This is a genomic window from Streptomyces sp. NPDC001100 (genome assembly GCF_053598575.1).
Genome location: NZ_JBSFKO010000021.1, coordinates 1 through 115343, shown reverse-complemented (window position 1 = coordinate 115343; position 115343 = coordinate 1). Strand labels below are relative to the sequence as shown.

The window sequence follows — 115343 nt, the reverse complement described above, 5'->3', positions numbered from 1 at the left end:
GAGCAGTACCGCCGGAGACACCGTGCCGTAGGCGAGCCGTCCGGCGAGGGCGGCGGTGAACGTGCGGCGCGCGTACGGGACTTGGAGGACGGCGGCGTACGAAGGGCACGCCGGAGTCGGCGTGCAAGAAGGCGCGGACATGCGAAGAGTTCCTCAACTGGAGGCATGGGAAAGGGACGCCGGTGTGTTCGGCGTGCCCTATGCCATGAGGAGGAACATGTGGGTCAACGTAGCAGCGGCACAAGGACGTTGACCATCGAGTCAGCTCTCCGTGATCCCCGCGATCAGTTCGTCCGCGGCCCGGTACACATCCAACTCGCCGGCCACCACCCGCTCCGCGAGCGCCCCCACCCGCCGATCCCCGTGCAGGTCCCCGATCCGCGCCCGCAACGCCGTGACCGCGATCGTCTCGACCTCACGCGCCGCCCGGGCCGTCCGCCGCTCAGCGAGAACCCCGTGCTCCTCCATCCACGCCCGGTGCTTCTCCAGGGCTTCCACGACCTCGTCGATGCCCTCGGAGCGGGAGGCCACCGTCTTGACGATCGGGGGCCGCCAGTCGCCGGGGCCGCGGGACTCGCCCAGACCGAGCATGTGGTTCAGCTCGCGGGCGGTCGCGTCGGCGCCGTCGCGGTCGGCCTTGTTGACGACGTAGACGTCGCCGATCTCCAGGATTCCGGCCTTCGCCGCCTGGATGCCGTCGCCCATGCCGGGGGCGAGGAGCACCACGCTCGTGTCCGCCTGGGAGGCGATCTCCACCTCCGACTGGCCGACCCCGACCGTCTCCACCAGGATCACCTCGCAACCCGCCGCGTCCAGGACACGGATCGCCTGCGGGGCCGACCAGGCGAGGCCGCCGAGGTGGCCGCGGGTGGCCATCGAGCGGATGTAGACGCCTGGGTCGGAGGAGTGGTCCGACATGCGGACGCGGTCGCCGAGCAGGGCGCCGCCCGAGAACGGCGAGGACGGGTCGACGGCCAGGACGCCGACCCGCCTGCCCTGCTTGCGGTACGCCGTGACCAGCGCGGAGGTGGACGTCGACTTGCCCACGCCCGGCGATCCCGTGAGACCCACGACGTACGCCCCGCCGGTCAGCGGTGCGAGCGCCGCCATGACCTCCCTGAGCTGGGGGGACGCCCCCTCCACCAGGGAGATCAGCCGGGCCACGGCCCGCGGCCGGCCTTCCCTGGCCTGGGCCACCAGCGAGGCGACGTCCTGCATCACGGCTCCGTTCCGTTGCGAGAAGGTACTGCTGCTCAGGCCTTGGGTACCCGCACGATCAGCGCGTCACCCTGACCGCCGCCGCCGCACAGTGCCGCCGCGCCGACCCCGCCGCCGCGCCGCTTGAGCTCCAGGGCGAGGTGGAGGACGAGACGGGCGCCGGACATGCCGATGGGGTGGCCCAGGGCGATGGCTCCGCCGTTGACGTTCACCTTTTCCGTGGACACCCCGAGGTCCTTCATTGACTGGACCGCGACAGCGGCGAAGGCCTCGTTGATCTCGATCAGGTCGAGGTCCTCGACCTCCAGGCCCTCCTTCTTCAGGGCGTGCAGGATCGCGTTGGACGGCTGCGACTGGAGCGAGTTGTCGGGTCCCGCCACATTGCCGTGGGCGCCGATCTCGGCGATCCACTGAAGGCCCAGCTCCTGCGCCTTGGTCTTGCTCATCACGACCACGGCCGCCGCACCGTCCGAGATCTGGGAAGAGGTACCGGCGGTGATCGTGCCGTCCTTGCTGAACGCGGGGCGCAACCTGCCCAGCGACTCGACCGTGGTCTCCGCGCGGATGCCCTCGTCCTTGCTGAAGACGACCGGCTCGCCCTTGCGCTGCGGGATCTCGATGGGCGTGATCTCCGCTTCGAAGACACCGTTCTGCTGCGCCGCCGCGGCCCGCTGGTGGGACAGGGCGGCGACCTCGTCCTGCTCGGGCCGCGCGATGCCGAGGCGCGTGTTGTGCTTCTCGGTCGACTCGCCCATGGCGATGTTCTCGAAGGCGTCGGTCAGGCCGTCGTAGGCCATCGCGTCGAGCATCTCGATCGCGCCGTACTTGTGGCCCTCGCGGGACTTGGGGAGCAGGTGGGGGGCGTTGGTCATGGACTCCTGGCCGCCCGCGACGACGATCTCGAACTCACCTGCACGGATGAGCTGGTCGGCGAGCGCGATGGCGTCGAGGCCGGAGAGACAGACCTTGTTGACGGTGAGCGCGGGGACGCTCATGGGGATGCCCGCCTTGACGGCCGCCTGGCGTGCCGGGATCTGCCCTGCCCCGGCCTGGAGCACCTGGCCCATGATCACGTACTGCACCTGGTCGCCACCGATACCCGCACGGTCGAGGGCGGCCTTGATCGCGAAGCCGCCGAGGTCGGCTCCGGAGAAGGTCTTCAGGGAGCCCAGCAACCGTCCCATGGGCGTTCGGGCGCCCGCGACGATCACCGAGGTCGTGCTGTTCGTTCCAGACATGAGGTGCGATCCCCTTCCAGCGTGTTTCAGCTGAGGAGTGAACGAGGGTTTACTTGAAATGTACTGAGCGGTAGACCACCCCGTCATCGGGCCGTCGGTGTGATCGCGCGCACGTTGCGTAACCACCCGGCTAGCGCTGCACTACATACATGCTGACTCGAATCGACCACATCGGGATCGCCTGCTTCGACCTCGACAAGACAGTCGAGTTCTACCGGGCCACGTACGGCTTCGAGGTCTTCCACTCCGAGGTCAACGAGGAACAGGGCGTACGCGAGGCCATGTTGAAGATCAACAACACGGACGACGGCGGCGCCTCCTACCTCCAGCTCCTCGAACCCACCCGCGAGGACTCCGCCGTGGGGAAGTGGCTGGCGAAGAACGGGGAAGGGGTCCACCACATCGCCTTCGGCACGGCCGACGTCGACACCGACTCGGAGGACATCCGGAGCAAGGGCGTGCGCGTTCTCTACGAGGAGCCCCGGCGCGGCTCCATGGGGTCACGGATCACGTTCCTGCATCCAAAGGATTGCCATGGCGTACTGACAGAACTGGTCACTTCGGCGCCTGTTGAGTCACCTGAGCACTGACCCTCGTACATATGGGCCGGTAGGGTTGGGGTCGGTCGTCGCTCGCAACCAGGGCAACGGCATGCCGGGGTCCGGTTTCGGGGGGCGAGCGTCGGGGCAGCAGCCCGTGCTCCGCCGTTGATCTGACACCATTCCCCGGGAGCACCGTTCGGCGGATGAACGGCGCTCGTTGGAGTAAACCGCGACCAGGGGACGGATGGGACCGCGCAGTGCGGGGCTACGAACGCCAGGAGCGAGAGCCGGCGGCTGACGTCGACCACCTCTCTCGGTTCGAGGCCGAGATGGAGCGGCTGAAGACCGAGCGGGAAAAGGCGATCCAGCATGCCGAGGACCTCGGCTACCAGGTCGAGGTGTTGCGCGCCAAGCTCCACGAGGCGCGCCGCACCCTCATGTCCCGGCCCGCGTACGAGGGCGGCGACATCGGCTACCAGGCCGAACAGATGCTCCGCAATGCCCAGATCCAGGCCGACCAGCTGCGCCAGGATGCCGAGCGGGAGCTCAGCCAGGCCCGCGCGCAGACCCAGCGCATCCTCCAGGAACACGCGGAGAACGCCGCCCGTCTCCAGGCCGAGCTGCACCAGGAGGCCGTGACCCGGCGCCAGCAGCTCGACCAGGAGCTGGGCGAGCGCCGGCAGACCGTCGAGTCGCACGTCAACGAGAACGTGGCGTGGGCCGAGCAGCTGCGCGCCCGCTCCGAGGCACAGGCCCGCCGGCTCGTCGAGGAGTCCCGCGCCGAGGCCGAGCAGGCGCTGGCCGCCGCCCGTGCCGAGGCCGAGCGGGTCGCCGCCGAGGCCCGCCAGCGGCTGGAGATGGACGCCGAGGCCGCCCGCTCGGAGGCCGAGGCACTGCTGCGGCGCGCCCGCACGGACGCCGAACGCCTGCTGAACGCCGCCTCCAGCCAGGCCCAGGAAGCCACCGACCACGCCGAGCAGCTGCGCAGCTCCACGGTCAACGAGTCGGATTCCGCCCGCCGCCAGGCCACCGAGCTGAGCCGGGCCGCCGAGCTGCGGATGGCCGAGGCCGAAACCTCACTGCGTGAAGCGCGCATGGAGGCCGAGAAGGTCCTCAGCGAGGCCAAGGAGGCCGCGGCCAAGGCCCTCGCGAGCGCCGAGTCGGCCAACGAACAGCGCACGCGCACGGCGAAGGAACAGGTCGCCCGGCTGGTCACCGAGGCCACCAAGGAGGCCGAGACCACCAAGGCGGACGCCGACCAGGTCGTCGCCGACGCCAAGGCCAAGGCCGAGAAGATCATCGCGGAGGCCGAGGAGAACGCCCGCAGCCTCACCGCCGAGGAGACCGCCTCCCAGCTCGCCAAGGCCGCCCGGACCGCCGAGGAAGTCCTCGACAAAGCCTCCGAGGACGCCAAGAACACCACGAAGGCCGCCGCCGAGGAGGCCGAGCGGATCCGCTCCGAGGCGGAGGCCGAGGCCGACCGGCTGCGCGCCCAGGCGCACGACATCGCCGAAGGCCTCAAGGGCGCGGCGAAGGACGACACCAAGGAGTACCGCGCCAAGACGGTCGAACTGCAGGAGGAGGCACGCCGGCTGCGCGGCGAGGCCGAGCAGCTGCGCGCCGACGCGGTCGGCGAGGGCGAGCGCATCCGCGCCGAGGCCCGCCGCGAGGCCGTCCAGCAGATCGAGGAGGCGGCCAAGACCGCCGAGGAGCTGCTCTCCAAGGCCCGGGCCGACGCCGACGAGCTGCGCCAGACCGCCACCACGGACAGCGAGAAGGTCCGCACCGAGGCCATCGAGCGCGCCACCACCCTGCGCCGGCAGGCCGAGGAGACCCTCGACCGCACCCGCAAGGAGGCCGAGCGCCACCGCGCGGAGGTCATCGAGCAGTCCGAGGGCATCAAGGCGGACGCCGAGCAGGCCGCGCGCGATCTGCGTGACGAGACCGAGCGGGCCATAGAGGCGCGCCGCGAGGAGGCCGCCGAGGGCCTGACGCGGCTGCACAACGAGGCCGAGGAGCGGCTCGCCGCGGCCGAACAGGCCCTGACCGACGCCCGCGAGGAGGCCGAGCGGATCCGCCGCGAGGCCGCCGAGGAGACGGAACGCCTGCGCGGCGAGGCCGCCGACCGCATCCGCTCCCTCCAGGCACAGGCCGAGGCGGAGGCCGACCGGCTGCGCAACGAGGCCGCCGCCGACGCGTCCGCCTCCCGTGCCGAGGGCGAGTCCATCGCCGTACGGCTGCGGTCCGAGGCGTCCGCCGAGGCCGAGCGGCTCAAGTCCGAGGCGCAGGACACCGCCGACCGGGTCCGCGCGGAGGCGCAGGCCGCCGCCGAGCGCCTCGCCATCGAGGCCTCGGAGACGCTGGCCGCCGCCCAGGAGGAGGCCGTACGGCGTCGCCGTGAGGCGGAGGAGCTGCTCGGGTCGGCCCGTGAGGAGGCCGGGCAGGAGCGCGAGCGGGCCCGGGAGCAGAGCGAGGAGCTGCTCGCCTCCGCCCGCAACCGGGTGGAGGAGGCGCAGGCCGAGGCTGTCCGGCTGGTCGAGGAGGCCGATCGGCGTGCCACCGAGATGGTGTCGGGCGCCGAGCAGCACGCCCAGCAGGTACGGGAGTCCGTCGCCGGGCTCCACGAGCAGGCGCAGGAGGAGATCCAGGGGCTGCGGTCGGCCGCCGAGCATGTCGCGGACCGGGTGCGGCGCGAGGCGCAGGAGGAGGCGGACCGGGTCCGCGCCGACGCCTACAGCGAGCGGGAGCGGGCCACCGAGGACGCCAACCGCATCCGCCGTGTAGCCGGCGAGGAGACCGACGCGGCCAAGGCGCTCGCGGAGCGCACGGTCGCGGAGGCGATCGCGGAGTCCGAGCGGATGCGTTCGGAGGCCGCCGAGCACCTCCAGCGGGGGCGCACGGAGGCGGCGGACGCGATCGCGCAGGCCGACCAGGACGCGGCGCGGGCCCGGGCGGACGCCCGCGAGGACGCCAACCGGATCCGTTCGGACGCGGCGACGCAGGCCGACACCCTCATCACCGAGGTGACGGCGGAGGCGGAGCGGCTCCAGACGGAGACGGCCAACGAGGCGGAGCGGGTGCGTTCGGAGGCCGTGGCCAAGGCCGAGAAGCTGATCTCGGACGCGACCGGGGACGCGGAGCGGCTGCGGGCCGAGGCCGCCGAGACGGTCGGGGCCGCGCAGCTGCACGCCGAGCGGACCCGGGCCGAGGCCGCGCGGCTGCGGGCGGACGCGGAGGCGGAGGCGGAGCGGGTCACCACGGCGGCGCGCGAGGAGTCCGAGCGGACGCTGGACGAGGCCCGCAAGGAGGCCAACAAGCGCCGGTCGGACGTGGCCGAGCAGGTCGACACGCTCATCACGGAGACCGCGGCGGAGGCCGACAAGCTTCTCAGCGAGGCGCAGCAGCAGGCGCAGAAGACCACGGCGGACGCCGAGGCGCAGGCCGACTCCATGGTGGGCGCGGCCCGCAAGGAGGCGGACCGGCTGGTGTCCGAGAGCACCGTCGAGGGCAACTCCCTGGTGGAGCAGGCCCGTACGGACGCGGACGAGCTGCTGGTCGGCGCGCGCCGGGACGCCACCGCCATAAGGGAGCGGGCCGAGGAGCTGCGGGACCGCATCACGAACGAGATCGAGAGTCTGCACGAGCGGGCCCGCCGTGAGTCGGCGGAGACGATGCGGTCGGCCGGCGACCGCTGCGACGCGCTCATCAAGGCGGCCGAGGAGCAGCTCGGCAAGGCGCAGCTGAAGGCCAAGGAGCTGGTCTCTGAGGCCAACTCCGAGGCGGGCAAGGTCCGTATCGCCGCGGTGAAGAAGGCGGAGGGTCTCCTCAAGGAGGCTGAGCAGAAGAAGGCCACGCTGATCCGTGAGGCCGAGGACCTGAAGGCGGAGGCGATCCGCGAGGCCCGGCGCACGGTGGAGGAGGGCAAGCGCGAACTCGACGTGCTGGTCCGCCGCCGCGAGGACATCAATGCCGAGATCTCCCGTGTCCAGGACGTCCTTGAGGCGTTGGAGTCTTTTGAGGCCCCGGCGGCGGCCAAGGACGGCGCGGTCAAGGCCGGCGCCGCCGCGGGCGCAACTCGTTCGGGTGGCAAGTCGGTTGAAGGCTAGCGAAGCTTAAGAACCTGCCGTGAGGTTCGGGCGTTCTGGTGCCTTTGTCCCGGTCTTTGGCAAGCGCTCGGACGGTTAGCCACTCAAAAGGGGTGTCATTCTCCAGATCAAACACGCATCCGCTCGATGACACACCGCTTCGGCCCCTAGGATTCCACCTATCACCTCACCGGTCTCATTCGACAGGAACCCCATGAGCGACACTTCCCCCTACGGCTTCGAGCTTGTGCGGCGTGGGTACGACCGCGCTCAGGTGGACGAACGCATCTCGAAGCTCGTCTCCGACCGTGACAGCGCTCTGGCTCGTATCACTGCTCTTGAAAAGCGCATCGAGGAGCTCCACCTCGAAACGCAGAACGCCCAGGCCCAGGTCAGCGACGCGGAGCCGTCGTACGCCGGTCTCGGCGCGCGGGTCGAGAAGATCCTCCGCCTCGCCGAGGAAGAGGCCAAGGATCTGCGCGAGGAGGCACGGCGCGCGGCCGAGCAGCACCGCGAACTCGCGGAGTCCGCTGCCCAGCAGGTCCGCAACGACGCAGAATCGTTCGCTGCGGAGCGCAAGGCCAAGGCGGAGGACGAGGGCGTCCGGATCGTCGAGAAGGCCAAGAGCGACGCCTCCCAGCTGCGCGGCGAGGCCCAGAAGGACGCCCAGTCGAAGCGCGAGGAGGCCGACGCCCTCTTCGAGGAGACCCGCGCCAAGGCCGCGCAGGCCGCCGCCGACTTCGAGACGAACCTCGCCAAGCGCCGCGAGCAGTCCGAGCGCGACCTGGCGTCGCGTCAGCAGAAGGCGGAGAAGCGCCTCGCGGAGATCGAGCACCGCGCGGAGCAGCTCCGGCTGGAGGCCGAGAAGCTGCGCACGGACGCCGAGCGCCGCGCCCGTCAGACGGTGGAGACGGCTCAGCGCCAGGCCGAGGACATCGTGGCCGACGCGAACGCCAAGGCCGACCGGATCCGTTCGGAGTCCGAGCGCGAGCTGGCCGCCCTCACCAACCGCCGCGACAGCATCAACGCTCAGCTGACGAACGTGCGCGAGATGCTCGCCACGCTCACCGGCGCCGCGGTGGCCGCCGCGAGCTCTCCGGTCGAGGACGAGCCGATCTCCCGTGGGGTTCCGGCTCAGCAGTCCCGGTAGTCACGCGGTAGTTCGTATGTGCGGCTGAGGCCCGCATTCCCCTCGGGGGGTGCGGGCCTCAGCCGTGTCCGGTCACCAGCGGCAGGTACACGTCGTCGACGATCTCCACGAGGGTGGCGTCGGCGACCGGTTCGCGGGAGATGACCATCTCGTAGCGCAGCAGCTGGGCGGGGACGGTGACGACCCGTCGGGGAAGGTCGGCGGTGGGGATCTCGCCGCGCTCGACGGCCCGCCGAAGCAGGGTCAGCAGGATGTCGTGCATGATCCCGAACACCTTCGGATCCAGGTCGGGCGCCTCGGCGAGCAGGCCCCGGACGACGTCGGGCCCGATCTCCCGCTGCCGCTCGACCATCAGCCGCAGTACGGCCAGCACGTCCGCCCGCAGCTCCCCGGTGTCGGGCAGCTGATCGGCGAGCAGGCCGGTGCGGTGGGGCATGGCGGCCTTGACGAGTTCGGCTCGGTTGGACCAGCGGCGGTAGAGGACCTGCTTGCCGGTCTTCGCGCGGGCCGCGACGCCCTCCATGGTGAGCCGGGCGTAGCCGACCTCGGCCAGCTCCTCCCATACGGCGTCCAGGATGTCGGCCTCCAGCGCGGCCCCGCGCCGCCGCGTCCGCTCTCCGGTCATCACCGGCACCTTCCGCTTAGGAGACCTTGCGTCTCTTATCGGGTCCATCCTATCGTGGGCCGAATAAGAGACGCATCGTCTCCAAAGGGGGAACCGTGTCGACCACCACCACCCGTCTCGACCCCGCCGTCCGCAAACTCGCCGGCATCCTCGTCCTGGGCGCGCTCGCCCCGCTCCTCGACAGCACGATCGTCTCCATCGCCCTGCACACCCTCGGCCACGACCTGAACGCCTCGACGGCGAGCCTGCAATGGGTGAGTACGGCGTACTTGCTGGCCCTCGCGACCGTCGTCCCGGTCTCCGGCTGGGCCGTGGAACGCTACGACTCCCGCCGCGTCTGGCTCGGCGCGCTGCTCCTCTTCCTCGCCGGATCCCTCCTCTGCGGGCTCGCCTGGAACATCGGCTCGCTCATCGCCTTCCGGATCCTCCAGGGCATCGGCGGAGGACTGCTGCTTCCGGTCCTCCAGACCCTGGTCATGCGCGCGGCCGGCGGACGCAGCCTCGGCCGCCTGATGGGGGCGATCACCCTGCCCGCCATGGTCGTACCGATCCTCGGCCCGGTCCTCGGCGGCCTGATCGTCGGTCACCTCAGCTGGCGCTGGATCTTCTACGTCAACCTGCCCGTCTGCCTCCTCGCCCTCGCCCTGGCCTGGCGCGGCGTCCCGAAGGACACCCCCCGCCCCGGCCACCGCCTGGACCTGACCGGCCTCCTGCTCCTCTCCCCCGGCCTCGCCACCCTGGTCTACGGCCTGTCCGAGACCGGCACGGCCCGCGCGACCGCGATCCCGGCCGGCGCCGTACTGATCGCCCTTTTCACCCGCCACGCACTCCGTGCCCGCGACCCCCTCGTAGACCTCCGCCTGTTCAAGAACCGCACCTTCGCCCTCTCCTCCCTCCTGACGTTCCTGAACGGGCTGGCCCTCTTCGGCGCGATGTTCCTGCTGCCCCTCTACTACCAGCAGGTGCGCGGCGCGGGCGTGATCGCGGCCGGGCTGCTGCTGGCACCGCAGGGCCTGGGCAGCCTGCTGGCCCGGGCCACCGGACCGCTCACCGACCGGCTCGGGCCGCGCCCTGTCGTCGTGGCGGGCATGCTGCTGTGCGCGCTGGGCACCCTCCCCTTCCTCTTCCCGCACCCCGGCGCCGTGCTGCTCGCCGTCGCCCTGGTCGTACGCGGTCTTGGGGTGAGCGCGGCCAACATGGCCGTCATGGTGGGCGCCTACCAGGGCCTCGACAGAGCCCGCATCCCGCACGCCAGCACCAGCATCCGGATCGTGCAGCAGCTGGGCGGCGGCGTCGGCACGGCCGTACTGGCGACGGTCCTCGCGCACGGGCACGGCGCCTCGGCCTTCTCGCACGCGTTCGCCTGGGCGACGGCGTTCACGGTTGTTGCCTGCGGCGTCGGACTCTGTTTGCCCGTTCGGGTGGCATCCGCCGAACTGCCGTCTTAGCGTGGCCGCATGATCGAGCTCTCGGGGCTGACCAAGCGGTACGGCGAGAAGGTGGCGGTGAACAACCTCACGTTCGCCGTCCGGCCCGGAATCGTCACGGGCTTCCTCGGCCCGAACGGCGCCGGCAAGTCGACGACCATGCGCATGATGCTCGGGCTCGACCGGCCGACCGCCGGTGACGTACGCATCGACGGCCAGCACTACGACCAGCTCAAGGACCCGCTGAAGTACATCGGCGCCCTCCTCGACGCCAAGGCCATGCACGGCGGGCGCAGCGCCTTCAACCATCTGCTGTGCCTGGCGCAGAGCAACGGCATCCCGAACAGCCGGGTGCACGAGGTGCTCGACACCGTCGGGCTGACGGCCGTGGCCAAGAAGAAGGCCAAGGGTTTCTCACTGGGCATGGGCCAGCGGCTCGGCATCGCGGGCGCGCTGCTGGGCGATCCGCGCATCCTCATGTTCGACGAGCCGGTCAACGGGCTCGACCCCGAGGGCATCCACTGGATCCGCAACCTGATGAAGTCCCTTGCCGCACAAGGCCGTACGGTCTTCGTCTCCTCGCACCTGATGAGCGAGATGGCGCTGACGGCCGATCACCTCGTCGTCATCGGCCAGGGCCGCCTCCTCGCGGACACCTCCATGGCCGACTTCATCCAGCAGAACTCGCGGTCCTACGTCCGGATCCGCACCCCGAACCGCGAGCGGCTGCTCGACGTGCTGCACCAGGCCGGGATCACCGTCGTCGAATCCGGCAACGGGACCCTGGAGGTGGACGGCGGCAAGTCCGAGCAGATCGGTGAGCTGGCGGCGCAGCACCAGCTCGTGCTGCACGAGCTGAGTCCCCAACAGGCCTCCCTGGAGGAGGCGTTCATGCAGTTGACCGCGGAGTCGGTGGAGTACCACGCGCATTCCGACGCACCCCCCTCGCTCCCCGTGGCACCTGCCGAGCAGCGGCAGGGCTGGGGCGACGGCTGGAAGAAGGACTGACATGGCGGCGACCCAGGTCATCCGGTCGGAGTGGACGAAGATCCGTTCCGTGGCATCGACGGTGTGGACACTGTCCCTCGCGCTGGTGGTGACGATCGGGCTCGGCATGCTGATCTCGGCGCTGTCGAAGAGCCAGTTCGACGACATGAGCGCCAAGGACAAGCTGTCCTTCGACCCGACCTTCATCAGCTTCGCCGGGATGAGTCTCGGGCAGCTCGCGATGATCGTGTTCGGGGTGCTCGTCGTGTCGAACGAGTACAGCACCGGCATGATCCGCACCTCCCTCGCGGCGGTCCCGCAGCGCGGCACCTTCCTGTTCGGCAAGATCGCGGTGGCCACCGGGCTCTGCCTCGTCGTCGGCCTGGTGACCAGCTTCGTCACCTTCTTCCTCGGCCAGGCGATGCTCGGCTCCCACAAGGCGGAGATCGGCGACTCCGGCGTGCTGCGCGCGGTGATCGGCGGCGGTCTCTACATGACCCTGATCGCGATGTTCTCGATGGGCGTCGCCTCGATGCTGCGCTCGCCGATGCTGTCGCTGGGCATCCTGATGCCGTTCTTCTTCCTGATCTCCAACATCCTCGGCAACGTCTCCGCGACGAAGAAGATCGGCCAGTACCTCCCCGACCAGGCCGGCAGCAAGATCATGCAGGTGGTCACCCCGGTGGACGACTCCGCACCGTACGGCCCCTGGGGCGGCTTCGGAATCATGGCGCTGTGGGTGGCCGCGGCACTGATCGGCGCGTACGTACTGCTGAAGCGACGGGACGCGTAGCCAGGGGCACGGCTACGGCCACGGCTTTACTTTCTCTTGAGCGGAACCGTCAGCGCCCCGATATCCTCCTAACCCTTACGGGGGCGTGTGCCCTGCTGTCCTGATCCTTTCGATGGGTGCGGAGCATGATCGAGGCTGTCGGCCTGACCAAGCACTACGGCGACAAGACCGCCGTGTACAACCTTTCCTTCCAGGTGCGGCCCGGTGCCGTCACCGGCTTCCTCGGGCCCAACGGCTCGGGCAAGTCGACGACGATGCGCATGATCCTCGGCCTGGACAACCCCACGTCGGGACAGGTGACGATCGGCGGCTTCCCCTACCGCAAACTGCCGAACGCCCCCAGACAGGTCGGAGCCCTGCTCGACGCCAAGGCCGTGCACGGCGGCCGGAGCGCCCGCAGCCATCTGCTGAGCCTGGCCCAGCTCTCGGGCATCCCGGCCCGGCGGGTGGACGAGGTCCTCGGGGTCGTGGGACTCCAGGACGTGGCGAGAAAGCGCTCCAAGGGCTTCTCCCTCGGCATGGGCCAGCGGCTCGGCATCGCCGCCGCGCTGCTCGGCGACCCGCAGGTGCTGCTCTTCGACGAACCGGTCAACGGCCTCGACCCCGAGGGCATCCTCTGGGTGCGGAACCTGATGAAGGCGCTCGCGGCGGAAGGCCGTACCGTCTTCGTCTCCTCGCACCTGATGAGCGAGATGGCGCTGACGGCGGACCACCTGATCGTGATCGGGCGCGGACAGCTGCTCTCGGACATGAGCGTGCGGGACTTCATCTCGGCCAACTCCGCCGACTTCGCGCGCGTGCGCACCCCGGACACCGAGCCGCAGCTGCGCGAGAAGCTGACCTCCGCGCTGACCGAGGCGGGCGGCCACGTACTGCCCGAGCAGGACGGCGGGCTGCGCGTCACGGGACTGCCGCTCCCCCGCATCAGCGACATCGCGCACGACACGGACGTACGACTGTGGGAGCTGTCCCCGCATCAGGCCTCGCTGGAGGAGGCGTACATGCGGATGACGCAGGGGGCCGTCGACTACCGCTCGACCATCGACCAGAAGGCCGGTCTGATGCAGCCGCTGCCGCCGGGCGCGCAGCCGCCGATGCCGGTGCCCGGGCAGGGCCAGCCGGGCTGGTACGCGCCGCCGTCTCCGGCACAGGGCGGGCAGCCGTTCGCGATGGGGCAGCCGCCGGCGAATCCTTACGGCGCCCCGAACCCGTATGCCGCTCCTGCGGCGCCCGGCGGGGCCGCGCCGGGGCCGTACGGGCCCCCGGCCCCCGTGGCCCCGCAGACGCCGCCACAGCCGCCCCAGACTCCGGCCCAGGACGCGCCGCAGGCCCCGGCCGCCGCTCCTGCTCCCGCTCCGGCGGCGGACGCGACCCCGCCCGCCCCGGCCGCTCCCACCGCCACCCCCGACCTGACCAAGCCCGAGGACGCCCGATGAGTACGCCCCAGCTTCCGATGCCGCCGGCAGCCGCGCCCAACTGGCAGGCGGCGAACGGTCCCTCGTACGGTGGGTACACCTCGCCGATCCCCGTGGTGCGCACGCATCTCGGGCACGCGCTGGCCTCCGAGTGGACGAAGATCAAGTCGGTGCGCTCGACGATCTGGACGCTCGGGGTGTTCGTGGTCCTGGTGCTCGGCATCGGGCTGCTCGCCGCCGTCGTGGTGAGCGACTCCTCGTCCGAGATGAACGGCGAGAACCCGCTCTCCCTGGGCTTCTTCGGACTGCTGCTCGGCCTCATGTGCATCATCACGCTCGGCGTGCTGACCACGGCCTCCGAGTACGGCACCGGCATGATCCGCACGACGATGACGGCGTGCCCGAGCCGGGCCCGCGTGCTCGCGGCGAAGGCCATCGTGTTCTTCGCGGTCGCCTTCGTGGTGACGCTGGTGGCCACGTCGTTCATCGCCTTCGTGGACGCCTCGCTGCTGAAGGACAACGGCGCCAAGGACCCGTCCGCCGGCGAGTGGCTGAAGGGGACCGTCGGGGTCTCCCTCTACGTCGCGCTGCTTGGGCTGCTCTCGCTGATCGTCGGCTCGATCATCCGGCACTCGGCGGGCGCGATCACCATCATGATCGGCGCCGTGCTGGCCCCGCTGGTGGTCGCCCTGTTCATGTTCTCGCAGTCCCTGGAGAACGTGCGGCAGGCGCTGTTCGAGTACTCGATCCCGAACCAGCTGAGCGTCTTCTACTCCAACTCCCTCAGCGAGTCGGGCCCTTCGGGCTGGGACCCGCTGTGGATCATCGTGGGGGTGACGGCCGTGGCGTTCGCGAGCGCCGTCGCACTGCTGGAGAAGCGGGACGTGTGACCAGTACCACTTACTAGAACTTCGGCGCGTTCCTGGACCGCTGCACCCGTGTGGTGCGGCGGTCCTTCGCGTTCCAGCACGCCTTGTGCCAGTGCCGTCGGTCGTCGACGCCCGAGTGCTCCGGCCAGGCCACGACATGCGGGACGCCGGAGGGAATCTGCTGGTCGCAGCCGGGGCAGCGGTACGTCTTGCCCTCCGCGCTGGCCCCGGCGACATGGCGCACGCTCCACTCCTCGCCCTGCCAGTGCTCCGTGGACTGCCAGCCGCCATAGCGGCCCGAACGGTCCCCGTCGGCACTCTGGCCGGGGAGACCGGACTCCTTGGGTCGGTTGCGACGCGGGGACACAGAACACCTCACGGGGCTATACAGGAGGCACGGGCTGTGTCCAGCCTACGTGCCCCACGCAGGGGTATGCGAAGGGCACCAACCCACACAAGTCCCCCTCAGGGCCGCACATTCTGCAGACAATCCGCAAATCTCTCCGCGAGGCCGTGTCCTAGGCACGTGTCGGACGGTTATGCCCGGTGGGGGAGCTCCGTGTCGGAGCCGAGGAAGCAGGAAGAACCATGCGCGTCGGAAGTTTTGTGTTGGCGGCCCAGTTCCCGGGGCAGGGCCAGGGGGAGGCGCTGCACCGCGCGGTCCGCTCGGTGGAGCTCGCCGAAGAAGCCGGTCTCGACACGGCCTGGCTGGCCGAGCACCACTTCGTGCCCTACGGCACCTGCCCGTCCGCAATCACCCTGGCCGCCTTACTGCTGGGCCGCACCCAGCGCATCCGCGTCGGCACCGCGGTCAGTGTGCTGCCCACCGTCCATCCGGTCGCCCTGGGCGAGCAGGCCGCGCTGCTGCACGTGACGAGCGGCGGGCGTTTCTCGCTGGGCGTGGGGCGCGGTGGGCCGTGGGTCGACCTGGAGGTCTTCGGCGCGGGTCTCGCCGCGTACGAACAGGGGTTCCCCGAATCACTGGATCTGCTGATGAGCTGGCTGCGCGAACCGTCGGTCGCCGGCACCGGTGACCGCTACGCGTTCCGTGAAGTCCCCGTCGTACCCAGGCCGTCGGAGGCACTGTCGGACGCGCCGGGCCCCGAGGTCGTCGTCGCCTGCACCTCGCCCACGAGCGTGCGGCTGGCGGCCGAGCGGGGCCTGCCGATGCTGCTCGGCATGCACGTCGGGGACGAGGAGAAGGCCGAGATGGTCGCCCTGTGGCGGCAGTTGGCGCGGGCGGCCGGACGGCCGGCGGAGGAGATCCGGGGCGCGGCCCATGTGTCGGCCGGGGTCTGCCAGATCGCGGACAGGCGTGCCGACGCCGTGGAAGCCCTCGTGAAGGCGATGCCGGGCTGGCTGAAGCAGGGGCTGGACGCCCATGTGACGGTGGACGACCGCGAACGCTCCATGCGCGACCCGCTGGCGTACACCGAGCTCCTCTGCGGACTGCACCCGGTGGGCACCCCGCGGCTGTGCGTCGACCGGCTCACGGCGACCTCGGAGCGGACCGGCATCTCCCGCTTCGCGCTGCTCGTCGAGGGCTCCGGGGACCTGGCGTCGACGGAGGAGAACGTACGGCGGCTGGGTGCCGAGGTGCTCCCACACCTCGGCTGAGCAACCTGCGGGGAGCTTGCCGCCCCAGTACAGAAAGCACCTCCCGCGTACGGAGCGGCAAGCAATGCGCATCACCTCGTCAGCAGTCCCTGAACTCCGGGGACTGGTTCAGCAGTTGACTGCGCACCGAGGTGAAGCGTGCCAGCGTGTCGTCGACCGAGCCGTCCAACGGGAACACCGCCACCCGGTGGCAGTTCTGGAAGGCCAGCCGCACACCGAAGTGCCGCTGCAGCGCGCCGCGTATCGCGTCACTCGCGAGCGCACGCAGCAACTGACCGCGTGCCTGCTCGTCCGGCGGCGGCGTCTGGTTGTCGGCGAACGCACCGCCGTCGACCTTCAGCTGAGCCACCAGGGAGCTGATCATCTCCCATGCGTAAGGCAGGGAGGTCCGGACGCAGTCGACGAATTCAGCTTCGTCGACCTCGCCTCGCTCGGCCTTTTCGAGTAGGGCCGGTGAGACGTCGAGCGACATGGGTTCTCCTCTCGCACCCCCAACACGCGGGGGTTGCCGGACAGATGAGGGAGTCCGCGATTACGAACACGCTGCGTACACGCCTCGCGACCTCCCGTTTATACGGTAGGCAACGGAAGGTGGGGGCACCAGGAGAATGCGTACATAGGGAACTCTCAATAGGCCCACAATCGGCCATGAATGAACAAGGGGCGTCAGGGGTCTTCCAGGGCGAATCGCGTACACCCGCGCCCGTCGAGTAGCGTTGCCGACCATGCGTCTCGTCATTGCCCGGTGTTCCGTGGACTACGCGGGCCGGCTCACCGCCCACCTCCCTTCCGCCCCCCGTCTGATCCTGGTGAAGGCGGACGGCAGCGTCTCGATCCACGCGGACGACCGGGCCTACAAGCCCCTCAACTGGATGTCGCCGCCCTGCACGCTGAAGGAGGGTTCCGGGGACGACGAGGGCGTCTGGACCGTCATCAACAAGGCGGGCGAGAAGCTCATCATCACGATGGAGGAGATCCTCCACGACTCCTCGCACGAACTCGGCGTGGACCCCGGCCTGATCAAGGACGGCGTGGAAGCGCACCTCCAGGAGTTGCTGGCCGACCGCATCGACACCCTCGGCGACGGCTACACGCTCATCCGCCGCGAGTACATGACGGCCATCGGACCGGTCGACATCCTGTGCCGGGACGGCGAGGGCCAGACCGTCGCGGTCGAGATCAAGCGGCGCGGCGAGATCGACGGGGTGGAGCAACTCACGCGCTACCTGGAGCTGTTGAACCGCGATCCGCATCTCGCCCCGGTGCGTGGCATCTTCGCCGCCCAGGAGATCAAACCGCAGGCCCGTGTCCTCGCCACCGACCGCGGCATCGGCTGCGCGGTCCTGGACTACGACGCCCTGCGCGGCATCGAGGACGACAAGCTCCGCCTGTTCTGACCGACACCGATTCCCCTACGACGAAAAGGGCCGGTTCCGATCATCGGAGCCGGCCCTTTCGGCGTCGCAGGGAGGGTCAGATCACGGTGCCCGAGGCGATGCCGCTCGCGGGGGCGGCCGAACTGGTGGTGTCGACGGGGGCACTTGAGGAGGCGATGCCGCTCGCCGAGGTTCCCGTGGACGGGGTGCTCGACGGCGTGGGCGTCGGCGTAGGTGTCACGGACTCGGAGGGAGTGCTCGACGGTGTCTGTGAAGGAGACGCCGAATGCGTCGGAGTCGAACTCGGCGAATGCGACGTGGACCTGGACGGTGTCGGCGACTTCGTCCCGCTCGTTCCGCTCGGCTTGTCCGAAGGCGTGCTGCTCGACGGCGGTGTCGGGTCGTCCGATGTGCCGTAGGTGCCGTCGGGGCCCGGGTCGGTCGGGCTGCTGGTGGCCGTGCCGGTGCCGCTGTTGTCGCCCTTCTTCGCCGGGTCGGCGCCGAGGCTGTCGTCGGAGTTGCCCTGGCTGGCGGACGGGTTGGGGGCGACCTTGTCGGACGGGTTGTCGGCGTTGTTGTTGGACGTGGCGCCGAGGGTCACGACGGTGCCGAGGACGGCGGCGAGCAGTGCGCCCGCGCCGGCCGCGACGAGGTTGCGCCGGGCGTAGCCGCGCAGGCCGCCGCGTGCCTTGTTGTGGGGCGTGGGGCTGCCGGACGAGGCCTGGTGGGCGACGAGGGTGTAGGTGTCGCCCGGGGGCTGGAGCGGCGGGAAGGGCGTCGGTGTCCCGCCGGGCGGCGAGGCGGACTCCTCGTAGCGGGCGTCGGGTACTTCCTCGCCGGCCGCGGCGCCGAGGCCGATCGTGAGGCCGGAGCGGTCGGCGACCAGGGCGAGGGCGCGCCGGCCCGCGACGGTGCCGCGCTTGTCGGCGGCGGTGTCGCGCAGGCCGATGGAGGACTCCAGTTCGGCCCGGGCCTGGTCGAGGTCGCCCTCGCAGAGCGCGAGGACCCCCAACTCGTGCTGGAAGTAGGCCTGTTCGCTCGCTTTGCCGGCGAGCTGGGCGGCCTCGGCCCCGGAGCGCAGCGCGCGTTCCCAGGCGCTCCAGTGGAGTCCCGCGGCGAAGGCGGGGGCCGCCGTGCGGGCGAGTTCCACGGTGGCGCTCTCCTCGCCCTCGCCGGGCGGGGTGGTCGCCGGTACGAGGACGGTGAGGGCGGCGAGCAGCGCGTCCGCCTCGGCGCAGACCCGCTGGGGGGTGACCGAGGGGTGTCCGGCCCACCAGGAGTAGTGCAGCCCGGCGATGAGGGCACTGGCCTCGATCTCGTCGCCGTATCCGGCGGCCTCCAGCTGGGTCTGGACCCCGGCGGCGAGCCGGTAGCGGGAGCCGACCGGGGAGACCAGTCCGCAGGCCGCGAGTTCGCCGAGGGCGGCGTCCGCGTGGGTGTCGCCGACGAGTGCGGGCAGATGGGCCTGGTGCGGCACCTCGCCGCCGAGCGCGACGGCGAAGCGCAGGGTGGCGCGGGCCGAGGCGCTGAGCCGGGAGGCGAGCAGCGGTGCGGGCGCGGCGGCCTCGCCGAGGGACGGCAGGGGTACGGCGTCGTCCTCGTCGGAGTCGAGGGCCGTGAGGGGGGGCGCGTCGGCCGGGACCATGTCCTGGAAGACGCCGAACTCCTCCACGGCGCTGGTGCCGATGCGCAGTTCGTCGCGCTGCCGGAGCAGGGCGCCGGCCTGGACGAAGCGCAGGGGCAGGCCCTCGGACTCGAAGTAGAGGTCGCCCGCCCAGTTCGCCTCCTCCTCGGTGAGGACGCGGCCCACGGCGTGCTCCAGGACCTCCACGGCACCGGCCCGCTGCAGGCCGCCGAGGAAGACCTCCTCGATGACGGAGTCGGCGGCCGGTGCGGGGATCTCGGGGGTCGCGGCGACCAGGAAGGCGCACTCGGGGGTCGCGTCGAGGAGCTCCTCCAGGGCGGCGCCGCCGAACTCGATGTCGTCGAGGACGACGACCGCGCCGATCTCCCGCACCAGGGCGAGCAGTTCGTCCCGGGCGGGCCGGTGCAGGGGGGCGTCGTAGACGGCGTAGAAGAGGTCGTGGAGGAGGTCGGTGGCGGTGCGGTGGAAGCCGGTGAGACGGATCACGCCGTCGGGGGCGAGGTCGAGGCAGTCCTCGGCGACGAGGTCGAGGAGGCTGGTGCGACCCGAACCCGAGGGGCCGGTGAGGCGTACGGAGCGGCCGCGGGCGAGCAGCCGTACGAGACGCTCGCGCTCCTCCTGGCGTTCCAGGAGCGGGAGTGCGGGCCGGTTGAGGCCGGGCGGGACGGGCGGTTTGGCCGCGCGGGCGGCCTCGGCGCGCTCGGCGGCGGTGAACTTGGCGGGCCGGCCGGGCCGCCGGCCGGGCGGGCAGGCCTCGATCTCGCTGCCGTCGACGGGGTTGACGGTGAGCAGGAAGTCACCGGTGACCAGCTGCACGGTGCGGGCGAGCGCGGGTGTGTGCTGGCCGAAGTCGGGTGTGAGGGTTTCCCGGGGCGGGCGCTGGCGCGACGACGTGTCGTCGCCGTCCTGGCCGTACTCCTCGGGTTCCCGGTTGATCGGGTCCATAGGTCCAAGCCCCCCAAAAGCGTCGTGTGCGGGTCGACAGGACCCAGGCCCCTCCCGGCCTTGCTGCACACCGCGCTGTCGCTTCTGGTCCGGGCCCGCTCGAAGGGTTGTCACACAGCGGGCGACCGAACCCTAAACCTTCGCACAGTATCTACGACAGCCCGGGGTACCGCGCCGTCCGAGACGTCACAGTCTCATGAGGATTGTGCGCGTCCGGTGTTTCGCTGGCGCCCGACCGGGCCCCTTTGAAAAAGTGTGTCACTTTCGATGGAAGTGACACACTTTCAAAACTGGTCACACCCGGGGCAGGCACTCCGCCCCGATGCCGCCCTCGATCGCGAGGATGCGGTGCAGCCGGGTGGCCACGAGCAGGCGCTGCATCTGCGGCGGTACGTCGCGCAGCACCAGGCGCCGGCCGCAGCGGCCGGCCCGTCGATGGGCTCCCATGATGACGCCGAGGCCGGTGGCGTCCCAGGAGTCGAGCTCGGACAGGTCCAGCACCAGATCGCCGACACCGTCGTCGACGGCCGAGTGCAGGACCGTACGGGCGTCCGCCGCGCTGCGGACGTCGAGGCGGCCCCCGACGACCAGCTCGGCGTGGTCGCCCCTGATGTACATATGCGCTCCCCGTGAGTGCGGTGGCGTACTCCGTGATGTGGGTGATGCAACCTCTGACTGTGTGAAGTGCCGAGAGGTTGCCGTCTGTGAGCGAACCGATACCGAATTCACCCCTGGGTGTGATGCCACAGGGGCGTGTGCGGTTTCAGTGCTTGTAGAAGCCCTGCCCGCTCTTGCGGCCGATGTCACCGGCGTCCACCATTCGGCGCATCAGCTCCGGCGGGGCGAACTTCTCGTCCTGTGACTCGGTGTAGATGTTGCTCGTCGCGTGCAGCAGGATGTCGACGCCGGTGAGGTCCGCGGTGGCCAGCGGGCCCATCGCGTGACCGAAGCCCAGCTTGCAGGCGAGGTCGATGTCCTCGGCGGTGGCGACGCCCGACTCGTACAGCTTCGCCGCCTCGACGACGAGCGCCGAGATGAGACGGGTCGTCACGAAGCCGGCCACGTCACGGTTGACGACGATGCAGGTCTTGCCGACGGATTCGGCGAACTCCCGGGCGGTGGCGAGGGTTTCGTCGCTCGTCTTGTAGCCGCGCACGAGTTCGCACAGCTGCATCATCGGCACCGGCGAGAAGAAGTGCGTGCCCACGACGCGCTCCGGACGCTCCGTCACGGCCGCGATCTTCGTGATCGGGATGGCGGAGGTGTTGGAGGCGAGGACGGCGTCCTCGCGCACGATCTTGTCCAGCGCGCGGAAGATCTCGTGCTTGACTTCGAGCTTCTCGAAGACGGCCTCGACGACGATGTCCGCGTCGCCGACCGCGTCGAGATCGGTGGTCGCCGTGATCCGTCCCAGGGCCGCGTCGGCGTCGTGCGCCTCCAGCTTCCCCTTGCTCACGAACTTGTCGTACGAGGCCTTGATGCCGTCGGTGCCACGCTTCAGGGCCTCGTCGGTGACATCGCGCAGGACGACGTCCCAGCCCGCCTGCGCGGAGACCTGGGCGATACCGGAACCCATGAGTCCGGCGCCGATGACGGCAAGCTTGCGTGCCACTGTGCGACTCCCCTTTGAAACGCTTACAGCGTGTATCCGTATGCCTCTCGGCGGACACTAGCGAAGGTGCGGCGCTGTGTGACCGGTTAGTAACGCGCGTCACGTCTCATCTGACGGACATCACACCGGCGCGGGTCATTAGACCGCCCGTACGGCGTAGTTGAGGACCTTCTCGCTCAAGAGGTCCTCCATGTCGTCGAGCAGACCGAGCGCTTCACGGGAGACCTCGGCGGGCGGCCGGGCGGCGGCCATCCCGCTCCGGACGAAGTCCGTGAGGGTCTCGTGGAGCCAGGTGAGCTGGCCGGCCATCAGGTTCGGGGCGGGGTCGCCGGCAGGCGCTCCGGTCTCCTCACGGAGCGTGGCCTCCAGTTGGTCGCGGATCTCGTAGCGGGTGGCGAGGAGCCGCAGCCGGAGAGTCGGCGCGGCCTCGACGACCGCCATGAACCGGTCGAACCCGGGCATCAGGCCCACCCGCGGCGACACGGCCTCCAACTCCGCGCGCAGTTCACGCAGAACGGCCGCGGCGGCGGACTCGCCGACGTCCCGGGCCCGGACCCAGCGGGCGAGCCGACCCCGCATGTCGTCGGCGCGGTCGAGGAGCAGATCCTCCTTGGTGGAGAAGTAGTTGTAGACGGTGTTCACGGAGATGTCCGCCGCGTCGGCGACCTCCGCCACGGTCACGGCGTCGAACCCGCGCTCCAGGAACAGGCCGGTGGCGACATCCGAGATGTACTGCCTGGTCTGCCTGGTCTGCCGTTTCTTCCGCTCCCTGAGCCCCTCAGCCCGAAGCGCGGTCCCGTGGAGGCGGTGCGCGGTGTCGACCTCACCGTCCGCCCCGGCGAGATCCTCGGCTTCCTGGGCCCGAACGGCGCCGGCAAGACCACGACCCTGCGCATGCTGACGACCCTGCTGGCACCCACCGGGGGCGCGGCCACCGTCGCGGGCTGCGAGCTCGCCACCGACCCGGCCGGGGTACGGCGGGCGTGCGGCTACGTCGCCCAGGCCGGCGGCGTCGACCCGCAGATCACCGTCCGGGAGGAACTGGTCACCCAGGGCCGCCTGTACCGGCTGCCGAAGCCCCGGGCGGCCGAGCGCGCCGAGGAGTTGGCGCACGACCTGGGCATCGCGGACCTCCTGGACCGCAGGACCTTCGCGCTCTCCGGCAGCCAGCGACGCCGCCTGGACATCGCGCTGGCCCTGCCCCACCGCCCGAAGGTCCTGTTCCTCGACGAGCCGACCACCGGCCTCGACCCCGCCGGCCGCGCCGGACTCTGGGACCTGATCCGGCGGCTGCGCGACGAGCACGGCACCACCGTCTTCCTGACCACCCACTACCTCGACGAGGCGGACGTCTTCTCCGACCGGCTGGTGATCGTCAACAAGGGCGTGGTCGTGGTCGAGGGCACACCGAGCGCGCTCAAACTGCGGCACGGCGGCTCGATCGACGCGAGCCTCCAGGACACGTTCCTGGCGATCACCGGACGCGGGCCGGCCCCGACGGACGCCACCCCCGTGGCCGTACAGGACGTGCGCGAGATGCTTCTCCACGACACCGCGATCATCTACAGCCGCTACCTCCGCCAGTCCCTCCGTTCCCCCTTCGCGCTGCTCTTCGGGATGCTGGTGCCGCTCCTCCATCCCCTCTTTTTCGGACCGCTGCTGACACACCTGCCGCTGCGCAGCCAGGGCAGTTCGTGGCAGACGCTCGGCCCCGGTGTACTGCTCCAACTCGGGCTGTTCGGCTCGGCATTCGCCGGTTTCTCGGTGATCATCGAGAAGAACCAGGGCGTGGTGGAGCGGATGCTGGTCACGCCGGTGAGCCGGCTGGCGCTGCTGCTCGGCCGGGTACTGCGCGACGCCACCGTCTTCGGCTGCCAGGCGCTCCTGCTGGTCGGGGCGGCGGTCGCGCTGGGCCTGCGCGCCCCGCTGCCCGGCATCCTGATCGGCTTCGCGTTCGTGGCCCTGCTGACGGTGTCGCTCGGGTCGCTGTCGTACGACACCGCGATGAAGGTGGCCACACCCCAGGAGTTCGGACCGCTCGTCAACGCGACGACGATGCCGTCCATGCTGCTGTCCGGCCTGATCCTCCCGATGACCCTCGCCCCGGGCTGGCTGGACATCCTCTCGCACCTCATGCCGTTCCGCTATCTGGCGGACGCGGTCCGGGACGCCTACGTCGGCGCGTACACGACGGCACACATGCTCTACGGCGTCCTGGTGGCGCTCGGCTTCGCGGCGGTCGCCGTGACGGTGGGCACACGCGTGTTCCGCACCGCCGGGTCGTAACTACGCTGGCCGCATGGTCAATCTGACGCGCATCTACACCAGGACCGGCGACCAGGGCACCACCGCCCTCGGCGACATGAGCCGGGTCGCCAAGACCGACGTCCGGATCTCCGCGTACGCCGACGCCAACGAGGCGAACGCGGCGATCGGCACGGCGATCGCGCTGGGCGGCCTCGACGAGGAGATCGTCAAGGTGCTCACCCGCGTCCAGAACGACCTGTTCGACGTGGGCGCGGACCTCTCCACACCGGTCGTGGAGAACCCGCAGTTCCCGCCGCTGCGGGTCGAGCAGTTCTACATCGACAAGCTGGAGGCGGACTGCGACCACTTCAACGAGCGGCTGGAGAAACTCCGCTCCTTCATCCTCCCCGGCGGCACACCGGGCGCGGCCCTCCTCCACCAGGCGTGCACGGTCGTACGACGCGCCGAGCGCTCGACGTGGGCGGCGCTGGAGACCCACGCCGAGGTCATGAACCCACTGACGGCGACCTACCTCAACCGGCTGTCGGACCTGCTGTTCATCCTGGCCCGGACTGCCAACAAGGGCGTGGGCGACGTGTTGTGGGTCCCCGGCGGGGAGCGCTGACTCCGGGCGCCTCTTCGCCCGGACCACAGAGGCCGGCGCGACCAGGACCGTGCGCAGCCGCGGCCGGCCCTCTCGTTGTGCGGGCCGGCCTGCTCATCGGCACCGTCGCGCTCGTCGCGGACACCGTGACACGCCGGATCGTCGCCGAGTTCGCCGCGCGGCCCGAACCCCGCGCGGGGGCCGACCCCACCGTCCTCGACACCGTCACCCGGCGCGAGCGCGAGGTGTTGGCGTGCCTCGGCGAGGGAATGTCCAACGCGGGGATCGCGGACCGGCTCGACATGGCCGAGGCGACGACGAAGACGCACGTCAGCCGCCTGCCGGCGAAGCTGGAGCTGCGCAGCCGGGTCCAAGCGGCCGTACTGGCGCGTGAGTTGGGGTTTGACACACCCGCGCCGAAGTGGTCCAGACCTATTGACCCGTGGTCCAGACCTTTCTATTCTCACGGCACCGTGGGCGCGAAGGCTCAGTCGCGCCCCCACACCCCCGACATCCCTGAGGAGGCGCTCAATGCGCTTCAGAACCAGAGCAGTTGCCGGGTTCGTGACCCTGCTGCTTCCGCTCGCCGCTCTCGTCGGTCTGGCGGCCCCCGCCCAGGCCGCGTCGACCGCGACCGCCACGTTCACCAAGTCCAGCGACTGGGGCACCGGCTTCGGCGGTCAGTGGACCGTCAAGAACACCGGTACCAGCGCGATCACTTCATGGACGGTCGAGTGGGACTTCCCCTCCGGCACGTCCGTCACCTCGGCCTGGGACGCGGACGTCACCAACTCCGGCAACCACTGGACCGCGAAGAACAAGTCGTACAACGGCACCATCGCCGCGGGCGCCTCCGTCTCCTTCGGCTTCAACGGCGCCGGCTCCGGCTCGCCCTCCAACTGTCTGCTGAACGGCGGCAGTTGTGACGGCGGCACCACCGTCCCCGGTGACGCGGCCCCCTCCGCGCCCGGCACCCCCACCGCCTCCTCCATCACCGACACCTCGGTGAACCTCTCCTGGTCGGCCGCCACCGACGACAAGGGCATCAAGAACTACGACGTGCTGCGCGACGGCACCAAGGTCGCCACGGTGACGACCACGTCGTACACGAACACCGGCCTGACCGCGGGCACCGACTACTCCTACACCGTGCAGGCCCGGGACACCGCCGACCAGACCGGACCGGTCAGCGGCGCGGTCGCCGTGCACACCACGGGCGGTACGACCACTCCCCCGACCACCGGCAGCAAGGTCAAGCTCGGGTACCTCACCGAGTGGGGCACCTACACCCGCAACTACCAGGTCAAGAACCTGGTGACCTCGGGCTCGGCGTCGAAGATCACGCACATCAACTACGCGTTCGGCAACGTGACGAACGGGCAGTGCGCGATCGGTGACGCCTACGCCGACTACCAGAAGACGTTCACCGCCGACCAGTCGGTCAGCGGCGTCGCCGACACCTGGGACCAGCCGCTGGCCGGCAACTTCAACCAGCTGCGCGAGCTGAAGGCCAAGTACCCGAACATCAAGATCCTGTGGTCCTTCGGCGGCTGGACCTGGTCCGGCGGCTTCGCGCAGGCCGCGGCCAACCCGACCGCGTTCGCGAACTCCTGCTACAACCTGGTCGAGGACCCGCGCTGGGCCGACGTCTTCGACGGCATCGACATCGACTGGGAGTACCCGAACGCCTGCGGTCTCACCTGCGACACCAGCGGCGCCGCGGCCTACAAGAACCTGATGCAGGCCCTGCGCGCCAAGTTCGGCTCCAGCAACCTGGTCACCGCCGCCACCACGGCGGACGGCACCTCCGGCGGCAAGATCGACGCCGCCGACTACGCGGGCGCGGCCCAGTACGTCGACTGGTACAACGTGATGACGTACGACTTCTTCGGCGCCTTCAACGCGACCGGCCCCACCGCCCCGCACTCCCCGCTCACCACCTACAGCGGCATCCCGACGCCGGGCTTCACCACGGCCGACGCGATCGCCAAGTTCAAGTCGAAGGGCGTCGCCGCGAGCAAGCTGCTCATCGGCATCGGCTTCTACGGCAGAGGCTGGACCGGCGTCACCCAGGACGCCCCCGGCGGCACGGCCACCGGCCCGGCGCCCGGCACCTACGAACAGGGCATCGAGGACTACAAGGTCCTCAAGACGTCCTGCCCGGTCACCGGCACCATCGCGGGCACCGCGTACGCCCACTGCGGCACCAACTGGTGGTCCTACGACACCCCGAGCACGATCGCCGGAAAGATGAGCTGGGCCAAGACCCAGGGTCTGGGCGGCGCGTTCTTCTGGGACTTCAGCGGCGACACCAGCAACGGTGAGCTGGTGAGCGCCATCAACAGCGGGCTGAGCTGATCCCCACGCTGCTCAGCGTCCGTGCCGCGGACAGGCCTCACGGGTCTGTCCGCGGTGCGCTGCGTACGGCGCGTTGTCCGTGACGCGCGCCCCCGGCGTGCACCCCGGAGGGCCCTTCGGCCCTGGGCGAAGGCCGGTTGGCGCCGATAGGGAGCCGCTGACCTGGGGCATCTTGGTCCTACGACAGCAAGCGGAACACCGCACCACGGGGGAAACCATGAAGCGCAGGACCACCACGTCCCGCACCAGCAAGAGGTCCGTCCACTCCTGGGCCGCGCCGACCGGCGCCCTTGCCACAGCAATAGCCGCCGCGCTCATGTCCGCCTGTCCGGTGGACGTCACCGTGACACTCGGCTCCGCGCCCCACGCGGTGGTCGTCAGTCAGGCCGACGTAGCCAACCCGGTGTGCGAGGTCAGGCCACGTTGACGCGCTGGCCGGGCGGTGCCGCCTCCAGCCAGGCGAGGAAACCGGTCAACGCGTCCTCGCTCATGGCGAGTTCGAGCCGGGTACCCCGGTGCAGGCAGGTCAGGACGACGGCGTCGGAGAGCAGCGCCAGCTCCTCCTCGCCCTCGGGGAGACGGCGGCCGGCCACCTCGATCGCCGAGCGTTCCAGGGTGCGGCGCGGGCGGTAGGCGTAGGAGAAGACGCGGTACCACTCGATGCGGTCGCCGTTGTAGCGGGCGACGCCGTAGCTCCAGCCCTTGCCGTTGGTGTCGGGTTTCTCCGGGACGTCCCAGCGGAGCGAACAGTCGAAGGTGCCGCCGGAGCGCTGGATGAGTCTGCGGCGCAGGCCGAAGACGAACAGCCCCACCACCACAAGGGCGACAACAATTCCGCACACAGTCAGAGCGAGGACCATCGACACCGACCTCCTCGTCTCCTAGGCAAAACAGGTAACGGAACGGAAAAAACACCCACATTCGCCTCAGCCGCGGCTGGGGCCGGATTCCTCCGGTCCCAGCCGCGGCTGAGTCACGTCATCGCGTCAGAGCTGGGTTCAGCGCGTCTCCACCGCACGCAGACGGACGTCCGCGCGGCGCTCGGCGGACTCGTCGCCCTCCGCCTTCGCGCGCTCCAGCTCCCGCTCCACGCGCTGGACGTCGATCTCGTCCGACAGCTCGGCGATCTCGGCGAGCAGCGACAGCTTGTTGTCCGCGAACGAGATGAAACCGCCGTGCACCGCGGCGACGACCGTTCCACCATCGCTCGTACGAATGGTCACCGGGCCCGACTCCAGCACACCGAGCAGCGGCTGGTGACCGGGCATGACGCCGATGTCGCCGGACGTGGTGCGCGCGACGACCAGGGTGGCCTCGCCGGACCAGACCTGGCGGTCCGCGGCGACGAGCTCGACATGCAGCTCAGCAGCCAAGGTGGGCTCCTCGGGTCACCACCCGGCGGTCGTGCCGGGTGTTGGGTCAATTCTAATGGGCGTGGAAGAGGGGGTGGGACACGCCCCACCCCCTCAGGTGAAGCACGGGGTCAGGAGACGCCCAGCTCCTTCGCGTTGGCCTTCAGGTCCTCGATACCGCCGCAGAGGAAGAACGCCTGCTCCGGGAAGTGGTCGTACTCGCCGTCGATGATCGAGTTGAACGCGGTGATCGACTCGTCCAGCGGGACGTCCGACCCGTCGACGCCGGTGAACTGCTTGGCGACGTGGGTGTTCTGGGACAGGAAGCGCTCGACGCGACGGGCACGGTGGACGGTGAGCTTGTCCTCCTCGCCCAGCTCGTCGATACCGAGGATCGCGATGATGTCCTGAAGGTCCTTGTACTTCTGCAGGACCGTCTTGACGCGCATCGCGGTGTTGTAGTGGTCCGCCGCGATGTAGCGGGGGTCCAGGATGCGGGACGTGGAGTCCAGCGGGTCCACGGCCGGGTAGATGCCCTTCTCGGAGATCGGACGGGAGAGAACCGTCGTCGCGTCGAGGTGGGCGAAGGTGGTGGCCGGGGCCGGGTCGGTCAGGTCGTCCGCGGGGACGTAGATCGCCTGCATCGAGGTGATCGAGTGACCGCGGGTCGAGGTGATGCGCTCCTGGAGGAGACCCATCTCGTCGGCCAGGTTCGGCTGGTAGCCCACCGCGGAGGGCATACGGCCGAGCAGGGTCGAGACCTCGGAACCGGCCTGCGTGAAGCGGAAGATGTTGTCGATGAAGAACAGCACGTCCTGGTTCTGCACATCGCGGAAGTACTCCGCCATGGTCAGACCGGCCAGGGCCACGCGCAGACGGGTGCCCGGGGGCTCGTCCATCTGGCCGAAGACGAGCGCCGTCTTGTCGATGACGCCCGAGTCGGCCATCTCCTCGATGAGGTCGTTGCCCTCACGGGTGCGCTCGCCGACACCGGCGAACACGGAGACACCGTCGTGGTTGTTGGCGACGCGGTAGATCATCTCCTGGATGAGCACCGTCTTGCCGACGCCGGCACCGCCGAACAGGCCGATCTTGCCGCCCTTGACGTACGGGGTCAGCAGGTCGATGACCTTGACGCCGGTCTCGAACATCTCGGTCTTCGACTCGAGCTCGTCGAAGCGCGGGGCCTTGCGGTGGATGGACCAGCGCTCACCCGTGTACTTCTCGTCGCTGTTCAGCACCTCGCCGAGGGTGTTGAACACCTTGCCCTTGGTGAAGTCGCCGACCGGGACGGTGATGCCGTCGCCGGTGTCGGTGACCGGGGCCTGGCGGACCAGACCGTCGGTGGGCTGCATCGAGATCGTGCGGACCAGGCCGTCACCCAGGTGCTGGGCGACCTCCAGGGTCAGTGTCTTCTTCGCACCGTCCAGGGCCGGGTCGGCCACCTCGACGTGCAGAGCGTTGTAGATCTCCGGCATCGCGTCGACGGGGAACTCCACGTCGACGACCGGGCCGATGACCCGGGCGACGCGGCCCGTGGCAACGGCCGTCTCAACTGTCGTCGTCATTACTTGTCACTCCCCGCGGTCGCGTCGGCCAGGGCTGCGGAGCCACCGACGATCTCGCTGATTTCCTGGGTGATTTCGGCCTGGCGGGCCGCGTTGGCAAGACGGGAGAGCGTGGTGATCAGGTCTCCCGCGTTGTCGGTCGCCGACTTCATCGCGCGGCGGGTGGCGGCGTGCTTGGAGGCAGCCGACTGGAGCAGCGCGTTGTAGATACGGCTCTCGACGTACCGCGGCAGGAGGGCGTCCAGGACGTCCTCCGCCGACGGCTCGAAGTCGTACAGCGGAAGGATCTCGCCCTGGGGCGTCGCCTCTTCCGCGACCTCTTCGAGGCTGAGGGGCAGCAGCCGGCTGTCGACCGGCGTCTGCGTCATCATCGAGATGAACTCGGTGTAGACGATGTGGAGTTCGTCCACGCCGCCCTCGGCCGTGTCCTTCTCGATGGCCTCGATGAGCGGACCCGCGACCTGCTTCGCGTCCGCGTAGGAGGGCTCGTCGGTGAAGCCCGTCCACTGCTCCGAGATCTTGCGCTCACGGAAGTTGTAGTGGGCGACACCGCGGCGGCCGACGATGTACGTGTCGACCTCCTTGCCCTCGGCCTCAAGACGCGCGGTCAGCTGCTCCGCGGCCTTGATGGCGTTGGCGTTGAAGGCGCCGGCCAGACCGCGGTCGCTCGTGAGGAGCAGCACAGCGGAACGGGTCGGCGTCTCGGCCTCGGTGGTCAGCGGGTGCCTGGTGTTCGAACCCGTGCCGACCGCCGTGACCGCGCGCGTCAGTTCCTTCGCGTACGGCGTCGAGGCCTGCACCTTGCGGTGCGCCTTGACGACGCGCGAGGCGGCGATCATCTCCATCGCCTTGGTGATCTTCTTGGTCGCGGTGACGGATCGGATGCGACGCTTGTAGACCCGGAGCTGGGCTCCCATGAGTCAGGTCCCTTCCTTACGTCACTTGGCCGCGGCCGGGGCGTCCTCGCCGAGGAGCTTGCCGTCCGAGGTCTCGAACTGCTTCTTGAACTCGGCGATCGCGTCCGCGGCGGCGGTCAGGGTGTCGTCGGACATCTTGCCGCCCTCCTTGATGGAGGTCATGAGGCCCTGCTCCTTGCGGTGCAGGTACTCCAGGAGCTCCTTCTCGAAGCGGCGGATGTCCTCGACCGGTACGTCGTCCATCTTGCCGGTGGTCGCGGACCACACGGAGACGACCTGGTCCTCGGTGGGCATCGGCTGGTACTGCGGCTGCTTGAGCAGCTCGACCAGCCGCTGACCGCGCTCCAGCTGGGCCTTCGACGCGGCGTCCAGGTCGGAACCGAAGGCGGCGAACGCCTCCAGCTCGCGGTACTGGGCGAGGTCGAGGCGCAGTCGGCCGGAGACCTGCTTCATCGCCTTGTGCTGCGCGCTGCCACCGACTCGGGAGACGGAGATACCGACGTTCAGCGCGGGGCGCTGACCGGCGTTGAAGAGGTCCGACTCCAGGAAGCACTGGCCGTCGGTGATGGAGATGACGTTGGTCGGGATGAACGCCGAGACGTCGTTGGCCTTGGTCTCGACGATCGGCAGACCGGTCATCGAGCCCTTGCCCATCTCGTCGGAGAGCTTCGCGCAGCGCTCCAGGAGACGGGAGTGCAGGTAGAAGACGTCACCGGGGTAGGCCTCGCGGCCCGGCGGACGGCGCAGCAGGAGGGAGACGGCGCGGTAGGCGTCGGCCTGCTTGGAGAGGTCGTCGAAGATGATGAGGACGTGCTTGCCGTCGTACATCCAGTGCTGGCCGATGGCCGAACCGGTGTACGGCGCCAGGTACTTGAAGCCGGCCGGGTCGGACGCCGGGGCGGCGACGATGGTCGTGTACTCCAGGGCGCCGGCCTCTTCGAGCGCACCACGCACGGAGGCGATGGTGGAGCCCTTCTGGCCGATGGCGACGTAGATGCAGCGGACCTGCTTGTTCACGTCGCCCGAGCGCCAGTTGTCGCGCTGGTTGATGATCGTGTCGACGGCCAGGGCGGTCTTGCCGGTCTGGCGGTCGCCGATGATCAGCTGACGCTGGCCGCGGCCGATCGGGGTCATCGCGTCGACGGCCTTGTAGCCGGTCTCCATCGGCTCGTGCACCGACTTGCGGACCATGACGCCCGGGGCCTGCAGCTCCAGCGCGCGGCGACCGGTGGTCTCGATCTCGCCGAGGCCGTCGATCGGGTTGCCGAGCGGGTCGACGACACGGCCGAGGTAGCCCTCGCCGACGGCGACGGACAGGACCTCTCCGGTGCGGGTGACCGGCTGACCCTCCTCGACACCGCTGAACTCACCGAGGATGACGGTACCGATCTCACGCTCTTCGAGGTTGAGCGCGAGACCGAGGGTGCCGTCCTCGAACTTCAGCAGTTCGTTGGCCATGGCCGAGGGCAGGCCCTCGACCTTCGCGATGCCGTCGCCGGCAAGGGTGACCGTACCGACCTCCTCGCGCGAGGCCGCGTCCGGCTTGTACGACTGGACGAAGTTCTCCAGCGCGTCCCGGATCTCCTCCGGCCGGATCGTGAGCTCCGCCATCTGGGTTCCCTGCTCTCCTTGTTGGGCCCGAAGTTTCACTTGGGGGGATGGGGGGACTCCCCCCTGAACGAGGTGAATCCTCTGCACGGCCCAACTCGGGCCGCCTTACTACGTCTTTGTTGTGGTGGTGCTAGCCCGCCATGCGGCGGGTGGCGTCATCGAGGCGGTCCGCGATGGAGCCGTTGATGATCTCGTCGCCGACCTGCACCCGGATGCCGCCGAGGACCTCGGGGTCCACGTCGATGTTCAGGTGCATGTGACGGCCGTAGAGCTTCGCGAGGGCGGCGCCCAAGCGCTGCTTCTGCGGGTCGCTGAGCGGGACCGCCGTGGTGACGACCGCGACCAGGCGACTGCGGCGGTCGGCGGCGAGCTTGGACAGGGACTCGAGTCCCGCTTCCAGGCTACGTCCCCGGGGCGCGGTCACAAGGCGCGTCACCAGTCGTTCGGTGGCAGGCTTGGCCCGGCCGCCGAGCAGGCTGCTCAGCAGCTCGCTCTTGGCCGCGGTGCTCGCCGCGCGGTTGGTCAGCGCGGCACGCAGCCCGGTGTCCGAGGCGACGATCCGGCCGAACCGGAACAGTTCGTCCTCGACGTCGTCGAGCTGGCCCGACTGCTGGGCGGCGGTGAGGTCGGCGGTGGCCGCCAGTTCCTCCAGCGCGTCCACCAGGTCGCGGGACTGCGACCAGCGGGAGCGCACCATGCCGGACACCAGGTCGAGGGCGGGGCCGCCGACCTGACCGCCGAGCAGGCGCTCGGCCAGCTGGGCCTTGGCCTCGCCGTCCTGCGCCGGGTCGGTGAGGACCCGACGCAACGACACCTCACGGCCGAGCAGCGCGGTGACGGCGGCCAGCTCGTCGGCGAGCTGCGTCGCGTTCACGGACGTGGAGTCCGTCAGCGCGTCGAGACGCTCACGTGCGGCTGCCAGGGCCTCGCGGCTCGCTCCGTTCATCGCGCGGCCTCGGCCTTCTCCTCGAGCTCATCGAGGAAACGGTCGATCACGCGGCTCTGCCGGGCGTGGTCCTCAAGGGACTCGCCGACGAGCTTGCCGGCCAGGTCGGTGGCGAGCTTGCCGACGTCCTGGCGCAGCGCCTGCGAAGCGGCCTTGCGGTCGGCCTCGATCTGCGTGTGACCGGCGGCGACGATCTCCTCGCGCTGCCGCTGGCCTTCCGCGCGCATCTCGGCGATGAGCGTGGCGCCCTGCTCCTGCGCCTCCTGGCGCAGACGCGCGGCCTCGTGCCGGGCCTCGGCGAGCTGAGCCTTGTACTGCTCAAGCACGCTCTGGGCCTCGGTCTGGGCGGCCTCGGCCTTCTCGATACCGCCCTCGATGGCCTCGCGCCGCTCGTCCAGAACCTTGTTGATGTTCGGGAGGAGCTTCTTGGCGAGGAAGCCGAAGACGATGACGAAGGCGATCAGGCCGATGACAAGCTCGGGGATCGGCGGGACGAGAGGGTTTTCCTTCTCGGCCGCCAGAATGAGCAGCTGGCTCATGTCAGTGCCTTTCGTCTAGTGGGCTGTCGCTGATCGCGGTCGATCAGGTGCCGTAGACGAACGGCATGACCAGGCCGATGAGGGCGAGCGCCTCACAGAAGGCGAAGCCGAGGATCTGGTTGGCGCGGATCAGACCGGCAGCTTCGGGCTGACGGGCAAGAGCCTGGGTGCCGTTGCCGAAGATGATGCCGACGCCGACGCCCGGACCGATGGCGGCGAGGCCGTAGCCGATGGAGCCGAGCGAACCGGAGACGGCAGCGAGGGTCTCAGTGGCAGCCATGCTGATTCTTCCTTATCTGTACGGACCGGCGGGGGTTGGCCGCCGGACACCAAAGGGGGTTCGGGAGGGGGTGCTCAGTGGTGCTCGGCGAGCGCGCCCTGGATGAAGGTGCAGGTCAGCAGCACGAAGACGTACGCCTGCAGGGCCTGGATGAACAGCTCGAAGGCGGTCATCACGATGACCATGACGAACGAGACACCCGCGTAGGCGATCCCGATGCCGTTGAGCAGGTACCAGCTGGCGATCGTGAAGAGCAGCAGCAGGGTGTGGCCCGCGAACATGTTCGCGAAGAGTCGCACGGCGTGCGTGAACGGCCGGACGATCAGGTTCGAGAGCAGCTCGATACCCATCGCCAGCGGGAGAACCGCGCCGAGCGACTTGTCGTAACCGCTGAAGTTCTTGAACGCGCCGACGAATCCGTGTCGCTTGAACGTCAGCGAGACCCAGGTGATGTAGACGATCGCCGCGAGGACGATCGGGTACGCGATGATCGACGTCACCGGGAACTGGGCGACCGGGACGATCGACCAGAGGTTCATCATCCAGATGAAGAAGAACAGCGAGACGACCAGCGGTACGTACTTCTCGCCCTCCTTCTTTCCGATGGTCTCGTAGACGACACCGCGGCGGATGAAGTCGTAGCCGGACTCGGCGACCATCTGCAGCTTGCCGGGGACGACCTTCGGCTTGCGGAAGGCGGCCCAGAAGAAGCCGACAACGATGACCGAGCCGATCAGCGCCAGCAGCATCGGCTTGTTGAAGTACACGTTGCTGTCGCCGTCCCCCAGAAGGGGCTTGAACAGGAACGAGTGCAGGCCGGGAGCCGGGAAGCCACAGCCGTCGAAGATGTGGCAGTCGGTCTCGAAGGCGAGCACCTGCGTCGGGTCAGCACTCACCGCGGGCTCCTTCAGCGTGGCGCATAGGTACGGCAACCTCGTTGTGTCGGCGCGGCGCACAGCCGCGGTTCGGCACTGGACTGGTGTAACGGATGTGGGGGCGGCAGTGGGGCATCGAGCCTCGCGATTGAGCAGGCGTCAGCTCAGATGCCCGCGCCCGCGATGCCGCAGTTGGCACCGGACGATAGCAGGGTCGCTTACGTGCTCTTATCCCGGCCCTACCTCTCACGACGAGTGCCCCGACTTCTCGGGCTCGACGTAGAGGATTTTGGCCTTCATGTGGGCACGGGTCTGCGCGGCGGTCCAGATGATGGTGTCGGCGAGCAGTGTGAACGCGAAGGCCTTGGGATTGAACAGCGTGGTGTGCTTGAACGCGGCGAGGAAGATGAACAGCAGCAGAATCTGCGCCGCGAAGAGCATGAGGCCCATCGCCTGGAACAGGTGCGGAAGCGATTTGGCAGTGCGCTGCAGAACGTAGAGCCCGATTCCCATGAAGAGGATCACGATCAGCGTCGCAACGGCTGCCCCAATAGCTCCTTTGCCGCCGGCGACCACACCACTGACGACGGCGGCAATCGCGCCGACGGCAGCTGTGGGCACAGCGGCCTGAAGGAGAATCCGGGCGTCATTGGACGGCATGGCGGCAACTCCGCTTGCTAAGGGGGGCGTGTCGTCATGGACGAGCGTAGTCCCGGGATGAGAGAGAACCTCACGCCAATGGACCGTCGCACTACGGTCCTTCGGCTCTGTCCCGGGTTCTCGTGAACCGTATCACAAACTATTTGATGCGGTCTTTACCTAGAAGGTGTGCTTGCTGTCACACATGAGAGTGACAGTGCGCGTCTGTGCAAAATAGCGGCCAACTTGTCTGGTATGGGGAGGCTTTGTCTGCCCACGAGATGGCAACGCTTTAGTCAGATTCTTACCTTGGCGTCAGCGCGAGGACTCGGCTTTACGTCCGTCCAGGAGACGCGAACGGGGGCCGACAGCGGTCGCTCCGTTGACTCCTGACACTCCGGCGACAACCGGCGGACGCGGATCGCGGTCCTCCTCCGCCAGCACGACCACGGGCTCAACTGCCGCCCTGCGACGGCGATAACGCGGCGGCACCAGGTGCTCGGCCCAACGCGGCGTACGCGGGGTGAAGCGCGGCAGCAGAAGGAGCAGCAGACCGATCGCGCTCAGGAAGACGATGCCGAGCACGATCCACATCGAGGCCGAGTTGACCGAGTAGGACAGCGCGCCGAACGCGATCAGCGCCGACCAGAAGTACATGATCAGCACCGCCCGGCTGTGCGAGTGGCCGATCTCCAGCAGGCGGTGGTGCAGATGGCCGCGGTCCGCGGCAAATGGCGACTGGCCCCGCCAGGTGCGGCGGACGATCGCCAGCACCAGGTCGGCGGCCGGCACCGCGATGATCGTCAGCGGCAGCAGCAGCGGGATGTAGACGGGCACCGTCGAGTGCACGGCCGCCTTCTCCGAGTGCAGGAACAGCTGCAGCGCGTCCGGGTCGACCTGTCCCGTGATGGAGATCGCCCCCGCGGAGAGCACCAGGCCGATCAGCATCGAGCCGGAGTCACCCATGAAGATTCGCGCCGGGTGCATGTTGTGCGGCAGGAAGCCGACGCACATGCCCATCAGGATCGCCGAGAAGAGCGTGGCCGGGGCGGCGGCCTCGATGCCGTACGAGTACCAGATGCGGTAGGCGTAGAGGAAGAACGCGGCGGCGGCGATGCAGACCATGCCGGACGCGAGGCCGTCGAGGCCGTCGACGAAGTTGACCGCGTTGATGGTGATGACGACCAGGGCGACCGTGAGCAGGGTGCCCTGCCACTGGGTGAGCGCCACGTTGCCGACGCCCGGGATGGGCAGCCACAGGATCGTCAGACCCTGCATGACCATCACGCCTGCGGCGATCATCTGGCCGCCCAGCTTGATCAGGGCGTCGATCTCGAACTTGTCGTCCAGGACACCGATCAGCCAGATCAGGGCAGCACCGGAGAGCAGCGCCCGCGGCTCGTTCGAGTTCTGGAAGACCTCGCTGAGGTTGGTCAGGTGGTCCGCGACCAGCAGGCCTGCGCACAGGCCGAAGAACATGGCGATACCGCCGAGCCGCGGAGTGGGTTCCCGGTGCACGTCACGGGCCCTGATCTCCGGCATCGCCCCGGCCACGATCGCGAACTTCCGCACCGGCCCGGTCAGCAGATACGTCACCGCGGCCGTCACGCAGAGCGTCAGCAGGTATTCACGCACAGGCTTCCCCACAGGTCTCGCTGGCCATCACAGCCCCACACCCTAGCGAGGGACGCATATGGTTGGGGACTTCCGGGTAGCGACGATGGTTGCACGTGTGGCTGTGTACGTGGGTCCGGGTACCCCCGTTCAGCCCGGATACGGCGGGAATCCACCCACAAGATCCCGCACTTCGTCACGCGCCCGCTTGGCGTCGACCCGGCCGCGAAGTACCCCCGCGAGGAGCGCGGCGATGCCCGCCATCTCGCCCTCCTCCATGCCCTGCGTGGTCACCGCGGCCGTGCCGAGCCGCAGGCCCCGGGTGTCGCCGTGCGGGAGCGCGCAGCAGTCCAACACCATTCCCGCGGCGGCGAGTTGACCGCGGGCGACGCGCCCGTCGGCGCCGAGGGGCATCGGGTCGACGGTGATCAGATGGGTGTCGGTGCCGCCCGTGGTGACGATCAGCCCCTCCGCGGCCAGTCCGGCCGCGAGCACCCGGGCGTTGGCGACCACCTGATGGGCGTACGCCGTGAAGGCCGGCGTCGCGGCCTCGCCGAACGCGACGGCCTTCGCCGCGATGGTGTTCATCTGCGCGCCGCCCTGGGTGAACGGAAAGACGGCCCGGTCGACGCGCTCGGCCAGCTCGTTCCCGCACAGCAGCATCCCGCCGCGCGGCCCGCGCAGCACCTTGTGCGTGGTGGCGCAGACGACATCGGCGTACGGCACCGGGTTCGGCGCCGCTCCCCCGGCGACGAGGCCGATCGGGTGGGCGGCGTCGGCGATGAGATAGGCGCCCACCTCGTCGGCGACCTCGCGGAAGAGGGCATAGTCGATGTGCCGGGGGTAGGCGATGGAGCCGCACACGATCGCCTTGGGGCGGTGCGTACGGGCCAGGGCGCGCACCTGGTCGTAGTCGATGAGCCCGGTCTCGGCGTCCACCCCGTACCCCACGAAGTCGAACCAGCGCCCGGAGAAGTTCGCGGGCGACCCGTGGGTGAGATGACCGCCGTACGGGAGCCCCAGCGCGAGGACGGTGTCACCGGGCCGCAGCAGCGCGGCGTACGCGGCCAGTACGGCCGAAGACCCGGAGTGGGACTGCACGTTGGCGTGCTCGGCGCCGAACAGCGCCTTCGCGCGGTCCACGGCGACGCGCTCGGCGACGTCGACGATCTCGCAGCCGCCGTGATGGCGGGCGCCGGGGTAGCCCTCGGCGTATTTGTTGGCGAGCGGGGAGCCCAGCGCGGCCAGCACGGCGGGCGAGGTGAAGTTCTCGGCGGCGACCAGCTGGAGCGTCGTCGACTGCCGGGTCAGCTCCCCGAGCAGGATCTCGGCCAGCTCGGGGTCCTGACGGCGCAGGACATCGGCCTCAAGGACAGGGGGGACCGACATGGTGGACATGGTGGACTCCGAGCCGTCGACGGTGACGTACGTCCAATGTAGGCCCGGGACGGGTGGGACGCGCGACCGTTGTCAGGTCTTGGCCGGTACCCCCGTGAGCGCCGTGACCACCGGGTCGATCGCCTGGTTTATCTCGTCTCCGATGGAGCGGAAGAACGGGAGGGGGGCGCCGTAGGGGTCGAAGACCTCGTCGGCCTCCGCCGTGGGGGCCAGGAGCCAGCCGCGGAGGGCCGCCGCCGCGCGGACCAGGGCGCGGGCGCGGGCCACCATGCCGTCCTCCAGAGGTGGCAGGGTGGCCGGGTCGATCGCCTTCACCAGACGGGTGAACTCCTTCAGGGTGAAGGTGCGCAGCCCCGCCGAGTGGCCCATGGAGATGACCTGCTGGCGGTGGTCCCTCGTGGCGGTCAGCACCAGGTCGGCGCGGATCACGTGGTCGTCGAGCAGCTCACGGCCGGTGAACCCGGAGGGGTCCGCGCCGAAGTCGGTGAGGACGGTCGCCGCGTTGGTCTCCATGGGCGCGCCCTCGTGCCCCCAGGTGCCCGCGCTCTCCACGATGAGCCCGCCCCACAGCGGGTCGCCGAGCCGGTCCGCCAGGGCATGACGGGTCAGCCGCTCGGTGATCGGCGAGCGGCACACGTTGCCGGTGCTGACGTGGAGGATGCGGAAGCTGTCCATGGGAAGCCCGAAGGTCCCCGTTACTTCCCCGTTGCCTATGCCACGCCCCGCGTCAGGGGCTGTCAATTCGCCACCTCGAGGTCGGGGACGACCTTCCGCAGCTCCTCGGCCGAGATCGCGCCGGCCCGCAGCAGCAGCGGCACCTCGCGCGTGACGTCGACGATCGAGGACGGCACGTTGCCGGGCGTCGGACCGCCGTCGAGGTACACGGAGACCGAGTCGCCGAGCATCTGCTGGGCAGCGTCGCAGTTCTCCGGCGCGGGGTGGCCGGTGAGGTTGGCGGAGGAGACGGCCATCGGGCCGACCTCCGTCAGCAGCTCGATGGCGACGGGGTGCAGCGGCATGCGGATGGCGACCGTGCCCCGGGTGTCCCCCAGGTCCCACTGCAGGGACGGCTGGTGCTTGGCGACCAGCGTGAGGGCGCCCGGCCAGAACGCGTCGACGAGTTCCCAGGCCAGCTCGGAGAAGTCCGTGACGAGGCCGTGCAGGGTGTTCGGGGAGCCGATGAGGACGGGCGTGGGCATGTTGCGGCCCCGGCCCTTGGCGTCCAGGAGATCGGCGACGGCCTCCGCGGTGAACGCGTCGGCCCCGATGCCGTAGACCGTGTCGGTCGGCAGGACCACGAGTTCGCCCCGGCGGACGGCGGACGCGGCCTCGCGCAGACCCGTCGTGCGGTCGGTCGCGTCATTGGTGTCGTATCGCCGTGCCATGTCTAGCGGTCTCCTTTTTTCGTAGCTCGGTTCGCCTCCGGGGCGCCTTCTGTCGGTGTCGGGCCCGCGACCGTGCTCAGCCCTTCGGGCCTCCGCGCGCTCGCGCTCCCGACACCGACGCGCCCCTTCGGCTCACTCGCTGCTGCCGTAGCGAACGCTGCTGTCATGGCGTGGCCTTGCGGGCGGTCGCGAAGCGCGGGCGGTTGTTGAGATCGGGGTGGTCGGCCGCGTCGGCCCAGCCACGCTCCTCGGTGAAGATCCACGGCACCTGGCCGCCCTGGGTGTCGGCGTGCTCGATGACGACGACACCGCCGGGGCGCAGGAGCCGGTGTGCGGTGCGCTCGATGCCGCGGATCAGGTCGAGGCCGTCCTCGCCCGAGAACAGGGCGAGTTCGGGGTCGTAGTCGCGGGCCTCGGGCGCCACGTACTCCCACTCCGTGAGCGGGATGTACGGCGGGTTGGAGATGACCAGGTCGACATGGCCGTCGAGGTCGGGGAAGGCGTCCAGGGCGTTGCCCTGCCGCAGGTCGACCCTGGACCCCTCCATGTTCTTGCGGGTCCACTGGAGGGCGTCCTCGGACAGCTCCACGGCGTGCACCCGGGAGCGCGGGACCTCCTGGGCGAGGGCGAGCGCGATGGCGCCGGAACCGGTGCAGAGGTCCACGATCAGCGGCTCCACGACGTCCATCGCGCGGACCGCGTCTATGGCCCAGCCGACCACCGACTCGGTCTCGGGGCGCGGCACGAACACCCCTGGTCCGACCTGGAGTTCCAGGTAGCGGAAGAAGGCGCGGCCGGTGATGTGCTGGAGCGGCTCGCGCTGCTCGCGCCGGGCGATGGTCTCCCAGTAGCGGGCGTCGAAGTCCACGTCCTTCACGGAGTGCAGCTCGCCCCGCTTCACACCGTGCACGAACGCGGCGAGCTCCTCCGCGTCGTTGCGCGGCGAGGGCACGCCGGCGTCGGCCAGCCGCTGGGTGGCCTGGGCCACCTCTGCTAGCAGCAGGTTCACGCAAGTCCTCCGTGTCGTACTCGTCCGTGCCGAACGTGCCGTGCGTACCGCCGTGTTACGCCCTCGTGTTACGCAGCCGCGAGCTTGGCGGCCGAGTCCGCGTCGACGCAAGCCTGGATCATCGCGTCGAGGTCGCCGTCCAGGACCTGGTCCAGGTTGTACGCCTTGAAACCGACGCGGTGGTCGGAGATGCGGTTCTCCGGGAAGTTGTAGGTACGGATCTTCTCGGAGCGGTCGACCGTGCGGACCTGGCTGCGGCGGGCGTCGGCGGCGTTCTTCTCCGCCTCCTCCTGTGCCGCGGCGAGCAGCCTGGAGCGCAGGATACGCATCGCCTGCTCCTTGTTCTGCAGCTGGCTCTTCTCGTTCTGGCAGGACGCGACTACTCCGGTGGGAATGTGCGTGATGCGCACCGCGGAGTCGGTCGTGTTGACGGACTGGCCGCCGGGTCCGGACGAGCGGTACACGTCGATGCGGAGGTCGTTCGGGTTGATCTCGACGTCGACCTCCTCGGCCTCCGGGGTGACGAGGACACCGGCGGCGGAGGTGTGGATACGGCCCGCGGACTCGGTCGCGGGCACCCGCTGCACGCGGTGCACCCCGCCCTCGTACTTCAGGCGGGCCCACACGCCCTGGCCGGGCTCGGTGGCGCCGTTGCCGCCCTTGGTCTTCACGGCGACCTGGACGTCCTTGTAGCCGCCCAGTTCGGACTCGGTGGCGTCGATGATCTCGGTCTTCCAGCCGACGCGCTCCGCGTACCGCAGGTACATGCGCAGCAGGTCACCGGCGAACAGGGCGGACTCGTCGCCGCCCGCGCCCGCCTTGACCTCAAGGATCACGTCCTTGTCGTCGTTGGGGTCACGCGGCACCAGCAACAGCCGCAGCTTCTCCGTGATCTCGTCGCGCTGCTTCTCCAGCTCCTTGACCTCGGCCGCGAACTCCGGGTCGTCGGCGCCGAGTTCGCGCGCGGTCTCGATGTCGTCGCCGGTCTGCTTCCAGGAGCGGTACGTGGCGACGATCGGGGTGAGCTCGGCGTAGCGCTTGTTCAGCTTGCGCGCGTTGGCCTGGTCGGCGTGGACCGACGGGTCGGCGAGCTTCTTCTCAAGGTCGGCGTGCTCGCCGATGAGGTCCTCGACAGCCTCGAACATCTTGGGCTCCTGAAATGCGGTGAAGAAAGGGAAGGCGGGCGACCAAAAACGCCGGTCCCGGCACGCCTGTGGAGAGGGCGTGGCCGTGGACCGGCGAAATTGAGGCTCGCTACTTCTTGGAGCCGGCGCCAGCCTTGCCGAAGCGGGCCTCGAAGCGGGCCACGCGGCCACCGGTGTCGAGGATCTTCTGCTTGCCCGTGTAGAACGGGTGGCACTCGGAGCAGACCTCGGCGCGGATGTTGCCGCTCGTGATCGTGCTGCGGGTGGTGAACGACGCGCCACAGGTGCAGCTGACCTGGGTCTCGACGTACTCGGGGTGGATCTCGCGCTTCAAGGTGTCTCCTAGGTTCGGGAGGGCGCCGGGTCGCCGTCCGCGGGTGCGGGGGCGTGAACCGGGGCCGACTGTCCAGTCTGCCAGGACTGGAGCCATCCCCCAAAACGGGGGGCCCGGGTGATCTATTCCCCGCGGGTGCGTGGGGGCTGGGCGCGCCCCGCGGCGGAGCCGCAAATCGACGCAGCCCCGCGCCCCTGAGGCGTTGGGCCTCAACCGGTTGTAACGACACCCTTTGCTTCGCCTGTCGCCGTGCCCTTCGTCGCTGCCGCCGGTATCGGCTGGTCGTTCTTCAGGGCCGTCCAGACCAGCTGGGCCTTCGCCTTCTCGATGATCACGCGGTTCGGGTTGGCCGGGTCGTACTCCACCGGCATCGTGACCATGTTCATGTTGGCGGAGCTGATGCCCTTGAGGCCGTCGGCGAAGGACGTGAGGGAGTTCACCGAGCCGAGGTCGGAGTCGGTGGTGACGGCCTTCGTCGCGGTGTTGGCGAGGTCGAAGAGCTTGGTCGGGCTGGTCAGGAGGCCGACGTGCTTGACCTGGTTGACCAGCGCCTTGATGAACGCCTGCTGGAGCTGGATGCGGCCGAGGTCGGAGCCGTCACCGACGCCGTGCCGGGTGCGGACCAGTCCGAGGGCCTGCGAGCCGTTGAGCGTGTGCGCTCCGGCCTTGAGGTTCAGGTGGCTCTGCGAGTCCTTGATGTCCTTGGTGGTGGTGATCTGGACCCCGCCGAGCTCGTTGATGAGCTTCTCGAAGCCCGCGAAGTCGACTTCGAGGTAGTGGTCCATGCGCAGACCGGAGATGGACTCGACGGTCTTCACGGTGCAGGCGGCGCCGCCGGTCGAGTACGCCTCGTTGAACATCACGCCGGAGGCCGCGTCGTGGGTGACGCCCTTGGTGTCGGTGCACTCGGGGCGGTCCACGAGGGTGTCGCGCGGGATGGACACCACGCCGGCCCTCTTGTGGCCCTTGTAGACGTGGATGATCATCGCGGTGTCGGAGCGGGCGCTGCCGTCGTCGGTGCCGCCGCCCAGCTTCTTGTTGGTGCCGGAGCGGGAGTCGGAGCCCAGGACGAGGATGTTCTCGGAGCCGTTGTCGACCTTGACCGGCCGGTCGGTGCCGAGGGCCTGGTTGATGTCGACGCTCTTGATGTTGCCGTTGAGCTTGAAGTACACGTATCCGGCGCCGGTACCGCCCAGCACCAGGACGCCTCCCGCGACCCAGGCCGTGATCATCAGGGCCTTGTGGCGCGGACTGCGGTTCTTCTGCTTGCGGCCCTTGGCGCGGTGACGCGGGCCGCTGTTGCCGTCCTTGCCCGGTATGCCGGGCTCCGGCGTGCTCTCGGCGGACATGGGCTCCTCGGTCTCTCGTCCGGTCGGTTACCCCCTGCTTTCAGGGTCAGGCGCGGTCAGTACCGCTCCATCTTCGCTCCGCCTGGTCAGACGGCGAAACTCGACAAAGGGTTGCACAACGCAGAGTGCCCATCGCGTACGGCGATGGGCACTCTGCGTAGTCGGGTCAGCGGGTCATGCCCCGCTCACCTGCGATTTCAGCCGAAGATGTCGTACTGCTGGAAACCGGTACCAAGTGACTTCGGTGTGCCGAAGATCTCGCCGTCGGCCTTCGCGGTACTCCCGCCGTCGCTCATCGGGCGGCCAGGCCGAACCGCAGCCCGGCTGCCGGGAGGCCGCCCGTGCCCGGTGCGTAGGTGGTGACCGCCTGTGCGGTGCCTCCCGTCACGTTCGCCCACGGCATCGCGTACAGGGAGCCGTAGGCGCCCGGGCCGTAGGGCATACCGATATAGAGGTTGGCCTGTGTGCCGTACAGGCTGGTGCCGGCGCTCTGCGACGCGGCCGGGGATCCCGGCATGCCGGAGGCGTTGCCGGCCTCGATCCACCGGTCGGTGACACCCGGTGCGCTGCGCAGGCCGAAGACCTCCACGGCGCCCGCGTCGGCGACCGTGCCGATATCCTCGCCCGGCAGGCCGACAGCCATCACCAGACTGGCGTCGGTCGCGGTCGTCCCCGGGTCCCGGTTGACGACGGACACCTGGGCGCCCATGCGGTCACCGGCCTCGGGTGCTCCGGAGATGTCGTCGGGTCCCTGGTCGTAGCCGCTGTTGATCTCCGAGATCACCGGAGAGGCGGTCTTCTCGACCCTGACCACGACGGCACGTCCGGCGTCCGCCTTGACCGCTCCCCCATAGGTGATGTCCTCCCCCGGTACACCGATGGCGATATACGTGGCTCGCCTGGGCCACGGGAAACCCTGCACGAAGAGGGCCTGGGTGGCCGAGACCGACGCACCGAACTGGTCCCCTGCCTCGGCGTCACCGCTCACGGCCGGGCTGACCTCGTCGACGGATCCCACATGTGCCGGGACACCGCTGCTGTTCAGTTCATGGGACATCACATCGACCTGGCCCGCTGCCACTTCGGATGCGTTCGGGCCCGGGAAGGCCACGACGCCCTCGCCCGGTATGCCGACGGCGACGTACTCGGGGCTCGCGGTCACGGAGGAACCGAACTTGTCGCCCGCCTCCAGAGTGCCTGCCACCCCCGAACTCCCTTGGATTAGCGTCCGGTTGACGGTGCCGCGCAGGTAGAAGACAGCCCCTGTGTCCGCCTTCCCGTCGATGTCCTCACCAGGAACGCCGATGACCAGGTACGGCTCCTGGTCGAGCGTGCGGCCGGCGGCGACGGCGGCACCCATACGGTCTCCGGACTCCGAGGCCGCGGCGAGGATGCCCTCCGCGCCGGTGCCCTGTTCGAGGTGGAGTGCCGCCCTGCTCGTACCGAGGCCGCCCGAGGCCCCGTAGAGAACGTCCACGGTGCCGGCGTCCGTCGCACTGCCGACATCCTCACGGGGCGTGCCGACGACCAGGTCGGTGCAGCCGTCCTGGTCGTAGTCGACGGTGGCGAGGGAGTCGCCGAAGTAGTCGTTCGGTTCGGCGTCACCGGGTACCGAAGCAAGGTCCTGGTTCAGCTCGGCCGTGCCCCTGCCACCGCCGTAGACGACACGCAGGAGGCCGGCCTTGGCGTCACCGCCGACGGCCGCCTCGGGGTCGGCGACGGCGATGTCCTCTCTCTTGTCGCAGTTGAAGTCGTTGCCGGCAGACAGCGGCTGGACGGTCGCGCCGAGCGCCTGGGCGACGTCGATGCGGGGCGTGTCGGCTCCCGTGTAGCTGATGGTCCTCCCCCCACTCTTCAGCCGTGACTCCAGACTCCCGATGCTGTCGTTGGGGAACGCCTGCCGCAGGATCGCAAGAGCGCCGGCCACGTGCGGCGCGGCCATGGAGGTGCCGTTCTTCGAGGCGTATCCGCCGCCGGGGACCGAGGAGACGATGCTGGTTCCGGGAGCGAGGAGGTCCAGTAGTGGGCCGCGGTTGGTGAAGGCGGACAGTTGGTCGTCGTCGGTGGTGGCGCCGACCGTGATCGCGGAGGCGACACAGCCGGGGGCGCTCACAGCGTCGGTGTATCCGTTGTTGCCGGCCGCGACCACGGTGGCGACTCCGGCGGCGAGCAGGTTGTCGATGGCCGGCTTGCGCGCGTCTTCGTTGCAGGCGGTGGCGTACCGGCCGGCACCCAGGCTCAGGTTCGCGGCCACCACAGGTGTCCCGGACTGCCGCAGTTGCAGCACCTTCTCCAGGGCGGACAGCTGGGCGCTGGTGAAACTGAGTACGCACGGTGCGGCGCCGGGACCGCAGATGTCCTCCGAGGTGAACTTGCTGAACACCTGGAGGGCGATGATGTTCGCACCGGGGGCGACACCGCGCTTCGGGGCTCCGGTGATGCCCTCGCCGTTGCCGGCGACGATGCCCGCCACGTGGGTTCCGTGGTCGCAGTCGGCGATGGCCGTGCAGGGGCCTGTCCCGGAGTCGGCCGTACCCGTCCCCTCCTGGTGGTCGGTCCCGTCGGGGCACAGGCTGGTGGCGGTGAGGTCGGGGTCGATCGGCGAGAAGCACGCCTCGGAGATGACCCGGTCCTTGAGGAACGGGTGGTGCGTCGCGATCCCGGTGTCCAGGACGGCCACCACGCTGCCCGCACCGGTCATGCCCTCAGCGGAGGCCTGGTCGGCGCCGATGATGGGAATGCTCTCGTCCAGCGACGGCGGGACCGCGACATCCTCGGTGACGCTCACCACGCCCGGCTGGGCGGACAGTTGGTCCAGCCCGCTCCGGTCGACCTTAAGAGTGACGACCGGCATGGTCGCGAACGACTGCACGGTCTCACCGGCCGACGCCGCGGCGGACAGGTCGGTGCGGTTCTGGGTGACGACGTTGACACGGACGACGCCGCCGCCCGACGTCGTGTCGTACAGCGGCGGATCGACCGGGTCGCCGGTCGTCGCGGCCGTGGCGGTTGCACTGTGCGGCACCGCGGCCATGGCGGGCCCGGCGCCGAGCGTCATGGCCAGCACCACCGTGACGACCGTGGTCCAGAGGGGTTTTCTCACTGAAGCTCCCGTGGGAAGCGGGCAGGACTGAGCCCTGTGGCGTAGGTGCGGGGAAGGAGCCGAGCGTGAAGGGGCCGGACGGCGAAGGTCTCGCCGTCCGGCCCGGCCGCTCGCGGGCGTGATCCGTCAGAGAGCGATGCCGCGGGTCACGTGGCGTTGGCTCCGTTCTTCGGGTTCCCGTACCGCTGGACGAACTTCAGGTAGGTGTACGCGATGCTGCGGCACAGGCTCTTGAACCGGTAGGCCGAGCAGGTGTAGTCGCGGAGCGTGGTGTGGAAGGCGTTGTCCACGTTCGACTTCTTGTTGCGGTCGAGGTAGTACTTGTAGCCCTTGTAGGTGTTGCCGATGAGGCCGTACCCGTAGTCGTGCATGTCGCAGGCGGACCGGAAGTCGTAGCCGGAGGGCTTGTCCGGAGAGCTCGTGCAGTGGTCATGGTTGATGCCGACCACGTAGTAGCCGCTGGGCAGCTTCTTCCAGTACGGGGCGTGCCAGCCGTAGTGCGCGGCCCACGCGGCGCAGCCGCTCTTCGTGTACCACAGCCAGGATGTGGCGGTGTTGCACTGGCGCGGGTACGCCTGGGGGTCGGAGATCTCACCGGGGATGATGTCGGTGGCCGGCGGGCCGACGACGCTGGGGTCGTTGATGCCGGCCGCGCCCTGGAACACGGACTGCGAGGCCGGGCGCGCCAGGCCGGACTCCTCGACGTTCGGAGCGGCCGACTCGGTGGGGAAGGTGAGGTCCCAGGCGCCGTTGGCCGGGGAGCTGATCTCGGAGACGCGGCCGATCGTGTCGTAGGAGTACGACGCCACCGGGTCGGCGCTCTCGACGGGGTTGGTCATGGTCCGCAACAGGCCCGAGGCGTCGTAGGCGTATCGGGCGACCGTCTGCGTGGTGGAGCCGGTGGTGAGGGTGATCTCCCGGGTGCGCCCCGTGTAGTCACCGAGCGATGTACCGGAGGCGGTCGTGTTCGACGCGTAGGTGACCTTCAGCGACTGCTGCGGCGTCTCCCCGGCGGCCGGCTCGTCGATCGTGGACACCCGGCCCTGGGCGTCGTAGGCGACGGTGGAGGTGCCGTTGGACGTGCTGCCCACGCTGGTGACCCGCCACTTGTCGCTGCCGGGCGCCGCCTGACTCCACGCGAAGGTCGGTTTGAGGTCCGCCGCCGGCACCGAGTTGCCGGCCGCGTCGGTGAAGGTGTCGTCCCCGGTCCCCGTCACGGACAGGTCCGCGCCGAGGATTTCGACAATGGTGGTGACCATGGCGCCGGCCGTGGTGTCCCATTTAGTGGTTTCGGTGATCTTGGAGCCGTCGGTGGTCTGGTATTTGTTGACACCGCCACCGCTCGGATAGGCGATGCTGCTCGTCAGGTCGTAGTGGAATGATTCGCCGACCCCCAGGTCGGTGACCACGATGTCGCCGTCCTGTTGTTCCAGCTTGCGATTGAGTGTGCCGCCGAGGAATTCCGCTTCCCAACCGGGTCCGAATGCGCCCATGTCGGCGCGGGACGCGGGTGCGGATTCCGGCTGGGCGACACTGCCCGTCTGGGCGACTACGCTGTGTCTGCGGCCCATCCCGCCGACAGCCACGTCGCTTTCGGCGATCTGGAAGGACTGGGCCTCGGTGAAGTACAGGCCGGGACCTATCTGCTGGATCTCGCCCGTGGCGAGTGGCGGGTCGACGGTGTCCGCCACTGCGGGCTGCAGCGGAAGCAGTAACGACAGAGCGAGTGCGGTTATGAGCGGCACAACTGACTTGTGCACGAATCCCCCTCGTGTAGATCAACTCACTTGATCGCTGCAGACCATAAAGAGCTGACCAATACATTCACAAGAGTCTTTATGGGGAATCAAATAGTCCGCTTATTTGCGTCGGTGAAGGACCGTCAACACCCTTGAGTACACTGGCCGATAACCATTGAGTACGCGTACTCATGTGCACCGGTCGCCCTGTTCGGAGACTGTCCGCATGCCACGAAACCCTGCCCGGTCCAGCGGATTAGCCCACTCTCCGCGCGGTCCAAGGCTCGCCCTCGCGACAGTCACCCTTGCCACATTGACGCTCACCGCCTGCGGCACCGGGGGGACATCTGCCGGCGACACCCGGAAGACGTCCGCCGACGCCGTCGACGCCGGTTCGAAGAGCGGTTCACCCAGCCCGGATCAGCGCGTTGCCTTCATGGACATGCTCAACACGGTCGGGCAGCCGTGCACACCGGACGCTCCGTCCGAAGAGGAACCGACCGCCGCAGGCGAGAAGCCGCCGACCGCGCCCGTGGAGCCGCTGCCGGTCGGCGGGTCCGCACCCGGCAGCACCGAACCGACGCCGCGCGCCTCCGGGACACCACAAGAAGTGACACTGAGCGCGGTCGAGAAGTGCGAAGGCCGCCTCCATTCCAAGCGCATCACCAAGGCACTCAGCCGCCCAACGGCGCCGACGGCCGACGAGATCAGGACAATCCTCAACGATCTCGGCTACATCAATGAGCGCATCCACAACCTGCGGACGTCCGGGGCGACCACGCATTTCTACGTCGACCTGCGGGTCTTGGGCGGGTCGCTGTGCCTGGACGGCTCGGTGACCGGCACAACCACCATGGTCACAGCGTTCGCAGCACCCCCCACCGGCCCTTTCACCCCGGCAAAGCGGAGGTAAACACCCTCAAATTCACGTGACCTAGATCACTACAGAAGGGGACTGTGTCGCTCGGAAAACACACAGAGAGAAGGGCCGCACCCCTTGGGGTGCGGCCCTTCTCTCTGGTACGACAGCTCTCAGGCCAACCCTCAGTCGCCGTTCCCGGGAGTAGGCGTCGTCTTCTGGATCTGGAGCAGGAACTCCGCGTTCGACTTCGTCTGCTTCATCTTGTCGAGGAGCAGCTCGATCGCCTGCTGCTGGTCGAGCGCGTGCAGCACCCGGCGCAGCTTCCAGGTGATCGCCAGCTCGTCGCTGCCGAGCAGGATCTCTTCCTTGCGGGTGCCGGACGCGTCGACGTCCACCGCCGGGAAGATGCGCTTGTCGGCGAGCTTCCGGTCGAGCTTGAGCTCGGCGTTGCCCGTGCCCTTGAACTCCTCGAAGATGACCTCGTCCATGCGCGAGCCGGTGTCGACGAGCGCGGTGGCGAGGATGGTCAGCGAACCGCCGTCCTCGATGTTGCGCGCGGCACCGAAGAAGCGCTTGGGCGGGTACAGCGCCGTGGAGTCGACACCACCGGAGAGGATGCGGCCGGAGGCGGGGGCGGCGAGGTTGTAGGCACGGCCCAGACGCGTGATCGAGTCGAGCAGGACGACGACGTCGTGGCCCAGCTCCACAAGGCGCTTGGCGCGCTCGATGGCGAGCTCGGCGACCGTGGTGTGGTCCTCGGCCGGGCGGTCGAAGGTCGAGGAGATGACCTCGCCCTTCACCGACCGCTGCATGTCGGTGACCTCTTCCGGACGCTCGTCGACCAGGACGACCATCAGGTGGCACTCGGGGTTGTTGTGCGTGATCGCGTTGGCGATCGCCTGCATGATCATGGTCTTGCCGGTCTTCGGCGGGGCCACGATCAGACCGCGCTGGCCCTTACCGATCGGCGCGACGAGGTCGATGATGCGGGTCGTGAGCACACCCGGGTCGGTCTCCAGGCGGAGCCGGTCCTGCGGGTAGAGCGGCGTCAGCTTGTTGAACTCCGGCCGCCCGCGGCCGTGTTCGGGCGCCATGCCGTTGACCGAGTCGAGGCGCACGAGCGCGTTGAACTTCTCGCGGCGCTCGCCCTCCTTCGGCTGGCGGACCGCGCCGGTGACGTGGTCGCCCTTGCGCAGGCCGTTCTTGCGGACCTGGGCGAGGGAGACGTAGACGTCGTTGGGGCCCGGAAGGTAGCCCGACGTACGGATGAAGGCGTAGTTGTCGAGGATGTCGAGGATGCCCGCGACGGGGATCAGGACATCGTCGTCGGCGACCTGCGGCTCGCCGGCGCCACCGGCGAACTCGTCACGGCCGCGACGGCCACGGCGGTCGCGGTAACGGCCGCGCCGGCCACGGCGTCCGCCGTCGAAGTCGTCGTCGTCCTGCGGGCCGTTGTCGCGCGGCTGCCGGTCCTGACGGTCCTGGCGGCCACCGCTCTGCTGCTGGCCCTGCTGCTGACGGTCCTGACGGCCGCCGCCCTGCTGACGGTCCTGCTGCTGGCCGCCGCCCTGCTGCTCGTCGCCCTTGCGGCGGTCGCCGCGGTCCCGGTCCTGGCGGCCACCGCGGTCGCGGTCACGGCGGTCCCGGCGGCCCTGACGGCCGTCGTCACCGGCGTCGCCCCGGGCCTCGCCCTGCGCGGCGGCGGGCGTCTCGGCCCTCGGCTCGCTCTTGACCTCGGCGGTGATCGTCTCGGGGCTGCCGGCCTCGGAGGTCGCACGGCGACGGCGGCGCTCCACAGGCGCATCCTCGCTGGCCGGCTGGCCAGGGATCTCGATCTGCTGCTGGGCCACGGCCTTCTCGGCGGCGACCTTCTCGGCCTTCTGCTCGGCCGGGGCCACGGCCTCGTCGCCGGTACGGGCCTTGGAGGTGGCGCGGCGCTTGGGCTTGGTCTCGGTGGCGGTCTCGGCCTTGGCCGGAGCACCTGCTCCCCCAGAGGGGGCACCCCCAGCCTGCGCCTCCTTGATGACCTCGATCAGCTGGCTCTTGCGCATCCGCGCGGTGCCCCTGATGCCGAGGCCGGATGCGACCTGCTGCAGCTCGGCCAGCACCATGCCGTCGAGGCCGGTACCGCGGCGCCGCCGGGAGCCGGCACCGGTGGCAGGCGCGGAGGCGTCCGTGGCGGGCGCGGCAGCGGTCTCCTCGACACGTGCGCCCATCAGATCGGTGGTGTCGCTCACGAAGGGTCCTTCCCTGGAGCGGACGTCGGCCTGTCTGGCTCGGCGACCGGTTGTGCTGTCCGGCTTCGGTTCTTGCTGTGTGAACCGTGCCGGGGCGGTGGTCCGCCTAAGCGGCGGAAGAGATTTCTGGTGACGGCGCTTCCCAAAGCAGTGACACCGAGTGGCTGTGTCACGTTGCTTGGTCGCACCAATTCCGGAGCTTTCCCGGCTTCCGGAGCGTGCCCGGCGAACCACTCAGTGCCCGGACGGAACAGAGTGTGGTTTGGGAGGCTCCCGGAAGAATGTCTGTCCCTGACGGGGACAACAAGCACCTCGCCATGGTGGGGTCGGGTGCAGACTTGAGATTAACACTACCGGATCCAACAAACATTCCCCCTCTCGAAATCCGGCGACGGTACGTAGTCAATTGCTGCTCGGGGCGCTGCTCGGGGCCGCGAGCGGAAGGACGCACGCCCCCTGTTCGTCGAGGTCGAGCCGGTTGGCGGCCCAGCCCTCGCCGGCGAGATGGGCGACCTTGTCCGCGTTGTCGGCGTCGACCAGTGCCAACACGGTGGGCCCGGCACCGGAGATGACGGCCGGCACCCCGTCCGCGCGCAGCCGCTCCACGAGCGCCGCGCTCTCGGGCATGGCCGGTGCCCGGTACTCCTGGTGCAGGCGGTCCTCGGTGGCGGGCAGCAGCAGTTCGGGGCGGCGGGTGAGGGCCTCGACGAGCAGTGCGGCGCGGCCCGCGTTGGCGGCAGCGTCGACGTGCGGGACGTTGCGCGGAAGCAGGCCGCGCGCGGTCTCGGTGAGGACCGGCTTCCCGGGCACGAAAACCACCGGAACGATGGAACCGGCGGGATCCATCCTGATCGCCCGCGCCGCGCCCGCGTCCATCCAGGAGAGCGTGAAGCCGCCCAGCAGGCAGGCCGCCACGTTGTCGGGGTGGCCCTCGATCTCGGTGGCGAGCTCCAGCAGGGCCGTGTCGTCGAGCTTGGAGTCCCCGCCTATGGTCACGGCGCGCGCGGCGACGATGCCCGCGCAGATGGCGGCGGAGGAGGAGCCCAGGCCGCGGCCGTGCGGAATACGGTTGGCGCACACGATCTCCAGGCCGCGCGGCTGTCCGCCGAGCAGGTCGAAGGCGGTGCGCAGGGCCCGTACGAGGAGGTGGTTCTCGTCGCGCGGGAGGGTCTCGCTGCCCTCGCCCGCGATGTCGATGAGCAGCCCGGAGTCGGCGACACGGACGACGACGTCGTCGTAGAGCCCCAGCGAGAGGCCGAAGGCGTCGAAGCCCGGGCCGAGGTTGGCGCTGGTGGCGGGGACGCGCACCCGGACGGCGGCGGCGCGGAAGGCTGGACCGGCCATCGCTCGATGACTCTCCTTGAGCTGCGTGATTGTCGAAGACATTCGATGAAGTGCGATGAAGTTCGATGACATCCGATAGGTACGTGGAGACCCTCGGGCCGTGGAGACGGCGCGTTGCCGAGCCATGCGCGCAGGCATATGCGGCGGGCGGGTTCAGTACAGCCTATCGAAGGAAGGTTCTGTGGCGACATAGGGCGCACAGGAGGCGCACGATGCGTGTCGTAAGCCCCCTGTGCACCCCCCGCGGGGATCTCCCCCACGGCTCCCCTACGGGACGCGGCGAACGTCGTTCTACGCGAGTCCGAGTCGCTCGGCGGCCGTCGGCGCGTCGACCGGGATCGTGACGGGCTGCGGGGCGCCCGCGACGGCCCAGTCGGGGTCCTTGAGGCCGTTTCCGGTCACCGTGCAGACGATGGTCTGGCCCGGGTCGACCTTGCCCTGCTCGGCCGCCTTGAGGAGACCGGCGACAGAAGCAGCGGAGGCGGGCTCGACGAAAACACCCTCCTGGGCGGCCAACAGCCGGTAGGCGCGCAGGATTTCACGGTCCGTCACCTCGTCGATGAACCCGCCGGACTCGTCCCGCGCGGCGAGCGCGTACTGCCAGGAGGCCGGGTTGCCGATGCGGATCGCGGTGGCGATGGTCGAGGGGTCCTTGACGATCTCGCCGCGCACGATGGGCGCCGAGCCGGACGCCTGGAAGCCCCACATGCGGGGCGACTTGGCGGCGATGCCGTCGCCGGCGTACTCCTTGTAGCCCTTCCAGTACGCGGTGATGTTGCCCGCGTTGCCCACCGGCAGGACGTGGATGTCGGGCGCGTCGCCGAGCATGTCGACGATCTCGAAGGCGGCCGTCTTCTGGCCCTCGATGCGCACCGGGTTGACCGAATTCACCAGCGCCACAGGGTAGTTGTCGCTCAGCTCGCGGGCGAGGGTGAGGCAGTCGTCGAAGTTCCCGTCGACCTGGAGGATCTTCGCGCCGTGCACGAGGGCCTGGCCCATCTTGCCGAGCGCGATCTTGCCGCGCGGCACGAGGACGGCACAGACCATCCCGGCGCGTACGGCGTAGGCGGCGGCGGAGGCCGACGTGTTGCCGGTGGAGGCGCAGATGACGGCCTGCGCGCCCTCCTCCTTGGCCCGCGTGATGGCCATGGTCATACCGCGGTCCTTGAAGGACCCGGTGGGGTTGGCGCCCTCCACCTTGAGGTGGACCTCGCAGCCGGTGCGCTCGGAGAGCACCTGCGCGGGCACGAGGGGCGTACCGCCCTCGCGGAGGGAGACGACCGGCGTGCTGTCGGACACCGGGAGCCGGTCCCGGTACTCCTCGATGATTCCGCGCCACTGGTGGGTCATTGCTGGTTACTCTCCTTCAACCCGCATGATGCTGGCGACACCCCGCACGGTGTCGAGCTTGCGCAACGCCTCGACGGTCCCGCCCAGGGCGGCGTCGGACGCGCGGTGCGTGACGACGACGAGAGAGGCCTCGCCGTCCTTCCCCTGCTGCCGAACCGTATCGATCGAGACACCGTGCTCGGCGAACACGGTGGCGACCTGTGCGAGAACACCCGGTTTGTCGGCGACGTCGAGGCTGATGTGGTACCGCGTGACGACCTCACCCATGCCGGACACGGGCAGTCCGGCGTACGCCGACTCCCCTGGCCCGGTGGTCGAGTTGAGCCGGTTGCGGCACACGGCGACGAGGTCACCGAGCACGGCGGAGGCGGTGGGGGCGCCGCCCGCACCGGGGCCGTAGAACATCAGCTGCCCGGAGGCGTCGGACTCGACGAACACGGCGTTGTAGGCGCCGCGGACGGAGGCGAGCGGGTGGCTGAGCGGGATCATGGCGGGATGCACGCGCGCGGTGACGGACCCGCCGTCCTCGGCGCGCTCGCAGATGGCGAGCAGTTTGATGGTGCAGCCCATGTTCTTCGCGGAGGCGAAGTCGGAGGCGGTGACCTCGGTCATGCCCTCGCGGTAGACGTCGTCGAGACGCACGCGCGTGTGGAAGGCGATTCCGGCGAGGATGGCGGCCTTGGCGGCGGCGTCGAACCCTTCGACGTCGGCGGTGGGATCGGCTTCCGCATACCCCAGGGCGGTGGCCTCGTCGAGGGCCTCCTGGTACCCGGCGCCCGTGCTGTCCATCTTGTCGAGGATGAAGTTGGTCGTCCCGTTGACGATCCCGAGCACGCGGTTGACCTTGTCCCCGGCGAGGGACTCGCGCAGCGGCCGGATCAGCGGAATCGCGCCGGCGACGGCGGCCTCGTAGTACAGGTCCTTGCCCTGCCGCTCGGCGGCCGCGTGCAGGGCGGCGCCGTCCTGGGCGAGCAGCGCCTTGTTGGCGGAGACGACGGAGGCGCCGTGCTCGAAGGCGGTGGTGATGAGGGACCGGGCGGGCTCGATGCCCCCGATGACCTCGACGACGACGTCGATGTCCCCACGTTTCACGAGGGCGGTCGCGTCGGTGGTGACGAGGGCGGGGTCGATGCCTTCGCGGACCTTGGAGGGCCGGCGTACGGCGACGCCCGCGAGCTCGATGGGCGCGCCGATGCGGGCGGCGAGGTCGTCGGCGTGCGTCGTCATGATGCGCGCCACCTCTGAGCCGACCACTCCACAGCCCAGCAGCGCCACCTTCAGCGGACGCGTACGCATCATCCGACCTCGTTTCCTCATACCGTCTTCGGTTGGACCAGTCTCACTCACCGGACGGGACTTTCTATCCATAGTCCGGATCGTGAGACATCGATTTCATTTTCACGGGGGTGGAAGACGGGAGATCTTCCACCCCGCTTTCTGTCGCTTTCGCCTCAGCCGACGTCGAGCCGGAGCAGGTCCTCCTCGGTCTCCCGCCGGACGATGACCCGCGACTCGCCGTCCTTCACGGCGACGACCGGCGGCCGGAGCACATGGTTGTAATTGCTGGCCATGGAACGGCAGTACGCGCCCGTCGCCGGTACGGCGATCAGGTCACCGGGAGCCAGGTCCGCCGGCAGGAACGCGTCCTTGACCACGATGTCCCCGCTCTCGCAGTGCTTGCCGACGACCCGGGCGAGCATCGGCTCGGCGTCGGAACGGCGGGACACGAGAGCGACGCTGTACTCGGCGTCGTAGAGCGCCGTCCGGATGTTGTCGGACATGCCGCCGTCGACCGACACATAGGTCCGCAGCCCGTCGAGCGGCTTGATGGTGCCCACCTCGTAGAGGGTGAACGCGGTCGGCCCGACAATCGCGCGCCCCGGCTCGACGGAAATCCGAGGAGTCCGCAGCTTGGCCGAATCGCACTCACGGGTGACGATCTCGGTGAGCGCCTTGGCGATGTCGTGGGGTTCGCGGGGATCGTCGTCGCTGGTGTACGCGATCCCGAGCCCGCCCCCGAGGTCGATCTCGGGCAGCTCGACGCCGTGCTCGTCGCGAATGTCCTTCAGCAGCCCCACAACGCGATGGGCGGCTACCTCGAACCCCGACATGTCGAAGATCTGCGACCCGATGTGGCTGTGAATCCCGATGAGTTCGAGCCCGTCGAGCTGGAGCGCACGCCGAACGGCTTCGGCGGCCTGCCCCCCGGCGAGCGGAATCCCGAACTTCTGGTCCTCGTGGGCGGTGGCGATGAATTCGTGCGTGTGCGCCTCGACGCCGACCGTGATCCGGATCTGCACCCGCTGCCGCTTGCCGAGGGACTGCGCGATGTGCGCGACGCGGACGATCTCCTGGAAGGAGTCGAGAACGATGCGCCCGACGCCGGCGTCGATGGCCCTGTGGATCTCGTCCGTGGACTTGTTGTTGCCGTGGAAGGCGATGCGGTCGGCGGGCATCCCGGCGGAGAGGGCGGTGGCGAGCTCGCCCCCGGAACACACATCGAGATTGAGCCCCTCCTCGTGCAACCACCGCACGACGGCACGGGACAGGAACGCCTTGCCGGCGTAGAAGACGTCGGCGTCGTGCCCGAACGCGGTACGCCAGGCACGGGCACGCTGCCGGAAGTCGTCCTCGTCGAGAACGTACGCCGGGGTGCCGTGCCGCTCCGCGAGGGTCTTCACGTCGATGCCGCCGACGGTGACGACACCGTTCGCGTCCTCGTCGCGGGTGACGGTCTGTGCCCACACCTTGGGGTCGAGTTCATTGAGATCGGCGGCGGGACCGGAGTAGTGCCCCTCGGGCAGGACATCGGCGTGACGGGGTCCGGCGGGATGTGCGGAACGGCTCATGTCGTGTTCTCTTCTGTCTCTTCCTGGCGCGGGGATCGAGTGAGTGGTGTCTTCGTCGGTCTTCGCGCTCAGAGGTGTTCGGGTGCGTCGATGCCGAGCAGGGAGAGGCCACCGGCCAGCACCGCCCCGGCGGCTTCGGCGAGCGCGAGCCGGGCACGGTGGGCGGCCAAGGGTTTCTCGTCCCCGAGCGGAAGCACCGCGGGGAGGAGAACGAGGGTCGCGTCCGCTACGGCGACCAGGTGACGGGCGAGCAGGTCGGGGGCGCGGTGGGTCGCTGCGCGGGCCAGGACTCGCGGGTGGTCGGCGAGGAGGGGGGTGACCTCCGCTCGTACGTCGCCGGGTCGGGCGGTGAAACCGAGGTCGGCGGCGTTGCGGCTGACGGCCCGGGTGCGGGCGTAGGCGTAACGGACCCGGAAGAGGGGATTCGCCTCGCGCTGCACGAGGTGGTCGGCGGTGGGACGGGGCCGGTCGTGGGCGGCGGGAAGAAGGAGGGCCCAGCGAGCGGCGTCACGGCCGAGGGTGAGGAGGGGGGCGAGGTCGGGGGCGGGGACCGGGACGGGGCGTACGACTTCGGGGGCGAGGTCGACTTCGGGGTCTGGGTCGGGGGCGACTTCGGGGGCGAGGTCGAGCGGGGTGGGTTCCTGGGTGTCGGCGCTGTCGGCACTATTAGCACTGTCGGCGCTGTCGACGCCGAGAACGGTCGCCCAGGCGGGCTCGGTAGGCCCGGTCTCACAGCTGGTGGTCTCACAGCTGGTGGTCTCACAGCTGGTACGGACGTCGGCGCCCTGTGAGCGCAGGAGCCGGGCGACGACGTCCATGACGACGAGGGCGCGGGGCTCGCGGGGGGCGTGGAGTCGTACGAGGTGAGCGGTAGGGGCGTTCGGGGCGCTGGGGGTGGGTTCGCCGTTGGTGGGGGCGTCGACGAAGCCGTACCGCGGTCCGCGCCGCAGGATCTCCGCGACGAGCGCGGTGGACGCCGTACTCCCCAGACTGATGTTGAGAAAACCGGGCCCGGTGATCTCGACACCGCTGACGCCCTGCGCGCCGGCGAGATGCGGCAGCAGCAGTTCGGCGACGCGGCGGGGGCTCTCTCCGGCGGGCCGGGCGAGCTGAAGGGCGATGTTGGTGGCGTAGTCACCGCACCCGCCGGCTCCCGGCACGGTCACCGAGACCTTCTCCGGCACGACCACACTCAGCTCCCCGCCCTCGACAGCACGGCGCACCGCGCGCAGCACGGTACGGGAGAGCTCGACGGGGGTCACGGGACAAGCGTAGGGGAGGAGGGGGGTGGGTAGGCCAGTTGATTTGGCCGGGGGTCCGGGATGTGGACGCCAGGGAGGAGGTGGGGTCGAGGTGAGGCGAGGTGGGGTTGAGGTGGGGTCGAGGTGTCCATGCCGGGCGTCTGGGACCCGGGTACGTCAGCCGCCGGTACGGCCGCCCCGCCCGGCCCGTTCGGCCTCGCCCGCGCCGAAGGGGCCGGAGACGGACAGCCCGCCCGTCGTGTCACGCCGCCCGCGCTCGATCAACTGCCGTACGAGCGCGATGAGTTCGGAAGGTTCGAAGGGCTTGGCGAGAAACGCGTCGACGCCGACGTCAAGTCCGCTCTCGACCTCGTGCTGAGTGCAGGCGCTGACGATGGCCAGGGGCAGATCACTGGTACGGGGGTCGCTGCGCAGCCGGGCGGCGGTCCGCAGTCCGTCCAGCCGGGGCATGACGACATCGAGGGTGACCACATCGGGCCGTACCTGATGAATGACGTCCAGACACTCGGCACCATCGGCCGCGGTCACGACCTCGAGACCCTCCAGCTCGAGATTGACCCTGATCAACTGCCGGATGACCTTGTTGTCGTCCACAACAAGCACCCGACCCGACGCGCCTGGCACAACTCGAGAGTAGGTCCGGACCGGCCACCGCGTCCGGGTTTTCCCCACTTCCACCCCCTGCGAGGGACCCGGGACACGTCCCGGACCACCTCTCCCCCGACCTCTCTGACCACCGGGAAACCTGTTCATGAACACCGGTATGGAGCTGGTAGGGTTCTACCCGTCGCCGCGAACACCGCGACGGACACGCCCCCGTAGCTCAGGGGATAGAGCAACGGCCTCCGGAGCCGTGTGCGCAGGTTCGAATCCTGCCGGGGGCACCCCTTATAAGGTGCCCAAAGACCCCGCCATCAGCGCTTTAGCTGAAGACGGGGTCTTCGCGTTTGTGCAGGCGGGTGCCGTTAAAGCAGCCGTTTGTCAGTGATCACGTAATGGAGGGCTGCGGGCCCCGTCCTTTTCGGCCTCCCTGTCGCGGGCCGCAGTGACCACCGGACCACTGTGAGCGGGCTGGAGCCGCATCGCCGACTTCGCGGCTTCAGCCCTTCGTTCTCCCCAGCCCCTTTCGAAACCGGGGTGTACTCCCGCATGCCCCGGATGGGGTGGTGAGGCGCATGCCCCGGATGGGGTGGTGAGGACGGGTCGTTGTAAGACGGCGAGGGGGGATGGGGGATCTCGGCGCCGTCTTCGCACGTACGGCCGCCGCCCGTGTCCGGCTGCACGCGGCGGCGGCCGTGGGCCATTCCACCGCCCTGATGGGCGGGGCCGCCCTGCACGTGCCACGGCCGTGAGCGGGCGCAACCCTCCGTGGCTGCTGCGAGTGGAACCTCCCAGGGGAGCGATGATGGGCAGGACCTGGGAAGCCGGGCAACGGGCGTGGGGGCTGGCGGCCTTGGCACTGCTCCTCGTCCTCGGCGGAGCTGCCGTGCTCGCGGTGCCCTGCCGCCACAGCCTGTCCACCGCGCGAGCCTACGAGGCCGCCCCAAAAACCCGGGGCATCCCCGCCGTGGTCAGCAAGCTGGAGAACTACTCCAACGGTCATGGCGGCCACTACTGGCTGGAGGTCGAGGGCCCCCCGTCGGTATCCGGCAGGATCAGCCTCGACGACTCCGGCCCCGTGCTGTCGCGGCTGCGGAAGGGCGACCGCGTCGAGGTGGTCGTCTGGCACGGCCGCCGCACCGACATCACCTTCGACGGGCGCGTCCAGCAGACAGTCGAGGCGCCGACGACGAATCCGGGTCTCTGGCTTGGCGTCGGCCTGAGCATGCCGGTCGGCGGGGTGCTCGCGCTGTACGCCGCCGTTTGGCTGCGCCGTGGGACGCGCGAGCCGGCCCGGCGCCGCGCCGCGGACGGGTTCCCGCTCGCCGGGAAGATGATCGCTGGAGCCCTTGTGGTCACCGTCGTCTCCGGCATCGCCGCTTCCGGCGAACACGAGAGCGACCCGCTCGAATTCGTCGTCACCTGGCTGCTCTTCGCCCTCATCGGCCTCGCAGTGTGGGCGGTGGAGCACCGGATCCGGAACCGAGGGCCCGGCTTGTGAAGGACCCGGAATCTTGCGGATCAAGGCCCTTTGCCGACCGCTACCCGGGCCACTCGGCCCATGTGCTGCCGCGTCCGGCGACGTTGACTGGCGCCGGCAACATCGCGGCGAACCAGAGGGCAGTGACCATGAGTTCGACTCTCACAGGTGGGTTCTGGGAGGGGTTCGCAGTTCTGCTGGTCGCGGCAATCGGCGTGATGGGCATCCTCACCGCGGTGTGTGACACCCTTGCCGTTCGGATCCTGAGCCACCGCCCGCCACGGCCTCGGCCGCCGACGGAGGCGGCGCCCGCGCCGGACGCCGATCCGGTGGTGAGGACGCCGATGGTCCGTCCGCCTCCCCCGGTCCGGGACGCGTGGATCCCTGACGGGATCGCGGACCCGCCGGGCAACCGTGTGCCATATGCCCGTGCAACTCATGCCCGCGCCCTGCGCGTTGGAGCTTTTCGGGCGGTTGCAGGCGGCGCGCCTGGCTGCCGCCGCACGGTTGCCCACGCTGTCCGACGCCTGCCCGGCCGCCGGTGATGTCGGGTTCGCCGCCGTGCGAGTAGTGCGCCCACCGAGCGTTTCACCTCGTGGTCTACGAGCCCTTCGGCCCTGAGACGGGGCTGTTCGGCCCTGTCGGCCGGCTTCCGCCGGTGATGGAATGCAGGTGAAGCCAGGGACTGGCAAAAGAAGACGCGGAGGAGCGGTCTCGTACCGCGCACCGCGCAATCGAGGTCCGCGAGAAGCGGGCGCCGGTCCCTGGCTTCGAGCACGAGCGGCAGCCCCGCGCCCCGGCTGAGTGGGATTCTCCCCCGGCGAGCCCCGGCCTGGCCCGGCGAGCCTCGTGGGCTCCTTGCGTCGATCCGGCGCCACAGTTCTCCACCACTCGGCAACTCAATGTGCGTGTGGAACGCGCACGGCTCCTCCTGCCACACCATGCGGTATGCGCGGCGCCGACGCGGGGGCTGTCAGAGGGAGGAGTCCTTGGCGGCGGCAAGGGGGATGCGCCACCGCAGGCGAGTGCCGCCTTCGGGGCGGGCTGCGACCTCGAAGGTGCCGCCGAGTTTCTCCGCGCGGCGGCGCAGGTTGGTCAGGCCGCTGCTGCGGGTGACCGCGGGGTCGATGCCGCGGCCGTTGTCGGTGACTTCAAGGAGCAGTTCGTCTCCGGCCCGGACGGTGACCCGGACGGCGGTGGCGTGGGCGTGGCGGGCGACGTTGGACAGCGCCTCGCGCAGCGCGGCCAGCAGATGGGCGGCGGTCGTGTCGGGCAGCGCGGCGTCGACGGGGCCGTCGAACTCGACCGCGGGGGCGAAGCCGAGCCGGTCCTGTGCGGTGCCGGTCTCGTCCAGGACCTGGGCGCGGAGACTGGCGGCCTTCTGGGCGGGCTGGCCCAGTTCGAAGATGGTGCCGCGCAACTCCCGGATGGTGGCGTCGAGTTCGTCGATCACCTTGTGAATACGGGAGGAGGTGTCGGGGTGGGTGACGCGTGCGGTGACGCTCTGCAGCGCGAGGCCGGCGCCGAAGACCCGCTGGATGACCATGTCGTGCAGGTCGCGGGCGATGCGGTCGCGTTCGGCCATCACCTCACGGTCCGCGCGTGCGGCGGCCAACTCGGCCTGGGCGGCGAGCTGATGGGTGATGTTCCGCGCTGCCGTGGTGAAGCCGATCAGGGCGCCGTCGGTGTCACGCATCGGCGAGACGGTGACGGCCACGTCGACCTCGCTGCCGTCGGCGCACAGCCAGCGGCTCTGGTAGGAGTCCGCGTGTCCCCGGTCACGGATCTGCTCCACCACGGCCCGGTAGGCGGCGAAGGCCGCCTCGGGCACGATCGTGTCGATCGACCTGCCGCGAATGTGCTGCTCGGTGTGGCCGAACAGCCGCTCCGCGCCCGGGTTCCAGGTCTGGACGACCTGCGCGGTGCTCACCGAGATCATCGCGTCGTCGGAGGCGGCCACGATGGCGGCGAGCCGGGCCTCGGCGGCCCGGGTGGCCTCCAACTCGGTGTGCAGGGCGATCAGGCCCCGGTTTGTGTCGTCGAGTTCCTGGCTCAGCTCGTCCACGAGCTGTGCGCGGCGCTCCAGCTCTGCCAGCCGGTCGGCCGCCTCAGCCGTACCGTGCGCCTCACCTGGAGTGTCGGCGGCCCGGGAACCGCGCGTGTCCCCCACGGCTGACCACCCTTCGTCTCCTGACGCGAACCGCGTTCATCGTCCCACCGCCGGAATATGCCGAACTACGAGCACAGTAGCGTCGTCGGTGGGACGTGCATACTCCCGTTCGATTACCGCGGCCACGACCGACGGATGGTGCTCCAGCAGCCGCGGGTGGTCCTCCAGGCTCCACGCCGAGCGGATCCCGTCGGACACCAGGATCAGGGTCGATCCGGGCTGCCACGGGGCGTGTTGAAGACGGACGGTGGGCAGCGGCAGACGGGTACCGATCGTCCCGGGATGGTCCAGCAGATGCTGGGACCGGGTGCCGTTGAAGACCCGGCCGCCGATGTTGCCGACGGCCGCGTAGGCGAGTTCGCCCCGCTCGGCGTCGATCAGGCACGCGCCCAGCACGCCGCCCCGGGTCGCGCGCATCGCCTCGTGCGCCCGCCCCACGAACCGGTTCAGGTCGGTGACCGGCTCCTGCTCGAACGCGCCGACGGCGGCCCGCGACGCGAGGGCCGCGCCGGGGCCGTGCCCGAGCCCGTCGACGAGCAGCGCGGCCAGCGGCCGTCCGGGCACGACCGCCCAGGCATCCCCCGACGCGCCCTCCCCGCCCAGCGGAACGTTGACGCCGCCGAACCGCCACCCGTCGTCCGGACCGGACCGTGCGCTGCCCAGCCGTACGTAGACGACCGCGCCGCGCCGCGTGGAGTACCAGTCGAACTCGGCGGCATTGCGCCGTACGACGTTCAGCCCCGCGTTCAACCCGCCCCCGCGCGCCGACGGCAGCGGCGACGTCACCGTCGTAGCCGCACCCGTCATGCCCGGACCACGGTCGACGGACAGCAGTTCGATCCCGTCCCCGGCTCTGCGGACCAGCACATAGCCGCCGGGATGCGCGTGCCGGAGCAGGTTGGTGCCCAGCTCGGTGGCGACCAGCTCGGCCACGCCCGCGCGCATCCCCGACCGGGCGGCGACCCGGGCGACCGACCGGCGCAGAGCGCCGACGTCCTCCTCGGCCCCGACCACGTGCCGCTGGTGCTCACTCTCGCTCAACACCGCCTCACCGCTGCCACTTCACTATCACCACGGTGGTGCCCGAGGCGGCGTCGGACGTGAGGGTCATCTCGTCCACCAGCCGACGTGCCCCCGGCAGGCCCAGCCCCATGCTGCCGCGTGTGCTGAAGCCGTCGGTCAGTGCCGCGTCGATGTCCTCGATCCCCGGCCCGTCGTCGCTGAAGGTGGCCCGCACCCCTCGGCGGCCGGAGCGGTACACCTGTTCCACGCTGATCCGGCCGCGCCGCCCGGTGGCGTAGTTGAGGATGTTGCGGGCCAGTTCACTGCCCGCCGTGATCAGCTTCGTGGCGTCCACCAGGTTCAGCCCCACCGACTCGGCCTCGGCGCGCAGCGCCTTGCGCACCCGGATCAGGTCGGCCTCGTGGGCGATGGCGAAGACGTCCGGCTCCCGGTTCGTAGCCGCTTCCGTCGTCACAGCCAGCCCGCACCGGTGTCGTTGCGACGCAGCCGCTCCAGCAGCGCCAACCCCTGCTCGGCATTGAGAGCGGTGTCCAAGTGCCCCATCGGCACGCCCAGTTCGACCAGGGTGATGGCCACCGCCGGCTGGATCCCCACCACGGCCGCCTGTGCTCCCAGCAGCCGGACCATCGCCACGATCCTCGCCAGCACCCGGGCGATGAACGTGTCGACCACACTCAGCCGGCTCACGTCGATGAGCATGCCCGAGGCGGAGGTGTCCGCGATCTCCCGGGTGAGCTGCTCCTCGATCGCCATCACCGTGGTGTCGTCCAGATCCCCCTGCAACGCCACCAGCAGCGTGTCACCGATCCGCATGACCGGTACGACGTCCTCGGTCATCGCGACCCCCCGGACCTCAGTGCCTGCGCGGCCGTCTCCGCGGTCCCGGCCCGCTCGGCGAGTACGGCCAGCGCCAACTGGAGTGCGTCCTGCAGGGTGTTGCGGGAGCGCAGCCGCCCCATGTCGATGCCCAGATGCACCATGGACTGGGCGGTCTCGGGCCGTACCCCGCTCATGATGCTCACCGTCCCCATGAGGGCCGCGGCCTGCACGGTCTTGAGCAGATGCTGGGCGACCTGGGTGTCGATGGTCGGCACCCCGCTGATGTCCAGGATGGCCACCTCGGCCTGGGTCCGGGCGATCTTCTCCAGCAGGCCCTCGGTCAGCCGGGTGGCCCGCAGTGTGTCCAGCGTGCCGATGATCGGCAGCGCGAGCACCTTGTCCCACACCTGGATCACCGGTGTGGACAGCTCCAGGATCTCGTCGCGCTGCCGCTGCAGCCGCTGTTCGGTCTCCCGGCGCTCGGTGACGTCCCGGATCGCCGCCGCCACCAGCCGCCCCTCGGCGGTCTCCAGCGGGCTCAGGCTGATCTCGACCGGGAACTCGGTGCCGTCCCTGCGCATCCCGTACAGCTCAAGACCCGCGCCCATCGGCCGCAGCCGGGGATCGGCGAGGAATCCGCTGCGGTGGCCTACATGACGGTCACGGAACCGGGCCGGCACGAGCACCTCGATCTCCCGGCCGACCAACTCGTCGCGCTCGAAGCCGAACAGCGCCTCCGTGCGCCGGTTGACCAGGACGATCCGCGCGTCCTGACCCACGATCAGCATGGCGTCGGGGGCCGACTCCAGCAGACCGTGGAACAGCGACTCGGCCCGCGCGGACTCCGTGACGTCCTTGAGCGTCTTGACGAAACCGTTCACCACCCCGTCCTCGCCGTACACCGGTGTCAGCGTGACCTGCGCCAGGAACCGCTCGCCGTTCCTGCGCACCCGCCAGCCCTGGAAGGTACGCCGGCCGTCCTGCCGGGCCGCGTCCAGTTCCTGCCCGACCAGCCCCGCCTCGCGGTCCTCCGGCGTGTGCAGGACCTCCACCGACCGGCCGACCATCTCGTCCCGCGTGTACCCGGTCATGGCCTGGGCGGTGCCGCTCCAGCGGACCACCTCACCGTCCGGCCCCAGCTTGATGACCGCCTGGTCGGCGATCGCGTCCAGCATCACCTCAAGATCCCGCAGCCCCTCCTGCGGATCCTGACCGGCTCCCGGTGACGTCGTCATGCCCGGCCCCGCCCTTCACATCGCCCATCCCCGAACCGGGCCCTCCTCTGATGGCCCCCTGGCCCCGGCGCGGCCGATGCTATCGCCCCTCCACAGCAATTGATCAGGGCTCCGACGCACCTGGCCGATCACCGCCTCAGCCGCCCGTCACCGTCCGCACCGCCCCGGACCCGGAAGCCTGATCAGCACTGAACCCGCGCTCGGCCGGGAGGGGTTGAGCCAAGACCGGATGCGCCTCGGCGCGGCGGCCCGCGATGCCGGACAGTCCCGTCGCCGGCCGCCGAAGAGGAGCGAGCTCGGAAGCATCCCGCGCTGCGGGTGGGGGCGGCCGGCATGAGAGCGCCGGTCCCTGAAGGAAGCGGCCGACGGACTCAGTTGGCGGCCAGGGGTCTCGCGTCGGTGGATGCCCCTGGCCGACCGGCTGCGGCATCCACCGCGATCAACCGGCGAACCGCGCCCTCGGCGCCGTCTCGGCCCGCTCAAGCGCACAGCGCAGGTAGTTGCGTCCTGTACGGCCGAAACCGTTGATGCCCACGTGCGGGGTCGTGTCCGTCGCCCTCCCGCTGGACGCCCGGTGGTGCCTCGGCTGTGCTGTCACCCTGCGGGCAGGGGAGAACGTTGGGCTCTGGGCTCGGGCCGCCCGGGGGCCGGATGAGGGACGTACGACCCAGTCGGTCCCCCGGCGAGTTTGAGTCGGCTTCCCGGGCACCGTGTTCCACTCGCTTCCCCGCCATCCGCGGGCGCCCGTCCATGAGTCCGTTTCCCCCGCGTCCGGCATCCGGTGGAAGACGGGCCGCCCGGCCCGGCAGGTGCGGGGCCGGTCAGCCCCTCGGCGGGACCAACGGGACCTGGGGCCACGGTCGTTCGCGGGAGAGGCTGCTGGTGGAGGCGGTACCGATCCCTCACGGTGCCGCCTCCGCCCTGCGCCGCCGACCCGTGCGGCTCCACCTCTCGACGCTGGAGGCACACCTCCCATGACCCGCCACGACGACCGCACCGCGACCGCTGTCCCCGCCGAGGCGCCGTCGAGCACCGCCATCGCCGTGGACCGGCTGGTGACGAACGGGCTCAAGGCACTTGCCGACTACGAGAGCCTCGACCAGGAGCAGGTCGACCACATAGTGAAGAAGGCGTCGGTCGCCGCCCTGGACCAGCACACCGCGCTGGCCCGTCTCGCGGTCGAGGAGACCGGGCGGGGGGTCTTCGAGGACAAGGCCGCCAAGAACATGTTCGCCTGCGAGTACGTCACGTACAGCATGGGCACGATGAAGACCGTGGGTGTCATCGCCCGCGACGACATCGACGACATGACCGAGGTGGCCGAGCCGGTCGGCGTGGTGTGTGCGATCACTCCGGTCACCAATCCGACCTCCACCACGATCTTCAAGGCGCTGATGGCGCTGAAGACCCGCAACCCGGTCGTGTTCGCCTTCCACCCCTCCGCCCAGCGCTGCAGCGCGGAGGCGGCCCGTGTGGTGCGTGACGCGGCCGTCGCCGCCGGCGCACCCGAGCACTGCGTCCAGTGGATCGAGACGCCGTCCGTCGAGGCCACCGGCACGCTCATGCGGCACCCGGGCGTCTCCCTGATCCTCGCGACCGGCGGCAACGCCATGGTCAAGGCCGCCTACTCGGCCGGAAAGCCCGCGCTCGGTGTGGGCGCGGGCAATGTTCCCGCCTATGTCCACAAGAGCGCCAAGCTGCGCCGGGCCGTCAACGACCTGGTGCTGTCGAAGTCGTTCGACAACGGCATGATCTGCGCCTCCGAGCAGGCCGTCATCCTCGACGACGAGATCTACGACGCCGCTGTGGCCGAGTTCCGCACGCTGCACGCCCATCTGGCGAGCGCCGAGGAGAAGGCGAAGCTGGAGAGGTTCCTGTTTCCCGCGGACAATGCGGATCGCGGGGCGGGGGCCGGATGCGAACCGAAGGTCAACGCGGCGGCCGTCGGGCAGAGTCCGGCGTGGATCGCCGAGCAGGCCGGCTTCACCGTGCCGGCCGAGACCTCGCTCATCCTGGTCGAGGCCGGCCGGGTCGGCCCCGACGAACCGCTGACCCGCGAGAAGCTCTGCCCCGTCCTCGCCGTGCTGCGCGCCGGCTCCGAGCGGCAGGGCTTCGACCTGGCCGCCGACATGGTCGCCTTCCACGGCCAGGGCCACAGTTCCGTCATCCACACCGAGGACACCGCGCTGGCGGAGGAGTACGGCAAGCGTATGAAGACCGTACGCGTCATCGTGAACGCGCCGTCCTCGCAGGGCGCCATCGGCGGCATCTACAACAGCCTGCTGCCCTCGCTCACCCTGGGCTGCGGCTCCTGGGGCAGCACCTCGGTGTCCAACAACGTCTCGGCCGCCCAGCTGCTCAACGTCAAGCGCGTCTCGACGCGCCGCAACAACCTGCAGTGGTTCAAGGTCCCGCCGAAGATCTACTTCGAGCCGCAGTCCATCCGCTACCTCGCCTCGATGCCGGACGTCCACCGCGTCACCGTCGTCACCGACGCGACCATGACCCGCCTCGGCTTCGTCGACCGGGTCGAGCGCGTGCTGCGGCGCCGCCGGGAGCCGGTGACCATCCAGGTCATCGACAACGTCGAGCCCGAGCCGAGCATCGACTCCGTCCGGCGCGGGGCCCGCCTCATGGGCGACTTCCGGCCCGACACCATCATCGCCCTGGGCGGCGGCTCCCCCATGGACGCGGCCAAGGTGATGTGGCTGCTGTACGAGCAGCAGGCCGAGGGCAAGGACGTCGACTTCGCCGACATGCGGCACAAGTTCTCCGACATCCGCAAGCGCGCCTTCCGCTTCCCCGTCCTCGGCAAACTCGCCCGACTGGTGTGCGTCCCCACCACATCGGGCACCGGCGCCGAGGTCACCCCGTTCGCCGTGATCTCCGACCCGGCGACCGGCAAGAAGTACCCGCTGGCCGACTACGCCCTCACCCCCAGCGTCGCCATCATCGACCCCCTCCTGACCACGGAACTGCCCCCGGCGCTGGCCGCCGACAGCGGCTTCGACGCCCTCACCCACGCCATCGAGGCGTACGTGTCCGTCTACGCCAACGACTTCACCGACGGCCTCGCCCTGCACGCGATCCGGCTGATCTTCGAGAACATCGAGGCCGCGGTCAACGACCGCGCCGGGCGGCCGGACGCGCAGGAGAAGATGCACAACGCCGGCACGATCGCGGGCATGGCGTTCGGCAGCGCCTTCCTCGGCATCGTCCACGCCATGTCCCACACCCTGGGCGCCACCTTCCACCTCGCGCACGGCCGCACCAACGCCGTCCTGCTGCCCCACGTCATCCGCTACAACGGCACCGTCCCCACGAAGCTGACCGGCTGGCCCAAGTACGAGAACTACCGCGCCCCGCAACGCTTCCAGGACATCGCCCGCACCCTCGCACTGCCCGCCGCCACCCCCGCCGAGGGCGTCGAGTCGCTCGCCGGCGCGGTGGAACAACTCCGCGCCGCGGTCGGCATCGAACCGACCTTCAAGGCCCTCGACGTCGACGAGCGCGCCTTCCTGGACGCACTGTCCCAGCAGGCACTGAACGCCTACGAGGACCAGTGCGCACCCGCCAACCCCAGGATGCCCATGCTCGACGACATGCAGCACCTCATGCGGACGGCCTACTACGGCGACGAGGCCGGCCCCCGCTCAGACGTCTGACGACGACCGAGCCGAGACTCGGACCGCGGAGGTGCCGGAGAGCGGGCCGAAGCCGGAGCGGCAGGCTCGGGAAACACCGCGCAGCCGTCACGAGGAACGGGGCCGCGGCGGGCGGCGGTGCCTTCGACAAGGCCGTGCACCGATTCGGGAGAATCACCGTCGCGGGACGCGGCTACGGCAAGCTGCGGTTTCCCCTGCACGAAGTCGGCGCGCTCCTTGGCGTCGACGCGGTCCGTCCCGCCGCAGCGGCCGAACCCACGTGGTCCGGCTCGCCGACACCACCGCCACAGGGCTGACGTAGGTGATCGCCTCCTGTCGACGGCGGCTGAATCCCGGCTCATCCAAGACGGAACCCTGGAAGGACCCGGTTCGCGACACTCCGACGCCGCTGATTCCGGGCGCCCCACGCCTACGGCTGGACCGGGACAGTGATCGTTTCGGGATCACGGCGACCGGCTCACGGTTCGGGCTGTGCGCGGGACGACGACCCCTCACCGCCGACCGGCCCGCCGCCGCGGGACCTTCGGCCCATGGCACGGACGCGTCGGCCGCCGAAGGGTGGCAGCAAGGATGGCGCGTTGCGCGCACAAGGCCCGGGGGGAGCCGCGTTGTGGAGATCTCACAAGGGGTGCTTCGATGACAGGCAGGGAGAATCTCGCCGCACGGCTGGGCGGCTGGAGCGCCCGGCACCGCTCCGTCGCCATCGTGGGCTGGCTGGTCGTAGTGGCGGCGGCGGTGCTGATCGGTAGCGCCGTGGGGCAACAGCACATGACCGATCAGGAGTACGCGGCGGGCGAGTCCGCCCGGGCGTGGCAGGTCCTGGAACAGAAGGGGCTCATTCCTCCCGCGGACGAGATGGTGCTGGTGCACAGCGACACCGACACCGCCGGCGCGGCCGGGTTCCGGGCTACCGTGCGGGAACTCGTGTCCGGAGTCCGGGCCACCGGAGAGGTGACCGATCTGCGCGACCCGTACACGACGGCGGGCCTCGTCTCCAGTGACCGGCACAGCGCCTTGGTGCAGTTCTCCGTGACCGGCAAGGCGAACACCGCGTACAAGCGGGTACAGCCGGTGCTGGACGCGGTGGACAAGGTACGGGCCGCCCACCCGGGCATGCGCGTGGAACAGTTCGGCGAGGCGAGCGCCGGCAAGTGGTTCGACGACACCATCCTCAAGGACTTCCACCGGGCCGAGTTGACAGCCGTTCCGCTGGCGCTGGGCATCCTGCTGGCGGCCTTCGGCGCGCTGCTCGCCGCGGTGCTGCCGGTCGGGCTGGCGATCACCGCCTTTCTCGCCGCCAACGGTCTGCTGGCGCTGATCAGCCACGGCATGCACGTCGACAGCTCGGCCAGCTCGGTGGTGCTGCTGCTGGGCCTGGCCGTCGGTGTCGACTACTGCCTCTTCTATCTGCGCAGGGAGCGCGAAGAGCGAGGGACGGGGCGCGACCCGCAGGCGTCCCTGCGCATCGCCGCGGCGACCTCCGGACGGTCGGTACTGGTGTCCGGCCTGACCGTCGTGGTGGCCATGTCCGGCATGTTCCTGTCCGGGATGCAGCTGTTCGACGGGTTCGCGGTGGGCACCATCCTGGTGGTCCTCATCGCCATGCTGGGTTCGGTGACGGTGCTGCCCGCACTGCTGTCGCTGCTCGGGGACCGGGTGGAATGGGGCCGGGTGCCGGGTCTGGGGCGGCTGCGCCGTCCCGGGAACGGCAGCCGGGTCTGGGGCGCGATCCTGCGGCCGGTGCTGGCCCGCCCGGGCATCTCCGCCGCGGCCTCCGGGGGCGTCCTGCTGCTGCTCGCCGTCCCGGTGCTCGGCATCCACACCGAGAAGCTGAGCCTGGACAAGCAGTTGCCGTCGAACACGGCCCTCATACAGACGTACCGCCACATCAGCGCGGCGTTCCCCGGCGGTGCCAGCCCCGCCAACGTCGTGGTCAAGGCCGATGACGTCCAGGCGCCGCAGGTGCGCCGGGCGCTGACCGCCTTCACCGCCGCCGCACTGGACACCAACCTGGTCAACCAGCCCGTCCAGGTCACCGCACACCCGAAGCAGAACGTCGTCGAGATCAGCGTGCCGCTGGCGGGCAACGGGTCGGACAGCACCTCGCGCCGCGCGGTACAGGTACTGCGCGACGACGTGGTGCCGCAGACCCTGGGAAAGGTGTCCGGGGTGCGGGCGTACGTCACCGGAGACACCGCGTTCTCCATGGACTTCAACGCCCAGTTGCGCCGCAGCATCGTGCCGGTGTTCGTGTTCGTGATGGCCGTCGCCTTCCTGGTGATGCTCCTGTCGTTCCGCTCGCTGACCATCGCCGCCGTCTCGATCCTGCTGAACCTGCTGTCGGTCGCCGCCGCCTTCGGCGTCATGGTCGCGGTCTTCCAGCACGGCTGGGGCGCCAACCTGGTCGGCACGCACGCCGTCGGCGCCATCGAGTCGTGGCTGCCGCTCTTCTCGTTCGTCATCCTCTTCGGACTGTCGATGGACTACCACGTGTTCGTGGTGTCCCGCATACGCGAGGCACACGACGCAGGCACGCCCACCCAGGAAGCCGTGGCACGCGGGATCCGCAGCACGGCGGGCGTGGTGACCAGCGCGGCGATCATCATGGTCGCCGTCTTCGGAGTGCTCGCCACCCTGTCGATGCAGGACTTCAAGCAGATGGGCGTCGGACTCGGCGTGGCCATCCTGCTCGACGCGACCATCGTGCGAGGCGTGCTGCTGCCGTCCGTACTGTCACTGCTCGGCGAGCGCACCTGGTACCTGCCCCGCCGGCTGTCCCTTCCTTCCTGGCACGCCCGACCGGCACCCACTGACACCCCACCGCAGGCCGGGCCCGCGAGCCCACAACCGGACGAAGTCCAAGAACCGGTCCACCCCGCGGCCGATACGCAATCCAGCGCCGACGCTGCGACCGGCCGGCGCCGGGAACGAGATCACCGCCGTTGACCAGAACCCGTGGAGGTGCCCTCGGGGACGCTCGTCGGAGCGACGGCGAAGTCGAGCCGAAGCGGGGCGGCGGACTGGCCGACCTCCGCAGGTCGCTCGGAGTGGGGTACTCGGTCGTCAAGCAGCTCGCCGGCAGCCCCGACCCGGACAGTGCGTATCAGCGGGCGCAGACGTGGTTCAGTGGGGCACTGTCTGACGGTGTGTACCTGCTGCGGGTCACGCTGCGCACGACCTCGGCGTCGAGACCGAGCCCGACTTCGAGCAGACCCGTCTGCGGATGCTCGCCACGCTCGACGGCGCGCGCGACAGCCTCGTACACCTACTCGCCGCAGAGCGGGCCCAGGCTCCCGGAACGGTTGGCGGGCCTCGGTAGGCGCGCCGCGCTGGGGCCCCTGTACGACTCTTCAGCCCTGACCACCAACCCCAACAGGCCGGTCGTTCAACGCATATGGTCCGCCGTCTCCGCTACTTGTCCGCCCGTGGAGCTTGATGTCCTCGTTGACGAAGTTGACGTAGTGACGAGGACCTGAACACACCCACGGCGCCCCGCCCCTGGATGGGACGACGCGCCGTGGGTGTCAGGTCAGGTCACTACCAAGACGTCACTGGCCGGACGCCATGAAGCCGACGGTGATCAGCGATAGAGCCGACGGCTGTCAGCGGTGGCCGCCGCCCCCGTGGCCGCGACCCTCGTGACCGCCGCCCCCGTTGTGGCCCCCGCCACCGTGACCGCCCCCGTTGTGACCGCCTCCGTTGTGGCCGCCGCCCTCGTGGCCGCCTCCGTTGTGGCCCCCGCCCCCGTGACCGCCCCCGTTGCGCCCGCCCCAGGTCTTGTCGTCGACGAGGCGGCGGTGGTCGTTGCGGAGGGTGGCGGTGTCGGAGCGGTTGTCCCAGGCGTAGTCGCGGCGGTCCTGGTAGACGTCCTGGGCGGTGTCGCGGCCCTTTCCGGTGTGGACGCGGACGGTGGCGTGGCCGGCGAGGCGGTAGTGGCGGAAGGTGTAGGTCTGGCCTTCCTTGTTCGACAGCTTCCAGCCGTCGAGGTTGACGCCGCGGCGGTCGTGGTTGGTGATCTCCACCCACTCGTTGTTCAGCGAACGGGCGGAGCGGTCGTCCGGTCCCGGCGAGTCGGCCTGCACGCGGCTGATCTCCACGCTCGGCCGGGCCGCGTGGTCGGCCGCGGTCGCCGGCAGTGCCGCCGCGCCGACGAGTGCGCCGGCAGCCAGCGCGGCTGCGGCCAGACGACGGACGGACACGGAAGGTGAAGAGGTCACGGGTTCCCCCAGCATGGTGCGGGCACATCCCTGGATACGGCAACGACCGGATCCGGGCTGTGCGGTGTGCGGGTGGCGGCCTGTTGGCCGCACACCCACACCTTCTCCACCGCATCGACGGGATATGGGCGATAGGTGAATCGCGTTACGGGTCGGTCGCATTTCCGTGATTGTCACCTGTACCGTCCATTTATGCGCGTGATGCACCAGGTTGACGCCCAGAGTTACTGCGGGCACTGACCCGAGGTCCTTGATCGCCAGGGTGCGCCACCCCAGGTCCGCCGGAGGCATCACCCGAAAGTGGGTAACGGGCGGAGCGCCGATTCCGGTTGCTTGAAGGACTCCCGGGGGCACCGGCCGCTGTCAGGAACCTGTTTGAATCTCTACGAGAGGCGGGGCTGCGAGCGACGTCGAGAGTTCTACGTCGGTCCGGTCATTGGTAGGAGCAAGTCTTCGCCGTTCCCGGTGCCGGGTCGCCGAACACCGCGTTGGAGCAGGCCGTACCGCCCGGCAGCGTCGCGTAGCTGAACGAACTGCCGGCGCAGTACGCCACCGTCATCACGCCGGAGAAGGCGCAAGGCAAGGGCGGGTCAAGAGAAGCGAGGGCCGCGCGTGGTGTCGTGACGGGCACGGATTGGTTGCGGGAGAGCGCACGTCAGCCCCAACTGCCGTGCTCCCCCGGCACCATGGCGTCCCATGGGGGACTTGAGCGGGGACCGGGATCGCTACGTCGACTTCCTGCGGGCGTGGGCGATCGTGCTGGTGGTGTTCGGGCACTGGCTGATCACCGGGTTGGTGCGGGACCCCAACGGGGTGATCAGCGCACCGGAGTTGCTCGCCACTGTGCCCTGGACCCAGTGGCTGACCCTGGGCTTCCAGATCATGCCGTTGTTCTTCCTGGCAGGCGGGCACGCGGCGAGCGGCTCCTGGGAGCGGGCGCGGAGCGAGGGGCGCACGGCGACCGGATGGGTGGGGCAGCGGGCGCTACGGCTGCTGCTGCCCGCCGGCATGTACAGCGGGCTGGTGCTGGTCGCCGTCGCGATCTGCGGGGCGGCCGGAGTGGATCCCGGCACCCTCGCGCTCGTCGGGTGGGCGATGGCCATGCAGTTCTGGTTCCTGCCGGTGTATCTGGTGCTCAGCGCGGCAACTCCGGTGCTGCACACGGCACATCGGCGGTGGGGACTGCGGGTGCCGGTGGTGATGGGGGCGGTTGCCCTGGTCGCCGACACGCTGGTGGTCACCGTGCATGCGCCCGGCGTAGGGCTGCTGAACTACGTGCTCGTGTGGGGCGTCGCCTATCAACTGGGCTTCTGCTGGCGGGACAAGCTCCTAACCGAGCGGTCCGCCCTGCCCGCGTTCATGGCCGCCGGCGGTGCGGTCGCCTTCGCCGCGCTGGTCGCCCTCGGGCCGTTCCCGGTGAGCCTGATCCTGGTGACCGGGCAGAGTCCCAGCAACACCAATCCCCCGTCGCCGGCCATGCTGGCGTGGGCAGTTGGGCAGGTCGGGCTGGCGCTGCTGCTCGCGCCGGTGCTGCGGAGGCTGTTGGATCGCGCACAACTCTGGCGGCTGGTAGGGCCGTTGGGCGGTGCGAGCATGACGCTCTACCTGTGGCACATGCTGCCGGTGCTGATCGTCGCCGCGGTCTTCTATCTCACCGGACTCGCGCCCGAGCCGGCTTACGGGTCCGGGAGTTGGTGGGCGCTTCGGGTGCCTTGGCTGGCCGTGCTCGGGGTCGTGCTGGTGGGGGTCGTAGGGGCGCTGGGGCCGTTGGAACGTGCGCTCGCAGTCGCCTACGAGCGGACGCGGCCGGGGGACGAACCGCGTCGGCCTTGGGCGTTGTGGCTCGGGGTGGCCGCGAGTGTGGGGGCGTTGATCTGGTTCGCGGGGCACGGGTTCGCGTACGACGGGCGGTTTCCGGTGCTGCCGTCGGTGGGGCTGGCGGTGGGGGTGGGGCTGGTCATGGTGACGGGGCGGAATGTGGCGGACCGGGGTGTGCGCGTCAGCGTCTGAGTGGCTTGTGTCGTCTTGCGAGTGCGGGCGCGTTGTGGCTGGTCGCGCAGTTCCCCGCGCCCCTTGGGGGTTGCCCTGGCCGGCATCGAGAGGCTGACGGGGCGGGGCGGCATACGCCGCCCCGCCCCGTCGGATGCCAACCGTGCTAGTGCCTGCCGCACTTCGACACGTCGATCCGCACGATCTGCGGATCGTGGTCGCTCGCCTGGTCCGCGAACTCCGCGTTGAGGTGCACGACGTCGTAGTTGAAGGACGTCACCGCGGGGCTGGTCAGGATGTGGTCCAGGGTCTGGGAGTTGCCGTCGTAGACGTACGTGTAGCGCTCGGCGGCGGGGAGGGTGGTGATCAGGGGCGTGAGGACCTTGTCGGCCGTCAGCGTGGTCACCGTCTGGGAGAACTCGTAGTCGTTCAGGTCGCCGAGGACGATCGCCTTGGCGTTCTTGTCCGCCGCGAGCAGGGACTTGACGAAGGTGTTGACCTCCGCCGCCTGGGCCGCGCGCTGGGTCTCCGAGCTGCGGGCCGGGGGCTGGTAGCGGCCGTGGATCGGCTGGTCGCCGCCCTTGGAGATGAAGTGGTTGGCGACCACGAAGACCTGCTCGCCCTGGAAGGTGAACTCGCCGACCAGGGGCTTGCGGCTGTCCTCCCAGGCCGCGTTGGTCGGGTCGATCCGGCCCGGGGAGTAGGTGAGTTCGACGCCGTGACGGGTCTTCACCACGCTCGTGGCCGTGGTCGCGTCGCCGCCCGGGTGGTCGGTGAAGGAGACCCGCTTGGGGTTGAAGAGGAAGACCTGGCGGATGTTGCCGCCGGGCTCGCCGCCGTCCGCGTCGTTGGTCGGGGAGATGTAGCGCCACTTGTAGACCGGGCCGCCGGCCGCGCGGACCGCGTCCGTGAAGCGCTTGAGGGTGGCCTCGGCCGTCACGGTGCCGTCGTTGGTCGCGCCGTTGTCGTCCTGGATCTCCTCCAGGGCCACGATGTCGGGGGAGTTGAGGTTGACCGCGACGCCCTCGGCGAGCCGGTCGAACTTCTCCTGGGTGTCGAGCGCGTCCAGGTTCTCCACGTTGTACGTGGCGACCGCCAGTTCGTCCTTCTTCTGCTTGCGCGTCACTTCCTGCTTCAGGCCGTTGTCGACGAGGGTGCCGAGCTGGGTGGCCTGGACGTTGTAGCCGCCGTAGGTGGAGTAGTCGAGGGGACCGGTGGTCGTGCCTGACAGTTCGTCACCGACGTTGGCGGCGGGGAAGGTTGAGGTGGTGTCGAGCGACATGACCTCGATACGGCCGGTGTTGGGCTGGTCGTAGGAGGAGTACAGGGTGCCGCCGCGGGCGGTGGCGTTCTCGTCGGGCTTGACCGTGACCCACAGCTCGCCGTAGGCGTCGCTCGCGCCGACCACGCGCGCGTCGGCGAAGGTGACCCGCATGCCCTCCAGGGACTCGAAGAAGTCCTGGGCGTAGACGGCGGGTTGGAGCGGGAGGGACTCGATGCTGCCGCCGGACGCGGTCGGGATGTAGGCGTCGGGGACCGAGGTGGCGTCGAGGGTCACGGCGTCCGGGAGGGCGTTGCCGCTGGAGAGGACCGTGGTGGTCGGGCCGGTGATCTCGGTGTTGGACTGGCTGGTGCTGCTCGGGTAGTACTCGCTGACCTTGCCGGTGACCAGGACCGAGTCGCCGACCGCGACGGTGGGCTTGGTGGAGCCGGTGTAGACGAAGACGGCCTCGCTGGTGCGCGGGTCGGTGTCGGGGGTCGGGTCCTGGATCCAGTAGCCGAGGGAGCCGCTGGAGCGGACCCCGGTGACGATGCCCGGGACCCTGGTGACCGTCTGGCCGGAGTACGGCGAGAGGCGGGTCGTGCCCTGGATGTCGTGGACGCGGACGGTGCCGGGGTCGGTCGGCGAGCCGCCGTCGCCACCGCCGCCGTCGCCCGAACCGGGCGTCTGGCCCGCCGAGTTGACCGGGGAGGGGGTGCCCGCGGTGAAGTCGGCCGCGTTGTCGTCGGTGTCGGCGAGCGAGGCGGCGCGCGCGACGGACGCGGTGTTGGAGGCGCCGGTGGCCGGGCCGCTGCCCTCGCGGACGACCGCGGTGCCGTAGCCCGTGAGGTCGACGATGCTCGGGTCGGCCGCGCAGTCCGCGGCGGTCTTGCAGGTCAGTGCGGTGGTGCCGGAGACCAGGGCGATCGTGCCGGAGGTGGCGCTCATGGCGATCGAGCCGGTGGCGTCCGTGGTCGGCAGCGCGGTCGTGCCGCCGCTGCCGGTGCCCTCGCCGACCAGGTAGCGGGCGCCGGGGGCGATCGCGCCGGTGAGGGCGGTGACCTGCCAAGTGGAGCCGGAGGAAGGCGTACCGGGCAGGTACTGCACGCTGTAGCCCGACAGGTCGTAGGCGGTGGAGCCGGCGTTGCCGAGTTCAACGAAGTCCCGGGTCAGGGTGGCTCCCGAGTTGCCTCCGCCGCCGTACACCTCGGCGATCACCGCCGAGGCCGACGGAGCGGCGTGTGCGGCGGGCAGGGCGGTGAAGGCGAAGGCTCCCGCCGCGCCCACCGAGACGATCGAGCAGGCGGTGCGGCGGGCGCGGGATCTGCGCCCTTCAGGTCTGGACACGCTGGCGGTCTCCTCGTGCTTCGTGTAGCTGCCGATACCGGTGCCTGTGGGGAGTCGGCTCAAGTTACGCGCGTAGAAAGGGAGTTGCCCAGAGGGCCCCGCGTTAAATCCAGGGAACAAGTGAGGGCGGGGGCGGCGAGGGCGACCACGGAAGTGACGTTCCACACATAACCCCCGTGATCGAATCGGGCAACTCTCCCCATTTCACCCGACCTTGAGAGCCCCCGGACGACAATAGGTTCACCCTTCAACCGTGGCGTTTCCCTGTTTTGTCCGGTTCACTCTGGATGGTTTGCCGCGCACCATAAGCCCGTTCTGAGCACAGGGAGTGTGTAGAAGTATGTCCAATTCGCACCATTCACCCGAGATTCGGTTCGCCCCTCACCCGGTGAGCGCCGCCGAAGTCATCCCGGGCGATCTGATCGCGCTGACCCCGGACGACGCCGAACGCGACTGCTGGTACGTCGTGATGCACACGCTGCCCGAGACCCCGGAGACGATCCGGCTGGCGCTGCGCCCGCCGCTCGGCGGGGCCGACCGGGACGAGGTGCTCGGCCGGAACCTGCGCGTCACCGTCGCCTGCCACCGGATGGACGTCGGGGCGATCCCCCGCCTCGACTCCGACGATCTCGGCACGGTCGAGTTCCGCGACGGCGACCGGGTGACCACTTTGCGGGTCGTCGATCCGCGCGCCGACGAGGCGTCGTACGCACGGCGTTGGGGTGTGTGGCACCGGGATCTCGACGGGGCGGCGGGAGAGGTCGCGAGCGATGCGGAGGTCCGTGGCTGGGGCGGTGCGGAGTACGTCGTACGGCATCACGCGCGGCCCGAGCGGGAGGCGGTCGTGAACGGGCCGCGGCGGGTGGTGGTCACCGGGCTCGGGGCCGTCACGCCGCTCGGGGTCGGGGTCGGCGAGCTGTGGCGGGGGCTGCTCGACGGTCGGCACGGGATCCGGGAACTGGACGGCGAGGAGTTCGCGGAACTGCCCGTGCGGGTGGCCGGGACCGTGCCCGTCGACCCGGCGGAGCTGCTGCCGCGGGCGGCGGCGCGGCGGATGAACCGGGCCGCGCAGTTCGCCGTACTCGCCGCTCGGGAGGCATGGGACGACGCCGGGTTCACGGCCGGGGGCACCCGGGAGAGCGGGCTCGATCCGGAGCGGGTCGGCGTCAGCCTCGGGGCGATCCTCGGGGACGCGTCGGTGCTCGTCGGCGGCGACCGCAAGCTGCGGGACAAGGGACCCCGTGCGGTCTCCCCGCTCACCACCCCCATGACCGTGCCCTCGCAGGCCGCGTCCCAGGTCTCCCTCGACCTGCACATCACCGGCGAGGCCCGCACGGTCACCGCCGCGTGCGCCTCCGGCACCGAGGCGATCGGGGCGGCCATCGACCGCATACGGTACGGCCGCGTCGACCTCGCCCTCGCGGGCGGGGCCGAGGCGGTCGTCACGCCGGCGATCATGGCGTCGTTCGCCGCGATGCGGGCGTTGTCGACGCGGGGGGTGGCGGACGGTTCGTCGCCGTCGCGGCCGTTCGGGAAGGACCGGGACGGGTTCGTGAACGGGGAGGGCGCGGGGGTGCTCGTCCTGGAGGCGGAGGAGCACGCCCGCGCGCGTGGGGCACGGATCTACTGCGAGGCCGCCGGGTGGGGGCTGTCCGCCGACGCGCACCACATGGCGGCGCCGGACCCCTCGGGCGCCGGGGTCGCCCTCGCAGTGCGGCGGGCGGTGCGGGACGCGGGCGGGCATGTCGTGGACGTCGTCCATGTGAACGCCCATGCCACGGCGACGGTGGAGGGTGATCTCGCGGAGGCGGAGGCGCTGCGGGCCGTGTTCGGGCGGCGGGCCTTCCCCGTCACCGCGCTCAAGGGGCACCTCGGGCATCTGCAGGGGGCGGCCGGCGGGGTCGAGGCCGTGGCGACCGTGCTCACGCTGCATCACGGGGTGGTGCCGCCGACCGTGGGGGGTGGGGAGTCGGACGACGCGCTGGGGTTGGACGTGGTGGTGGGGGTGCCGCGGGATGTGCCGGTGAGCGGGGATCTCGCGTTGAGCAACTCGTTCGGTTTCGGGGGGCACAACGCGGTGCTGGCGTTGCGGCGGGTGGGGTGACGCTGCGCGGGGACCGGCGACGGGCTGCGGCTCAGGCGGTTCGCTTGCGGGGAGTCGCCTTCTTCGCCGGGGTCTTCTTCGCGGCGGTCTTCTTCGCGGCGGTCTTCTTCGCCGCCTGCGTCTGCGTCGATTTCTTCGCGGATCCGGAGGCCGTCGTCTTCGTGGTCGTCGTCTTCTTCGCCGCGGTCTTCTTCGCCGCCGTCTTCTTCGCCGTGGAGGTCGACTTCTTGCCGGTGGCCTGCTTCGGGGTCGCCCGCGAGGAGATGGAGGTGACCTCGGCCTTGGCTCCCGGCTCCTCGCCGCGCGACTCCTGCGCCTCGCGGACGCTCTTCTCCAGGGCCGCCATGAGGTCGAGGACCTTGCCGCTGCGGGCCGGGGCCGGGGTGTCGGCGGGCTGTTCGCCGGAGGCCTTGGCGGTGATCATCTCCTCCACGGCCTCCCGGTAGTCGTCGTGGAGGTCGGCGAGGTCGACCTCGCCCAGCGTGTCCATCAGGGCGTCGGCGAGGTCGAGTTCCTTGTCCCGGACCGTGACGCTCGTGTCGGGGGCGACGCCCTCGGGTGCACGGATCTCGTCCGGCCAGAGCAGCCCGTGCATGGCGATCACGTCGTCGACCACGCGCAGCATGCCGAGGCGTTCCCGGCCGCGCAGCGCGTACTTCGCGATGGCCACTTTCTGGCTGCGCTTGAGCGCCTCGCGGAGCAGTGTGTACGGCTTGGCCGCGGGGACGCCGTTCGCGGAGAGGTAGTAGGCCGCGTCCATCTGGAGGGGATCGATCCGGTCGGCCGGCACGAAGGCGACGATCTCGATCGTCTTCGCGGTGGGGATCGGCAGCTGGGCCAGGTCCTCGTCCGTGATCGGGATCATCGTGCCGTCCGCGTCCTCGTACGCCTTGCCGATCTCGGCCTGGGCGACCTCGCGGTCCTCCAGTTCGCAGACCTTGCGGTAGCGGATGCGGCCGCCGTCCTCGGTGTGGATCTGGCGGAAGGACACGGAGTGGCTCTCGGTCGCGTTCACCAGCTTGATCGGGATGCTGACCAGGCCGAAGGAGATGGCGCCGTTCCATATGGATCGCACCTGCCGCACCCGCCTTCCGATTCCGGCCCACGTCCGGTTCGTCACATTTCCGTGGGATTCTCATCGTATGACGCCGATCACAGAGGTGGAGGGGCGAAGGCTCGCGCTCAGCAACCTGGAGAAGGTGCTGTACCCGGCGGACGGCTTCACCAAGGGCGAGGTCCTGCACTACTACGCCACCACCGCCGAGGCCCTGCTGCCGCATCTGCGGGACCGGCCGCTGTCCTTCCTGCGGTACCCGGACGGGCCGGACGGTCAGGTGTTCTTCGCCAAGAACGTGCCGCCGGGTACGCCCGAGTGGGTCACCACGGCCGAGGTGCCGAGGTCGGAGGGGCCGGCCCGGATGGTGCTGGTGCAGAACCTGGCGTCCCTCATGTGGGCGGCGAACCTCGTCACCGAGTTCCACACCCCGCAGTGGGTGATCGGGGCGCCGGGCTCCGCCGACCGGCTGGTCTTCGACCTCGATCCGGGGGCACCGGCGACGGTGGTGGAGTGCTGTGAGGTCGCGGTGTGGCTGCGGGAGCGGCTCGCTGCTGACGGGATCGAGGCGTACGCCAAGACGTCCGGGGCGAAGGGGCTGCATCTGCTGGCGGGAGTGGAGCCGGTGCCGTCGGAGCGGGCCGTCGAGTACGCGAAGGCGTTGGCCGTGGAGGCGGAGAAGGCGATGCCCCGGCTCGTCGTGCATCGGATGACGCGGAGTCTGCGGCCGGGGAAGGTGTTCGTCGACTGGAGTCAGAACGCCGCGCGGAAGACGACGGCGACGCCGTACACGTTGCGGGCGCGTGCCGAGCCGAGTGTGTCGGCGCCGGTGACGTGGGAGGAGGTGGAGGCGTGTCGGTCGGTGCGCCAACTCACCTTTCTCGCAAGGGACATGGGGGTACGGCTGCGGGAGTACGGGGATTTGCTGGCGCCGTTGGTCGGTGGGGGGCCGGTGGGGGCTGTGCCGTGATTTTCGCCCCCGCCGCCCCTACCCGTCCCGTCCCTGGGGGCCGCGCCCCCAGCCCGCCGCTTCGGCCCTGAAGGGGCCTCATCCTCAAACGCCGGACGGGCTGGATGATGGTGGCCCCGCCTCAAAGAACCAGCGCCCAGCCCTCCACGTCCATGCCCGCCTGCCAGTCGGCCAGCAGGAGCCAGTCCGAGACGTCGGGCGAGGCCGGGCCCGGCCATCGGCCCGCTTCCGCCGCCTTTCCGGCGCGGTACGCGGCGATGGCGATCGGGTCGGTGTGGACGGCCTCCTCCCAGGCGTATCTCCCGAGTTGGAGGGGGGCTTGGGGGGTGATGGCGTCCTGGGTGCTGTTCCAGACCTGGACGAGTTCCTCCGCGCGAGGGAACTCGACCGCGTGGTGGTACGGCAGCGACACTCCGGCCGTCGCCCTCAACGGGCCCTGGGGGACTGACACCCCCGTCAGCCGTGCGCCGTCACACCTTCCCCCACGTGTGCCGGTCCCGGGCCATCGCGTGCAGCGCCTCCACGTCCGCCGGCTTCAACACCCCGCCCGTCCTTGCCAGTCCGGGCAGTTCCGTGTCCTGGAGGACGCGGACCTCGCGGAGGGGGGCCGTCACGGTGACGTCGGACGGGTCGGTCAGGGCGAGGATCGGGCGGACCTCGGCGGTGAGGGCGTAGGACGCCCGGTCGGCGTCGGAGCGGACTCGGCGGAGGAGGGGGAGGGGGTCGCGGCGGCCCAGGGTGACCATGGGGTCGGCGATGCGGACGCGCTGCTTGCGGGCGTACAGGGTGTGTACGGCGAAGAGGCCGCCGGGGCCGATCACCAGGTGGTGGAGGCGGTCGCCGCCGGGCAGCGGGATCGAGTGGAGGGCGTGCCAGCCGGCGCCGTCGAGTGCGTCCAGGGCCTCGCCGACGGTCTGTTCGGCGGTGAGGGCGCGGCGGCGCTGGTCGGGGCGGAGCCGGTGCTGCGGGCCGGGGTCCCGGTCGAGGGCGAGGTGGAGCGCCTCGCCGGGGCGGTTGGGCGCGAGGTCGTCGTCGGGGTGGAGGGAGAGCCGCGCGAGTTCCGCGGGCGTCGGCACCGGCGGCGGGCCGATCGTGACCGGGCCGGTGAGGAAGGGGCCGAGGGCGTGCAGCACGTCCTCTCTGCTGTCCTCGCTCAGCAGGTTGATCCTGGCCGCCTCCCGGTCGTACCAGGCGACGTTCCTTCCGTCCGTGTGACAGACGTACAGCCGTTCCTGACCATGGCGCCAGGTCGGTACGACGCGTAGTCCACTCATGCGCCATCACCCCTCGACCATGGGAACAGGCGGGGTGCTCAAGGGGCAAGAACCCGGTTACCTTTGGGTCAGTCGCTGGGGCTTGGGGAGGCGCCGTTGCGGACGCGCAGGAAGCAACCCGACGTACCCGCTCCGGACACTCCGTGGAGCGAGATCGTCACCGGTCTGTGGATGGGCGGGCACGAGTTCAGGGGGCGCTCGGGGCAACGGGAGTTCGCGGTGGTGCGGGACGAGTTCGATCTCGTGCAGACACTGCTGCGGCTGCCGGGACACGGGCCCGACTCCGGCATCGAGCACCATGTGTGGCCGATTCCGGACGGGCCGCTGGACGGGACGCAGCTCGCGGGCGTGATGCGGCTGGCCCGCGCCGCGTGCGACGCGCTGGACGACGGGCGGAAGGTCCTCGTCCGCTGCTATCACGGCTACAACAGGTCGGGCCTGGTCGTCGCGCACGCGCTGGTCCGGCGCGGGTACGACACCGAGGAGGCGATACGGCTGATCCGCGCCCGCCGCTCCCCGTGGGCGCTGCACAACGAACTGTTCGTGGAGTATCTGCGGGCGGGACTGTCCACGGCCCGGCTGCTGGAGGAGCTGGCCGAGTAATCGTTTCCCCGACCCGCTGACCTGCATGAACAAAAAGGACTTCCGTACGAATAGGGTGTACGGGTGCCGTTCCCTCGCCCCCTGCGCCCCACCGCTGCCGTCGCCCTGCTGCTCGCGACCGCGGTGGCCTGCGGTGACACCGGCGCGCTGCACGCCGCGGGCGCGACCCCGACGGCGACCAGCCCCGCCAGGCTCTGGCCGAATCTGTCGCCCGCCGCCTCCCCCGCCTACGACTTCGACGAGGCCGACACCGAGATCGTGAAGGGCGTCACCGTCCCCGGCGACGACATCCGCAAGGTGGACCCGATCGCCGTCGTACGAGCCGAGATCGCCGCCAACCCGAGCGACTACGTCGGCTCCAGGGCGCCGTACCGGGGAACCGACGAGCGGATCGGCGACTGTGCCAAGGACGGGGACCGGAGCCTGTGTCCCGTCCTCAAGCCGTACTACCGCGACCTCACCGGCGACGGACACGACGACCTGACGCTCGGCTTCCGGCTGCTGCCCACGAAGATGACCGCCGTGCGGGTCTACACCGTGGAGCGGCATCGGCTCGTGCAGGTCATGGCCAACGACGACGCGGTGAGCGGGGTCGAGCTGGCCGGGCGTTCGGTGATCATCCGCTCGCCGTCGGAGCTGGCGGGGTACGAGTACCGCGTGCAGTGGACCTGGGACTCGGAACAGAAGGCAATGCTGCTGACCCACGACGAGTTCCTGCGCACGGGCAGCCGTAAGCACGGTGTCCGCCGCGCGACACCCGCGCCCGCACCCTCGGCGACCTCGTGACGGGGCTCGCGCTGCCCCGCTGGGCCGGGACCCTCGCCTTCAAGTCCGCCGCGTTCATCACGGTGATGTGCTGCGCGCTGGCCGCCCTGCTCGGCGTACTCGTGCATGTGTCGGTGACCGACCGGACCGTGGGCCAGGCCCGCGAGCTGGCGCTGTCGCGGCTACGGACGGCGACATCGCAGTACGAGGCCGGGGACTCGCTGCTGCACGGTGCCGGTGTCGACCCCGCGAGTCTGCCCGTGCCGCTGCGGCGGCTGGCCTCGGACGGCGACCGGGGCACGATGGTCGGCAAGCGCCGGGGCAGGCCCACGATGTGGGCGGCGGGACCGGCCGACGGCGGGCGGGTGCTGGCCGTGGCGGTCGACTACTCGCAGGGCGCCGACACCATCGCCGGGCTCGACCGGGCGATCGTGTGGTCCTCGGCGCTGGCGATCGGGGCGACCCTGCTGGTCGGCGCGTTCGCGGTGACCCGGGTGACCCGGCGGCTGCACGGCACCGCGCAGGTGGCCCGGCGGATCAGCGCCGGCGACCTGGACGCGCGGGTCGACGACCCCCGTACGAAGGACGCGACCCGGCCGCAGGACGAGGTGGCCGCGGTGGCCGCCGCGCTCGACACGATGGCCTCCTCGCTGCAGGGCAAGCTGCTGACGGAGCAGCGGTTCACGGCGGACGTGGCGCACGAGCTGCGCACCCCGCTGACCGGGCTGCACGCGGCGGCCGAGCTGTTGCCGCCGGGGCGGCCGACCGAACTGGTGCGGGACCGGGTGGCCGCGTTGCGCACCCTCACCGAGGACCTGCTGGAGATCTCCCGGCTCGACACCCGGCGCGAGAAACTGGAGCTGGGCACCGAGCAGTTGGGGGCGGTGGCCACGCGGGTGGTCCAGGCGTCGGGGACGGACACGGAGGTCGTCGTCGTACGGGACGAGTGGGTGGAGACGGACCGGCGGCGGCTGGAGCGGGTGCTCGGGAATCTGGTCGCCAACGCGCACCGGCACGGCCGGGGGCCGGTGGTGGTGACCGTGGACGGGGCGGTGGTGACCGTGCGGGATCACGGGGACGGGTACCCGGGCTATCTCCTGGAGCACGGGCCGCAGCGGTTCCGGACCGAGGGGGGAGCTACGGGGCACGGGCTGGGGTTGACCATCGCGCTGGGGCAGGCGGAGGTGTTGGGGGCGCGGTTGGTGTTCGCGAATGTGGGGGACGGCGGGGCGCTGGCCACCCTGACACTGCCTCAGTGAGCTGCCCGCAGCCCTGATGGCGCAGCATGAGAAGCGACCTCTCTGAACCCCTCCTAGTGTGGCGATTAGTCAGGTTCGCCCCATTTCTGGAGGTACCCCCATGCCCCTCAGCCTCTCTCTCCGTCGTATCGGCATAGCGGTCGCCGCCGGTGCGCTCGTCACCGCGGCCGCCGTCACGCCGGCCGTGGCCGACGACGAATGGGGCGACCAGGACCAGAGCGTCAGCAGCTCCCAGGACGACGACGGCTGGAACCAGCGCGGCGACGAGGACTCCGACGGCCGCGGCGACTACCAGCAGGGCGACGACAACGGCCGCGGTGACGACGACGGTCGTGGCGACTACAACCAGGGCGGCGAGCACCACAACAACCCGCGCCTGTACCGGGGCGTCGTGACGGCGCGCGAACTGGCCCTGCGCTCCCGGCCGGACCGCGGCAGCAGGATCATCCGGTACGCGCACCGCGGCGAGCACGTCTCGATCTTCTGCAAGACGAGGGGCTCCAACGTCGACGGCAACCACCTCTGGTACCTGCTCACGGACGGCACCTGGGCCTGGGGTTCGGCGCGCTACATCGACAACATCGGCCCGGCCCCCCGCTGGTGCTGACGGGCGAGACACACTCGCCACCCAAGGCACACAACCCGCCCCATTTGGGTAAGTTCCGGACATGACCAACGCCGGAACCACCGTCACAGCGGACCTTCCCACACCCGCTGTACGCCTCCCCCGGCGCCGTGGCATCGAACTCACCCTCATCGTCGTAGCCGTACTCCTCTCGGTGTACGGCTACTGCGCTGTCGGTCTGGCCCGGAACGGCACGGTCCCGCCCGGCGCCGCCGGCTACGGCGCCGGGCTCGGCGTGCTCGCCCTGCTGGCGCATGTGGCGGTACGCCTGCGGGCTCCGTACGCCGACCCGCTCCTGCTCCCGATCGGGGTGCTCCTCAACGGCCTCGGCCTGGTCCTGATCTACCGGCTCGACCTGGAGACCCCGGGCGACCGGGCGGCGCCCACCCAACTCGTGTGGTCCACCCTGGGCGTGACGCTCTTCATCGTCGTCGTCGTCGCCCTCCGGGACCACCGCGTGCTCCAGCGCTACGCGTATGTGTGCGTGGCGGCCGCACTCGCGCTGCTCACCCTCCCGGTCTTCTTCCCGGCCGTGAACGGGGCCCGTATCTGGATCAGGATCGCCGGATTCTCCATCCAGCCGGGCGAGTTCGCGAAGGTGCTGCTGGCGATCTTCTTCGCCGCGTACCTGGCGGCCAACCGCAACGCGCTCGCCTACGCCGGCCGCCGGGTGTGGCGACTCCAGCTCCCCACCGGCCGGGTCCTCGGCCCGATCGTCGCGATCTGGCTGCTGAGCGTGGGGGTGCTGGTCCTGGAACGCGATCTGGGCACCTCGCTCCTCTTCTTCGGCCTGTTCGTGACCCTCCTCTACGTCGCCACCGGCCGCACCGGCTGGATCGCGGTCGGCCTGCTGCTCGCGGCCCTCGGCGCGGTCGCGGTCGGCCGCCTCGAACCGCATGTCCACAGCCGCGTCCTCGACTGGCTGCACCCTTTCGCGTCGATCGACGCGGGCCAGGGCCCGAACCAACTCGCCCAGTCCCTCTTCGCGTTCGCGGCCGGCGGAATCCTCGGCACGGGCCTGGGCCTCGGCCACTCGATCCTGATCGGCTTCGCCGCGAAGTCGGACTTCATCCTGGCCACGGCGGGCGAGGAACTGGGCCTGTCCGGCCTCTCCGCGATCTTCATCCTCTACGGCCTGCTGGTGGAGCGCGGCTACCGGGCGGGCCTCGCGCTGCGCGACCCCTTCGGCCGGCTGCTCGCGGTCGGCCTCGCCTCGATCGTCGCGCTCCAGGTGTTCGTGATCGCGGGCGGGGTGACCGGCCTGATCCCGCTGACCGGCATGGCGATGCCCTTCCTCGCCCAGGGCGGCTCCTCGGTCGTCACCAACTGGGCGATCGTGGCCCTGCTGATCCGGGTCAGCGACTCGGCCCGCCGCCAGTCCGACTACGACATCGAGGTGGCAGCGTGACCGACGCGATGACCCGGCACATCCGCCTCGCGGCGGCCTTCTGCACCCTGCTCCTGCTCGCCCTGCTGGTGAACGCCACCCGCATCCAGGTCTTCCAGTCCCGGCCCTACGACGACAATCCCGCCAACCGCCGCCAGACCATCGCCCGTTACGACCAGCCGCGCGGCGCCATCCTCGTCGGCGGCAGGCCGGTCACCGGCTCCCGGGACTCCGGCGAGCAGCTCCGCTACGAACGGACGTACCGGAACGGCCCGTTGTACGCGCCGGTGACCGGCTTCGCCTCGCAGGAGTACGGCACGACGTTCCTGGAGCACTCCGAGGACGGCATCCTCTCCGGCACCGACGAGATGCTCTCCCCGTTCCCCCTGTGGAACGACCTGACCCGCGCGCAGAACCCCGGCGGCAATGTCGTCACCACCCTCAACCCGGCCGCGCAGAAGGCCGCCTACGACGGACTCGGCACGCGCACGGGCGCGGTGGCCGCGATCGAACCGTCGACGGGCCGCGTCCTCGCCCTGGTCTCGACCCCGTCCTACGACCCGGGCACGCTCTCGGGCAACGGCCGCACCGCGAACCGCAGTTGGGCCCGCCTGAACGCCGACCCGGACAGGCCGATGCTCAACCGGGCGGTACGGCAGACCTATCCGCCGGGTTCGACGTTCAAGGTGGTCACCGCGGCGGCGGCACTGGACGCGGGGGTGGTGACGGACCTGGACGCGGCGACGAGGTCCCCCGACCCGTTCACGCTCCCCGGTACCTCGACGACGCTCACGAACGAGGGCGACGGCTGCGCGGACGCGCCGCTGCGTTCGGCCTTCGAATGGTCGTGCAACACGGTGTTCGCGAAGCTGGGCGTGGATGTCGGCGTGCGGAACATGAGCGGCACGGCGGAGGCGTTCGGCTTCAACGACACCGGTGTGCGGATCCCGTTCGCGGTCTCCCCCAGCACCTTCGACACCTCGGTGGACAAGGCCCAGTTGGCGCTGTCGTCGATCGGCCAGTACAACACGCGGGCCACGCCCTTGCAGATGGCGATGGTCGCGGCGGCGGTCGCGAACGGCGGGCAGCTGCGACAGCCGTACCTGGTGGAGCGCACGACGAGGCGGGGCGGCGAGACGGTGTCGACGGGCGGATCGTCCCGCCCGGTCCGTCAGGCCATGCACCCCGCGACCGCCGTGCAGATGAGGGAACTCATGGAGGACGTGGTGACGGAGGGCACCGGCACGAACGCGGCGATCCCCGGCGCGACCGTCGGCGGCAAGACCGGCACCGCGCAGCACGGCATCGGCAACTCCGGTACGCCGTATGCCTGGTTCGTGTCCTGGGCGCAGGGCGAACGGGACATGGAGCCGAAGGTGGCGGTCGCGGTGGTGGTCGAGGACGCGTCGGCGGACCGCTCCGACATCAGCGGGGGCGGGGACGCGGCACCGATCGCGAAGGCGGTGATGGAGGCGGTGCTCGGTCTGTGAGACAGGGGTGTCAGCGGGCGCGGCGACCGACCTATCGTTCGGTTCATGACTGAGCCGTTGACGGTACCCGCGTACGAACTCGCCCAGGTCAACATCGGCCGACTCCAATTCCCTCTGGACTCACCGGAGTTGAAGGACTTCGTGGACGCCCTCGATCCCGTCAACGCCGTCGCCGACGCGGCCGAGGGATTCGTGTGGCGCCTCCAGTCCGACTCCGGCAACGCGACCGACGTCCCCGTCCTCGGCGACGACTGGCTGATCATCAACATGTCGGTGTGGCGCGACACGAACGCCCTGACCGCGTTCATGTACCAGGGGCAGCACCGGGAGTTGCTGGCCCGGCGCCGCGAGTGGTTCGAGCGGATGCGGGAGGCGATGACGACCCTGTGGTGGGTCCCGGCGGGCCACCGCCCCACCGTCGCGGAGGCGGAGGAACGCCTCCTGCACCTCCGCGCCCACGGCCCGACCCCGTACGCGTTCACCCTGCGGACGTCGTTCCCGCCCCAGGGCGCGGAGCCGACGGGGCCGGTCGACATCCCTGAAGGGCTGGGCTGTTCGGTCTAGATCCCGGGGCCGGGCAGGGGCTCGCGGCGCCGCAGCCAGTCCCGCGGCACGCCGTCGAGCCCCGTCCGGGCGGCCACGACGCCGCCGGTGATGGCACAGGTCGTGTCGACGTCGCCGAAGCCCTCGGCGGTGGTCCAGAGGGCGGAGGTCAGGTCGTCGGGGTGCCGGGCGGCCGACCAGACGGCGAAGGGGACGGTGTCGTCCGCGCGGATGCGCTGACCGTTGCCGAGGAGGTCGGAGGCCCGCCACGGTTCGGTGGCGAACGGCACTTCGAGGGCCCGCACCAGCCCTTCCCGCACGGCGCTGTCGGGCGTCCGCGCCGCCACCGCCCCCAGGGTCAGCTCGCACCGTACGGAGAGCGCGGCGGCGACGGCCACGGCGACCGCGCCCGCGATGCCCTCCGGGTGGGCGTGGGTGACCTCGGCGGACAGGGTCGCCTGGGTCACGACCCGGTCGAGGTCGTCGTGGAACCACGCGCCCAGCGGAGCGGCACGCATCGCGGCGCCGTTGCCGAGGCTGCCCTGGCCGTCGAACAGTTCGCGCGCCAACTCCCGCCAGCGGTGCGGCTCCTGAAGCAGCAGGGGCAGCAACTGGTGCATACCGTGGCCGTATCCGCGGGCCGGATCGACGTCGTAGTTGAGCGCGAAGGCCCGGGCGAGGGGCTCCTGTCGGATCTCGCCGTGCTCGTCGAGCACCCGGAGGATGCCGAGGGCCATCGCCGTGTCGTCCGTCCAGTGCCACTCCGGTTCCTCCGGGGTGCGCCGGGCGCGGACCTCGTCGTAGGCCCGACGGGGTTCGCGGAAGAGCGGGAACCAGCGCTCGCCGAACGCGTCGCCGAGGGCGAGCCCCTCCAGACTGCGGCGGGCCGGGGTCACTTGGCCTTCCTCGTCTCCGAGCGGACCTGGAGGGTCATCTTCGCGGAGAACGCCAGGTCGACGTCCGAAGGGTCCTGGGCGAGGGTCGCCGCCGTGGTCCAGGCGACGGCGGCGGCGGTGTTGCCGTCGGCCCAGGCGCAGGTCGGGTAGGTGACGGTGACGGTGAGCTTCTGCTGGCTGAGCACCTCGCAGGAGACCGTGACCCCGCCCTCGACGAAGTCCTTGCGCGGTACGGCCACGGTCACCCCGGCGGCCTCGCCGGCACCCTTCAGCATGCCCTCGCGGGCGTCGTCCGGGTTCTTGAACCGGCCGTACATCCCCGACACCGCCAGCGTGCCCTTGGTCGCGTCGCCGTTCAGGGTGTAGGTGCCGACGACACCCACGGTGTCCTCGGCGTCCCAGGCGCCGTCCGCCTCCTGCTCGATCTTCTGCCCCTCGGTGTCCGAGAGGTCGTCGGCGAGTTCGAAACGGCCGTCGACCAGCGTTCTGGGCAGCGTCAGCACGAAGTTCGCCTCGGGGAACCCGCTGGCGGACCGGCTGCCGACCGTCAGCACGACGGCCATGAAGATCACCACCGCCACGCCGAGGACCCCGCCGACGATCCCCAGCGCGAACCCCAGCCCGCGCTTCTTCGGAGGTGGCGCGAAGGGAGGCGGAGGGGCACCCCAGCCGTAGGGCTGCGGCGGTCCGAACTGCTGTGGTGGATACGGCTGTTGAGGGTTCTGCTGCGGATACGGCTGCTGCGGATGCTGCTGTTGAGGGTTCTGCGGCGGGTACGGCTGCTGGGGATACGGCTGTTGGGGATGCGGCGGCTGCTGCGGCGGCGGAGGCATGGACACGTCAGCACCGTACATGCGGAATTTGCAGAACTTGCGGACGGAGGGATTGACGAGCTTGCTGACAAGCAGTCTCATAAGACTTCGGAGGATGTGACCCCGGGTAACACGCCGACGTTCGAGGTGGGAGAACCATGACGACCCTGACCGAAGCCGACGCGGTCGACGGGCTGCGCGACGCGCTCGGCCTGCTCAAGGACCGCGAGCAGGTGGCCGAACGGCTGCTCGCCTCCTCCGCGAGGCACTCCTTCGACCCCGACGAGGAACTCGACTGGGACGCGCCCTTCGAGGAGGGCAAGTGGTTCTGGCCGCCGGAACTGGTGTCCCTCTACGACACCCCGCTGTGGCGGCGGATGGGCGAGGAGCAGCGGATCCTGCTCTCCCAGCACGAGGCCGCGGCGCTCGCCTCGCTCGGTATCTGGTTCGAGCTGATCCTGATGCAGCTGCTCGTCCGGCACATCTACGACAAGGCGGCGACGAGTGCGCACGTGCGCTACGCACTCACCGAGATCGAGGACGAGTGCCGGCACTCGAAGATGTTCGCGCGGCTGATCTCCCGCGGGGACGCTCCCTGGTATCCGGTGAGCCGGGCCCACCAGAACCTGGGGCGGCTGTTCAAGACCATCTCCACCACGCCCGGTTCCTTCACCGCGACGCTGCTCGGGGAGGAAGTCCTCGACTGGATGCAGCGGTTGACGTTCCCGGACGAGCGGGTGCAGCCGTTGGTGCGGGGCGTGACGCGGATCCATGTGGTGGAGGAGGCGCGGCATGTGCGGTACGCGCGGGAGGAGTTGAGGCGTCAGATGGTGACCGCGCCGCGGTGGTCCCAGGAGTTCACACGGGTCACGTCGGGGGAGTTCGCGCGGATCTTCTCGATCGCCTTCATCAATCCCGAGGTGTACACGAATGTGGGGCTCGATCGGCGGGAGGCGGTGGAGCAGGTGCGGGCGAGCGGGCATCGGCGGGAGGTCATGCAGAGCGGGTCGAAGAAGCTGACGGACTTCTTGGACGACATCGGGGTGCTGCGGGGGGTTGGGCGACGGTTGTGGAAAGCGTCCGGATTGCTGGCTTGAGTTCATGGTGCGGGCCGGTGGGGGCTGATCGCGCAGTTCCCCGCGCCCCCAAAAGGCCGGACCAGCTTGGGCGCTTTTGAAGTAAGGGGCGCGGGGCTGTGTCGATTTGCGGCTCCGCCGCGTGGGCGCGACCAGCCACAACGAACCCGCACCCGCCCGACTACCCTGCCCCTATGCCCCCTGCCGCGCCCGCCTACCGCCGCCTGAACGTCGAAGAACGCCGCAGCCAGCTCCTCGAAGCAGCCCTCACCCTCTTCGCGCACCGCGCGCCCGAGGAGGTCTCCCTCGACGACGTGGCGGAAGCGGCCGGTGTCTCCCGTCCGCTGGTGTACCGGTACTTCCCGGGCGGCAAGCAGCAGCTCTACGAAGCCGCCCTGCGCTCCGCCGCCGAAGAACTCCAGCAGTGCTTCGACGAACCGCGCGAGGGCCCGCTCCTCCCCCGCCTCGCCCGCGCCCTCGACCGCTACCTCGGCTTCGTCGACCAGCACGACGCCGGTTTCAGCGCGCTGCTCCAGGGCGGGAGCGTCGTGGAGACATCTCGTACGACGGCCATCGTGGACGGTGTACGCCGGGCCGCCGCCGTGCACATCCTCAGCCATCTCGGCGTCGCCGAACCGGGCCCACGGCTGCGGATGACCGTACGGATGTGGATCACGGCCGTGGAAGCGGCCTCCCTCATCTGGCTCGACGAGGACAAGCGGCCGCCCGCCGACGAACTGCGGGACTGGCTGGTCGAGCAGTTCGCGGCCGCCCTCGCGGTGACCGCGCGCCGGGACCCGCAGACCGCCGGGCTTGTCCGGGCGCTCGCGACGGATGGCTGACACTGGTCCCGTGAAGAGCGAAGAGACCCCGTTCGAGGGCGGCCCGATGGACGGGCGGTCCCTGCCGGTCCTGGTCGGGCCCACCGGGAACCCGCCGAAGACCTACCGCATCCCCGTCCCCGACGCCGCCGGCGGCCCGCCCACGGTCCTCGTCTACCGCCGGGTGCCCCGGGCGCACAGCAGGCGGCTCGGGCTGCCCAAGGGCTGGAAGTACGAGTACGACCCGGAGGGGAGGCGCGGCAGCACGCTGCGCTGGCCCTGGTCCAAGCCAGACGCCACGCCGGGCGGCAAGCCGGACGACACCCACGGGTGACCATGTTGCGCCGAACCGCGCACACCCGGCGCGCGGACCCGGCGCCCCCGTCTGATGCTCACGATGCGGGGCGGAAATGCCGCCGCGCACCGGAGGTGATGACGTGTCAGGAAGGCTTCTGCGTCTGGTCTGTACGGCGGCGGTGGCGGCCGGCACCGTCCTCGCACCGCTGCCCGCCGCGGCCGTACCCGATCCGCAGGCACCCGGACAGCGTCCCGTGGCCGAGCTGCTGACGGACCTTCAGACGCTGTACCGGGACGCCGAGCAGGCGACGGAGACGTACAACGCCACCGAGGAGCAGCTGAAGAAGCAGCGGGCGGAGGTCGACCGCCTCGACTCCGAACTCGCCCGCGCCCGCCTCACCCTGCACGACAGCCGCGGCGCCGCCGGACGGCTGGCGCGGGAGCAGTACCAGAACAGCACCGCCTTCTCCCCGTACGTCCGTCTCCTGCTCGCGCGCGATCCGCAGCACGCGCTCGACGAAGGCCATGTCATCGGGCAGTTGGCGCGCGAGCGGGCCGAGACGGTGGGCCGGCTGGTCGGCAGCGAGAAGAAGAGCGACGGTCTGGCCCGCGCGGCCCGCAAGGCCCTCGACACCCAACTCACGCTGGCCGCCCGCCAGAAGAAGGACCGCGACGACGTACGCGAGCGCCTGGCCGACGTCGAGAAGCTCCTCGCCGCCCTCACTCCCGGCCAACTCACCGCCCTCGCCGCCTTCGAGAAGACCGACGTCGACAAGGCCCAGCAGAAGTTGGTCACTTCAGGTGCGTTGGGCGACGACAACCGCGAGCCCTCGCGTGCGGGAGACCGCGCGTTGCGCTACGCCGTCCAGCAGATCGGCAAGCCGTACGAGTGGGGCGCGGAGGGCCCGAAGTCGTACGACTGCTCGGGCCTGACGTCCGAGGCGTGGGGCAACGCGGGAACACCGATCCCGAGGACCAGTGAAGAGCAGTGGGCGCAACTCCCCAGAGTCCCACTGGAGGAGCTGCGCCCCGGCGACCTGGTGATCTACTTCCCCGAGGCGACACACGTAGCCATGTATTTGGGCGACGGAAAGATCGTCCAGGCCCCCCGCACAGGCGAGAAGGTCCAGGTGTCACCTGTGGCGTCCTACCCCATCCTTGGAGCCGTACGTCCGGATTCCTTGCCTGAAGGGGCGCGGGGAACCGCGCGACCCGCCACGACGAAACCCGCAGCCTAGGCCGCCACAGAAGCCAGGTACGCCCCCGTCTTCTCCGGCTCATAGAAGAAGTTCTCAAAGTCGGCCGGATCGTCGAACCCGTTGGCGAACCGATCCGCCACCGGCTGCAACTGCCCAGCCGCACCGATGAGGTTGAGAATGTGCTCCGGCGGCGGACCCAGCATCGCGTTGGTCCACTTGGTGACGTGCTGTGCCGTGTCCCAGTAACGCTCGAACGTGGCCCGCATCCAGTCCCCGTCGAACTCCTTCTCCCCGTGTTCGAGGATCGACGCGAGATACGAAGCGGCGCACTTGGCCGCGGAGTTGGAGCCCTGTCCGGTGATCGGGTCGTTGGCGACGACGACGTCGGCGACGCCCAGCACCAGTCCGCCGCCGGGGAGCTGGCCGACGGGGTTGCGGACCGTGGGCGCGTAGCGGCCGGCCAACGTGCCGCCGGCATCGGTGAGTTCGACGTTCCGCGCCCGGTCGTACTCCCAGGGCGTGAACTTCTCCATGAGTTCCAGGGTCAGGGAGAGGTGCTCGCCCGGGTCCTTGACGCCGTTGAAGACGTCGAGGGGGCCGCCGGGTATGCCTTCCCAGAAGAGTATGTCCGCGCGGCCGGACGTCGTGAGCGTCGGCATCACGAACAACTCGCCGACGCCCGGCACCAGGTTGCAGCGGACCGCGTCGTAGTCCGGGTGCTCCGGGCGCGGGCCCAGACCGTGGACGTAGGAGACCGCGAGGGCACGCTGCGGCTCGGTGTACGGGGAGCGCTCCGGGTCGCGGGTGAACATCGACACCAGCTCGCCCTTGCCGGCCGAGACGAGGACGAGGTCGTACGTGCGGGAGAAGTAGTCGAGGTCGCCGACCGCCGCGCCGTGGATGACCAGTTGGCCGCCGCGCTGGGCGAAGGTCTCCATCCAGCCGGCCATCTTGACCCGCTGGTCGACCGACTGCGCGTACCCGTCGAGCTTGCCCACCCAGTCGATCACGCGCTGCGTCGGTCCCGGGTCGTGCGAGCCGGGGGCGGCGACCGAGACGCCGAGTCCTTCGATCTTCGGGGCCTGGGACTCCCAGAAGTTCAGCTGGAGATCGCGTTCGTGCTGCAGTGCCGTGGTGAACATGCACTGCGTCGACATGACCCGCCCGGTGCGGATCTCGTCCGCCGTCCGGTTGGACATGAGGGTGACCTCGTACCCGTGCGACTGGAGTCCGAGGGCGAGTTGGAGCCCGGACTGGCCGGCTCCGACGACGAGTATCTTCCGCATACGGGTGGTGACTCCTAGGTCGCGACGGATCGAGGACTGCTCGGGGGCTACTCGGGGGTGACGTCCAGCGCGTGGCCGACGAGCGCGAGCAGGGTCTCGATGGCCGAAATCCGCCGCCGCGCATCCATGATCATTACAGGTATGTGCGCGGGAATCGTCAATGCCTCCCGCACATCCTCCGGGTCGAACCGCTCGCTGCCGTCGAAGTGGTTGACCGCGACGACGTACGGCAGACCGCAGCTCTCGAAGTAGTCCAGCGCGGGGAAGCAGTCCTTGAGGCGACGGGTGTCGGCGAGCACGACGGCGCCTATCGCGCCGCGCACCAGGTCGTCCCACATGAACCAGAACCGCTGCTGGCCCGGCGTTCCGAACAGGTAGAGCACCAGGTCGTCGTCGAGGGTGAGGCGGCCGTAGTCCATGGCGACCGTGGTGGTCGTCTTGTCCGGGGTGCCCGTGAGGTCGTCGGTGTCCTCGCTGGCCTCGGTCATCAGCGCCTCCGTCTGGAGGGGCTGGATCTCGGAGACGGCGCCGACCATCGTGGTCTTGCCGGCGCCGAAACCACCGGCCACCACGATCTTCGTGGCGACCGGCGCGCGGGTGCGGTCCAACTGCCAGGCCCGCGGCTGCTCCTCGTCGTCGAGGAGCGGGGAGACGCCGTAGGCGGCGGCGTCAGAGACGACGGAGTCCACTCAGCACCCTTTCCAGCAGAGCGCGGTCAGGACGGCCCGGGCCGTGACCGGTCCCGGTTCCGTACACACGGATCTTTCCCTGGTCCGCGAGATCGCTCAGGAGCACGCGGACCACACCGAGCGGCATCTTCAGCAGCGCGGCGATCTCGGCCACCGTGCGCATACGGCGGCAGAGTTCGACGATGGCCCGCATCTCCGGCATGACCCGGGTGTTGAGCGAGCCGTTCGTCAACTCCTTGCGTTCCTCCGGGGCTTCGAGCGCGGCCACGAAGGTCTCCACGAGGAGGACGTGGCCGAAGCGGGTACGGCCGCCGGTGAGCGAGTAGGGGCGCACCCGGGCGGGTTTGCGGTCGCCGCCGCGCACGGGGAGCCTGTTCGGCGTACTGCCACTGCCGCTGCCGCCGGTCATCGGGCACTCTCCGCGGACGCGTCTTCGAGGGACTTCCGCAGCTCGCTGCGGAGTTCGGGAGTCAGCACATGGCCGGCGCGCCCGACGAAGAGCGCCATGTGGTACGACACGACGCTCATGTCGCAGTCCGCGGAGCCGTGCACACCGAGCAGCGAACCGTCGCTGATCGACATCACGAACAGGCTGCCCTCCTCCATCGCGACCATGGTGTGCTTCACCGCGCCGGAGTCCATCAGCTTGGCGGCGCCGATGGTGAGGCTGCCGATGCCGGAGACGATGGTCGCGAGGTCCGCCGCGGAGCCTCGCGGTCCTGTGCGCTTGGTTTCGAGCGCCTCTCGGGCCTGATCGTTCCTGTGCGGGTCGGAGGAGAGGAGCAGCAGGCCGTCGGAGGAGACGACCGCGACCGACTGGATGCCGGACACCTCCTCCACGAGGTTGCTCAGCAGCCAGTGCAGGTTGCGGGCTTCACTGCTCAGTCCGAAGGTACTGGGCGCGGTCAACTGCTTGCCTCCTCGACGGTGCCCCCCGTGGCTTCTTCGGATGGTGCGGTCGCGCCGCGGGGTGCCGGGACCGGGTTCTGGCCGGTCCGTTCGGCGATCTCCGCTTCTACGTCGCGGTAGCCGGCGGAGGCTCCGGCGCGGAAGCCGCCGAGTCTGCGGCGCAGGGCTTCGGCGTCTACGGTGCCGGTCCGCTGGCGCGGGGCTTGTGCGGGTTGGGTGATCTTCGGGGTGCGCTTGGGGAGGCCCTTGGCTGTGACGGGGTCCTCGTCGGCGCGTGTGTGCTCGGCCTCGGCTTCGCCGTCGGCTCTGCTTTCGTTCCCACCCGCACCGCCCGTGCGGCTTTCGTTGTCGGGTGCGGGTGGCCCCTGTGGGGCGGCCTCGCCGTCGGCGGCCGGCGGGTTCTCCGTCGCCGGCGGCAGCAGGAGTTCCATCGTCGCCTCGGCCGGGGTCTCCCATACCGCGGTTTCGGCCGGAGTTTCCCGGACCGCCTTCTCCGCGAGCGCGACCAGAGGGTCCTCGTCCGGCTTCGAACGGGCGTGCAGGACGTTGGAGTTGGCCTCGGCGGCCGCTCCGGGCAGGGAGTAGGAGTGGGTGGTCCCGACGGTCGGTGAGGACGTCGGTACGGCCGTCACCGGGGCCGCCGCCAGGAGCGGGCTGGGGAGGACCACGACCGCCGCGATGCCGCCCTGCTTCTGGTCGCGGAGCTGGACGCGGACGCCGTGGCGGTGGGCCAGGCGGGCCACGACGTACAGGCCGAGGCCGAGGCCCTCCTCGCCCTCCTGGTCGTAGGGGGAGTCCGGGTCGAACTCGGTGAGGCGGGTGTTGAGGCGGGTCATGCGCTCGTCGGTCATGCCGATGCCCTCGTCCTGGACGGAGAGCATGACCTCGCCGTTCTCCAGGAGCCAGCCGGAGATCTCGACGGGGGCGTCCGGCGGGGAGAACGAGCTGGCGTTCTCCATGAGTTCGGCCAGGAGGTGGGAGAGGTCGTCCGCCGCGAAGCCTGCCACGTGCGCGTGCGGCGGGAGTGCCGAGATACGGACGCGTTCGTAGCGTTCGATCTCGCTGACCGCCGCGCGTACGACGTCGACGAGCGGGACCGGTCCCGCGTGCTGCTGGACGTGTTCGGTGCCGGCCAGGACGAGGAGGTTCTCGCTGTGCCGGCGCATGACCGTGGCGAAGTGGTCGAGCTTGAAGAGGGTGGAGAGGCGGTCGGGGTCCTGCTCGCGCTCCTCCAGGCCCTCGATGACGGCGAGTTGACGCTCGACGAGGCCCAGCGTGCGCAGCGCGAGGTTGACGAAGGTGCCGCCGATGCTGGTGCGCAGGCGCTCCAACTGCTCGCTGGAGTCCGTGACTTCGGCGCGGAGTTCCTCGCGGGCGTCGGCCATCTTCTGGCGCTGGCCGACCAGGTGCTTGCGGTCGGCCTCCAGGGTGGCGATGCGCTCGTGGAGGGCGACGGCGTGCGCGTGCAGGGAGTTGACCGAGCGGACGACCTGGGCGAACTCGTCGTTACGGCCGGTGAACTTGATGGCTTCCTCGGCCGCCGGGTCCTCGGCACCGGCCAGCCGGGCCGAGCCGCGGCGCAGCACCGACAGCGGGCGGGTGAGGGTGCGGGCCATGGCGGTGGCGATGCCGACCGCGAGCAGCATCAGGGCACCGAGGATCGCGACGCGCAGCTCCAGCGCCTTGACGTCGTCGTCGCGCAGCTGGGCGAGGTCCTTGGAGCGGTGCTCGTAGAGGGCGGACTCCTCGCCGCGCATCAGGTCGACCCGGGCGGAGAGCGCCGCGTCGAGCTTCTTGGTGCTGGTGTCCAACTCGCTGTCGGACAGCGTGGGTTGGTCGGTTAGGGAGGCGAGGTACCTCTCGGCGGTGTTGACCTCGGGTCCGGTGACCGTGGAGTCGTAGCCCGCGACGGCCGCCTTCGTCGCGGTCTCGCGGAAGTCGGCGAGGGCGGCGTCGGAGCGAAGCCGGGCCTGCTGGGCGGCTGCGCTGAGGGCGTCGCGCTGCTTGGTCTGGGCGCTCGTCGAGCCGGTCTCGGTGACAGGGAGGCCGGTGATGGTACTGATGACCGTCTTGGTGCTGGTCGGCACGTTCAGCGCGGCCAGCAGCAGCCCGCGGGCGGCGGCGGCCTGCTGGACGGCGGCGTCGAGTTCGGCGAGCGCGTAGGCGCCGGAGCCGGCCCGCGGCGGCATCTGCTCGGCCAACTGCTCGGCGAGCCGGTGCAGTTCGGTGATGGCGCCGGAGTACGCGACATGCGCCTCAAGGGCGCTGCTCTGGCCGGTGAGCGCGGCCCGTCGGACGGTGGCGACGTCGTCGAGGTCCGAGCGCAGCGCGGCGGAGATGTCGGTGTCGGCGCGCAGTTCGTCGACCTGCCGGTCGACGCGGGCGCTGCGGTCCTCGTCGGGGGCCTGGGACTTGGGGCGCCCGGCGGCGATGTACGAGGTGACCTCGTCCCGCTCGTCGGCGAGCGAGTGGGCCAGCGACAGCGCGTCCTGGGTCTGCTCGGCGAGCGTCACCAGGTCCTGGGAGTCGTGGAGCTGGCCGGAGGCGGTGACGAGGGAGGGGACACCGGCCGCGGCGATGGCGGCGGCCACCACGGCCACGGCGACGATGAGCCGGTTGCGGACGTGGGTGCTGCGCCCCTTGCCCGCGGGATCGGGCGTGACGGCACCGGTGGCGCCCCCCTGAGGGGCCGTCTGCTTGTCTGTGCGCCGAGGCCGCTTTTTCTGCACCGGTGCTCGCATTCCTGACTCGTGATACCCATGGGGCCGGGTGACGCTCCGTCATCCCGGTACGGCGACCCTCCCAGTGCCGGTGGGCGGCGGTCGCGCATCGTCCGGGCCGCCACCCGAAGGAGTGAACCCCGTTGGGGAGTTGGCGGGCAAGTTCCGCCGGGCCGCCCCGCGGCCTTGTGGGCCGCGCCGGTTGGACGTGAGCGGCGGGCTTTGGCAGGATTCGCCGCCACGCATTCCCGGAGTGATCCATTCCAGCCCAAACCAGGCGTCTGACCTGCGCGGCTGCGCTGATTCGGTGACCAGTGCCAACGTTTTGCGGACCCTGTGAAGACGTCGTGCAGACTGGCCGGATGCGTACGGAACTTGTGTCGGAGCCCGGTGACCCGAACCGCCCCAACGAGGACTTCGCGAGCGTCGGCCTTCCGGCCTCGGGACAGGGCGGTTCGCTGATCGTCCTGGACGGAGTGACTCCGCCGAGCGGGGAGACGGGCTGTCTGCATCCGGTCCCCTGGTACACCGCGCGGCTGGGCGGCGCGCTGACCGAACTGACCGTTTCCTGTTGGGATCTGACGCTGGCGGAGATTCTCTCCCGGGCGATCCTCCGAACATCCGAGGCCCACTCCGCCACCTGTGACCTTTCTCACCCACGCACCCCTCAGGCAACCGTGGTGCTGGCCCGCTGGTCCCCGCGGGAGATCGAATATCTGGTCCTTTCGGACTCCGCCCTGCTGGCGGAATCCCCGGCCGGCGAGGTGACCGCCGTACTGGACGACCGCATCTCGCGCCTGCCGCGCGCCGCTCTCGCCACGGACGAGCTGATCGACGCCACGCTCCGTAACAAGGAGGGCGGCTTCTTCACGGCCGCCGCCGATCCCTCGGTCGCGGAACGGGCGGTGACGGGCTCGCTCCCCCGCGCCGAGGTCCGCGCCCTCGCCGCCCTGACGGACGGGGCGACGAGGTGGGTGGAGAAGTTCGAGAGGGGCGACTGGGCGGAGTGCCTGGCCCTCGTCCGGAAGGAGGGCGCGGCGGAGCTGGTGGGCCGGGTGCGGGCGCTGGAGCGGGCCGACGCGGAGACGCGGACGTATCTGCGCGGGAGCAAGACGCACGACGACGCGACGGTCGTGTACGTCGAGCTGTGAGCCGCTACGTCCTCTTGGGGTGTGTCCGCTCGGGGTGAGTCCGCTTGAGGCGCGTCCGCTCGGGGTGCGTCCGATTGAGGCGCGTCCGCTCGGGGTGTGTCCGATTGAGGCGCGTCCGCTCGGGGTTCACTTCTCCATGACCCCGTTCAACTGGTGGAGCAGCCGGGCGAGTTCGGCGACCTCGCGGCGGTCCCAGTGGGAGAGCTGGCTGACGTAGCGGGCCCGCCGGGCCTCGCGGACGTGTGCGACGCGGCGCCGGCCCTCGTCGGTGACGTCGACCAGCCAGGCGCGGCCGTCCGCCGGGTCGGGCTCGCGGGAGATCAGGCCCAGCTCCTCCAGGGCGCGCAGCTGGCGGGACATGGTGGCCTTGCCGACGCCGATGTAGGCGGCGAGTTCGGTGGCCCGCTGCCGCCCGTACTCGTCCAGCCGGACCAGCAGGCCGTACGCGGCGGACTCCAGGTCGGGATGGACCTCACGGGCCATCTCCCCCTGGTTGGCCCGGGCCCGCCGCAAGAGGAACGTCAACTCGCGTTCCAGGGACAGGTATTCGGGATCCGGATCCGGGATCCCGCTGTCGTTTCTGTCCTCGTCCTTGTGCACGTCAGCACCCATGTTCTGCTTTCCTGATCGTGAAAGTCGCCGCAGTTTCGCCAGTATTTCGCAGGGTGGGACCTACGTACGACGAAGGCCCGGGCCCCTTGTGAAAAGGGACCCGGGCCTTCACCTGACCGGTGGCGTCCGTCACGCCGCCACCGGAACCTCCGGGGTCGCGCCGTTCGTGGCGGGCGACAGGGCCAGCTCCAGGACCTGGCGGACGTCCGTCACCGCGTGGACGTCGAGCTTGTCCAGGACCTCGGCCGGGACGTCGTCCAGGTCGGGCTCGTTGCGCTTCGGGATGATCACCGTGGTGACCCCCGCCTGGTGCGCGGCGAGCAGCTTCTGCTTCACCCCGCCGATCGGCAGGACCCGGCCGGTCAGGGAGACCTCACCGGTCATGGCCACGTCCGTGCGGACCAGCCGGCCGCTGAGCAGCGACGCGAGAGCGGTCGTCATGGTGACACCCGCGCTCGGGCCGTCCTTCGGCACCGAACCCGCCGGGAAGTGGATGTGCACGCCCCGGTCCTTCAGGTCGGCGACGGGCAGCTCCAGTTCGGCTCCGTGCGAGCGCAGGAACGACAGGGCGATCTGCGCGCTCTCCTTCATCACGTCACCGAGCTGACCGGTCAGGGTCAGCCCCGCCGCGCCCGTCTCCGGGTCGGCGAGCGACGCCTCGACGTAGAGGACGTCACCGCCCGCTCCGGTGACCGCGAGGCCGGTGGCGACACCGGGGACCGCCGTACGGCGCTCCGCCGGGTCCTGGGCGGACTCGGGCACGTGGTGCGGCCGGCCGATCAGAGCTCGGAGATCGGCGTCGGTCACCGTGAACGGCAGCTCCCGCTCGCCCAGTTCGTGCTGCGCGGCGATCTTGCGCAGCAGCCGGGCGATCGACCGCTCCAGGGTGCGGACACCCGCCTCGCGGGTGTACTCACCGGCGAGCTTGCGCAGCGCGCTCTCGTCGATGACGACCTCGTCGTCCTTGAGTCCGGCCCGCTCCAGCTGGCGCGGGAGCAGGTGGTCACGGGCGATGACGACCTTCTCGTCCTCTGTGTAGCCGTCCAGCCGGACCAGTTCCATCCGGTCGAGCAGCGCCTCCGGGATGGCTTCGAGCACGTTGGCCGTCGCCAGGAACACCACATCGCTCAGGTCGAGTTCGACCTCCAGGTAGTGGTCCCGGAAGGTGTGGTTCTGCGCGGGGTCGAGGACCTCCAGCAGCGCCGCGGCCGGGTCGCCCCGGTAGTCGGACCCCACCTTGTCGATCTCGTCGAGCAGGACCACCGGGTTCATGGACCCGGCCTCCTTGATCGCGCGGACGATACGGCCGGGCAGCGCACCGACGTACGTACGCCGGTGACCGCGGATCTCCGCCTCGTCCCGTACACCGCCGAGCGCGACCCGCACGAACTTCCGTCCCATCGCGTGCGCGACGGACTCGCCGAGCGAGGTCTTGCCGACACCGGGCGGACCGACGAGGGCCAGTACGGCACCGCCGCGCCGCCCGCCGACGACACCCAGCCCGCGCTCGCTGCGGCGCTTGCGTACGGCGAGGTACTCGGTGATGCGTGCCTTCACGTCCTCAAGACCGGCGTGCTCGGCGTCCAGGATCGCCTTGGCGCCCCGGATGTCGTACTCGTCCTCGGTCCGCTCGTTCCACGGCAGTTCGAGAACGGTGTCCAGCCAGGTGCGGATCCACGAGCCCTCGGGCGACTGGTCGGAGGACCGCTCCAGCTTGTCGACCTCCTTGAGGGCGGCCTCGCGGACCTTCTCGGGAAGATCGGCGGCCTCGACCCGCGCGCGGTAGTCGTCGGACTCCTCGCCGTCCTTGGCCGAGTCGCCGTTCAGCTCGCGCAGCTCCTTGCGGACGGCTTCGAGCTGACGGCGGAGCAGGAACTCGCGCTGCTGCTTGTCGACGCCTTCCTGCACGTCCTTGGCGATGGTCTCGGCGACATCCTGCTCGGCGAGGTGGTCGCGCAGGTGCTGGGTGGCGAGCTTCAGCCGGGCCACCGGGTCGGCGGTCTCAAGAAGCTCGATCTTCTGTTCAGTGGTCAGGAAAGGCGAGTAACCGGAATTGTCGGCAAGCGTGGACACATCATCAATGGCCTGCACGCGGTCGACGACCTGCCAGGCCCCCCGCTTGCGCAGCCACGCGGTGGCCAGCGCCTTGTACTCCTTCACCAGCTCGGAAACGGAGCCGGGCAAAGGCTCGGGCAGGCTCTCGTCGAGCGCGGTGCCCTCGACCCAGAGCGCGGCACCGGGGCCGGTCGTACCGGCGCCGATCTTCACGCGGCTGCGGCCGCGGATCAGCGCACCCGGGTCGCCGTCGGCCAGCCGGCCGACCTGCTCGACGGTGCCCAGCACACCCGTGCTCGCGTATGTCCCGTCGATGCGTGGCACCAGCAGGACCTTGGGCTTTCCGGGCTCGGACCGGGCGGCGGCCTGGGCGGCCTCCACGGCGGCGCGTACATCGGTGTCGTTCAGGTCCAGCGGAACCACCATTCCGGGCAGCACGACCTCGTCGTCGAGCGGCAGCACGGGCAGGGTGAGCGGTGTGGACGTCGAAGCCATGATCTCCCCTTAGGCAGTCAAGTTGAGCTATGCCGACTCAATGCTTGGGCGCCTTCGATTGTTCCCCACCGGTTGTTCGCCGTGAGCGATCAGAGGGAGGGGGCCGGCCTCTGTGCAGGTCAACGCGGAAACGGGGCGGGGGCTTCCCGGGAGCACGTGGATCATCTCTGCGCTCGCGACCATCCGCGAGACCCTGGGGTGCACCCTTCACCCGGCGCTCGATTCACCCGGCGCTCGATTCACCCGGCGCTCGATGTCTTCGCGGAGCGGTACGAGGAGCTCCGCCGTGATCGCCCGGACGACTTCGGTCCGAGCCGGGACGAGTACGGCCGAGGCTTCTACTCCTGATCCGGCCGACTCGGCCGGATCGGGCCTGGCCCGACGCATGGGGATGCTCGCCGCCCACGGAGGACGAGCTGCGAAAGCATGACACCTGCGGTGAAAGTGTCACGCTTTCGCGGAGAGGGTCCCCCTCCGGCAGGGGTCGGCGACCACCCATGCCGCCGCACGGTTGAGGGCGAGCCCCGGCCCCCGCAACGCCATTCATAGGCAACTGCCGCAAACTGCAGGCGGATTCACAGCCGAGCAGATGCGCGATACGGGGACATCCACGCATACGGGGGACGGCATGGACAGAGATCAGGAGCGGCGCGGGCCCGGCAGGCGTGCGGTCGTGGCGGGGGCCGCGGTGGTCGTCACGGCCGCGGCGACCCCGGCCGTCCTCGACGCGACAGAGGGCGACGGGCACGCCTCACCCGCCGAACCGGCCACCCCCGTAAGGAACTTCGCCTCCCCCACTCCCCGCACCCGCGCCCGCGGCGACGACCGCCCCAACATCCTCCTCGTCGTCACGGACGACCAGCCCAAGGACACCGAATGGGCGACCCCGCAGACCGTCGACTGGCTCGGGGACCACGGCGTCACCTTCGAGCGGGCGCACGCCAACACCCCGCTGTGCGCGCCCTCCCGTGCCTCGATCATGTCGGGCCGCTACGCGCACAACCACGGTGTCCTGGACACCCGCCACCCCTACCACCTGGACCAACACACCACGGTGCAGCGGCAGTTGCACGACTCCGGTTACCGCACGGGCCTGTTCGGCAAGTACCTGAACTACTGGCACACCGGCGACAACCCGCCCCACTTCGACGAGTGGCTGCTCCAGGAACCGGTGGCGTACTACAACGGCCACTACAACGACGGCGGGACCGTCCGGAACATCCCCGGCTACAACACCACCGTCATCAAGAACCGCGCCCTCGCCTTCCTGGAGAGCTCCCGCACGGACCGGCGACCGTGGTTCGCCTACGTCGCCACGCGCAGCGCCCACGAGTTCAACATCCCGGAGAAGAAGTACGCCCGCGCCCGCGTCCCCGAGTGGCCGGGGCGGCCGTCCGTCTTCGAGACCGACAAGGCCGACAAGCCGGCGTTCCTGCGCAGGGCCGGGCACGGTCTGGCCGCCGGACAGGCCCTGCGCGCCCGCCAGTTGAGGACCCTGCTGTCGGTGGACGACGCGATGCGCGACTTCCGCGACCAGCTGCGCGCGCTCGGCCAGTTGGAGAACACGCTCGTGCTGTACACCAGCGACCACGGGCTGTGCTGGGGCGACCACGGCTGGCTGCGCAAGTCGGTGCCGTACCGGCCGAGTCTGGAGGTGCCGTTCCAGCTGTCGTGGCCGGCCCGAGGGCTGGACAGGGGCACCTCGGACGACCGCCTCACCGGTCACGTCGACCTCGCGCCCACCCTCCTCGACGCGGCCGGCATCACCCCGGACACGCCGCACGACGGCCACTCGCTCCTCGGCACCGGCGACCGGGACCACCTGCTCGCCGAGTGGTGGTGGAACCGGCAGGACAAGGAGCCCATCCACACCTGGGCGACGTACATCGGGAAGTCGGAGCAGTACACGGAGTACTACCGCAGCCGTCTCGACAACAACGGCCGCCCCACGGACGGCGACGGCAAGGTGCTCTTCCGCGAGTACTACGACCTGCGCGCCGACCCCTACCAGCTCACCAACAGGCTGCACGGGGCAACCCCCGCGCAGGAAGCGCGACTTGGCATCCCGGCGCTGGCGAAGGGGCTGAACTCGGCCAGGCGGGCAGGGAGTTAGACCCGGCCGACCTCGACCCGGTCCGTCCCCGCCACCTCGACCCAAGCCAACCGGACCATCCGCCCGTCCCGCTGCCGGCGCCGTATCAGCGGCCAGGTCACGACGCCTATCGTGAGCGAGATCAGGTGGCCCCAGTTGGTCATCGGGTCGGTGAACGCGATCAGGTCGGTGACCAGGGTCCAGCCGAACAGGGCGAGCAGCGGCAGTCCGAGCCAGGGCCTGAGCAGACCCGCCAGGGCTCCCGTGCTCGCGGCGACGCCGAAGCTGATGCCGTAGTCGAGGCGGTGCAGCGAGGTGTCGGGCAGGTGCCCGGCCAACACGGCCAGCCCCACCGTGCCCTCGGTCGCGAGCGTGGCCAGGATGTGCCCGGTCAGGAACACCCCGGCGGCCCGCATCCCGCCGATCCGCCGCTCCAGCGCGGTCAGCACCAGCAGGAAGAGGATCGCGTACGGCGACATCACCCCGCCGACGATCCACAGCGCACTGGCGACCAGCACCAGGAACGGGTCGCGGACGAGGTGGGTGACATCGGTGCTGGAGGCCTGGTGCAGCTGGTTCACCAGGGCGGGAGAGGCGTACTGCGCGATGAGCGAGGTGACGACGAGCAGCATCCCGTAACCGAAGGTGAACGGCGTCCCGGTGGGCGTGGGCAGCAGCCGCCAGGGGCGGAGCAGGCGCAGCAGGCCGGGGACGCGCGGTGCGCGGGGAACGGCAGGGGTGGACGCCGAGACGGAGACCGCCGGCCGGCTCAACCCCCAGGCCGTTTCCGCCACTTCGCGCTGTCTTGGCATGGCGTCCAGCAGAGAGGAGTCCTCCCCGGCCGAAGGCACGCCCGGGGGCGTGGCGGAGACCTGGGTATCGGCCGTCGCGGTCCGTTCCACCGTGAGGGGCTCCTTCCGTTTCAGCCCACCCTTCGCCGTCCCACCTGTCGCTGTCTATGACCGACGCCACGCGAGAGCCGATTCACAGCAACCTCCAAGGCTTCTCACGCGTCCACAAGGGGCCGATCCCGCCGCCCGTTCCGGTGAAACTGCCAAAATGGAGCGCATGACCACCGCGTACGACACTCCCGTTGTCCTGGACCGTCGCGAGGGCCCCTACGGCGAGGTGGTGCTGCGCCGGCACGGGGAGTTGCTGCAGATCATCGCCAACGGGTGCTTCCTGATGGACACCTCGGACGGGCGCTCGGAGCGGCTGCTGGTCGACGCCGCGTACGCCGCGCTCGACGGGCGGCCCCAACCGGACGTGCTGATCGGCGGGTTGGGCGTGGGTTTCTCGCTCGCGCACGCCGCCGCCGACCCCCGCTGGGGCCGGATCACGGTCGTGGAGCGGGAGCCCGCGATCGTCGAATGGCACCGCTCCGGACCGCTGTCCGAGCTCTCCGCGGCCGCTCTCGCCGACCCTCGCACGGACATTCTGAAAACGGATCTGGTCGCATTCGTCAATGAGACATGCGCCACTTTCGACGCGCTCTGCCTCGACATCGACAACGGGCCCGACTGGACCGTCACCGACAGCAACGAAAACCTCTACTCACCGGCCGGACTCGCAAGCTGCACAAGGGTGTTGAGGCCTGGCGGGGTGCTCGCGGTGTGGTCGGCGCAGCCCTCTCCGGAATTTGAGCGAACACTATGGAATGCCGGGTTCCAACAGGTGCGTACCGAAGAGATCCCCGTTGCCCGAGGAGTTCCCGACGTGGTGCACCTCGCCGTACGACCTGGATAGCAAAGGGGTTGCCGCTGCCCGTACCCTGCTTGCCTGACGCAGATCATTCAAGCGTCAAGCGCAGTCATGGGATCACCCCACTGGTTCCGGAAAGCACACTTCAGGGGCGGGCGATGGAGCAGACACACACCTCCCACAACGGTACGGCCACGGCCACGCCGGGCGCGCAGCGCCGGGTGCTCGTGGTCGAGGACGATGCGACGATCGTCGACGCCATCGCGGCCCGTTTGCGCGCCGAGGGATTTCTCGTACAGACCGCGGGCGACGGGCCCTCGGCCGTCGACACCGCCGAGGCCTGGCAGCCCGATCTGCTGATCCTCGACATCATGCTGCCCGGCTTCGACGGCCTGGAGGTCTGCCGCCGGGTGCAGGCCGCCCGTCCGGTGCCGGTGCTGATGCTCACCGCGCGCGACGACGAGACCGACATGCTGGTCGGGCTGGGCGTCGGTGCCGACGACTACATGACCAAGCCGTTCTCCATGCGGGAGCTGGCCGCGCGGGTGCACGTCCTGCTGCGCCGCGTGGAGCGTGCCGTGGTGGCCGCCTCCACCCCGCGTTCGGGCATCCTGCGCCTGGGCGAACTGGAGATCGACCACGCGCAGCGCCGGGTACGGGTGCGCAGCGAGGACGTGCATCTCACGCCCACCGAGTTCGACCTGCTGGTCTGCCTGGCGAACACCCCGCGTGCCGTGCTCTCCCGCGAGCAGCTGCTCGCCGAGGTCTGGGACTGGGCGGACGCCTCCGGCACCCGTACCGTCGACAGCCACATCAAGGCACTGCGCCGGAAGATCGGCGCCGAGCGGATCCGCACGGTGCACGGCGTCGGCTACGCACTGGAGACACCAACGCCATGAACGAAGGGCCGACGTCACGGAGGAGCCCCGGGGAGCCCTGGGGCGGCGTACGCCCGTTCTCGATCAAGACCAAACTGGGCGCGCTGGTCGTCATCTCGGTGCTCATCACCACCGGGCTGATGATGATCGCCATGCGCACGGCGACGGAGCTGCGCTTCATCACGGTCTTCTCGATGATCGCCACGCTGCTGATAACGCAGTTCGTGGCCCATTCGCTCACCGCGCCGCTGGACGAGATGAACACGGTGGCCCGGTCCATCTCGCGGGGCGACTACACGCGCCGGGTGCGTGAGAACCGCCGCGACGAACTGGGCGACCTGGCCGAGACGATCAACGTCATGGCCGACGAGCTGGAGGCCCAGGAGCGCCAGCGCAAGGAACTCGTCGCGAACGTCTCGCACGAGCTGCGCACCCCCATCGCGGGCCTGCGCGCCGTACTGGAGAACGTCGTCGACGGCGTCTCGGCCGCCGACCCGGAGACCATGCGCACGGCGCTGAAGCAGACCGAGCGCCTGGGCCGTCTCGTCGAGACGCTGCTCGACCTCTCCCGCCTGGACAACGGCGTCGTACCGCTGAAGACGCGCCGCTTCGAGGTGTGGCCGTACCTCTCGGGCGTGCTCAAGGAGGCCAACATGGTCGCCTCCGCACGCGCCGGCATCGCCTCCGGCTCGGGCAGCCACACCCGCACGGACGTCCATCTGCACCTGGACGTGTCCCCGCCGGAGCTGACCGCGCTCGCGGACCCCGAGCGCATCCACCAGGTCGTGGCCAACCTCATCGACAACGCGGTGAAGCACAGCCCGGCGCACGGGCGCGTGACGGTCAAGGCGCGGCGCGGGGCGCTGCCGGAGTCGCTGGAGCTGGAGGTCCTGGACGAGGGGCCCGGCATCCCGCAGGCGGAGTGGGCGCACATCTTCGAGCGGTTCAACCGGGGAGCGGTGAGCGCGCCCCACGGACCCGGCAGCGACGGCGGTACGGGCCTCGGCCTGGCGATCGCCCGCTGGGCGGTGGACCTGCACGGCGGCCGGATCGGCGTGGCCGAATCCGACCGTGGCTGCAGGATTATCGTCACTCTTCCGGGACTGTCATCCGTGCCAAGTTGACGTAAAGTTCGACCCGGAGCCCCAAGATCCACGGCGGTCCGCGCTGACGGACACGTGTGATCAGGCACAGGCCCGCGCCCTTCGTGCGCCCGGCCCGCACCAAGACACCCCCTCTGTAGCGGAACCACGCTTGTTTCCCGCCATTTCAGCCCCCGAAACACACTTTCCGGTGTGACTTACACGACGATGGACCGGCCCGACCTGACCTTGGCCGTCATGGGGGCGTAGCCTTAATTCCCGCTGTCCATCACCTTGTGAAGCGGAAGAGGGCGGTTGCCGCCGTGTCGTCACAGTCCCCCAGTAACTCGACCATCTCGACCGAGTCCGACCAAGCCGCGGGTAAGAATCCCGCGGCGGCGTTCGGTCCCAACGAGTGGCTCGTCGACGAGATCTATCAGCAGTACCTCCAGGATCCGAACTCGGTCGACCGAGCCTGGTGGGACTTCTTCGCCGACTACAAGCCGGGCGCGGCTGCCGCCCCGACCTCGACTTCGGCGGGTACTGCGGCCGCGGGGGCCGCAGGGACCTCCACTCCCCCGGCCGCACCCGTAGCCCCGGCCCCGGCCGCTCCTGCCGCACCCGCGGCTCCGGCGGTCCCCGCGCCGGCGCCCGCAGCCGCCGCTCCGGCCCCGGCCCCCGCGGCCGCCCCGGTTCCTGTGAAGGCGGCGGCTCCGGCCGCGCAGCCGAAGAAGGCCGAGCCCGCGACCGAGGCCCCAGCCGGCCCCGAATACGTGACGCTGCGCGGCCCCGCCGCCGCGGTCGCGAAGAACATGAACGCCTCGATCGAGGTGCCCACGGCAACTTCGGTGCGCGCGGTCCCGGTCAAGCTGCTCTTCGACAACCGCATCGTCATCAACAACCACCTGAAGCGGGCCCGGGGCGGGAAGATCTCCTTCACCCACCTCATCGGCTACGCGATGGTGCAGGCCATCAAGGCCATGCCGTCGATGAACTACTCCTTCCAGGAGAAGGACGGCAAGCCGACCCTGGTCAAGCCGGAGCACATCAACTTCGGTCTCGCCATCGACCTGGTGAAGCCCAACGGCGACCGCCAGCTCGTCGTCGCCGGCATCAAGAAGGCCGAGACGCTGAACTTCTTCGAGTTCTGGCAGGCCTACGAGGACATCGTCCGCCGCGCCCGCGACGGCAAGCTGACGATGGACGACTTCACCGGTGTCACGGTCTCCCTGACCAACCCCGGCGGCCTCGGCACGGTCCACTCGGTCCCGCGTCTGATGCCCGGTCAGTCGGTCATCATGGGCGTCGGCTCGATGGACTACCCCGCGGAGTTCCAGGGCACGTCCCAGGACACCCTGAACAAGCTCGGCATCTCGAAGGTCATGACGCTCACGTCGACCTACGACCACCGGGTCATCCAGGGCGCCGCCTCCGGCGAGTTCCTGCGGATCGTCGCGAACCTCCTGCTCGGCGAGAGCGGCTTCTACGACGAGATCTTCGAGTCGCTGCGCATCCCGTACGAGCCGGTCCGCTGGCTCAAGGACATCGACGCCTCGCACGACGACGACGTCACGAAGGCCGCCCGCGTCTTCGAGCTGATCCACTCCTACCGGGTCCGCGGCCACGTCATGGCCGACACCGACCCGCTGGAGTACCGCCAGCGCAAGCACCCCGACCTGGACATCACCGAGCACGGCCTCACCCTGTGGGACCTGGAGCGGGAGTTCGCGGTCGGCGGCTTCGCCGGCAAGTCCCTGATGAAGCTGCGCGACATCCTCGGCGTGCTGCGCGACTCGTACTGCCGCACCACCGGCATCGAGTTCATGCACATCCAGGACCCGAAGCAGCGCAAGTGGATCCAGGACCGCATCGAGCGCTCGCACTCCAAGCCGGAGCGCGAGGAGCAGCTGCGCATCCTGCGCCGCCTGAACGCGGCGGAGGCCTTCGAGACCTTCCTGCAGACGAAGTACGTCGGCCAGAAGCGCTTCTCGCTCGAAGGCGGCGAGTCGGTCATCCCGCTGCTGGACGCGGTCATCGACAGCGCGGCCGAGTCGCGCCTCGACGAGGTCGTCATCGGCATGGCCCACCGAGGCCGCCTGAACGTGCTCGCGAACATCGTCGGCAAGTCGTACGCCCAGATCTTCCGCGAGTTCGAGGGCAACCTCGACCCGAAGTCGATGCACGGCTCCGGCGACGTGAAGTACCACCTGGGCGCCCAGGGCACCTTCACCGGCCTGGACGGCGAGCAGATCAAGGTCACCCTCGCGGCGAACCCGTCCCACCTGGAGACGGTCGACCCGATCATCGAGGGCATCGTCCGCGCCCGCCAGGACATCATCAACAAGGGCGGCACGGACTTCACGGTCCTCCCGCTGGCCCTGCACGGTGACGCGGCCTTCGCGGGCCAGGGCGTGGTGGCGGAAACGCTCAACATGTCGCAGCTCCGCGGCTACCGCACCGGCGGCACGATCCACATCGTCATCAACAACCAGGTCGGCTTCACGGCGGCGCCCGAGTCGTCGCGTTCCTCGATGTACGCCACGGACGTGGCTCGCATGATCGAGGCCCCGATCTTCCACGTGAACGGCGACGACCCGGAGGCCGTGGTCCGCGTGGCCCGCCTGGCCTTCGAGTTCCGCCAGGCGTTCAACAAGGACGTGGTGATCGACCTCATCTGCTACCGCCGCCGCGGTCACAACGAGTCGGACAACCCGGCCTTCACCCAGCCCCTGATGTACGACCTGATCGACAAGAAGCGCTCGGTGCGCAAGCTCTACACCGAGTCCTTGATCGGTCGCGGCGACATCACGCTGGAAGAGGCGGAACAGGCCCTCCAGGACTACCAGGGCCAGCTGGAGAAGGTCTTCACGGAGGTCCGCGAGGCGACGGCCCAGCCCGGCGTCGCCCCGATGTCGGACCCGCAGGCCGAGTTCCCGGTGGCGGTCAACACCGCGATCTCCACGGAGGTCGTCAAGCGGATCGCCGAGTCCCAGGTCAACATCCCGGACAACTTCCACGTCCACCCGCGCCTGCTGCCCCAGCTGCAGCGCCGGGCGACGATGGTCGAGGACGGGACGATCGACTGGGGCATGGGCGAGACGCTCGCGATCGGTTCGCTGCTGCTGGAAGGCACCCCGGTCCGCCTCTCCGGCCAGGACTCCCGCCGCGGCACCTTCGGCCAGCGCCACGCGGTCCTCATCGACCGCCAGACGGGCGAGGACTACACCCCGCTCCAGTACCTCTCCGAGGACCAGGCGCGTTACAACGTCTACGACTCCCTTCTCTCCGAGTACGCGGTCATGGGCTTCGAGTACGGCTACTCGCTCGCCCGTCCCGACGCGCTGGTGATGTGGGAGGCGCAGTTCGGCGACTTCGTCAACGGCGCGCAGAGCGTGGTCGACGAGTACATCTCGGCGGCGGAACAGAAGTGGGGCCAGACGTCCGGCGTCACGCTCCTGCTCCCCCACGGTTACGAGGGCCAGGGCCCGGACCACTCGTCCGCGCGCGTGGAACGCTTCCTCCAACTCTGCGCCCAGAACAACATGACGGTCGCGATGCCGACCCTCCCGTCGAACTACTTCCACCTCCTGCGGTGGCAGGTGCACAACCCGCACCACAAGCCGCTGGTGGTCTTCACCCCGAAGTCGATGCTGCGCCTCAAGGCCGCCGCGTCGAAGACGGAGGAGTTCACGACGGGTCAGTTCCGCCCGGTCATCGGCGACGAGACGGTGACGGACCCCGCGGCCGTCCGCAAGGTCGTCTTCGTCACGGGCAAGCTGTACTACGACCTGGAGGCCGAGCGCACCAAGCGCGGCACCACGGACGTGGCGATCATCCGCGTCGAGCGCCTGTACCCGCTGCCGGGTGCGGAGCTCCAGGCGGAGGTCAACAAGTACCCGAACGTCGAGAAGTACCTGTGGGCCCAGGAGGAGCCGGCCAACCAGGGCGCTTGGCCGTTCATCGCCCTCAACCTGATCGACCACCTGGACCTCGCGGTCGGCGCGGACGTGCCTCACGGGGAGCGGCTGCGGCGGATCTCGCGCCCGCACTCGTCGTCTCCGGCGGTGGGGTCGGCGAAGCGGCATCAGGCTGAGCAGGAGCAGTTGGTTACGGAGGTGTTCGAGGCGTAACCGCCCCGAACCCGTCGTACGCGGCCGGGCCGCACCCCCGCTCCGGGGGCCTCGGCATGGCCGCCCCGACGATCCTCAAGTACGGCACGGAGGAGCAGAAGC

Annotated in this window: 96 protein-coding genes, 1 tRNA gene and 2 pseudogenes (1 of these 99 running past the window's edge); 42 read left to right on the top strand and 57 right to left on the bottom strand. The window is 70.1% G+C overall.

Going from position 1 to position 115343, the window contains the following annotated elements; translation table 11 throughout:
- The 3 genes from ACWDEW_RS28470 to ACWDEW_RS28460 form a co-directional block, all read right to left on the bottom strand.
- A protein-coding gene (locus ACWDEW_RS28470) for an MFS transporter (protein ID WP_450516191.1) crosses the window boundary here: on the bottom strand, window positions 1-141 show its 5' end (the start). Its footprint begins 1098 nt before the window's first position; 141 of the gene's 1239 nt are visible here — the first part of the coding sequence; the start codon lies at window positions 139-141; its stop codon lies off the left edge, out of view.
- A gap of 120 nt (window positions 142-261) precedes the next feature.
- Window positions 262-1218 carry a methylmalonyl Co-A mutase-associated GTPase MeaB gene (gene meaB / locus ACWDEW_RS28465; protein ID WP_450516189.1) on the bottom strand — a complete coding sequence of 319 codons (957 nt, stop codon included), beginning with the start codon at window positions 1216-1218 and terminating at the stop codon, window positions 262-264.
- A 35-nt stretch (window positions 1219-1253) separates the two neighbouring features.
- Window positions 1254-2456, bottom strand: a complete 1203-nt coding sequence (locus ACWDEW_RS28460; RefSeq protein WP_450516187.1) for an acetyl-CoA C-acetyltransferase — start codon at window positions 2454-2456, stop codon at window positions 1254-1256.
- A 149-nt stretch (window positions 2457-2605) separates the two neighbouring features.
- Between ACWDEW_RS28460 and mce the strand changes: the two genes are divergently transcribed.
- The 3 genes from mce (at window position 2606) to ACWDEW_RS28445 (ending at window position 8233) form a co-directional block, all read left to right on the top strand.
- Window positions 2606-3046, top strand: coding sequence for a methylmalonyl-CoA epimerase (mce, locus tag ACWDEW_RS28455; protein WP_450516185.1), 441 nt, complete (start codon window positions 2606-2608; stop codon window positions 3044-3046).
- A gap of 209 nt (window positions 3047-3255) precedes the next feature.
- Entirely contained in the window at window positions 3256-7104 is a 3849-nt protein-coding gene (gene scy, locus ACWDEW_RS28450; protein ID WP_450516183.1) for a polarized growth protein Scy, read from the top strand.
- A gap of 193 nt (window positions 7105-7297) precedes the next feature.
- Window positions 7298-8233: a coiled-coil domain-containing protein gene (locus tag ACWDEW_RS28445; RefSeq protein WP_019073154.1), complete on the top strand. Its 936-nt coding sequence runs from the start codon at window positions 7298-7300 to the stop codon at window positions 8231-8233.
- 58 nt (window positions 8234-8291) lie between these two features.
- Here ACWDEW_RS28445 and ACWDEW_RS28440 read toward each other — a convergent pair whose 3' ends face one another.
- Window positions 8292-8858: a TetR/AcrR family transcriptional regulator gene (locus ACWDEW_RS28440; RefSeq protein WP_450516181.1), complete on the bottom strand. Its 567-nt coding sequence runs from the start codon at window positions 8856-8858 to the stop codon at window positions 8292-8294.
- 95 nt (window positions 8859-8953) lie between these two features.
- On the opposite strand from ACWDEW_RS28440, the gene ACWDEW_RS28435 reads away from it, so the two are divergent.
- The 5 genes from ACWDEW_RS28435 (at window position 8954) to ACWDEW_RS28415 (ending at window position 14370) form a co-directional block, all read left to right on the top strand.
- Window positions 8954-10306 (top strand): MDR family MFS transporter, encoded by a 1353-nt coding sequence (locus ACWDEW_RS28435; protein WP_450516179.1) that lies wholly within the window; start codon window positions 8954-8956, stop codon window positions 10304-10306.
- Between the two features lie 9 nt (window positions 10307-10315).
- The gene (locus ACWDEW_RS28430; RefSeq protein ID WP_450516177.1) at window positions 10316-11293 is read left to right on the top strand and encodes an ABC transporter ATP-binding protein; all 978 of its coding nucleotides are present in this window, start codon (window positions 10316-10318) and stop codon (window positions 11291-11293) included.
- Window position 11294: 1 nt separating this feature from the next.
- Window positions 11295-12065 carry an ABC transporter permease gene (locus ACWDEW_RS28425; RefSeq protein WP_388105144.1) on the top strand — a complete coding sequence of 257 codons (771 nt, stop codon included), beginning with the start codon at window positions 11295-11297 and terminating at the stop codon, window positions 12063-12065.
- A 125-nt stretch (window positions 12066-12190) separates the two neighbouring features.
- Complete coding sequence (locus ACWDEW_RS28420; protein WP_450516175.1) at window positions 12191-13501, top strand: ABC transporter ATP-binding protein; 1311 nt, start codon at window positions 12191-12193, stop codon at window positions 13499-13501.
- Complete coding sequence (locus ACWDEW_RS28415) at window positions 13498-14370, top strand: ABC transporter permease (protein ID WP_450516174.1); 873 nt, start codon at window positions 13498-13500, stop codon at window positions 14368-14370. Before ACWDEW_RS28420 ends, ACWDEW_RS28415 begins: the two co-directional genes overlap by 4 nt.
- 13 nt (window positions 14371-14383) lie before the next feature.
- Here ACWDEW_RS28415 and ACWDEW_RS28410 read toward each other — a convergent pair whose 3' ends face one another.
- Complete coding sequence (locus ACWDEW_RS28410) at window positions 14384-14716, bottom strand: ATP/GTP-binding protein (protein WP_450516173.1); 333 nt, start codon at window positions 14714-14716, stop codon at window positions 14384-14386.
- A 221-nt stretch (window positions 14717-14937) separates the two neighbouring features.
- On the opposite strand from ACWDEW_RS28410, the gene ACWDEW_RS28405 reads away from it, so the two are divergent.
- Window positions 14938-15966: an LLM class flavin-dependent oxidoreductase gene (locus ACWDEW_RS28405; RefSeq protein WP_450516171.1), complete on the top strand. Its 1029-nt coding sequence runs from the start codon at window positions 14938-14940 to the stop codon at window positions 15964-15966.
- Window positions 15967-16045: 79 nt separating this feature from the next.
- On the opposite strand, the gene ACWDEW_RS28400 is transcribed toward ACWDEW_RS28405, so the two are convergent.
- Complete coding sequence (locus tag ACWDEW_RS28400) at window positions 16046-16438, bottom strand: SCO5389 family protein (RefSeq protein ID WP_362981888.1); 393 nt, start codon at window positions 16436-16438, stop codon at window positions 16046-16048.
- Window positions 16439-16691: 253 nt separating this feature from the next.
- On the opposite strand from ACWDEW_RS28400, the gene nucS reads away from it, so the two are divergent.
- Complete coding sequence (gene nucS / locus ACWDEW_RS28395; RefSeq protein ID WP_450516170.1) at window positions 16692-17363, top strand: endonuclease NucS; 672 nt, start codon at window positions 16692-16694, stop codon at window positions 17361-17363.
- 76 nt (window positions 17364-17439) lie between these two features.
- Here nucS and ACWDEW_RS28390 read toward each other — a convergent pair whose 3' ends face one another.
- The 4 genes from ACWDEW_RS28390 to ACWDEW_RS28375 form a co-directional block, all read right to left on the bottom strand.
- Entirely contained in the window at window positions 17440-19932 is a 2493-nt protein-coding gene (locus ACWDEW_RS28390) for an ATP-binding protein (RefSeq protein WP_450516168.1), read from the bottom strand.
- A gap of 294 nt (window positions 19933-20226) precedes the next feature.
- Complete coding sequence (locus tag ACWDEW_RS28385) at window positions 20227-20550, bottom strand: STAS domain-containing protein (RefSeq protein ID WP_450516166.1); 324 nt, start codon at window positions 20548-20550, stop codon at window positions 20227-20229.
- A gap of 145 nt (window positions 20551-20695) precedes the next feature.
- Window positions 20696-21544, bottom strand: a complete 849-nt coding sequence (locus ACWDEW_RS28380) for a 3-hydroxyacyl-CoA dehydrogenase family protein (RefSeq protein WP_019073166.1) — start codon at window positions 21542-21544, stop codon at window positions 20696-20698.
- A 138-nt stretch (window positions 21545-21682) separates the two neighbouring features.
- On the bottom strand, window positions 21683-22273 hold the full coding sequence (locus ACWDEW_RS28375; RefSeq protein ID WP_450516258.1) for a TetR/AcrR family transcriptional regulator: 591 nt from the start codon (window positions 22271-22273) through the stop codon (window positions 21683-21685).
- 12 nt (window positions 22274-22285) lie between these two features.
- Here ACWDEW_RS28375 and ACWDEW_RS28370 point away from each other — a divergent pair.
- The 6 genes and pseudogenes from ACWDEW_RS28370 to ACWDEW_RS28345 all read left to right on the top strand — a co-directional run.
- Window positions 22286-23065 (top strand): annotated as a pseudogene (locus tag ACWDEW_RS28370) (ATP-binding cassette domain-containing protein); the annotation flags it as partial.
- Between the two features lie 15 nt (window positions 23066-23080).
- Window positions 23081-23830 (top strand): ABC transporter permease, encoded by a 750-nt coding sequence (locus ACWDEW_RS28365; RefSeq protein WP_450516256.1) that lies wholly within the window; start codon window positions 23081-23083, stop codon window positions 23828-23830.
- A gap of 13 nt (window positions 23831-23843) precedes the next feature.
- Window positions 23844-24416 (top strand): cob(I)yrinic acid a,c-diamide adenosyltransferase, encoded by a 573-nt coding sequence (locus ACWDEW_RS28360; protein WP_450516164.1) that lies wholly within the window; start codon window positions 23844-23846, stop codon window positions 24414-24416.
- 110 nt (window positions 24417-24526) lie between these two features.
- Window positions 24527-24796: pseudogene (locus tag ACWDEW_RS28355) on the top strand (helix-turn-helix domain-containing protein); the annotation flags it as partial.
- Window positions 24797-24926: 130 nt separating this feature from the next.
- The gene (locus tag ACWDEW_RS28350) at window positions 24927-26753 is read left to right on the top strand and encodes a glycosyl hydrolase family 18 protein (RefSeq protein WP_450516163.1); all 1827 of its coding nucleotides are present in this window, start codon (window positions 24927-24929) and stop codon (window positions 26751-26753) included.
- Window positions 26754-26970: 217 nt separating this feature from the next.
- Window positions 26971-27180: a hypothetical protein gene (locus ACWDEW_RS28345; protein WP_450516162.1), complete on the top strand. Its 210-nt coding sequence runs from the start codon at window positions 26971-26973 to the stop codon at window positions 27178-27180.
- On the opposite strand, the gene ACWDEW_RS28340 is transcribed toward ACWDEW_RS28345, so the two are convergent.
- From ACWDEW_RS28340 to ACWDEW_RS28245, 20 genes are all read right to left on the bottom strand, one after another.
- The gene (locus ACWDEW_RS28340; protein ID WP_450516160.1) at window positions 27167-27613 is read right to left on the bottom strand and encodes a DUF2550 domain-containing protein; all 447 of its coding nucleotides are present in this window, start codon (window positions 27611-27613) and stop codon (window positions 27167-27169) included. The genes ACWDEW_RS28345 and ACWDEW_RS28340 overlap by 14 nt on opposite strands.
- Before the next feature lie 138 nt (window positions 27614-27751).
- Window positions 27752-28126 carry a F0F1 ATP synthase subunit epsilon gene (locus ACWDEW_RS28335; RefSeq protein ID WP_266772606.1) on the bottom strand — a complete coding sequence of 125 codons (375 nt, stop codon included), beginning with the start codon at window positions 28124-28126 and terminating at the stop codon, window positions 27752-27754.
- Window positions 28127-28236: 110 nt separating this feature from the next.
- Complete coding sequence (gene atpD, locus ACWDEW_RS28330) at window positions 28237-29673, bottom strand: F0F1 ATP synthase subunit beta (protein WP_019073172.1); 1437 nt, start codon at window positions 29671-29673, stop codon at window positions 28237-28239.
- Entirely contained in the window at window positions 29673-30590 is a 918-nt protein-coding gene (locus ACWDEW_RS28325) for a F0F1 ATP synthase subunit gamma (RefSeq protein ID WP_450516159.1), read from the bottom strand. The genes atpD and ACWDEW_RS28325 overlap by 1 nt, the downstream gene beginning before the upstream one ends.
- 21 nt (window positions 30591-30611) lie before the next feature.
- Window positions 30612-32201: a F0F1 ATP synthase subunit alpha gene (gene atpA, locus ACWDEW_RS28320; protein WP_359602179.1), complete on the bottom strand. Its 1590-nt coding sequence runs from the start codon at window positions 32199-32201 to the stop codon at window positions 30612-30614.
- Between the two features lie 130 nt (window positions 32202-32331).
- Window positions 32332-33147 carry a F0F1 ATP synthase subunit delta gene (locus ACWDEW_RS28315; protein WP_450516157.1) on the bottom strand — a complete coding sequence of 272 codons (816 nt, stop codon included), beginning with the start codon at window positions 33145-33147 and terminating at the stop codon, window positions 32332-32334.
- Window positions 33144-33686 (bottom strand): F0F1 ATP synthase subunit B, encoded by a 543-nt coding sequence (locus ACWDEW_RS28310; protein ID WP_093629142.1) that lies wholly within the window; start codon window positions 33684-33686, stop codon window positions 33144-33146. Before ACWDEW_RS28310 ends, ACWDEW_RS28315 begins: the two co-directional genes overlap by 4 nt.
- A gap of 43 nt (window positions 33687-33729) precedes the next feature.
- Window positions 33730-33966, bottom strand: coding sequence for an ATP synthase subunit c family protein (locus tag ACWDEW_RS28305; protein ID WP_043683105.1), 237 nt, complete (start codon window positions 33964-33966; stop codon window positions 33730-33732).
- A 74-nt stretch (window positions 33967-34040) separates the two neighbouring features.
- Complete coding sequence (gene atpB / locus ACWDEW_RS28300; protein WP_366490396.1) at window positions 34041-34877, bottom strand: F0F1 ATP synthase subunit A; 837 nt, start codon at window positions 34875-34877, stop codon at window positions 34041-34043.
- A 210-nt stretch (window positions 34878-35087) separates the two neighbouring features.
- Window positions 35088-35501, bottom strand: a complete 414-nt coding sequence (locus ACWDEW_RS28295) for a hypothetical protein (protein WP_450516156.1) — start codon at window positions 35499-35501, stop codon at window positions 35088-35090.
- A gap of 294 nt (window positions 35502-35795) precedes the next feature.
- Window positions 35796-37115, bottom strand: a complete 1320-nt coding sequence (locus ACWDEW_RS28290) for an MraY family glycosyltransferase (RefSeq protein ID WP_450516154.1) — start codon at window positions 37113-37115, stop codon at window positions 35796-35798.
- A gap of 129 nt (window positions 37116-37244) precedes the next feature.
- Window positions 37245-38483, bottom strand: coding sequence for a serine hydroxymethyltransferase (locus ACWDEW_RS28285; RefSeq protein ID WP_450516152.1), 1239 nt, complete (start codon window positions 38481-38483; stop codon window positions 37245-37247).
- 81 nt (window positions 38484-38564) lie between these two features.
- The gene (locus ACWDEW_RS28280; RefSeq protein WP_359602192.1) at window positions 38565-39233 is read right to left on the bottom strand and encodes an arsenate reductase/protein-tyrosine-phosphatase family protein; all 669 of its coding nucleotides are present in this window, start codon (window positions 39231-39233) and stop codon (window positions 38565-38567) included.
- Window positions 39230-39877 (bottom strand): L-threonylcarbamoyladenylate synthase, encoded by a 648-nt coding sequence (locus ACWDEW_RS28275; RefSeq protein WP_450516150.1) that lies wholly within the window; start codon window positions 39875-39877, stop codon window positions 39230-39232. The genes ACWDEW_RS28280 and ACWDEW_RS28275 overlap by 4 nt, the downstream gene beginning before the upstream one ends.
- Before the next feature lie 163 nt (window positions 39878-40040).
- Window positions 40041-40886, bottom strand: a complete 846-nt coding sequence (gene prmC, locus ACWDEW_RS28270) for a peptide chain release factor N(5)-glutamine methyltransferase (RefSeq protein ID WP_450516149.1) — start codon at window positions 40884-40886, stop codon at window positions 40041-40043.
- Between the two features lie 68 nt (window positions 40887-40954).
- Window positions 40955-42031 (bottom strand): peptide chain release factor 1, encoded by a 1077-nt coding sequence (prfA, locus tag ACWDEW_RS28265; RefSeq protein ID WP_093629136.1) that lies wholly within the window; start codon window positions 42029-42031, stop codon window positions 40955-40957.
- Between the two features lie 109 nt (window positions 42032-42140).
- The gene (gene rpmE / locus ACWDEW_RS28260; protein ID WP_019073185.1) at window positions 42141-42365 is read right to left on the bottom strand and encodes a 50S ribosomal protein L31; all 225 of its coding nucleotides are present in this window, start codon (window positions 42363-42365) and stop codon (window positions 42141-42143) included.
- 209 nt (window positions 42366-42574) lie between these two features.
- A complete protein-coding gene (locus ACWDEW_RS28255) occupies window positions 42575-43714 on the bottom strand; it encodes an LCP family protein (protein ID WP_450516146.1) in 1140 nt (379 codons plus the stop codon).
- A 292-nt stretch (window positions 43715-44006) separates the two neighbouring features.
- Window positions 44007-46817 carry a S8 family serine peptidase gene (locus tag ACWDEW_RS28250; protein ID WP_450516144.1) on the bottom strand — a complete coding sequence of 937 codons (2811 nt, stop codon included), beginning with the start codon at window positions 46815-46817 and terminating at the stop codon, window positions 44007-44009.
- A gap of 146 nt (window positions 46818-46963) precedes the next feature.
- Window positions 46964-48577, bottom strand: a complete 1614-nt coding sequence (locus tag ACWDEW_RS28245) for a phospholipase A2 (RefSeq protein WP_450516143.1) — start codon at window positions 48575-48577, stop codon at window positions 46964-46966.
- 292 nt (window positions 48578-48869) lie between these two features.
- Between ACWDEW_RS28245 and ACWDEW_RS28240 the strand changes: the two genes are divergently transcribed.
- Complete coding sequence (locus tag ACWDEW_RS28240) at window positions 48870-49469, top strand: hypothetical protein (RefSeq protein WP_450516141.1); 600 nt, start codon at window positions 48870-48872, stop codon at window positions 49467-49469.
- 131 nt (window positions 49470-49600) lie between these two features.
- Here ACWDEW_RS28240 and rho read toward each other — a convergent pair whose 3' ends face one another.
- The 7 genes from rho to ACWDEW_RS28205 all read right to left on the bottom strand — a co-directional run bounded on the left by rho (window position 49601) and on the right by ACWDEW_RS28205 (window position 59213).
- A complete protein-coding gene (rho, locus tag ACWDEW_RS28235; RefSeq protein ID WP_450516139.1) occupies window positions 49601-51655 on the bottom strand; it encodes a transcription termination factor Rho in 2055 nt (684 codons plus the stop codon).
- A gap of 402 nt (window positions 51656-52057) precedes the next feature.
- Complete coding sequence (thrB, locus tag ACWDEW_RS28230) at window positions 52058-52999, bottom strand: homoserine kinase (RefSeq protein WP_450516137.1); 942 nt, start codon at window positions 52997-52999, stop codon at window positions 52058-52060.
- Window positions 53000-53290: 291 nt separating this feature from the next.
- Window positions 53291-54349 carry a threonine synthase gene (thrC, locus tag ACWDEW_RS28225; protein ID WP_318018839.1) on the bottom strand — a complete coding sequence of 353 codons (1059 nt, stop codon included), beginning with the start codon at window positions 54347-54349 and terminating at the stop codon, window positions 53291-53293.
- Between the two features lie 6 nt (window positions 54350-54355).
- Entirely contained in the window at window positions 54356-55648 is a 1293-nt protein-coding gene (locus tag ACWDEW_RS28220) for a homoserine dehydrogenase (protein WP_450516136.1), read from the bottom strand.
- A gap of 152 nt (window positions 55649-55800) precedes the next feature.
- Window positions 55801-57198 carry a diaminopimelate decarboxylase gene (gene lysA, locus ACWDEW_RS28215; protein WP_450516134.1) on the bottom strand — a complete coding sequence of 466 codons (1398 nt, stop codon included), beginning with the start codon at window positions 57196-57198 and terminating at the stop codon, window positions 55801-55803.
- 68 nt (window positions 57199-57266) lie between these two features.
- Complete coding sequence (nrtL, locus tag ACWDEW_RS28210; protein WP_450516132.1) at window positions 57267-58460, bottom strand: ArgS-related anticodon-binding protein NrtL; 1194 nt, start codon at window positions 58458-58460, stop codon at window positions 57267-57269.
- A gap of 156 nt (window positions 58461-58616) precedes the next feature.
- Window positions 58617-59213 (bottom strand): response regulator, encoded by a 597-nt coding sequence (locus ACWDEW_RS28205; RefSeq protein WP_450516130.1) that lies wholly within the window; start codon window positions 59211-59213, stop codon window positions 58617-58619.
- Between the two features lie 59 nt (window positions 59214-59272).
- On the opposite strand from ACWDEW_RS28205, the gene ACWDEW_RS28200 reads away from it, so the two are divergent.
- The 3 genes from ACWDEW_RS28200 (at window position 59273) to ACWDEW_RS28190 (ending at window position 60561) form a co-directional block, all read left to right on the top strand.
- Window positions 59273-59344 (top strand) — tRNA-Arg (locus tag ACWDEW_RS28200).
- 342 nt (window positions 59345-59686) lie between these two features.
- A complete protein-coding gene (locus tag ACWDEW_RS28195) occupies window positions 59687-59812 on the top strand; it encodes a hypothetical protein (protein WP_450516128.1) in 126 nt (41 codons plus the stop codon).
- A 50-nt stretch (window positions 59813-59862) separates the two neighbouring features.
- A complete protein-coding gene (locus ACWDEW_RS28190; protein WP_450516126.1) occupies window positions 59863-60561 on the top strand; it encodes a hypothetical protein in 699 nt (232 codons plus the stop codon).
- Between the two features lie 952 nt (window positions 60562-61513).
- On the opposite strand, the gene ACWDEW_RS28185 is transcribed toward ACWDEW_RS28190, so the two are convergent.
- From ACWDEW_RS28185 to ACWDEW_RS28165, 5 genes are read right to left on the bottom strand one after another with little or no spacing between them, the layout of a single operon-like run.
- Window positions 61514-62710, bottom strand: coding sequence for a PAS domain-containing sensor histidine kinase (locus tag ACWDEW_RS28185; protein ID WP_450516124.1), 1197 nt, complete (start codon window positions 62708-62710; stop codon window positions 61514-61516).
- A gap of 36 nt (window positions 62711-62746) precedes the next feature.
- Window positions 62747-63754, bottom strand: a complete 1008-nt coding sequence (locus tag ACWDEW_RS28180) for a SpoIIE family protein phosphatase (protein WP_450516122.1) — start codon at window positions 63752-63754, stop codon at window positions 62747-62749.
- A 4-nt stretch (window positions 63755-63758) separates the two neighbouring features.
- Window positions 63759-64187, bottom strand: a complete 429-nt coding sequence (locus tag ACWDEW_RS28175; RefSeq protein ID WP_450516121.1) for an anti-sigma regulatory factor — start codon at window positions 64185-64187, stop codon at window positions 63759-63761.
- Window positions 64184-64570 (bottom strand): STAS domain-containing protein, encoded by a 387-nt coding sequence (locus ACWDEW_RS28170; protein WP_450516119.1) that lies wholly within the window; start codon window positions 64568-64570, stop codon window positions 64184-64186. Before ACWDEW_RS28170 ends, ACWDEW_RS28175 begins: the two co-directional genes overlap by 4 nt.
- Entirely contained in the window at window positions 64567-65787 is a 1221-nt protein-coding gene (locus tag ACWDEW_RS28165) for a PAS domain S-box protein (protein WP_450516117.1), read from the bottom strand. Before ACWDEW_RS28165 ends, ACWDEW_RS28170 begins: the two co-directional genes overlap by 4 nt.
- Before the next feature lie 974 nt (window positions 65788-66761).
- Here ACWDEW_RS28165 and adhE point away from each other — a divergent pair.
- Both adhE and ACWDEW_RS28155 read left to right on the top strand, forming a co-directional pair.
- The gene (gene adhE, locus ACWDEW_RS28160; protein ID WP_450516115.1) at window positions 66762-69452 is read left to right on the top strand and encodes a bifunctional acetaldehyde-CoA/alcohol dehydrogenase; all 2691 of its coding nucleotides are present in this window, start codon (window positions 66762-66764) and stop codon (window positions 69450-69452) included.
- Window positions 69453-70088: 636 nt separating this feature from the next.
- Window positions 70089-72398: an MMPL family transporter gene (locus ACWDEW_RS28155; protein WP_450516113.1), complete on the top strand. Its 2310-nt coding sequence runs from the start codon at window positions 70089-70091 to the stop codon at window positions 72396-72398.
- A 656-nt stretch (window positions 72399-73054) separates the two neighbouring features.
- Here the strand turns inward: ACWDEW_RS28155 and ACWDEW_RS28150 are convergent.
- Window positions 73055-73669 carry a lamin tail domain-containing protein gene (locus tag ACWDEW_RS28150; protein WP_450516111.1) on the bottom strand — a complete coding sequence of 205 codons (615 nt, stop codon included), beginning with the start codon at window positions 73667-73669 and terminating at the stop codon, window positions 73055-73057.
- Window positions 73670-74365: 696 nt separating this feature from the next.
- On the opposite strand from ACWDEW_RS28150, the gene ACWDEW_RS28145 reads away from it, so the two are divergent.
- On the top strand, window positions 74366-75679 hold the full coding sequence (locus ACWDEW_RS28145; RefSeq protein ID WP_450516109.1) for an acyltransferase family protein: 1314 nt from the start codon (window positions 74366-74368) through the stop codon (window positions 75677-75679).
- A 145-nt stretch (window positions 75680-75824) separates the two neighbouring features.
- Here the strand turns inward: ACWDEW_RS28145 and ACWDEW_RS28140 are convergent, their stop codons facing one another.
- Entirely contained in the window at window positions 75825-78206 is a 2382-nt protein-coding gene (locus ACWDEW_RS28140) for an endonuclease/exonuclease/phosphatase family protein (RefSeq protein WP_450516254.1), read from the bottom strand.
- 400 nt (window positions 78207-78606) lie between these two features.
- On the opposite strand from ACWDEW_RS28140, the gene ACWDEW_RS28135 reads away from it, so the two are divergent.
- The gene (locus ACWDEW_RS28135; RefSeq protein ID WP_450516107.1) at window positions 78607-80370 is read left to right on the top strand and encodes a beta-ketoacyl-[acyl-carrier-protein] synthase family protein; all 1764 of its coding nucleotides are present in this window, start codon (window positions 78607-78609) and stop codon (window positions 80368-80370) included.
- 31 nt (window positions 80371-80401) lie between these two features.
- Here ACWDEW_RS28135 and ku read toward each other — a convergent pair whose 3' ends face one another.
- Window positions 80402-81445 carry a non-homologous end joining protein Ku gene (gene ku, locus ACWDEW_RS28130; RefSeq protein WP_450516105.1) on the bottom strand — a complete coding sequence of 348 codons (1044 nt, stop codon included), beginning with the start codon at window positions 81443-81445 and terminating at the stop codon, window positions 80402-80404.
- 67 nt (window positions 81446-81512) lie between these two features.
- Between ku and ligD the strand changes: the two genes are divergently transcribed.
- Window positions 81513-82394: a non-homologous end-joining DNA ligase gene (gene ligD, locus ACWDEW_RS28125; protein WP_450516103.1), complete on the top strand. Its 882-nt coding sequence runs from the start codon at window positions 81513-81515 to the stop codon at window positions 82392-82394.
- Between the two features lie 121 nt (window positions 82395-82515).
- Here ligD and ACWDEW_RS28120 read toward each other — a convergent pair whose 3' ends face one another.
- A complete protein-coding gene (locus tag ACWDEW_RS28120; RefSeq protein ID WP_450516101.1) occupies window positions 82516-82845 on the bottom strand; it encodes a hypothetical protein in 330 nt (109 codons plus the stop codon).
- Window positions 82846-82864: 19 nt separating this feature from the next.
- Window positions 82865-83668: a nuclease-related domain-containing protein gene (locus ACWDEW_RS28115; protein ID WP_450516100.1), complete on the bottom strand. Its 804-nt coding sequence runs from the start codon at window positions 83666-83668 to the stop codon at window positions 82865-82867.
- Between the two features lie 96 nt (window positions 83669-83764).
- Between ACWDEW_RS28115 and ACWDEW_RS28110 the strand changes: the two genes are divergently transcribed.
- From ACWDEW_RS28110 to ACWDEW_RS28080, 7 genes are all read left to right on the top strand, one after another.
- The gene (locus tag ACWDEW_RS28110) at window positions 83765-84271 is read left to right on the top strand and encodes a protein-tyrosine phosphatase family protein (RefSeq protein WP_450516098.1); all 507 of its coding nucleotides are present in this window, start codon (window positions 83765-83767) and stop codon (window positions 84269-84271) included.
- A gap of 63 nt (window positions 84272-84334) precedes the next feature.
- On the top strand, window positions 84335-85057 hold the full coding sequence (locus ACWDEW_RS28105; RefSeq protein WP_450516096.1) for a hypothetical protein: 723 nt from the start codon (window positions 84335-84337) through the stop codon (window positions 85055-85057).
- Entirely contained in the window at window positions 85054-86295 is a 1242-nt protein-coding gene (locus tag ACWDEW_RS28100; protein WP_450516094.1) for an ATP-binding protein, read from the top strand. The genes ACWDEW_RS28105 and ACWDEW_RS28100 overlap by 4 nt, the downstream gene beginning before the upstream one ends.
- Before the next feature lie 100 nt (window positions 86296-86395).
- Window positions 86396-86902 (top strand): SH3 domain-containing protein, encoded by a 507-nt coding sequence (locus tag ACWDEW_RS28095; RefSeq protein ID WP_450516092.1) that lies wholly within the window; start codon window positions 86396-86398, stop codon window positions 86900-86902.
- A gap of 61 nt (window positions 86903-86963) precedes the next feature.
- Entirely contained in the window at window positions 86964-88328 is a 1365-nt protein-coding gene (locus tag ACWDEW_RS28090; protein WP_450516090.1) for an FtsW/RodA/SpoVE family cell cycle protein, read from the top strand.
- Window positions 88329-88336: 8 nt separating this feature from the next.
- Window positions 88337-89797, top strand: a complete 1461-nt coding sequence (locus ACWDEW_RS28085) for a penicillin-binding transpeptidase domain-containing protein (protein WP_450516252.1) — start codon at window positions 88337-88339, stop codon at window positions 89795-89797.
- 45 nt (window positions 89798-89842) lie between these two features.
- Complete coding sequence (locus ACWDEW_RS28080; protein ID WP_450516088.1) at window positions 89843-90361, top strand: DUF3291 domain-containing protein; 519 nt, start codon at window positions 89843-89845, stop codon at window positions 90359-90361.
- Here the strand turns inward: ACWDEW_RS28080 and ACWDEW_RS28075 are convergent.
- On the bottom strand, window positions 90358-91236 hold the full coding sequence (locus ACWDEW_RS28075; protein ID WP_450516086.1) for an ADP-ribosylglycohydrolase family protein: 879 nt from the start codon (window positions 91234-91236) through the stop codon (window positions 90358-90360). The two genes, ACWDEW_RS28080 and ACWDEW_RS28075, sit on opposite strands and share 4 nt — an antisense overlap.
- The gene (locus tag ACWDEW_RS28070; RefSeq protein WP_450516250.1) at window positions 91233-92069 is read right to left on the bottom strand and encodes a hypothetical protein; all 837 of its coding nucleotides are present in this window, start codon (window positions 92067-92069) and stop codon (window positions 91233-91235) included. Before ACWDEW_RS28070 ends, ACWDEW_RS28075 begins: the two co-directional genes overlap by 4 nt.
- A 137-nt stretch (window positions 92070-92206) precedes the next feature.
- On the opposite strand from ACWDEW_RS28070, the gene ACWDEW_RS28065 reads away from it, so the two are divergent.
- The 4 genes from ACWDEW_RS28065 (at window position 92207) to ACWDEW_RS28050 (ending at window position 95480) form a co-directional block, all read left to right on the top strand.
- Window positions 92207-93145, top strand: coding sequence for an AurF N-oxygenase family protein (locus ACWDEW_RS28065; RefSeq protein ID WP_450516084.1), 939 nt, complete (start codon window positions 92207-92209; stop codon window positions 93143-93145).
- Window positions 93146-93318: 173 nt separating this feature from the next.
- Window positions 93319-93966: a TetR/AcrR family transcriptional regulator gene (locus tag ACWDEW_RS28060; RefSeq protein ID WP_450516082.1), complete on the top strand. Its 648-nt coding sequence runs from the start codon at window positions 93319-93321 to the stop codon at window positions 93964-93966.
- A gap of 10 nt (window positions 93967-93976) precedes the next feature.
- The gene (locus ACWDEW_RS28055; RefSeq protein WP_450516081.1) at window positions 93977-94279 is read left to right on the top strand and encodes a hypothetical protein; all 303 of its coding nucleotides are present in this window, start codon (window positions 93977-93979) and stop codon (window positions 94277-94279) included.
- A gap of 103 nt (window positions 94280-94382) precedes the next feature.
- Window positions 94383-95480 carry an NlpC/P60 family protein gene (locus ACWDEW_RS28050; protein WP_450516079.1) on the top strand — a complete coding sequence of 366 codons (1098 nt, stop codon included), beginning with the start codon at window positions 94383-94385 and terminating at the stop codon, window positions 95478-95480.
- Here ACWDEW_RS28050 and ACWDEW_RS28045 read toward each other — a convergent pair.
- The 5 genes from ACWDEW_RS28045 to ACWDEW_RS28025 are packed head-to-tail and all read right to left on the bottom strand — an operon-like array spanning window position 95477 to window position 101054.
- Entirely contained in the window at window positions 95477-96727 is a 1251-nt protein-coding gene (locus tag ACWDEW_RS28045) for a styrene monooxygenase/indole monooxygenase family protein (RefSeq protein ID WP_450516077.1), read from the bottom strand. The two genes, ACWDEW_RS28050 and ACWDEW_RS28045, sit on opposite strands and share 4 nt — an antisense overlap.
- 47 nt (window positions 96728-96774) lie before the next feature.
- A complete protein-coding gene (locus ACWDEW_RS28040; protein ID WP_450516075.1) occupies window positions 96775-97416 on the bottom strand; it encodes a GTP-binding protein in 642 nt (213 codons plus the stop codon).
- Window positions 97397-97825 carry a DUF742 domain-containing protein gene (locus ACWDEW_RS28035; protein ID WP_450516073.1) on the bottom strand — a complete coding sequence of 143 codons (429 nt, stop codon included), beginning with the start codon at window positions 97823-97825 and terminating at the stop codon, window positions 97397-97399. Before ACWDEW_RS28035 ends, ACWDEW_RS28040 begins: the two co-directional genes overlap by 20 nt.
- A complete protein-coding gene (locus ACWDEW_RS28030) occupies window positions 97822-98325 on the bottom strand; it encodes a roadblock/LC7 domain-containing protein (RefSeq protein ID WP_019075179.1) in 504 nt (167 codons plus the stop codon). Before ACWDEW_RS28030 ends, ACWDEW_RS28035 begins: the two co-directional genes overlap by 4 nt.
- The gene (locus ACWDEW_RS28025) at window positions 98322-101054 is read right to left on the bottom strand and encodes a sensor histidine kinase (RefSeq protein ID WP_450516072.1); all 2733 of its coding nucleotides are present in this window, start codon (window positions 101052-101054) and stop codon (window positions 98322-98324) included. Before ACWDEW_RS28025 ends, ACWDEW_RS28030 begins: the two co-directional genes overlap by 4 nt.
- A gap of 353 nt (window positions 101055-101407) precedes the next feature.
- Between ACWDEW_RS28025 and ACWDEW_RS28020 the strand changes: the two genes are divergently transcribed.
- A complete protein-coding gene (locus ACWDEW_RS28020) occupies window positions 101408-102196 on the top strand; it encodes a protein phosphatase 2C domain-containing protein (RefSeq protein ID WP_450516070.1) in 789 nt (262 codons plus the stop codon).
- A gap of 126 nt (window positions 102197-102322) precedes the next feature.
- On the opposite strand, the gene ACWDEW_RS28015 is transcribed toward ACWDEW_RS28020, so the two are convergent.
- On the bottom strand, window positions 102323-102808 hold the full coding sequence (locus ACWDEW_RS28015; RefSeq protein WP_450516068.1) for a MarR family winged helix-turn-helix transcriptional regulator: 486 nt from the start codon (window positions 102806-102808) through the stop codon (window positions 102323-102325).
- Window positions 102809-102937: 129 nt separating this feature from the next.
- A complete protein-coding gene (lon, locus tag ACWDEW_RS28010) occupies window positions 102938-105358 on the bottom strand; it encodes an endopeptidase La (RefSeq protein WP_450516066.1) in 2421 nt (806 codons plus the stop codon).
- Between the two features lie 628 nt (window positions 105359-105986).
- Here lon and ACWDEW_RS28005 point away from each other — a divergent pair.
- Window positions 105987-107471: a sulfatase family protein gene (locus ACWDEW_RS28005; RefSeq protein WP_450516065.1), complete on the top strand. Its 1485-nt coding sequence runs from the start codon at window positions 105987-105989 to the stop codon at window positions 107469-107471.
- Here the strand turns inward: ACWDEW_RS28005 and ACWDEW_RS28000 are convergent.
- Entirely contained in the window at window positions 107468-108352 is an 885-nt protein-coding gene (locus tag ACWDEW_RS28000) for a rhomboid-like protein (RefSeq protein WP_450516064.1), read from the bottom strand. The two genes, ACWDEW_RS28005 and ACWDEW_RS28000, sit on opposite strands and share 4 nt — an antisense overlap.
- Window positions 108353-108518: 166 nt before the next feature.
- Between ACWDEW_RS28000 and ACWDEW_RS27995 the strand changes: the two genes are divergently transcribed.
- From ACWDEW_RS27995 to ACWDEW_RS27980, 4 genes are all read left to right on the top strand, one after another.
- Window positions 108519-109196: a spermine/spermidine synthase domain-containing protein gene (locus ACWDEW_RS27995; protein WP_450516062.1), complete on the top strand. Its 678-nt coding sequence runs from the start codon at window positions 108519-108521 to the stop codon at window positions 109194-109196.
- A 113-nt stretch (window positions 109197-109309) separates the two neighbouring features.
- Entirely contained in the window at window positions 109310-110050 is a 741-nt protein-coding gene (locus ACWDEW_RS27990; RefSeq protein ID WP_019075191.1) for a response regulator transcription factor, read from the top strand.
- On the top strand, window positions 110047-111153 hold the full coding sequence (locus ACWDEW_RS27985; RefSeq protein WP_450516059.1) for a sensor histidine kinase: 1107 nt from the start codon (window positions 110047-110049) through the stop codon (window positions 111151-111153). Before ACWDEW_RS27990 ends, ACWDEW_RS27985 begins: the two co-directional genes overlap by 4 nt.
- Window positions 111154-111434: 281 nt before the next feature.
- On the top strand, window positions 111435-115241 hold the full coding sequence (locus ACWDEW_RS27980; protein ID WP_450516057.1) for a multifunctional oxoglutarate decarboxylase/oxoglutarate dehydrogenase thiamine pyrophosphate-binding subunit/dihydrolipoyllysine-residue succinyltransferase subunit: 3807 nt from the start codon (window positions 111435-111437) through the stop codon (window positions 115239-115241).
- Window positions 115242-115343: the final 102 nt, after the last annotated feature.

Excerpts from the sequence above, each read along its gene's own strand:
- meaB (WP_450516189.1), bottom strand. The coding sequence starts at position 1,218 with ATGCAGGACGTCGCCTCGCTGGTGGCCCAGGCCAGGGAAGGCCGGCCG.
- ACWDEW_RS28460 (WP_450516187.1), bottom strand. The coding sequence starts at position 2,456 with ATGTCTGGAACGAACAGCACGACCTCGGTGATCGTCGCGGGCGCCCGA.
- mce (WP_450516185.1), top strand. The coding sequence starts at position 2,606 with ATGCTGACTCGAATCGACCACATCGGGATCGCCTGCTTCGACCTCGAC.
- ACWDEW_RS28445 (WP_019073154.1), top strand. The coding sequence starts at position 7,298 with ATGAGCGACACTTCCCCCTACGGCTTCGAGCTTGTGCGGCGTGGGTAC.
- ACWDEW_RS28440 (WP_450516181.1), bottom strand. The coding sequence starts at position 8,858 with ATGACCGGAGAGCGGACGCGGCGGCGCGGGGCCGCGCTGGAGGCCGAC.
- ACWDEW_RS28430 (WP_450516177.1), top strand. The coding sequence starts at position 10,316 with ATGATCGAGCTCTCGGGGCTGACCAAGCGGTACGGCGAGAAGGTGGCG.
- ACWDEW_RS28425 (WP_388105144.1), top strand. The coding sequence starts at position 11,295 with ATGGCGGCGACCCAGGTCATCCGGTCGGAGTGGACGAAGATCCGTTCC.
- ACWDEW_RS28420 (WP_450516175.1), top strand. The coding sequence starts at position 12,191 with ATGATCGAGGCTGTCGGCCTGACCAAGCACTACGGCGACAAGACCGCC.
- ACWDEW_RS28415 (WP_450516174.1), top strand. The coding sequence starts at position 13,498 with ATGAGTACGCCCCAGCTTCCGATGCCGCCGGCAGCCGCGCCCAACTGG.
- ACWDEW_RS28405 (WP_450516171.1), top strand. The coding sequence starts at position 14,938 with ATGCGCGTCGGAAGTTTTGTGTTGGCGGCCCAGTTCCCGGGGCAGGGC.
- ACWDEW_RS28400 (WP_362981888.1), bottom strand. The coding sequence starts at position 16,438 with ATGTCGCTCGACGTCTCACCGGCCCTACTCGAAAAGGCCGAGCGAGGC.
- nucS (WP_450516170.1), top strand. The coding sequence starts at position 16,692 with ATGCGTCTCGTCATTGCCCGGTGTTCCGTGGACTACGCGGGCCGGCTC.
- ACWDEW_RS28390 (WP_450516168.1), bottom strand. The coding sequence starts at position 19,932 with ATGGACCCGATCAACCGGGAACCCGAGGAGTACGGCCAGGACGGCGAC.
- ACWDEW_RS28385 (WP_450516166.1), bottom strand. The coding sequence starts at position 20,550 with ATGTACATCAGGGGCGACCACGCCGAGCTGGTCGTCGGGGGCCGCCTC.
- ACWDEW_RS28365 (WP_450516256.1), top strand. The coding sequence starts at position 23,081 with ATGCTTCTCCACGACACCGCGATCATCTACAGCCGCTACCTCCGCCAG.
- ACWDEW_RS28360 (WP_450516164.1), top strand. The coding sequence starts at position 23,844 with ATGGTCAATCTGACGCGCATCTACACCAGGACCGGCGACCAGGGCACC.
- ACWDEW_RS28350 (WP_450516163.1), top strand. The coding sequence starts at position 24,927 with ATGCGCTTCAGAACCAGAGCAGTTGCCGGGTTCGTGACCCTGCTGCTT.
- ACWDEW_RS28345 (WP_450516162.1), top strand. The coding sequence starts at position 26,971 with ATGAAGCGCAGGACCACCACGTCCCGCACCAGCAAGAGGTCCGTCCAC.
- ACWDEW_RS28340 (WP_450516160.1), bottom strand. The coding sequence starts at position 27,613 with ATGGTCCTCGCTCTGACTGTGTGCGGAATTGTTGTCGCCCTTGTGGTG.
- atpD (WP_019073172.1), bottom strand. The coding sequence starts at position 29,673 with ATGACGACGACAGTTGAGACGGCCGTTGCCACGGGCCGCGTCGCCCGG.
- ACWDEW_RS28325 (WP_450516159.1), bottom strand. The coding sequence starts at position 30,590 with ATGGGAGCCCAGCTCCGGGTCTACAAGCGTCGCATCCGATCCGTCACC.
- atpA (WP_359602179.1), bottom strand. The coding sequence starts at position 32,201 with ATGGCGGAGCTCACGATCCGGCCGGAGGAGATCCGGGACGCGCTGGAG.
- ACWDEW_RS28315 (WP_450516157.1), bottom strand. The coding sequence starts at position 33,147 with ATGAACGGAGCGAGCCGCGAGGCCCTGGCAGCCGCACGTGAGCGTCTC.
- ACWDEW_RS28310 (WP_093629142.1), bottom strand. The coding sequence starts at position 33,686 with ATGAGCCAGCTGCTCATTCTGGCGGCCGAGAAGGAAAACCCTCTCGTC.
- ACWDEW_RS28305 (WP_043683105.1), bottom strand. The coding sequence starts at position 33,966 with ATGGCTGCCACTGAGACCCTCGCTGCCGTCTCCGGTTCGCTCGGCTCC.
- ACWDEW_RS28295 (WP_450516156.1), bottom strand. The coding sequence starts at position 35,501 with ATGCCGTCCAATGACGCCCGGATTCTCCTTCAGGCCGCTGTGCCCACA.
- ACWDEW_RS28285 (WP_450516152.1), bottom strand. The coding sequence starts at position 38,483 with ATGTCGGTCCCCCCTGTCCTTGAGGCCGATGTCCTGCGCCGTCAGGAC.
- ACWDEW_RS28275 (WP_450516150.1), bottom strand. The coding sequence starts at position 39,877 with ATGGCACGGCGATACGACACCAATGACGCGACCGACCGCACGACGGGT.
- prfA (WP_093629136.1), bottom strand. The coding sequence starts at position 42,031 with ATGTTCGAGGCTGTCGAGGACCTCATCGGCGAGCACGCCGACCTTGAG.
- ACWDEW_RS28255 (WP_450516146.1), bottom strand. The coding sequence starts at position 43,714 with ATGTCCGCCGAGAGCACGCCGGAGCCCGGCATACCGGGCAAGGACGGC.
- thrB (WP_450516137.1), bottom strand. The coding sequence starts at position 52,999 with ATGGCCGGTCCAGCCTTCCGCGCCGCCGCCGTCCGGGTGCGCGTCCCC.
- thrC (WP_318018839.1), bottom strand. The coding sequence starts at position 54,349 with ATGACCCACCAGTGGCGCGGAATCATCGAGGAGTACCGGGACCGGCTC.
- ACWDEW_RS28220 (WP_450516136.1), bottom strand. The coding sequence starts at position 55,648 with ATGATGCGTACGCGTCCGCTGAAGGTGGCGCTGCTGGGCTGTGGAGTG.
- lysA (WP_450516134.1), bottom strand. The coding sequence starts at position 57,198 with ATGAGCCGTTCCGCACATCCCGCCGGACCCCGTCACGCCGATGTCCTG.
- ACWDEW_RS28205 (WP_450516130.1), bottom strand. The coding sequence starts at position 59,213 with ATGAACAGGTTTCCCGGTGGTCAGAGAGGTCGGGGGAGAGGTGGTCCG.
- ACWDEW_RS28195 (WP_450516128.1), top strand. The coding sequence starts at position 59,687 with ATGGGGGATCTCGGCGCCGTCTTCGCACGTACGGCCGCCGCCCGTGTC.
- ACWDEW_RS28190 (WP_450516126.1), top strand. The coding sequence starts at position 59,863 with ATGATGGGCAGGACCTGGGAAGCCGGGCAACGGGCGTGGGGGCTGGCG.
- ACWDEW_RS28170 (WP_450516119.1), bottom strand. The coding sequence starts at position 64,570 with ATGACCGAGGACGTCGTACCGGTCATGCGGATCGGTGACACGCTGCTG.
- ACWDEW_RS28165 (WP_450516117.1), bottom strand. The coding sequence starts at position 65,787 with ATGACGACGTCACCGGGAGCCGGTCAGGATCCGCAGGAGGGGCTGCGG.
- adhE (WP_450516115.1), top strand. The coding sequence starts at position 66,762 with ATGACCCGCCACGACGACCGCACCGCGACCGCTGTCCCCGCCGAGGCG.
- ACWDEW_RS28155 (WP_450516113.1), top strand. The coding sequence starts at position 70,089 with ATGACAGGCAGGGAGAATCTCGCCGCACGGCTGGGCGGCTGGAGCGCC.
- ACWDEW_RS28145 (WP_450516109.1), top strand. The coding sequence starts at position 74,366 with ATGGGGGACTTGAGCGGGGACCGGGATCGCTACGTCGACTTCCTGCGG.
- ACWDEW_RS28135 (WP_450516107.1), top strand. The coding sequence starts at position 78,607 with ATGTCCAATTCGCACCATTCACCCGAGATTCGGTTCGCCCCTCACCCG.
- ligD (WP_450516103.1), top strand. The coding sequence starts at position 81,513 with ATGACGCCGATCACAGAGGTGGAGGGGCGAAGGCTCGCGCTCAGCAAC.
- ACWDEW_RS28115 (WP_450516100.1), bottom strand. The coding sequence starts at position 83,668 with ATGAGTGGACTACGCGTCGTACCGACCTGGCGCCATGGTCAGGAACGG.
- ACWDEW_RS28095 (WP_450516092.1), top strand. The coding sequence starts at position 86,396 with ATGCCCCTCAGCCTCTCTCTCCGTCGTATCGGCATAGCGGTCGCCGCC.
- ACWDEW_RS28090 (WP_450516090.1), top strand. The coding sequence starts at position 86,964 with ATGACCAACGCCGGAACCACCGTCACAGCGGACCTTCCCACACCCGCT.
- ACWDEW_RS28085 (WP_450516252.1), top strand. The coding sequence starts at position 88,337 with ATGACCCGGCACATCCGCCTCGCGGCGGCCTTCTGCACCCTGCTCCTG.
- ACWDEW_RS28080 (WP_450516088.1), top strand. The coding sequence starts at position 89,843 with ATGACTGAGCCGTTGACGGTACCCGCGTACGAACTCGCCCAGGTCAAC.
- ACWDEW_RS28070 (WP_450516250.1), bottom strand. The coding sequence starts at position 92,069 with ATGCCTCCGCCGCCGCAGCAGCCGCCGCATCCCCAACAGCCGTATCCC.
- ACWDEW_RS28065 (WP_450516084.1), top strand. The coding sequence starts at position 92,207 with ATGACGACCCTGACCGAAGCCGACGCGGTCGACGGGCTGCGCGACGCG.
- ACWDEW_RS28060 (WP_450516082.1), top strand. The coding sequence starts at position 93,319 with ATGCCCCCTGCCGCGCCCGCCTACCGCCGCCTGAACGTCGAAGAACGC.
- ACWDEW_RS28045 (WP_450516077.1), bottom strand. The coding sequence starts at position 96,727 with ATGCGGAAGATACTCGTCGTCGGAGCCGGCCAGTCCGGGCTCCAACTC.
- ACWDEW_RS28035 (WP_450516073.1), bottom strand. The coding sequence starts at position 97,825 with ATGACCGGCGGCAGCGGCAGTGGCAGTACGCCGAACAGGCTCCCCGTG.
- ACWDEW_RS28020 (WP_450516070.1), top strand. The coding sequence starts at position 101,408 with ATGCGTACGGAACTTGTGTCGGAGCCCGGTGACCCGAACCGCCCCAAC.
- ACWDEW_RS28015 (WP_450516068.1), bottom strand. The coding sequence starts at position 102,808 with ATGGGTGCTGACGTGCACAAGGACGAGGACAGAAACGACAGCGGGATC.
- lon (WP_450516066.1), bottom strand. The coding sequence starts at position 105,358 with ATGGCTTCGACGTCCACACCGCTCACCCTGCCCGTGCTGCCGCTCGAC.
- ACWDEW_RS28005 (WP_450516065.1), top strand. The coding sequence starts at position 105,987 with ATGGACAGAGATCAGGAGCGGCGCGGGCCCGGCAGGCGTGCGGTCGTG.
- ACWDEW_RS27995 (WP_450516062.1), top strand. The coding sequence starts at position 108,519 with ATGACCACCGCGTACGACACTCCCGTTGTCCTGGACCGTCGCGAGGGC.
- ACWDEW_RS27990 (WP_019075191.1), top strand. The coding sequence starts at position 109,310 with ATGGAGCAGACACACACCTCCCACAACGGTACGGCCACGGCCACGCCG.
- ACWDEW_RS27985 (WP_450516059.1), top strand. The coding sequence starts at position 110,047 with ATGAACGAAGGGCCGACGTCACGGAGGAGCCCCGGGGAGCCCTGGGGC.